Raw genomic sequence first — 115,343 nt, forward strand, 5'->3', positions numbered from 1 at the left:
ACACCAGAGGACCCCCCCCGGGGGGGGTGGGGGGAAGTACAACACCCCCAGGTGTCCCCAGGGAGCGTACCGGGGGGGGAGGGCGGGGCTTCCCCCCGCCCCCCCGCCTTCCGGGCGACGGCACTCACCTGGCCATGCTCGGTCTCGACCGGAAGTCCTGTGGGGCTTTGCATGAGTCCACGTAGCTTTGCGAGGCGCGCTGTGGCGCGGTGAGGTCGGTGAGGTCGACGCCGCGCAGCGCGCGGCCGAGGAAGTAGCCGTCCTCGATGGACATACCGGCCCCGCAGGCGGCGTACGGCGAGGTCGGCACGTTACCGTTCGGGGTGCGCCGCCATGCCGTCCGTTGATAATTGAGGCGCCAACGTCCGCGGGACTCGCCGCGTGCTGACCGGAGCCGGCTCGCGCGTTGGCCGTCGGGGACGTCGCGGCTGACTGAGTGGGGTGGCAGGGTGATTCGGGTGCTGTTGGCCGACGACGAGGCGTTGATCCGCGCCGGGATACGGTTCGTGCTCGAGGTCGCCGATGACATCGAGATCGTGGCCGAGGCGGACAACGGTGCCGGCGCCGTGGAGCTCGCTCGTAAACACCTCGTTGACGTCGCGCTGCTGGACATTCGCATGCCCGGCGTCGACGGGCTGGCCGCGGCCGCCGAGATAGGGAAGGTGGCACCGCGGACAAGCGTGGTCATGCTGACCACCTTCGGCGAGGAAGAGTACGTCACCCGGGCCCTGCGCTGCGGCGCTGCGGGGTTTCTGCTCAAGGACACCCCACCCGACGATCTGATCAGGGCCGTCCGGGTGGCGGCCGCCGGTGAGCCCATCCTCTCGCCCCGGGTCACCAGGCAGCTGATCGATCGCCACGTCAACCGCGACCTGAGCCAGGCCGACGAGGCGCGGCGCCGTGTCGCGGCTCTGACCGACCGCGAGCGCGACGTGCTGTGCCTGCTGCGTGAGGGCTGCTCGAACGCTGAGATCGCCAAGGTGCTGCTGATGAGCGAAGGCACCGCCAAGTCTCACGTCAGTCGCATCCTGTCCGTCCTTGGCTGCACCAACCGGGTTCAGGCGGCGATCCTGGCGCACGATGCCGGAGTCCTTCCGCCAGGCAGCCGTTCCTGATCCGCCTAGTCGAGCCCACGCGAAGCGTCTGCTTGCCGGGTTCCGCCTACGGCATCCGGATCTCGACCTTCTGCGCGAGCTTGGCGTCGTTGAAGCAGAACCGGAACACGCTCCCGAAGCCCTCGGCCAGCGCGTAGTCGCACGTGGTGCCGGACGGCACCGCCGGGCTGCTCAGCCCGGCCCGCTTTGCGGGCGGTCATGCTGTCGCCGCCGGTCAGCTCGCGCACCCTGTCCTGGGTGTCGCCGATCCTGCTTTGCTGGTAGGTCTGTGGCGAGACGGCAGACTCGAAGTAGGAACAGACGCTGAGCCGAGGCCGCCGCAGACCACGACGGCGGCTCCAACGAGGATGATGAAGGCCGTCTTGGTCCTCCTTCGTGATGCGTCGTGGAAGGGCCCGTCTTCGGCCCGGGCACGGGAGGGGAGCATCTGCGCGTCGGCCAGGGCGGGCTGATCGATGGTTGGGCTCATTGTGCCCGGCCTTCAATGGCGCAGGGGAAGCTCGGCGGTGAGGGCGTGTTCGCCGGTGATCGGGTCCGTGCCGGCGGTGAAGTCCCCACCGGCCAGGCGGGCGCGTTCGCGCAGGCCGGCCAGCCCCAGGCCGCTGCTGGGCGGCGGGACGGCGGGCGGGCGTGCGGCGTTGCGTACGCTGATGGTGAGTTTGTCGGTGTCGACGATGACGGTCAGCCGCGTGGGCGCACCCGGGGCGTGTTTGTGCACGTTGGTGAGGGCTTCGCGCACGATGCGGTTCACCGCTCGGCGGATGCCGATGCCGATGCCGGCGTCGGTGAGGTCGCCGCCGCGCCAGGACAGGGTGATGGGCAGGCCCGCATGCCGGGCTTCGGCGACCAGGTTGGTGACATCCTCGCGCGTGCCGACCACCGATTCGGTGCCGTCCGGTGGTTCGGCGCCGTCGAGGCGCAGGATGCCCAGCACGGTGCGAAGCTCCTCGAGTGCGGTCCGGGAGGTGGTCCGTAGCAGGTCGGCCTGCTCGTTGATCTCGGGGGCCGCGGTGCGGGTGCGCATCTCCAGTGCCCCGGCGTACAGGACGATCAGGCTGAGCCGGTGCCCGAGCAGATCGTGCATCTCGCCGGCGATGCGCGCCCTTTCCTGCATCCGGGCCTGCGACTCGCCGAGCAGGTTGGCGCGTTCCAGCAGGGCGTTGCGTTCGTGCAGGGCTTCCATGGCCCGGGCTCGCTCCCCCTGCCGCATGCCGATGGTGCCCGGCAATACCACCAGCAGCACAGTGATGACGACGATGCGGCCGACATCCTCCAGGTCAACCGTCAGCCCGGCGAGCTCGACGAGGTTGGCCGCGGATTGCACGCCGGTGGCGAGCGCCAAGGCGGCCACGGCGCGGCGGGTGTCCGGCACCTGGCGGCCCACCGCATAGGCGAGCACCACGCTCACCGGCCAGAGAAAAGCCAACAAAGTCGTGCTCGGCCAGATCAACGGCACTATCGCGACGCCGGTCCCGGCCAGCAGCGAGGTGATCGGCCAGGTGAATCGGCACAGCAGGGCAACAGCGGCGGCCAACAGGCCGATCGCTGTTGCGGGCTGCCCAGGCACGTTGATGACGGCCGTGACGATCGCCGTGGCGGGCAGGAACAACCACCACGCCAGCAGCAACCTGCCCTGTCGTGCCAGGTGCTGCCAGGTCGTCACCGCCTCGGCGGTGACGACCTCGGCGAGTTTCGCCCGACCAGTCACGACACCTCCACGACGACGGCGGTGGCCGCCGAGCCGGGCGGTCGCCCGACCGATGAGCGCAGCCGTGTCCGGGCCACGCCGGCCGGGGTCACCAGCCACAGCAGTGCAGCGGTGATGACAGGTAGCCCGTGATCGGCGCCGACCGTACCCGAGGACGGGGGCCGTGGTCATCGTATCCGGGCTCAGCCAGGGCAGACCTCGTTCGGGCGAAGGGCGAACGTGCCCTGACACGCCGCGTCTCACCGGACGAACTTCGCCAGTTTGGTGGTGCTGTTGAGCAGGTACTCCAGCGGTCCGCGGCGGAAGAAGCGCGACCAGACGGTGGCGAACAGGATGGCCCCGGCGATGAACCCGAGCAGCGGCACCAGGGTGCCGGTGGCCCCGTCGGGCAGCATGGTGTAGGCGGCGACGTGGGCGACATAGAGGGTCAGGGACATGGTGCCCACGGCGATCAGCGGACTCGCCAGGCGACGCAGCCACGCCAGCCGGGCCATGGCCGCGGTCGCGAAGACGAGCACGGTGATCGCCACGCCCAGGCCGCCGATGATCTCGAAGGTCGTACCGCTGTGCGGCTCGGCTCCCAGCAGCGACGAGGCTATGTTCGCGCTGTCCGTAGCCTTGTTGTGGATGTAGTCGTAGGCCGGCGATCCCGGTCGCAGGGATTCGATGGAGTTCGGATCCAGGTTCGCGAAGGCTTCCTTCAGAGCGGCCTTGTCCGCCTGAATGGGCGGGTACAGCCTTACCGTCAGCCAGGCGGTGCCGTATCCGAGCGCCATCAGCGCGGCGCCGAGCGCGGCCAGTCGGCGTTGCACCACGCCGGCGGCCAGGTCGAGCCGGGCCAGCGCCATCCCGGCGATCACGAACGGCATCCAGGTGATCGCGGGATAAAAACCGTCGAGCAGCAGGCCCAGCAGTCCGTCGCCGCCGAGCCGGGCGATCGGGTCGTAGGCGTTGATGCTCTTCGCCGTCGACTCCCCCAGCAGCCACCTCAGGCCGAACGCCGCCTGCGGCCCGACGATCGCGAGCACGGCCGCGATGACCGCGAGGGTCCTGGCCCGCAGCCGCACCAGCGGCAGGGCCAACAGGAAGTACACCCCGTAGAACGCGAGAATCACCACGATCCCGGTCTTGAGCATCGTCAGCACGGTGCCCAGTGCCAGCAGGACCAGGGCACGGATCACGATCCGGGCCCTCGCCTGCCGGCCGGCCAGGCCGCTCTTCGGCTCTCGACGGCCGGCGATCAGCATCAGCGAGAACCCGGCGAGGGTGGCGAACAGGATCGACGACCGGCCCTCGGTCAGCTCCAGCAGCCAGCCGCCGAAGCCACCCACGTCCTCGGCAGGTGGGGCGACGTGTACCGCAAACATTCCGAACACCGCCAGCGCGCGGGCCAGGTCCACCCCGACCAACCGCCCCACCGACGGCTGCCGCTCGCCCACGCCGGCGGGCTCAGCCGGTGCCCCGTGCCGCGGAGGTGGCGTTTCGTGTGAGATCTCGATCTGAGTCATGCGCCCAAGGTCGCCGGGCCGGACGCCCTGACGCCTCTGCCAAGCTTCCGGACCACCCCCGCCGAACGGCCAACGATGCCGAGCCGATCGACCATCACCAGAAGCGACTTCGGTGCTGCGGTCTTGACTCGCGGTCGCCGTCGCGGACGGTGCGGGCGGCCGACGTCGCCTGGCGCTCGTGGGCGTTCATGTGGACGGGGCGATCCAGCATTAGCGTGCGGTCAGCACGCGGCAGATCGGCTCCACGCCGCCGATGCGGCCCCTGCGCTCGTCGATCAACGCCACGAGCATGTGTGTGACCGGTCCAGCTCAGAGATGCTGACGCGCATCGTGTGGCTGCTGGCCCCAGCCGCTGCCGGCCGCCTACCTCCAGCGCGCCCTGTCGATCGAGGACCGTCTCGCGCGCAAGCTCGCCGAGCGCGAGGGTGTCGCCCGGACACCGACCTGCGCCCCTTTCTCGCCGTCGGCGCGGTCGGCACGGCCCTGCGCGCCGCCCACCACCGCTGGGCGGCTCTTCCCCAGGGCACGACGGAGGATCTGGCTCGGCTGCGCGACCATGCCCTGCAGTCCTTGATTCTCCAACGACATGTTCCGTACCCCGTCGATCGCCGACAGCTACGCCCCCGCGCTCAACTTCGGTGCGACCGCGCCCCAGGCACCCGAGCCGAACGCGCACGAGACGTACTGGATCTACCGCTCGGCGTTCCCCGGCATCTACGCGGGCGACAACGACTACTTCGCCTACGAGCACGACCTCAAGGAGAACGGGCACAAGATCGACGCCCACGCGAAGCCCGTCTACGTCGTCACCGGCGAGTACGACCCGGCCAGCGACGACGACGTCAACGGCGGCCCGGCCGTGGAGAAGTTCATCCCCGGCACCAAGTTCATCAAGGTCACCGGGCTCGGGCACTTCGCCCCCTGCGACGACCCGGTCGGGTTCGGCGACGCCATCGTCCCGATCCTCGACGAGGTCATCGCCAGAGCTGCCTCCGCCGGTCAGTCCTGACGCCGCTCCCGCGAAGAAAGGCCCGTACGACATGAGTGTCACCCACGACCTCGTCCGACGGTCGGCCACCGGCAGGCCGGTCATCGACTTCGACCACCACTCGCCCGCCTACCGCGACACCTGGAAGGAACTCGCCGCCCGGTTCCACGCCACCGGCAGCCCCGTCGCCTGGACCGAACACCACGGCGGCTACTGAGTCGTCCCGCCGCTGCCCCGCCGGGCCGCGCACCACAACACCATCTGTCATCGGTGCACCTCCCGCGGCATGCCTGATCTCGTTGATGCTTCCGCCGCCGTCTCGTCGCTCGCGATCCGATGGGCCGCATGAGCGAGCCGGTCGAGGTCCCGCGACGGCCCGTTCAGCCTCCGGCGACTGCTGCCGTCCGGAGGGCGTCGGGGGTGGTTCCGGTCCAGGTGCGGAAGGCGCGGTAGAAGGAGTGGGTGTCGTCGTAGCCGAGTGGGTAGGCGATTTCGGCGGTGCGCACGGTGCTGTTGCCGAGGTAGTGGCGGGCCAGGTTTTCGCGGGTAGTGGCGAGGATTTCCTGGAAGCTGGTTCCTTCGAGCTTCAGTTGTCGTCGCAGCGTGCGGTTGCTGACGGCGAGGTGACGGGTGACCGCGGTCATGGAGCTTCCGCCGGCTGGAAGAGTGCTGTTCAACACTACTTCCGGCTCTTCGGCTTGGTGCTCGGCAGGAACTCCTGCACCTTCGCCTTGAAGCCCTGCTTGATCATGGACCCCCGGTCCGCGTCGCCCTTGAGGATCGAGGCGGCCGTGGCCTCCATCTGCTCCCAGGTGGCGTGCGGCGGGATCGGCGGGACCGCCGGGTCGGTGAGGAACTCCACGACGGCGGGGCCGTCGGCCTCCAGGGCGGCGCGCCAGCCCGCCTCGACGTCCTCCGGCTTCTCGACCCGGATGCCGGTCAGCCCCAAGGAGCGGGCGAACGCCGCGTACTGGACGTCCGGCAGCTCCTGGGACGGCAGGAAGGACGGCTCGCCACCCATCGCCCGCAGCTCCCAGGTCACCTGGTTCAGGTCGTGGTTGTTCCAGATGCCCACCACCAGCCGGGGGTCCTCCCAGACATCCTTGTACTTGGCCGCCGTGATCAGCTCCGCAAGGCCGTTCATCTGCATCGCACCATCCCCGACCAGCGCGATCGCGGGACGGTCCGGGTGGGCGAACTTCGCGCCGATCGCGTACGGCACCCCGCAGCCCATCGTCGCCAGGGTGCCCGACAGCGACGACCGCATGCCGTCCCGCAGGGTCAGATGGCGGGCGTACCAGTTCGCCGCCGAGCCGGAGTCCGAGGAGATGATCGCGTCGTCCGGGAGCAGCGGGTCGAGGGCGTGGGCCACGTACTCCGGGTTGATCGGGTCGGCGGACAGCTCCGCGCGCCGCGTCATCACCTCGCGCCAGCGCGTCACGGCCGCGCACACCTCGTCGTACCACTCCCGGCCCCGCTCCGGGTCGATCAGCGGGATCAGCCGCTCCAGCGTCGCCTTCGCGTCGCCGACCAGGTTCTCCTCGTACGGATAGCGCATCCCGACCATGTGCGGGTCGATGTCGATCTGAACCGCCCGCGCCTTGCCGTACTCGGGCAGATACTGCGAGTACGGGAACGACGAGCCGATGGTCAGCAGCGTGTCGCAGTCACGCATCAGCTCGTACGAGGGGCGCGTGCCCAGCAGGCCGATCGAGCCGGTGACGTACGGCAGCTCGTCGCTGAGCGCGTCCTTGCCGAGCAGGGCCTTGGCGACCCCCGCGCCCAGCAGCTCGGCCATCCGTTGGACCTCGGCGCGGGCCCCGGCGGCGCCCTGACCGACCAGGATGGCGACCTTGTCCCCGGCGTTCAGGATCTCGGCCGCCCGCTCCAGCGACTCCTGCGAGGGGACCGCCGTCCAGGAGCCGCTGCCCAGGCTGGAGGGGACCATCTTGAAGTCATGGGTCGGCGGCGAGTAGTCCAGCTCCTGCACATCGCCGGGGACGATGATCGCGGTGGGTGCCCGGCGGGCGTAGGCGGTGCGGATCGCCCGGTCCAGGACGTTCGGCAGCTGCTCGGGCACGGTCACCGTCTCGACGAAGTCCGAGGCCACGTCCTTGAACAGGGTGTGCAGGTCCACCTCCTGCTGGTACGAGCCGCCCATCGCGCTGCGATGCGTCTGGCCCACGATCGCGAGCACCGGCACATGGTCCAGCTTGGCGTCGTACAGACCGTTCAGCAGATGGATCGCGCCGGGCCCCGAGGTCGCCGCGCACACCCCGATCCGGCCCGAGAACTTGGCGTAGCCGACCGCCTGGAACGCGGACATCTCCTCGTGCCGCGACTGGATGAACCGCGGCCTGTCCTCCGCCCGGCCCCAGGCGGCGAGCAGCCCGTTGATGCCGTCACCTGGATAGCCGAAGACGTGTTCGACTCCCCACTCGCGCAGCCTGCGCAGGATGTGATCGGCGACATACGTGCTCATACTGGACCTCCCGGGGTGTTTTTCTCAGGGTCGAGTCACCCCGTGAGGAAGAGAAAAACCTGAGTGTGTTTGCCGTGCTCGGAGCGGGGCAGGCGCACCACAGTGCTTCGGACAGGAGGCACGTCCGTGGGAACAGGCGACTGATCCAATTCATCACGGGTGTGCCCGTCTGTGCACGTCCGCGCCCCCACGGTGACCGTCCACCCCAGAGCACCTCTAGGGAGCTGCGACGCACCATGCGTACTCAGGCAAGCGCGAAGCACCACCCGCACGACGACGCCCCCGACACCGCGGAAGCGTTCCGGAAACTGGCGACGCTTCCCCCCGGCCCGGAGCGGGACGCACTCCGGGAACGGATCGTGGAAGCGTGGCTGCCGATGGCCGAACGGCTCGCCGGGCGGTTCCGCAGCCGCGGCGAGAGCTACGAGGACCTGCGCCAGGTCGCGGCGCTCGGCCTGGTCAAGGCCGTCGACCGCTATGACCCGGAGCGCGGCAACGCCTTCGAGAGCTATGCGGTACCCACCGTCACCGGTGAGATCAAGCGGCACTTCCGGGACCACATGTGGACCCTGCACGTGCCGCGCCGGGTCCAGGACCTGCGCAACCGCGTGCGGTTCGCCAGCCAGGACCTGTCCCAGACGATCTCGGGCCGCCGGCCCACCGTGGCCGAGATCGCCGCACACGCCAACATGAGCGAGGAAGACGTCCAGGTCGGACTGGAGGCGCTGGAGAGCTTCACGGCGCTCTCCCTGGACGCCGAGCTGCCGGGGAGCGAGGACGGCTACTCGCTCAGCGACGCGCTGGGAGCGCCCGATCCCGCGCTCGACACGGTCGTCGACCGCGAGGCGGTCAAGCCGCGACTCGCGGCGCTGCCGGAGCGGGAGCGGGCGATCCTGTACATGCGGTTCTTCGGAGACATGACGCAGAGCCGTATCGCGGAGCAGCTGGGCATCTCCCAGATGCATGTCTCCCGGCTGATCAGCCGGTGCTGTGACCGACTGCGGGATCAGGTCATGCGGGATGTGGGAGGCTCCTCCGACTGAGCCCCGCCCGGCCGGCCGAGCCACGCGCCCGGCCGGCCGAGCCACGCGCCCGGCCGGCCGAGTCGTGGGGGCCGTCGGCCGAGTCGTGGGGTGCCATCGGGTGACCCGTGGGGCGCCGTCGGGGCGCGCCGGGCGCCGCGACGCCGCGGGGATCCCTAGGTGACGTCGCCGCCCATGGCGAGGGCTATATGGCGGGACATCGTGTCCATCGCCCGGGCCTCCGCCATCGAGAAGGCCAGGCGGGCGCCCGAGCGGAAGAGGGTGAGGACGCCCCTGACGGTGCCCGCGGGGGTGGCCAGGGGCACCGACAGGAGTGAGGTGACGTCGGCCCGGACGAGGACGGGGGCGCCCGTGGCGTCGAGGCCGAAGGCGTCGGGGTCGGCCGGGCGGACCTGGAGGGCGGTGGAGCCGCCCCGGGCGGCCGCGACGACCAGGGGGCAGGCGGCCGGGTCCTGGTCCGTGAGGAGGTCCGCCTCCTTGCCGGGAGGAGTGAGTACCGTCGCGCGGGTCAGCCGGGGGGACGTCGTGTCGGCCACGACCCAGTCGGCGAAGCGGCCGTGCAGGACACGGGCAGCACAGTCGAGGGCCTCGGCCGCGGGGGCGGTGAGCAGGGCCGTCGTCATGGCGTCCAGCAGATCCATGAGCGCCGCGTGGCGGGTCGTCTCGGCGAGATTGGGCAGGGGGCGGGCGGGACCCTCCACGGACGGCATCCGGTGGCCGGCCGGCTGCAGCACGACCAGGACGGTGGTCCGGGGCTCGCCGCTGGGGCGCAGCGCCGTCAGGGTCGCCCGAACGGGCACCGACGGGCGCTGCTGGAGGTGCACGGTGAGGCTGCGATCGCCCTCGCCGCGGGCCACGGCCGCGACCTGGCCGCGGAACGCGCTCCGGTCGGCGTGCGCGAGGAACCCGGTGAGGGGGCGACCGGTCGCGTAACCGGCCCGTACGCCGGTGAACGCGCTCGCCGCCTGGTTGAGCCGCCGCACCACCGTCTCCCGGTCCAGCAGGGCTACGGGCAGCGGCAGCAGCCGGAAGACGGCCTTCAGCAACTGGTGTTCCTGCCCGGTCGACGAGGCTCCGCCGGGCGGACGGGCGGTGAGCCGCTCGTACCACGGCCACAACTGGTCCGCCACGTGGTCGAGTTCGAAGATCGCCGCGTCCAGCACCGTCGGCAGATCGTCGGCCGGCACCGATCTGGCCGTCTTGAGCTCCGCGACCCGGCGCACGAAATCCGCCAGCTCCTCACCGAATTCGTCCGTCTGAGCCATGCGACGAACGTAACGCGTGTGGCGCGCGCACGGGGACGGCGTGACGCAACGCATCGGGTGCCTCGTCCGCACGAGGCGTCCGCATTCGTTTTCCGCGCCGGTCGAACGGGAACGCGACCGCACGAGAGGAGGCGTGCAGCATGCCGGAAACCGAACATGTCGACCTTCTGAGCAGGGAGTCGCCCGAGTCGGCCCTTCCGGTGAGGAGGCTTTCGCAACTCGTCGAACATGCCGCCCGTTGCACCAGCGACTGCTGCGGGGCGAGCAGCATGGTCTGCGACGACGGTGTCGAACGCCCCGCCGCCGTCACCCACCCCGACCTGGCCGGACTGGTCGCGGTCCAACTCCGCTCGGGGGACGGGCCGATCCCCGCCGCGCTGGAACGAGGGGAGCCGGTCGACGCGGCGGATCTCCTGCGGGACGAACGGTGGCCGGACTACCGGGCCGTCGCCCTCGACGCGGGCGTACGGTCCAGCGTCACGATGCCGTTCAGGCGGCCGGGGCTGACCGTCACCCTCAGTCTCTACAGCTTCCGGGCCGGTGCGCTGGAGGACGCGTCGCACGGGCCCGCCCGCGCGCTCGGGGATCTCGCCGCCACGTGCATCGTCCGCGACCTTTCCTACCGGGCCGCCCTCACCGAACTCGACCAGCTCGGCGCGGCGCTGCGGACGCGGCCGGTCGTCGACCAGGCGTGCGGCATCGTCATGCACGTCCTCGGCTGCGACGCGGACGCGGCGTTCACGGTGCTGCGGCGTATCTCGCAGGGCACCAATCGCAAGTTGGCCGAAGTGGCGTCGGCGGTGGTGGAGAAGCGGGGGAGGGGGCTGGAGCGGGAGTTGGCGTCCCATGCCGGGTGAGGGGGCGCCTCGGAGCGCCGCGTTGCCGCATTGTCAGGGCTCGGGGCTACGAGGTCCGTCGGCGGGTGCGGGTGCGGGTGCGGGTGCGGGTGCGGGTGCGGGTGCAGGTGCGGGTGCAGGTGCGGGTGGCTGGTCGCGGAGTTCCCCGCGCCCCCGAAGGGTCGGGCGTGCGGCCCGCCCTTCGCCCTCCCCCGGACTCCCCGCCGGCTCGAACGTCCCGTCACCCACTCGGCGGCCCCGCGTCCCGCGAATGGTGCTCGGCGGCGCGCGGGCGGCGGGCCCGCCGGTTCTGATGGGGAGGGCGGGGCACGGAGGTCGTGCCCCCAGCCGGAGCCGGCCTAAGGAGCCCCGCCCATGCGCCGCAGAGCCCGTGTCCTGTCCGCCGCCGCCCTGGCAGGTGCCGTGCTCGGTGTCGCGGCCCCGGTCGCTTGCGCGGATCCGGCGGCCGAGGTCAACCCGCACAATGCCGCCCCGGGCGAGACCGTCACGATCTCCCTGTCCTGCGACCCGACCGGAGGCCCGGCCCCCGACACCCTCGAGGCCGACTCGCAGGCGTTCGAGCAGGGCACCGTCGAGCTGCAACGGCTCCCCGGCAACGACGACCCCGTGGGCGGACCCTCCTACGAGGGCACCGCCCGTATCGCTCCGGCCGCTGACTTCGAGACGGGCCCGGACGCGGCGGGCGGCTCCACCGAGTGGGGCGTCGACGGCGTCTGCCCGGCCCCGCCCGGCGGTGAGGAGCTGCAGTGGAGCGCCACCTTCACCGTCAGCCTCGGCGGCGGACACCACCCCACGCACCACCCCACCGATGAGCCGGAGCACCAGTCCGGCCACCGCGACACCGATGAGCCGGAGCGCCAGCCCGGCCACCGCGACACCGATGAGCCGGAGCACCAGCCCGACCACCGCGACACCGATGAGCCGGAGCACCAGCCCGACCACCGCGACACCGACGAGCCGGAGCACCAGTCCGACCACCGCGACACCGACGAGCCGGAGCACCAGTCCGACCACCGCGACACCGACGAGCCGGAGCACCAGCCCGGCCACCACGACACCCGCCATCCGGCGCCGGTCCAGCGCGGTGTGCATGCGGGCGGCGGCGGTGCCTTCACCGACTCCGTACCGGCCATGGTCGCCGGCGGCCTCCTGGTCGCCGGCGCGTTCGGCGCCGCTGTCCACCGGCTGCTGCACCGCCGGGGCCGGTGGACCCCGTGACCGCGCGCCGCTGTGACCGGCGCAACCCGACGAGGTGCTCATGGGGCGCGTGAGCCGGGGTACTGGCAGGCCGAGGGCGCGGGCGTCGCCCCGCGGGGTACGACGGGGCACGCGCGGCAACGGCGGAGCACCATGGACATCGCGGGAGCGCTGAGCACCGGACAACGCGACAGGACTGCGCGGAGGCAGAGATGCGGCGGACGGAAGCGGAGAGAGGCCCGGTGGGGCACGGCCCCGTCCGCTATGGTCCGCCCCTTCCCGACCAGGGACTGCCGCTCCTCCCCGAGCTGACCGCCGTGCTCTCCGCCGCCGCCGGACACCCCGACGCCGTACCCCTCGGGGGTTCCCCCGCCCTCCTGGAGGCCGCCTCGGGCTACTGGGACCGGCGCGGGCTGCCCACCACCCCCGACCGCGTCGCGGCCGCCCCCGGAGCCCCCTCCCTGCTGCTGGCGCTGACCGCCGCGATCGGCGGCGACGTCCTGCTCCCGCGGCCGTGCGCCGCCTGGTGGGAGCCCGAGGCGCGGGTGCTCGGCCGATCCGTCTTCCATGTGCCGACGCCCGCCGAGTGCGGCGGGGTACCGGACTCGTCCGCGCTGCTGGAGACCGTGCGCCGGATCCGGGACGAGGGCGGTGACCCCCGGCTGCTCGTGCTGTGCGTCGCCGACGACCCGACCGCCACCGTGGCCCCGCCGGAGCTGGTCCACGAGACCGTGGAGGCCGCCGTGGGAGAGGGCCTGCACCTGGTCAGCGACGAGACCTGGCGCGACACCCTGCACAACCCGCACGACCCCGTGCTGCTCAGCCCGGCCGAGATGCTGCCGGACCGGGTCACCGTCGTCACCGACCTCGCCGGACCCTTCCTGCCGCCCGGCTGGCCCGCTGCCGTCGCCCGTTTCCCGGCCGACGGCAGCGGGGCCGGACTGCGCGACCGGGTCCTCGACGTGCTCACCGCGCTCGGCGCCCGCGTGGCCACCCCGGTCGCCGCGGCCGCCGTGTACGCGCTCGACGAGCCCGCCCCCGTCACCGAGCGGCTCGCCACCGTCGTACGGCTGCACGCGCGGCTGGCGGCCGCCGCGCACCGGGCCGTGGTCGCCGCCGGGGCGCTGGCCCTGCCCCCGAGCGCGGGCCGGCATCTGTACGTCGACCTCGCCCCGCTGCGCCCGGCGCTCACCGCGTACGGCGTCGGTGACGCCCAGGAGCTGGAGGACTTCCTCACCGCCCGGCTCGGCCTGCCCGCGCCCGGCGGCCACCGCTTCGGCGACGACCTCGGGGAGCTGCGTTTCCGCCTGTCGACCGGGCTGTTCCTCGGCAGCGCGGACGAGGAGCGGACCCTGGCCCTGGCTGCCCCCGACCCCCTGGAACTACCGCATGTGGAACGCGCGTTGACCCTGTTCGGATCGGCCTTCGAGGATCTGCGATGACGACGGCGCGCCGGGCGGCCAGGTCGTGTCGAGGATCCTTCGACGACGCTCGGCGATGGGAGCCTCCTCGATGACGCACGAGTCGACCACCTCCTCGCCCGCCTCTCCCGAGGACACCGACGACCCGGCGCCCTCGCCCCGCCTCGGCGCCCTGGAGCCGAGGCCCTCGTCGCCCTTCGCCGTCCCGCTCGCGCCCCCGGAGCCCGCCGAGCCCCGCCCCCTGGGCGAGCGGCGCCGCTGGCCCGGGTCCTTCGTCGACCGGCTGACCACACCCCTGCCGGGCCTGCGGGCCTTCGCCCGCTTCGCCCGCGAGGGCTCGGTCCGGCCGGGCCCCGAGGGCCTCGTCGACATCCCCCGACTGCCGTACGAACCCGGCCCGGTGCCCGTCGTGGACGCGGATACCGTCGCCGTCACCTGGGCGGGGCACGCGAGTTGGGTGGTGCGGATCGGCGGGCTCACCGTCCTCACCGACCCCGTCTGGTCCCGCCGTATCCTCGGCACCCCCGCCCGGATCACCCCGGTCGGCGTGGCATGGGACGCGCTGCCGCGCGTGGACGCGGTCGTCATCAGCCACAACCACTACGACCACCTGGACGCGCCGACCCTGCGCCGACTCCCTCGCGCCACGCCGGTGTTCGTGCCCGCCGGCCTCGGCGGCTGGTTCCGCCGCCGCCGCTTCACCCGCGTCACCGAGCTGGACTGGTGGGAGGCAGCCCAACTCGACGGCGTCCGCTTCGACTTCGTACCGGCCCACCACTGGTCCAAGCGCACCCTCACCGACACCTGCCGCTCCCTGTGGGGCGGTTGGGTCCTGACGGCGTCCGACGGGAAGCGGGTGTACTTCGCGGGCGACACGGGCTACGGCCACTGGTTCTCCCTCATCGGCCGCCGCTACCCCGGCATCGACCTCGCGCTCCTGCCGATCGGCGCGTACGACCCCCGCTGGTGGCTCAGCGACGTCCACTGCGACCCCGAGGAGGCCGTGCAGGCCTTCCAGGACCTCGGCGCCCACCGTATGGCCCCCATGCACTGGGCCACGTTCGTCCTGTCCGCCGAACCGGTCCTGGAACCGCTCACGCGTGTACGAGCCGCCTGGGAGACGGCAGGGCTCCCGCGCGAGAACCTGTGGGACCTGCCGATCGGGGCGTCCCGAGTCCTTGACTGACGGTGTCCAGGCATGGACCCGAGGCGACCGGGTGACGGCGCACGACCGCGCCGTCGAAAGGGGCGCGGGGATCCACGCGATCAGCCACCACGAACCCGCGGTTCACCCGAACCGCACCCCCGGGCTCTCAGCGGACGACCCGCCGCCACAGGCTCGGCACCACACTGATCAGCAGCGCCAGCACGACCGCCGCCAGCACCCCTTCCCACGGCTCCGCGAACAATGACCCTCCGAGAATCCCGATCAACTGGTACGTGACCGCCCACGCGAGGCACGCCGGCAGATTCCCCCGCGCGAACCGCCGCAACGGCATCTTCGCCAGCAGACACGCCAGCATCACCGGGAGACGACCGGCCGGCACCAGCCGGGACAGCACCAGCACGGCCACCCCGTGACCGTCGAGCTTCCGCTGGGCCTGGGCCAGCCGGTCCTCCTGCGCCCGGCGGCGGATCGCCTCCAGCCAGCGCGAGCCGTTCTTGCTGCCCATTCCACGCCGGCCCAGCCAGTACAGCGCGATGTCCCCGAGGAACGCGGCCACCGACGCCACCACGAACACCATCAGCAGCGCGAACGGCGCCGTCTGGTGGAACGCCACCACGGCCGCCGAACTGACCAGCGCCCCCGTCGGCACCACCGGCAGCAACGCCCCTACCAGTACCAGCAGGAACAGCGTCGGGTAGCCGATCGCCTGCTGCGTCGACTCGTGCGGCAGGAGGGTGGCCGCGACGGACAGGTCCATCACCGGGCGTCCTCCAGGACTCCGCTCGGCCGGCGTCTCATCGGGCCACCCTCGGCCGTACGCGCTCCCCGTGCGCCGGCCGGTGCACGGCCACCTCGGGCGCGCGCACGGCGGCTAGGCGCACGAACTCCTCACCCGGCGCATGGAATTCATGGGGGCGCACCGCGTCCATGCCGATCGGCCAGTACGTGCCGTAGTGCACCGGAATCGCGCTGCGGGGCGCCAGCAGCGCGAGCGCCTCCGCCGCGCGCCCTGCGTCCAGATGCCCCTCGCCGAGACACGGTCCCCAGCCGCCGACCGGCAGCAGCGCCACATCGACCGGACCGACCTCCTTGGCCATCGACTCGAACAGACCCGTGTCGCCGGCGAAGTACGTCCGCGCCTCGCCCTCCACGACGAAGCCGAGGGCCGGCGAACGGTGCGGCCCGAACGGCAGCCGGCGCCCGTCGTGACGCGCGGGCACGGCACGGACGACCAGGTCACCGACGCTCACCTCGTCACCGGGCGCCACCTCGCACAGCCGCAGATGCCGCAGCCTGCGCAGCCCCGGCACCTGGCGCGGCGCACCGTGCGGCACCACGAGCCGGGTACCGGGCGCGAGCCGGGCCAGGGAGGGGACATGCAGATGATCGGCGTGCAGATGCGACACCAGCGCCACGTCCGCGACCGCCGCCTCGGGCGGGGGCGGCGCCCCGCGGCGCCTGCGCAGATGCGCGAGCCGGCGCGTGAAGAGCGGATCGGTGAGCACGCGCGTGCCGGAGTCCTCCACCGTGCAGGTGGCATGACCCCACCAGGTGACCTCCACCGGCACTTCGTTCGCCTCCTTCGCGCTACTCCCCCGAGCCTACGGGCTGGAGTAGGGTCTCAGGCTCTGGACCCGGAGGTGAGGGGGACGCCGTGGGAGACAAGAGTGACGCCTTCGCCCTGTCCTGCCAGGAGATACCCGGTGAGTGCCCCGGGCGGACGGCGGGACACCCGGCGGTGGTGCGGGTCGCCGCCATCGCCAGCCTGACCCCCCTGGAGGAACTGGAGGCCGACCCCTTCCTGGTCGACTCCCGCAGCCAGCACGCCATGTGCGCCCGCTGGGCCGCCGAGCGCGGCTACGTGGTGACGCGCGAGCTCCTCGTCCGCGGTCTGCGCCCCGACCACTGCGCCCTGTGGGCCGACGTCGACGCCGGCCACGTCGACCTCTTCGTCGCCCCCAGCCGCCGCGTCCTCGAACGCGCCCTCGCCTCCGTCGACGACTTCACCGCCGAGTGCGCCCGCCGCGGCGTCCGCATCGAGACCGTCGGCCGCGCCGAACCCGCCTACGACGCCCAGATGAAGGCCCGCGTCCACCGTCGTCTGTCGATGCCCACAGCGGGCTACGACGGCCGCTGAACACCGCGGGCCCGCTCCGCGCCGGCCCCGGGCCGTACCCCGTCCCCGCCTCCGTGCCCCCCCCTCGGCACCGCCCCGGCTCCCCGGCCCTTGTGACAGGCTGGGCCCAGGAATCGGGACGTAAGGGTGGCCGGACGTGGGCGGTGAGCGTTGGCGGAGGGTGCTGAGCGGATTCTGGCGGATGCTCGCCGTGTGGGCGGTGTCGACGCTGACGATGCTGGTGCTCGCGGGCGCTCTGCCCGACTTCCGGCTCCAGTCCAGCACCGGCGAGAGCGCCACCAAGATCGCCGTCACCGCGGCCCTGGGCGCCGGCGTGTTCGGCCTGCTGTCCTCCCTGGTGTGGCCGCTGCTCGTACGGGCGTTGCTGCTCGTGCCCGCCCTCGTCCTCGGTCTGCTCGTCTTCTTCCTCAACGGCTCGCTGCTCCTCGTCGCCCTGTGGATCAACCCGTCCGGACAGGGTGAGGCCGCGCCCGAGACCGCCGTGGTCGTGGCAGCCGTGATGTCCGCCGTCGCCTCCGCCACCGGAGGTTCCCTCGCCGTACGCGACGACGACGCCTACCGGCGCCGCCTGTACCGGCTGGCCGACCGCCGCCGCAGGCACGCCGACGGCCCGCCCGGCCCCGCCGGCCCCGGCACCGTCTTCCTCCAGCTCGACGGCGTCGGCCACGATGTGCTGGAGGCGGCCGCCGCGAAGGGCGTGATGCCGACCGTGGCAGCGTGGCTCGGCGCTCCCGCGCCCGGGACCGGGCACGTCCACGCCAGCCACCGGCTCACCCCCTGGCGGACCGACTGGTCCAGCCAGACCGGCGCCAGCCAGCTCGGCATCCTGCACGGCAGCAACCACGACGTGCCCGCCTTCCGCTGGTACGAGAAGGAGAGCCGGGAGGTGATGGTCTGCAACCGTCCCTCCAACGCCGCCGAACTCCAGCGCCGCGCCATCGACCGCACCGGCGACGGCGGTCTGCTCACCGTCGACGGCGCGAGCCGCGGCAACCTCTTCAGCGGTGGCGCCGACCAGCTTGCGCTCGTCCTGTCCATCGCGGCCCGCCGGGGCAAGCAGAACCGCTCCCGCGCCGGGTACTTCGCCTACTTCTCCGACCCCGCCAACGCGGTCCGCACCGCCCTGTCCTTCGTCGCCGACGTGTCCCGGGAGATCGGCCAGTCCACCCGCGCCCGGCTCCGCGCACAGCGGCCCCGCGTCAAACGCGGTGGCCTCTACCCGTTCATCCGCGCGTTCGCGACCGTCGTCGAACGCGATGTCGTCGTCGCCGCGGTGATCGGCGACATGCTTGCGGGGCGCGCCGCGATCTACGCGGACCTGGTGGCCTACGACGAGGTCGCCCACCACTCCGGACCCCACAGCCGGGACGCGGAGAAGATCCTCCAACGCCTCGACCGCTCCATCGCGTTGATCGCGCAGGTCGCCGAGCACGCCCCCCGCGCCTACCGCATCGTCCTGCTCTCCGACCACGGACAGAGCCCCGGCGAGACCTTCCTCGGCCGCTACGGCCTCACCCTCGGCAACCTGGTCCGCGCCGGCTGCGGCCTGCCCGTGCCCCGCAGGGCCGAGCGCACCCACAGCGGCGCCGAGGCCCGCTCGGCGGTCCGGGCCGCGCTGCACATCCCCGTCGAGGAGGGCGTCGAGGAACACCGCCCGACCCGCCGCTCCGAGCCGATCGTCCTCGCCTCCGGCAACCTCGGCCTGGTCTCCTTCCCGGACGTGCCGCACCGGATGAGCCGGGAGGAGATCGACGCCCGCCACCCCGCCCTGCTGTCCACCCTCGCCAACCACCCCGGCATCGGCTTCGTCCTCGTCCGCAGCGAGGAGCACGGCGGCCTCGTCCTCGGCGCGCACGGCGCGGAGATCCCCGTCGACGAGATCGACGACGACAACCCCGGCCCCCTCGCCGACTTCGGCCCCGGCGCCGCCGACGCCGTACGCCGCACCCACGGCTTCCCGCACGCCGCCGACATCATGGTCAACTCCTGGTACGACCCCGTCGAAGGCGAGGTCCTCGCCTTCGAGGAACAGATCGGCTCCCACGGCGGCCTCGGCGGCTGCCAGTCCCGCCCCTTCCTCCTCTCCCCGCTGGCCCTCTCCGAACCGGTCGAGGAAGAAGCGGAGTTGGTGGGCGCGGAGCACATCCACCGGGTGCTCAGGCGCTGGCTGAGAGAGGCCGACGGCCCGCAGGTACCGGTGGCGGCGCACGCGCCCGGAAGAGGCGTGCGGAACTGCGCGACCAACCCGAACGAACCCGCACCCGCCAACCGGCAGGACCCGGCGGACGCATAGGCACCCCCCCCCGGAAAATTCGGCTGCGCTCCTTCGAACAGGCGCCCACACTTGGTCGCACCGCCCGGAGGACAACCCCAGGAGCCCACCCCTTGCAGGCAGCCGTCACCGTCACCCCGTCCCGTCTCCCCGAACTGCTGCTGGGCCTCGCCACCGTGCGGCCCGTGTTCGTCTGGGGCGCCCCCGGCATCGGCAAGTCCTCCCTGGTGAGGGACTTCGCCGAGTCGCTGGGCCTGGAGTGCGTGAGCCTGCTGGGCACGCAGCTCGCCCCGGAGGACCTGATGGGCGTACCGCAGATCCGCGACGGGCGCTCGGTGTTCTGCCCGCCCGAGGCCATCGCCCGCGACGAGCCGTACTGCCTGTTCCTCGACGAGCTGAACGCGGCGACCCCGGACGTGCAGAAGGCGTTCTACTCGCTGATCCTCGACCGCCGCATCGGCACCTACGAACTGCCGAAGGGCTCCATCGTCATCGGCGCCGGCAACCGCGCCACCGACAATGCCCTCGCCCGCCCCATCGCCTCCGCGCTGATCAACCGTCTCACCCACGTCCACCTGGAGGCGTCCGCGAAGGACTGGCTGGCGTGGGCGGCGGGCAGAGGCATCCACCCCTGGATCGTCGACCACCTCACCGACCGCCCCGACCACCTGTGGTCCAAGCCGCCGAAGACCGAGGAGGCGTTCTCCACCCCGCGCTCCTGGCACATGCTCTCCGACGCCCTGCACTCCTTCGGGCAGGGCGTCGACGAGGACACCCTCCAGGTGCTCGCACACGGCACGCTGACGCCCGCCCACGCGGTCGCCTTCTGCGGCTACGTCAAGGTCGTGCGCAGCCGCTTCGGCATCGAGGCCATCCTCAAGGGCGACGCCCGCTGGCCCAGCCGGATGGAGGACCGCGACCTGTTGTACTTCCTCGCCGACTCCTTCCGCGGCCGGCTCATCAAGGACCTGCCCGCCAGCAAGCAGCACATGTCGGCGAACGGCCGACAGACCGCGTACCGCGCCAAGTCCCTGCTGGTGCAGCTCGCCGAGATCTCCGTCGAGGTCGCCCAGACCGTCATCGCCTCCGACGCCGACGGCCACCCCGTGCTGCCCGCCTGGTTCCTGGTGGAGGCGGCCCGCGACATGCCCCGGCTGGTGGAGGCCCGCCGATGAGCCGCAACGGCGCGAAGAACCAGGGCAAGGGCCGCAAGAAGCGGGACATCGCGGGCGCCGCCTACTCCGCGGGCCTGGCGCTGGTGCGGGCCAACCCGGCGCTGCGCTCCATGGGGCTCACCCACTGCCGCGACGAGAACTGCGAGCTGGCGCCCCGCGACGGCCTCGTCCGCGTCGACTCAGAGGGTCAGGTGCACGCCCACCCCGACCGGCTCGCCGAGCCCGGCGCCTGGGCCTGGGCCCTCGCCCACGCCACTCTCCACGTCGGCTTCGGGCACGTCCCGGCCGCCACGGGGGAGCGCGAGCAGCCCGACCGGTTCGACCTCGCCGCCCGCTGCGTCGTCGTCAACCGCTTCCTGCTCAGCTTCCCCATCGGTGAGGCCCCCGAGCACCTGCCCGCCTCCTATCCGGACGGCGACGAGGAGCAGCTCGCCACACGCTGGCGCCGCGACGGACTGCCCACGGCGTACGAGCGCTGCGGCACCGCCGACAGCGAGCCCGACCAGATCCTGCTGACCTGGCCGAAGTGGGCGGGACAGCTCCCGGACTGGCAGCTCGCGTTCGCCCACGCCCTCGCCGGGACCATGTCCGCCGCGATGGACATGGCGGGCGGCCGCCGTGACTCCCTGGACGGCGAGCCGGTCCGCAAACGGCCCTGGGAGGAGGCGCTCAGCTGGTTCATCTCCTCCTACCCGCTGCTCGGCGGCATCGCCTCCGGAATGAAGATCATCGCCAAGGCGGACATCGCCCACGCCCACGACATCGCCATCGCGGCCGTCGACGCGGACGCCGGCGAGATCTACGTCAACCCGCTCCGCGACTTCGAGGACGAGGAGTGGCGGTTCATCCTGGCCCACGAGATGCTGCACGCCGCCCTGCGCCACGGCGACCGCTGCGGCGCCCGCGACCCGTACCTGTTCAACATCGCCGCCGACTACGTCATCAACGGCTGGCTGCGCGAGATGCAGGTCGGCACCATGCCCGAGGGACTGCTGTACGACCCCGAGCTGAAAGATCTGTCCGCCGAGGAGGTCTACGACCGCATCGCCGACGACCTGCGCCGCAAGCGCCGTCTGTCCACCCTGCGCGGCAAGGGCACGGGCGACATCCTGAGCGGACCGCTCGGCACCCCCGGCGACTACGTCGACCTCGACGAGTTCTACCGCCGCGGCCTCGGCCGGGGACTGGACCTGCACCAGCAGCAGGAGCGCGGGTACCTTCCGGGCGGCCTGGTCGAGGAGATCCGCGCCCTCACCCATCCGCCCCTGCCGTGGGACGCGCAACTCGCCCGCTGGTTCGACGAGTTCGTGCCCCGCCCCGAGCCCGTACGGAGCTACGCGCGCCCCTCGCGCCGCCAGTCCGCCACCCCCGACATCCCCCGCGCCGGACGCTGCTTCCCGCCCGAGGAGGTCGCCCGCTGCACCTTCGGCGTCGTCCTCGACACCTCCGGCTCCATGAACCGGGTCCTGCTCGGCAAGGCCCTCGGCGCCATCGCCTCCTACGCCGAGGCCCGCGACGTACCGGCCGCGCGGGTCGTCTTCTGCGACACGGCCCCCCACGACGCGGGCTATGTCCCGGTCACGGAGATCGCCGGGCGCGTCCGCGTCCACGGTCGCGGCGGCACCGTACTCCAGCCCGGCATCGACCTGTTGCAACGCGCCGACGACTTCCCGCCGGGCGCGCCCCTCCTCGTCATCACCGACGGCTGGTGCGACGCCCTGCGCGTACGACGCGAGCACGCCTATCTGATCCCGCAGGGCGCCCGCCTGCCGTTCACCGCCCGCGGACCGGTGTTCCGGGTGCAGTGAGCGGGCACCGAACTCGACCGGTACGTGGCGCGGGCGCCGAACTCGACCTCTACGCCGGGCGAACGAGCGGTCGACCGCGGCGGGCCTCCGCCCCGTCGGCTGGGTCCGGGGCGGCTCGATGTGATCGGATGGGGCCGACCCCGTTGGAACGGGACCCACGTGAAAGGAAGAACCGTGGCTACCACGCGCTCCGCACACACCGTATGGGAAGGCAACCTGCTCGAGGGCAACGGTGTCGTCACCTTCGACTCGTCCGGCGCCATCGCCGAGCAGCCGGTGACGTGGGCCGCTCGCACGCAGGAGGCGAACGGCAAGACCAGCCCCGAGGAGCTGATCGCGGCCGCCCACTCCAGCTGCTTCTCGATGGCGTTCTCGCACGCCCTCGCCGGCGCCGGCACGCCGCCCACCAAGCTCGTCACCTCCGCCGACGTGACGTTCCAGCCGGGTGAGGGCATCACCGGCATCCACATCACCGTCGAGGGCGAGGTGCCCGGTCTCGACGAGGCGGGCTTCGTCGCGGCGGCCGAGAACGCCAAGGTGAACTGCCCCGTCAGCCAGGCCCTCAAGGCCGTGCCGATCACCCTGTCGGCAAAGCTGGCCTGACCCGCGGGCTCACGGCGGCCGGACCAGCCACCCCGTCGGGGCGGTGGTCCGGCCGTCGGCGTCCTGATGCGCGCGCCGGCCCGGCACGAGCACATTGGGCGCATGAGTGACGACTCACAGCCAGGGCTCGACGCGGAGCTCAGAATCGCCGTCGCCTTCACCGGCGGCCTCAGCCTCGCCGTCCGGATGGGCGGCGTGGCCCGGGAACTGAACCTGCTGATGACCGCCGCGCGCGCCGACTCCTCCGACACGCCCGCCGGGCTGGTGCGCGCCTGCTACAAGCGACTGCTCGACCTGCTGCGGCTCGACGTCGGCGTCGACGTGCTCTCCGGCACGAGCGCGGGCGGGATCAACGCGGCCTTCCTGGGCCTGGCCACCGTGGGCGGCTGTGACCTGGGCGGACTGCGGTCGCTGTGGCTGGACGAGGGCGCGCTGGGAAGCCTCCTGCGCGACCTGGACGAGCCGCGACCGCCCTCACTTTCGGCCCTGGGCCCCACCGGGAGCCCGCCGAACTGGACTTCCTGACGGCGGGCGACCGGGCGGAGCTGCCCGCGAGCCTGCCGCTGACGTCGATGTGGGTGGCCCACGGCATCCAGCGGCTGATCGCGGCGGAGGAGCTGCCCTGTGTCGCCGAGCAGGCCGAGGCGGACCAGAAAGCGGTCGGCGCCCTGGCCGCGGCCGACTTCCTCAGGCACTACCGGCGGCGCTACCCCGACTCCCGGCAGCCGGTGGAACCGGAGACGGTCGACGGGTTCCTCCGCGCCTGCCGGATCCCGGAGGAGACCTTCCGGCGGGAGAAGGACAGCAGGCTGGTGAAGCACACCGTCTCGCACACCGCCGTGGTGACGGCGAACGCGGTGCGCACGGTGGTCGACCGGTGGTACTGGCGCCTGCTCTTCGGCGGTGTGAGCCGGGCCCTGCGCCTGGCGCACGCCGTGCGCAGACGCGCTTAGGGCCTTCCGACCGCACGCCCTCCACGGGTGCCCCCGCCGGGAGCATGCCGCCCTACGCCCCATTGACAAGAGCCCACTCAAGATTTGTGCTGGTGGTAGGAACCACGGGTGTGGGAGCCACACATGTGGGGCCCCCGGGTGGGAGCCACGGGCGGAACCTTGGCGGAACCTTGCGGGAAGGGGACGGCGATGGGGCGTGCGGTCGGGATCGATCTGGGGACGACGAACTCTGTGGTGGCCGTGCTGGAGGGCGGTGAGCCGACCGTCGTCGCCAACGCGGAGGGCCAGCGGACCACCCCCTCCGTGGTGGCCTTCGCCAAGAACGGCGAGGTCCTCGTGGGTGAGGTCGCCAAGCGGCAGGCCGTGACGAACGTGGAGCGCACCGCGCGCTCCGTCAAACGCCATATGGGCGACGGGGGCTGGCGATTCCCCGAGCACGGCTCCGTGGATGGCACCCGCCTTCGGGCCCAGGAACTGTCCGCGCGAGTGCTCCAGAAGCTCAAGCGGGACGCCGAGGCGTATCTCGGCGACGACGTCACCGACGCGGTGATCACCGTGCCCGCGTACTTCGACGACTCCCAGCGGCAGGCCACCAAGGAGGCGGGGGAGATCGCCGGGCTCAAGGTCCTGCGGATCATCAACGAGCCCACGGCCGCGGCCCTCGCGTACGGCCTCGACCGGGGTGAGGAGCAGACCGTCCTCGTCTTCGACCTCGGCGGCGGCACCTTCGACGTCTCGCTGCTGGAGATCGGTGACGGGGTCATCGAGGTCAAGGCCACCAACGGGGACACGCATCTCGGCGGCGACGACTGGGACCAGCGGGTCGTCGAGTACCTCGTCAAGAAGTTCAAGGGGCAGCACGGCATCGACCTCGGCAACGACAAGATGGCGCTCCAACGGCTCCGGGAAGGCGCCGAGAAGGCCAAGATCGAGCTCTCCAGCTCCTCCGAGACATCCATCAACCTCCCGTATGTCACCGCCTCCGCCGAGGGGCCGCTGCATCTGGAGGAGCGGCTGACGCGCGCCCAGTTCCAGGAGCTGACGGCCGATCTGCTCGACCGCTGCAGGACGCCGTTCCACCAGGCCGTGAAGGACGCCGGGGTGAAGCTCTCCGCCATCGACCACGTCATCCTCGTCGGCGGCTCGACCCGGATGCCCGCCGTGACCGATCTGGTGAAGGAACTCACCGGGAAGGACCCGCACAAGGGCGTGAACCCCGACGAGGTGGTGGCCGTGGGAGCGGCGCTCCAGGCGGGTGTCATCCGCGGTGACGTGAAGGACGTCCTGCTGCTCGACGTCACCCCGCTGTCCCTGGGCATCGAGACCAAGGGCGGCATCATGACCAAGCTGATCGAGCGCAACACCACGATCCCGACCCGGCGTTCGGAGATCTTCACCACGGCCGCCGACAACCAGCCCTCGGTCGGCATCCAGGTCTACCAGGGGGAGCGGGAGATCGCCGCGTACAACAAGAAGCTCGGCGTCTTCGACCTCACGGGCCTTCCCCCGGCGCCGCGCGGGGTCCCGCAGATCGAGGTGGCGTTCGACATCGACGCCGACGGGATCATGCATGTCTCGGCGAAGGACCTGGCCACCGGTCGCGAACAGAAGATGACCGTGACCGGTGGTTCCGCCCTGCCCAAGGACGACATCGACCGGATGATGCGGGAGGCCGAGCAGTACGCGGAGGAGGACCGGCGGCGCCGGGAGGCCGCGGAGACCCGCAACCAGGCGGAGCAACTCGTCTACCAGACCGAGCGGTTCATCCGGGACAACGAGGAGCGGGTACCGGCCGACATCCGCGGCGAGGTCGAGGCCGCCGCGACCGAGCTGAAGCAGCTCCTCGACCACCCCGAGGACACGGCCGCACTCCGGGCAGGCATCGACAAGCTCGCCACGGTGAGCCAGCGCATGGGCCAGGCGATGTACGCGACAGCCTCCGGGCCCTCCGGCTCCTCCGCCGAGGAGCCGCGCACCGCCTCCGGCCCCGCCGAGGAGGAGGGCGTCGTGGACGCGGAGATCGTCGACGACGAGAAGAACACGAAGGGGGGCGCGGCGTGAGGTGAGCCGGTGGTGACCGCCGTGCCCGCTCCGCCATCGCGTCGACGAACCGGCCGGGCCCGGTCCGGGAACGGCCGAGTTCGGTGCGCATGGCCTCGATCGACTCACGTGCGTCCACGGTGGCTGCGGGGTCGTGGGCGGCGGCCCAGTCGGCGTACGTGGTCGAGGCGTGCGGCCCCGTGGTCGGCGGCAGTGACTCCACCGCGGCGATCATGCCGGGATCGTCGCACGCCCACTGACACGCACGCCCTCGGAGGGGTTCACCGGCTCGCGGCAGACCTTCCCGGACACGACCCGACGGCCGTCGTCGGTGGGACGGTCGCACGCAGGGCACTCGGTCGACCGCATGACGGGCCCGGATCGATCGCCGGCAGGCTCAGTACCTGTCGCGGTACCGCCGCAGGATCTCACGGGTGCGTTCCGCCGAGGCCGCGTGTGCGGCCATGTGGTCGAGGACCTCCAGGTGGAGGGCGACCTCGCGCCGGGAGTCGAGGTAGAGCGCGCCGGTGAGGTACTCCGTGTAGACCATGTCGGGGAGCTCGGGCTCCGCGAAGCGGAAGAGGGAGAACGGGGCGTAGGTGCCCGGGTGGGGGCCGGCGGCGAACTCGGCGACCTGGAGGATGACGTGGTCCTTCTCGGTGGCCTCCAGCAGCCGGTCGATCTGGTCGCGCATGACCTGGGAGCGGATGCTCACCGGCCGTCTGAGCGCCGTCTCGTCCATGATCACCCACAGGTGCGGAGGGCTCTCCCGGGTGAGGAGCTTCTGCCGGGCCATGCGCAGCGACACATGCCGCTCGATGGTCTCGGGGCCGGTCTGGCCGAGGGTTCCGGCCTCCATCACGGCCCGGGCGTACTCCTCGGTCTGGAGCATGCCGGGCACGAAGTGCGGCTCGTACTGCCGGATCAGATGCGCCGCGCCCTCCAGGCTCACGTACAGGCTGAACCAGTCGGGCAGCACATCGTGGAACCGCTGCCACCAGCCGGGCTTGTTCGCCTCCTCGGCGAGTTTCACGAACGAGGCGACGTCTGCCTCGGCGACGCCGTACGTGGTGAGCAGGACCTGTACGTACGGGATCTTCAGCGCGACGTCCGCGGTCTCCATGCGCCGTACGGTCGCCGGGGCGACCCTCAGCACGCGCGCGGCCTCCTCGCGCTTGAGACCGGCGGCCTCGCGCAGTTCCTGGAGCCGTCTGCCGAGCACCACCTGACCGACGGTGGGCGCGGGCCGCCGCTCACTCACGCCACGCCTCCCCACGCGCCGAAGTACGCGTCCAGTCTGTCATGTTCCGATGCACATCTCATGAGGCCGACCGGAACGGGGGAGTCCCCGGTCCCCGTTCGACCACGGCGTCGCCGTGGCGGAACGCGCCACGACGACCCCAAAGAGTAAAGGACGATTCCGAAGAGTGAACAACGGTCCCACAGCGTGACAACCGTCATGGACTCCCAGTGGACCCGGCCCTGCTCCGTTCATGACCTCCGGGGTAATCGACCGGGGCAACCCCCGCGCGGCAAGGTGAGGCCATCGGGTTCCGGGCCGGCGCACTCCGGCCCGGGGCCCGGCTCCGGCGGCCCGCACGGCCGCCCCCCATCTGACCGACTTCGCCTCGACGGAGGGTGACACCCCATGTCCGCGACCCAGCTCGCCGCTCTCGCCCGAACCACCGACCCCCGGACCATGCTGCGCCGCTTCCTGGCCGTGGACGCCGTCGTGACCGGGGTGAACGGGCTCGCGTACCTCACCGCCGCCGGCCCGCTCGGCCGGCTCCTCGGCGTCGGCTCCGGGCTCCTCGTCGCACTCGGCGTGTTCCTCACGGTGTACGCGGCGGCCGTGGGCCTGCTCGCCGCGCGCGGGCGTCCGCCGGTGTGGCCCGTGCGCGCGGTCATCGAGGCCAATCTCGCCTGGGCCCTCCTCAGCCTCGTCGCCCTCGCCCTGTGGCTCACGCCCAGCACGGCGGGCGCGGTGTGGACGGTGCTCCAGGCGCTGACGGTGGCCGGGTTCGCGGCGGCGCAGTACACCGCCCTGCGGACGACCGGTGACTGACCGGCTGTCACCTCAGCGACTGCAGGTACGTGACCGTCGCCGGGTCGGCCGGCAGGAACGTCTCGATGGCCAGTTCGGCCACGGTCACGTCCATGGGCGTGTTGAACGTGGAGATCGACGAGATGAAGGACAGCACCCGGCCCGCGTGCTCGATCCGCATCGGCAGGGCGAACGACACACCCAGCTCCTCCCCGGGCTCCTCGTCGGACGTGCCGGGCGGCAGCGGATACGCCGCGACCTCCTCGTACAGCGCGCGCAGGGGCTCAGAGCGGCGCAGGGCGATCTGGCGCTCCATCTGCTCCAGCAGATGACCGCGCCAGGCCCGCAGATTGCGGATCCGGGGTGCCAGACCCTCGGGGTGGAGGACCAGGCGCATCGCGTTCAGCGGCGGCACGAGCAGGGACTCGGGGACGCCGTCCAACAGCATCGCGATGCCCCGGTTGGCGGCCATCACATGATACGTCGCGTCGAGCACCAGCGCCGGGTACGGCTCGTAGCCCTGGAGCAGACGCTCCATGCCCTCGCGGAGGGCCGCCATCGACGGGTCGTCCAGCGGCGTCTGCGGATAGCGGGGGGCGTAACCGGCGGCCAGGAGCAGCGCGTTGCGGTCCCGCACCGGGACGTCCAGGTGCTCGGCGAGCCGCAGCACCATCTCCTCGCTGGGCCGGGAGCGGCCCGTCTCGACGAAGCTGATGTGCCGCGCCGACGAACCGGCGCGCAGCGCCAACTCCAGCTGACTGACCCGCCGTTGCTCCCGCCACGCCCGCAGCAACGGGCCGATGCCCTGGTCGGGAGGGGTACCGGGTCGGTTCGTGGTGGCGGGCGAGACAATGGTCATACGTCAGAACGTAGCCGAGGCGATCGAGGAGTGGCGCGTGTACGACCCGTGGAACCCGTCCTGGGAGGCGACGGCGGTGTACCGGGCGCGGGTGCGAGGGTGCCTGCTGGGCGGGGCGGTCGGGGACGCGCTCGGCTACCCGGTCGAGTTCGCCTCGCTGGCCCTCATCCGTTCCACGCACGGCGACCGAGGAGTGACCGGTCTCGTCCCGGACGCGGACGGTGTGGTCGGCCGGGTCAGCGACGACACCCAGATGACCCTCTTCACCGTCGAGGGGCTGCGGCAGGCGCACGAGCGGGCACGGCTCAAGGGCATCGAGGGCGCCTGGCCCCAACTGGTCCGGGAGGCCTATGGCCGCTGGCTCGACACCCAGCGGCAGCCCGGCCCTGATCCGCGTGTGACCTCGGGTCTCGCCGCGCTGCCCTGGTTGTACGCCCGCCGCGCTCCCGGCAACGCGTGCCTGTCCGGCCTCGCCCAGGTCCACCACCCCGATCCGGCGGCCCCGCTGGGGCGTCCCGGCCCGGTCAACCCCGACTCCAAGGGCTGCGGCACCGTCATGCGGTCGGCCCCCTTCGGGCTGGCCCGCGTCCCGGCGGAGACCGCGTTCGGCATGGCCGCCCGCGGCGCCCTGATGACCCACGGGCACCCCACCGGCGCCTACGCGGCCGGCGCGCTCGCCGCGATCGTCGCCCACCTGGTCGCCGACGAGTCGTTGGAGGGCGCCGTCCTGCGCACCCTGCGGCTGCTGTCCCGCCACCCCGGACACGAGGAGACCAGCAGGGCCCTCGACCGCGCCCTCGACCTCGCCGCCGAGGGCGCCCCGACGGCGGAGAAGGTCGAGCATCTCGGCGCCGGCTGGGTCGCCGAGGAGGCCCTCGCCATGGGGGTCTACTGCGCCCTCGCCACGCACAGTGTCAGCGAGGCCCTCCTTCTCGCCGTCAACCACTCCGGCGACAGCGACTCCACCGGCTCCATCTGCGGCAACCTCCTCGGCGCCCACTACGGCGACCACGGCCTCCCGCACGACTGGCTGGCCGCGACCGAGGGCCGCGCCGACATCATGGTCCTGGCCGACGACTTCGCGACGGAGTGCGTACGGATGTGAACCGGGTCGCATCCGCCCGGCCCCGGGGGCGCGCGGCGCGGCCGGATGCGTACGGCGCCCGCCCTCGCGGCACGGGCTGACCAGGGCCGTGGCGGCCGGGCTGTGGCACGCTGGGAGGGACCGCACGTCACGGAGGGGGCGTCACGGAAGGAGCGGGCCATGCCCGTCGAACCCTTGTCGCAGAAGGAGATCGAGGACCGGCTGGCGGAGCTGCCGGGCTGGTCGCTGGACGGGGACCGGATCGCCCGCACCTACCGGCTGGCCTCGCACTTCGCGGCGACCGCGATGGTCGTGCACATCGCCCGCACCCAGGAGGAGCTCGACCACCACTCCGACCTCACCCTCGGCTACCACACCGTTTCGCTGACCATCCACACGCACAGCGCGGGCGGGGCCGTCACCGAGAAGGACTTCGAACTGGCCCGCAGGGTCGAGGAGCTCGCACCGGGCCACGGGGCGAGCTGAGCCGGTGCTGGACTACGACAAGGAGGCGGGCGACTACGACGCCCTGCGCGGCGGTGAGCCACGCGCCGAGGCCGCCGCCGACGCCGTGCTCGGACTCGTCCCCCGGGGTGTCCGCAACCTGCTCGACGTGGCGTGCGGCACCGGCATCGTGACCCGGCGGTTCGCCGCCGCCCGCCCCGGGATGCGGGTGACGGGCGTCGACCTCACCCCCGCCATGGCGCGCCGGGCCGCAGCCCGCCTGCCCGGCGCGATCGTCCTCGCCGACAGTCGCCGACTCCCCTTCCCCGACGCCGCGTTCGACGTCGTGACCAGTGTGTGGCTGCTGCACCTGCTCGTCGACCCGGACGACGTACGGACCGTCGTCGGCGAGTGCGCCCGCGTGCTGCGGCCGGGCGGTGTGTACATCACCACCGTCGACAAGGGGGCGTCCCACAACGTCGGCAGCGACATCGACGCCGTCCTCGCCACACGCCCCCGCAGTCCGGCCATGGACACCTCGGCGGCCGTGGGGAAGTACGCCGACGAGCACGGGTTGCGCCCGGCGGGCGAGGCCCGCTTCCCGGGACGCGGCCAGGGCCGAAGCCCGCGCCGCGCCCTCATGGACCTGCGCCGCGGCTGGTTCGTCACCCTGCCGCCCGGTGACCCCCTCGCCGACGACTTCGCCGTACGCCTCGCGGCCCTCCCCGACCAGGACCGGCCCCGCCCGGACCCGGAGTTCTCCCTGCGGGCCTTCCGCAGGAGGTGACCGAGGGCGGCGGTCAGGAGACCGCCGGCCGCCGGAACTCCATGGTCCAGTCGGTCAGCCAGGTCTCGCCGTCGTCGAGCGAGAACGCCTGCTCCCAGCGGGCGGTGGTCGTGGACACACAGGACCGGACGAACCGCACCCGTACGTCCTTGCCGTCGTGCGTGTCGTCTCCGTGGAACTCGCCCCGACCGCCCTCGAACCGGCCGACGACCGGCGGGAACAGCCGCCCGCTGCGGCTGGACGACCAGTTCAGCGGCCACTCCCGGGCCTGAGGATCGAACAGCCGCAGCGTCAGCCCCTTCGATCCGAGGTGCGGCATGCCGATCGCGCGCAACGCGTCGGGGAGGGCGGCGCGCACCAGGTCCTGGAGCCGGCCGAGCTGCGCGAGCGCATGGCCCGGACGGTCGCCGAACTCGCCGCGACGTACGGCGCGAAGGACGATCACACCCATGTGACCGACGGCGACTGAGGAGGCGGAACCCGTCTGCTCTCTCGGAGGGGCAACCCGGCCGACGGTCCACGGCTGCTGACCGGTATGACGACGCAGACACGAACGAGTGTATTTTCGGCCGCCCTGATGACGTTGGCCGACGCAGGCGGGATCATCGTCCGGCCCGCCCCGTTCAGCAAGCCGTCACCTCCAGGGCAGCGGCCGAGAGAGTCCGTCGATGACCTTGTCCCGTGTCGTGACCGCCGCACCGGCGATCATCATGCTCGTCGCCGCCACGGTGATGCTCTTCTGGTGGATCCGGCACCGTGACGACGAATGAATGAGGGCGCGCGCCGCGTTCGGCGCGCGCCCTCGTCGCGTCCCGCACGGGTGTCAGGTCACCGTGCAGGACTGGTCTCCGAGTCTGAAGGCGCCGGGCTTCCCGTTCGTCCCCGACCAGGTGCCGGTGAAGCCGAAGCTCACCGACGCACCCGGCGCGACGTTCCCGTTCCAGCCGATGTTCTTCACCGAGACCGCCGCACCGGACTGGGTATGGGCCGCGTTCCACAGCTGGGTGACGCTCTGGCCGTTGGGGAAGGACCAGTTGAGGGTCCAGCCCGTCCAGGCGCCGGTGCCCGTGTTGGCCAGCCGCACATCGGCCTGGAAGCCGCCCGACCACTGGTTGGTGATCTTGTAGGTCACGGCGCAGGCACCCGTCGGCTGTGGTTCCGGATCGGGGTCCGTGCCGCCGCCCCCGCCGCCGGTGTCGGAGGTGTCGCCGTAGATGACACCGCGTCCGTTGGTGGCGACGTACACCCGGCCGTAGACCCGCGGGTCACCCGTGATGGCCGCGCCGGTCCAACCCCACTGGTGGGCGTCGTCGTTGATCCGCGTCCAGGTGGCGCCCTTGTCCGTCGAACGGAAGATGCCACGCACCCCGCCGATCTTGGCGCTGGTGTACAGGGTCTGGTACGAGGCGCCCGCGGCCGCCTTGCCGAAGCCGATGGTGTCGGCCTGCGCGACGTTCGACAGCTTGGTGAAGGTGGCGCCGCCGTCGGTGGAGTGCCACAGCCCGTACGCGCCGCCCGTCTCCCCGCCCGCGAGCCACACGTCGCCCTTCGTGCCCGGCAGCGCCTTGAAACGGACGCTGTCACCGCTGGGCAGGCCGCTCGCGTTCGACGCGGTGAAGGTCGCGCCGCCGTCCGTGCTGACGTAGAACTTCCCGGACTTGAAGCCGTAGAAGGTCTTCGGGTCGACCCGGTCGGATTCGACGATCGCGCCGGACGGTATCCCGCTCGACTCCTGCCACGACGTCCCGAAGCCCGTGGTGTACCGCACGCCGGTGCCCGCCGGGCTCCACACGAAGCGGCTGCCGTCGGAGGCCGCCGCGACGGTGCCGCCGCCGCTCACCCCCGAAGGGTCGGTGCCCGCGAACCAGTTGGCGCCGTTGTCCGTGGAGAACGCGATGTGCGGCCCCGAGTCCAGGTTCCCCACCCGGACGACGGTGTTCGGGTTGGTCTCGGCGAAGTCCAGGCTGGTCGTCGTCGTGAAGTTCGGCTGTGTGAACATCATCGGCGGGACCTTCGCCAGATCCGTGTGCCGGAAGCCGCCGATGTCACCGAGCGCGCTGAGCAGCGGGGCGCCGGACGGGGGAGAGGCGAGATCGTTGACGGCCGTCTCCTCCAGGCCCCGCACCATGGGCTTCACGGTGAACTTGGCGCCGCTGTCCCAGTTGGTGAGGTTCTCGGTGCCGTAGATCGTCGCGCCCGTCCCGTACATCATGCGGTTCGAGTCGAACGGGTCGATCTCCAGCGACTCGGTCATCCAGCCCAGCTTCGGCGTCTGTTCCGGCGGCGACGGGTTCGCGCCCCACGTCAGCCACGGCGACGACGAGACGTCCATGGTGAAACGGTTGTCGCGGTTCGGGTACGACGTGTAGTCCCACGCCTTCGTCCAGGTCGCGCCCTTGTCGGTGGAACGGAAGATCTGGGTGTCCGGCCACCAGGAGCTGTACGCCGTCGCCATCACCGTGCCCGGCCTCTGACGGTCCACCGTGAGCCCGCTGAAACCGAAGGACGTGTCGGCCTCCGCCACCGGGCTGATGTTCGTCCAGGTCCCGGTCGCCGTCGCGTACCGGTAGAGCCGGCCCTTGCCGCCGTCGTACGGCCCGCCCGTGTCGCTGTACGCGAGGTACAGATGGCCGTTCGTCGCGTCCAGGACGCCCTTGTGGGCCAGTTGACCGGTCGGCTGCCCCGCCACCCGCGACCAGGTCGCGCCCGCGTCCGTCGACCGGTAGACCGCGTTGTCCTTGTCGGCGACACCGATGTAGATCGTCTTCGTGGCGGTGCCCGCGGTGCCCGTCGACTCGTCGAACGTGACCCAGACGATGCCCTGGTTGTCACTGGAGTACCCGCTGGTGTCGGACGGGTCGGCCACGTAGTTGCCGACGTTCGGGAAGTTGGTCACCTGCGACCAGGTGACCCCCGAGTCCGTGGACCGCCACAACCCCTTGCCGCTGGGCGCGCCCAGATACAGCACGCTGTTCTTGTTCGGGTCCACCGCCAGCCGCTCACCCATGCCGCGCCCCGGCATGTTCCCGCCCAGCTTGAACGGCAGATTCGCCTTCTGCCAGCTCGCCCCCCGGTCGGACGAGCGGTAGATCGCGCCGTTGCCCGGGTCCCAGCTGTTGGTGTACGTGCCGGCCGCGACGTACACCCTGTTCGGGTCGACCGGGTCGGAGGCGAGGCTCACCACACCCGTGTGCCCCCAGTCGTCCCAGCCGACGGAGTCGAGCAGCGGCGTCCACGTCTTCGACGACTCCACCCAGCGGTACGCCCCGCCGATGTCCGTGCGGGCGTACGCGAGGTTCCTCTCCTTGCGGTTGAACACGATGCCGGGGACGAACCCGCCACCGTCGATACGGGCGTTCTTCCACGTGTAGGTGTCCGCGGCGATCGACACCTTCTCGCCGGCCCGCTCGGCCTGCTCTGCCTGTCCGGCCCGCTCGGCCGCCAGCGCGGGTGGGGACCCCGCGAGGAGACCGGCCGCGAGGGCCAGGACGGTGGTGAGGATGCGGGTTCTTCGCACGGTGAAGTCCTCTCCGGAGGCGTGGGGGGAGACGGATGGACGGGCGGCGCGAACGGCCGGGCGGCCCCCTGTGCGGGTGGGGACCGCCCGGCCCAGGTCCTGCCCCCGCCGGAGCGCAGGACCTCGTACCCGGAGCTTCAGCGGGGACTTATTCGAGGAGCTCCGCGTACGCACCCATGGCCAGGGCGATGTCCGCCTGGGCCCAGAACCGGTGGTACGTGAACGACGGCGCGGCGCCACCCGCCAGATACGCCTCGATCTTCGACCAGGCCGGGTCGTCCTCGTAGAAGGTGCGGATCGACTCGAACGTCGACGACGAGTTGATCGTGTCGCCGTTCGGCATCGTGCCCGTCCACCCGCTCGGCACGTACACCCGGTCGTCGAACCGGTTGTAGTCGGCGCGGGTCTCCGGGACGGCGACACCGAGCCCGTCCTGGTAGTGCTCCCACATGCCGTCGAGCAGCGCCTTGGCGACCCGGGCCGCGTCGGCGTCACCGGAGCGGTCGGCGTAGTACGTCAGCGTCTTGGCGTACGAGCCCGCCACCCCCACGTCGTCGGTGTAGTCGGCGACGGTGACGTGCAGCCCGCTGTTGGAGCCGGGGCTGGACGGGTTCCAGGTGTTGGGGGCACCGGACCACTGGAGCGTGGAGGGGATCCGGTACGTCCCGTCGGGGTTGATCGTGGTCTTGGACAGCGCCCAGTCGACCCACTTGTCGAGCACCGTCTTCGCGGCGGCGTTGCCGGTCTGCTGGTAGTACTCGGCGACCCGCTCCATGGACCACGTCTGGAAGCCGAACCACTGGTTGGACGGCGGGTCGTGGTACACGGGCTTCTCGTCGTAGTACATGCCGTAGAAGGTCGGCGTTCCGGCCGGAGGCGTCGCGTACCGCCCCGCCCAGCTGTTGGTGGCGCCGCCCGCGATCGCGCCCTCGTTGGACTGGAGCCAGCGGTAGAACTCGATCTGCCGGTCCAGGGACTTGGCCCAGTCCGCCTGCCCGGTCGCCGACTTGGGCTTCAGCGGGGCGTAGTTGGCGAGGGCGTACGCGGCGAGCGGGTTCTGGTAGCCGCCGTGCGCGTGGCTGGAGCCGATGCGCCAGGCCCAGCCGGCGTTGGTGTCGGTGGCGCCGCCCCACGCGTAGTACCAGGAGAGCAGGTAGAAGGAGGCGTCCTTGCCGGTGCCCGCGGGGCACGTGGTCGGCCCCACGCAGTTGCCGACCTTCTTGAAGTACTTGTCGTACATCGCGTAGCGCAGGTAGTCGCCCATCTTCGCGGCCTTGCCGACGGTCGCGGAGACGTCACCGCCCTTGCCCTGCTGCTTGGCCCAGACGTCCGCCCAGTACGCGGCCTGCACGGCGCGCGCGTCGGCGTCGGGGGCGTTGGTGAACTTCCACTGCTTGGCGTAGGAGGCGTCACGGGTGAACAGGTCCAGGTACCCGTTCCTGCCGCCGTACTTGAACTGGTCGCAGGTGGGCTGCGGGACGGTCTCCCACACCGACTCCTGCGGTCCCCGCTGGAAGGTGTTGATGTACGACGGGCCGGTGTCGGCCGGACCGGCCTCGCACTTGCCCGGCGAGTTGCCGTAGCCGTACACGTTGTCCACGTCCTGCAGCCAGTGCATGCCGTAGATGTCGTCGGTGTTGTAGGCGCTCTTCAGCTCCGCGGCGATCGGGTCCGAGCCGACCGAGACCGACGTGTTGAGCTGCGCCGGGTACTCGCCCGGGGTGTCGTGCTCGGGGGCGTACGTCGCCGGCTTGCTCGCCGAGTAGAAGGAGTTGGTCGGCTGGTCGGCGCGGGTGGGGATCATGTACTTCTCCATGGTCTCCCAGGCGCCGTTGAACTTGGACCAGTCGCCCGTGACCTTGCCGTACATGGCCTGGAGCCACAGGAGGTAGCTGTACGCCTCCGAGGTGGTCTCATGGCCGTGGTCCGGCGCCTCGACGATCAGCGTCTCCACCGAGTGGTACGGGATGCCCTCGGGGGAGAAGTAGCCGTTCGCCGGGTTGGTGATCTTGCCGTAGAGCTCCAGGAAGCGGGCGTCGTAGACCTTCGACGCCGCCAGCTGCGTCACCGTCACCGCCCCCTTGGCGTGGCCGGTGGCAGTCGACTCGAAGACCGCCGAGCCCGTGCCCGAGGAGTCGGCCGTGACGGTCACCTTCTGGGCCGTGTTCCAGTTCGACGGCGTGAAGGTCAGCGACGCGCCTCCCGTGACCGACAGGCCCGAGTTGCCGGAGGCCCGCGCGGTCGTCACCGTCACATTGCCCGACGGCTGGGTCGAGAGCTTCACGTCGTACGTGCCCGTCTTGCCCTGCTGCACGCCCAGTTGTGTCGGTGAGACCACCACGGCGGGGCCCGAGGCGACCGTGATGCCGACCGGCGCGGAGTCCGCCGACGCGCCCAGGCTGTCGTACGCCTTGGCGACCAGCGAGTGGCTGCCCACGGACAGACCGGTGGCCGAGAAGGTGTACGGCGAGGTGGTGTCCGTGCCCAGCAGCCGGGTGTCGTCGTAGAACTCCACCTTGGTGATGGTCGCGTTGTCAGCGGCCGCCGCGGTGGCCGCCATCGGCACCGGGTCACCCTGTGAGTACGTGGCGCCCGCGGTCGGGCTGGTCAGCACGGTGATCGGCGGCTGGTGGGCGCCGACACACGCGGTGCCGTTGATCGCGAAGCTGGTCGGCGCCGTGTTGGTGCCGCTGTAGGTGAACTGGGCGCCGGTGCTCACCGCGGCCCCGACGGCGATGGTGCCGTTCCAGGACGCGTTCTTCGCGGTCACCGTCCTGCCGGACTGCGACCAGGTGCCGCTCCAGCCGCTGGTGAGCGTCTGGTTGCCCGCGTAGGAGTACGTCAGGGTCCAGCCGTTGATGGCCTCGGTGCCCCGGTTGGTGATGGTCAGCTCGGCGGTGAAGCCCGAGCCCCAGTCGTTGGTCTTGTAGTCGACGTTGCAGGCCACGGCAGCCGCGGCGGCGGGGGCCGACCCCGTGCCCAGCATCGTCAAGGGAAGAGCGAGGGCCGCGACCACGGCGGTCCACAGGCGCCGTGTGGCACGGCGTCCGCGTCTGGGGTGCATGCTCTGGTTCCTTCCGTGCGGCTCTTACGAAGGTGGGGGCGGAGCAGCAACAACAAGCCTTGAACCAGTGGGAGCGCTCCCATATTGAGGAGAGGGGTGCAGGCGGTCAAGGTGCTTGAAGAGTCGAAAAGATTCGACGGCGGGCGAAAAGATTTGTGGTGGGCAATAACGCAACACCTCTGTCTTTTACTGTCACTTGGCGCTACCTTCACCAGCACCAGTGGGAGCGGTTCCACCAGTCGACGCGGCCGTCATGGCGCGCCCGATCTGCAAGGAGTCGCTCATGCGCCACCCCCCGCGTTCAGGTCTTTTACTCGTCTCCGTGGCCGGGCACGCCTCGCCGCACGGGGGCGGGTCGCCGGCGTCCGAAGTGCCCGGCGGCAGGGTCGTCCGGCGTTCTCGCGGACGGCTGCGACCTGGTGCCGCGGCCGTGGAACCGACCCACCGTGCCCGAGGGCGATCCGCTTTTCGCCCCGGCCGGAAGCGGAGCACATGGCCGGCTCCCGCCGGCCCGGCCTGACCTCCGCCCGCGACGGCAGTCCCACGTCGCCGGGCGCCGGGCCGCGCGACCGTCCGCGCTCCCTCGGCGGGCGGGCACCAGGCACAGCCCCTACGGAACCTCCACGTACACCCCACTACGGAAGAGGAAACCCGCACTCATGAGCCGTACCAGAACAGCACTCCTCGCGGCGATGGCGCTGGTCGCCGGAGCCGCCGGGACCGCGGTGGCCGCCGTGCCGGACGACGCCGGCACCCGGGCGATCCCCTGCACCGTCGACTACAAGGTGCAGAACCAGTGGTCCACCGGCTTCACCGCCGCCGTCACGATCACCAACAACAGCGCCGCGAAGTCCTCGTGGTCCGCGAAGTGGTCGTACGCGGGCAACCAGCAGGTGGGCAACGGCTGGAACGCGAAGATCTCCCAGAGCGGCAGCACCGTGACGGCCTCCAACGAGACGTACAACGGGTCGCTCCCGACCGGCGGTTCGGTCAGCTTCGGCTTCAACGCCGGCTACAGCGGCAGCAACGCCCTCCCGACCACCTTCACGCTCGACGGTGTGACCTGCAACGTCGACGACGGCGGTGGCGGCGGCCCCACCGATCCCGGCCCGGGCAACCCCGGCACGCGGGTGGACAACCCGTACGCCGGCGCCAAGGTGTACGTGAACCCGGAGTGGTCCAGGAACGCCGCCGCCGAGCCGGGCGGCAGCCGGATCGCCAACCAGCCCACGGGCGTGTGGCTGGACCGCATCGCCGCCATCGCGGGTGCCGGCGGCAAGATGGGGCTGCGGGCCCACCTCGACGAGGCGCTGCGGCAGAAGGGCTCCGACCAGCTCGTCGTCCAGCTGGTGATCTACAACCTGCCCGGCCGTGACTGCTCGGCCCTGTCCTCCAACGGCGAGCTCAAGGCCGACGAGATCGACAAGTACAAGACGCAGTACATCGACCCGATCAAGGCGATCCTCGCCGATCCGAAGTACGCCTCGCTGCGCATCGTCACCACGGTCGAGATCGACTCGCTGCCGAACCTCGTCACCAACACCGGCAGCCGCCCGACGGCCGTGCCGCAGTGCGACGTGATGAAGGCCAACGGCAACTACGTCAAGGGTGTCGGCTACGCGCTCAACAAGCTGGGCGACGTCCCCAACGTCTACAACTACGTCGACGCCGGCCACCACGGCTGGCTCGGCTGGGACGACAACTTCGCCCCCTCCGCCGCCATCATGAAGGAGGCGGCGACCGCCGAGGGCGCCACGGTGAACGACGTCCACGGCTTCATCACCAACACGGCGAACTACAGCGCCCTGAAGGAGAACAACTTCACCATCAACGACACCGTGGCCGGCAAGTCGGTCCGCGAGTCGAAGTGGGTCGACTGGAACCGCTACGTCGACGAGCTGTCCTTCGCCCAGGCGTTCCGGGCCCAGGCCGTCTCGGCCGGCTTCAACTCGAACGTCGGCATGCTGATCGACACCTCCCGCAACGGCTGGGGCGGCACCGCTCGGCCCACCGGACCGGGCGCGACGACCAGCGTCGACACCTACGTCGACGGCGGGCGCTACGACCGCCGCCTCAACACCGGCAACTGGTGCAACCAGTCCGGAGCCGGTCTCGGCGAGCGTCCGCAGGCCGCCCCCGCGCCGGGGATCGACGCCTACGTGTGGATGAAGCCCCCGGGGGAGTCCGACGGGGCCAGCTCCCAGATCCCGAACGACGAGGGCAAGGGCTTCGACGGCATGTGCGACCCGACGTACAAGGGCAACCCGCGCAACAACTACAACATGTCCGGCGCCCTGCCGAACGCGCCGCTGTCCGGGCACTGGTTCTCCGCCCAGTTCCAGCAGCTGATGCGGAACGCGTACCCGGCGCTGTGACCTCCGCCGGCTGAGAGGGTCCGCCAGGGGCGCACGCTTCCCCAGCCCCTGGCGGTGCCGGCCGAACGACACACCCGCGCGTGACGGCCGCCCGCCCCTGTGCACGCAGGGGCCGGGCGGCCGTTGCCGTGCCGGAGCCGCGCGTGCCGTTGCGGCGCCGGGGGCCGTGGCGGCCGTTTCCGTGACAGGGTGGTGTGACGCATGTCACTGTGACGTGGGTGGGTGGGGCGATGAGTTCCGGACCGCACCCCGGTCTTCATCGCCGTACACCCCGAGCGGACGAGGAGACCACCCCATGCGCATCGTCATCACCGCGTTCATGAGCCTGGACGGCGTCGTGCAGGCCCCCGGCGGCCCCGAGGAGGACACCGACGGCGGCTTCGCCCACGGCGGCTGGACGCAGGAGTTCTTCGACCCGGAGGTGGTCGGCGGGGCCTGGGACGAGGTGCTGCGCGCGGCCGACGCGCTGCTGTACGGGCGCCGCACCTGGCAGGCGATGGCCGGGGCCTGGCCGGAGCGCGCCGGGGACCCCTTCGCCGACCGGATCAACGCCCTCCCCAAGTACGTGGTCTCCAGCACCCTCGGCGACGACGAGCTGACGTGGAACACCACCCGCGTCCCCGGTGAGGAAGCCGTCGCCCACATCCGCAAGCTGCGCGAGAGCGAGGGCGGCGACCTGCTCGTCATGGGCAGCCCCAGCCTCGCCCGCACCCTCCTGCACGAGGGCCTGGTCGACGAACTGCGGCTGATGATCATGCCGGTCGTCCTCGGCGGCGGAAAGACGATCTTCCCCGACGGTGGCGCCAAGCACACCCTGCAGCTGGTCTCCACGGTCACGAGCCCCACGGGTGTGAACGTCTGTGTCTACCGGGCCGCCGACAAGGGCTGACACCCGGAGAGCGCGAAGCCCGGAGAGTTTGCCATAACGGCAAGGGAGGTTGCCGTTCCGTGGTGCGTCGGCGCAGGCTGACGGCAACCGGAAGAGAGGCTCACCCCCATGGGACATCACCACCAGCACGGACACGGGCACCGCGACCACAGTCACACCGACATCGACTGGGCCGAGCTGGCCGAGCATCTGGAGGAGCAGGCGGAGCTGTTCACCCCGCTGAACCGGCAGGCCGCGGCCTGGGTGGCCGAGCGGCAGCCTGAGCCCGGACTGGTCGTCGACGCCGGCAGCGGGCCGGGCGTGGTGAGCACGCTGCTGGCCGACACGTTCCCCGGCGCCCGTGTCGTCGCCGTGGACGGCTCGGCTCCCCTGCTGGAGCGGGCGCGGGCCCGGGCGGAACGCCTGGGCCTGGCCGACCGGTTCACCACGCTCAAGGCGGAACTCCCCGAGGGCCTGGCCGAGTTGGACTACCCCGCCGATGTGCTGTGGGCGAGCCGCAGTCTGCACCACCTCGGCGACCAGCGGGCCGGCCTCGCCGCCTTCGCCGAGCGGCTGTCCCCGGGCGGGGTACTGGCGCTCGTGGAGGGCGGACTGCCCGCGCGGTTCCTGCCGCGGGACATCGGCATCGGCCGCCCCGGACTCCAGTCCCGGCTCGACGCGGTCGAGGAGCTGTGGTTCGGCGAGATGCGCGCCGCACTGCCCGGCACGGTCGCGGAGGCCGAGGACTGGCCGGGGCTGCTCACCGCCGCCGGCCTGCGTGACGCGACCTCCCGCACCTTCCTGCTGGACCTGCCTGCCCCGGTGTCGGAGGCGGCGCGCGCCCACGCCGTCACCATCTTCCGGCGGCGCCGGGAGACCCTCGCGGAGTACGCGGACCACCTCGACCCGTCCGACCTCGCCACGCTCGACCGGCTCCTGGACCCCGATGACAAGGCGAGCCTGTACCACCGCCCCGACGTGTTCGTCCTCGCGGCCCACACGGTCCACCTCGCCCGCGCGTGACGTAGCCGCGGGCGGCGGTGGACGCCCCGCGGCACACGAAAACCGCCCGCCGAAATCCCCTCGGCGGGCGGTCCCGTCAGTCGGCGTCGGCCGCGGTGGACCTCAGGCCGCGTCGAAGGTCGCCGGGTCGGGACCGATGCGGCGGTCCTCGTTCAGCGCGCTGATCGCGGCGATGTCCTCGGTGTCCAGGGAGAAGTCGAAGACCTCGATGTTCTCCCTGATACGGGACGGCGTCACCGACTTGGGGATGACCACGTTGCCCAGCTGGAGGTGCCAGCGCAGCACGATCTGGGCCGGGGTGCGGCCGTGCTTCTGCGCGATGGCGACGATCGCCGGGACCTCCAGCAGGCCCTTGCCCTGGCCGAGCGGTGACCAGGCCTCGGTGGCGATGCCCTGCTCCGCGTGGTACTCGCGGGCGGCGTGCTGCTGGAGGTGGGGGTGCAGCTCGATCTGGTTGACCGCCGGGATGACGTCGGTCGCCTCGGTCAGCGTCTCCAGGTGCTCCGGAAGGAAGTTGGAGACACCGATGGCCCGTGCCCGGCCGTCGGCGTACAGCTTCTCGAGCGCCTTGTACGTGTCGACGTACGTGCCGCGGGCCGGGAGCGGCCAGTGGATCAGGTACAGGTCGACGTACTCCAGGCCGAGCTTGTCCAGCGACTCGTCGAAGGCGCGGAGCGTGGCGTCGTAGCCCTGGTCGGTGTTCCAGAGCTTCGTGGTCACGAAGAGGTCCTTGCGCGGGACGCCGGAGGCGGCGAGCGCCTTGCCGGTGCCCCGCTCGTTGCCGTAGATCGCGGCCGTGTCGATGCTGCGGTAGCCGGCCTCCAGCGCCGTGCCGACGGCCTGCTCGGCCTCGTCGTCCGGCACCTGCCAGACGCCGAAGCCCAGCTGGGGCATCTCGACGCCGTTGTTCAGGATGATCGGGGGGACCTTGCTGCTCACGAGCTCTCGATCCTTAAAGTCGTCGGTTGGTGCTTCCCATCGTCAACGATCACGGCGCGCGATGCATTCCTGAGCGGCTCGCTCGCGCCCCGAATCGCAGAATGGCCGGAAACGGATCCGGCGGTTCTACGTTATCGGTCCGGACCATTGACCGAACACCGTCACGCGAGGAGCCTTGCCAGCGCCCAACGTACCTCGCTGAACTCCGGTCACGTGCGTGAATGAATGGTCATGACCCCCACTCGCAGGAACCTCCTCGGCGCCGCGCTCGGCGGCACGGCCGCCGCCCTCGGGCTGCCGGCCACCGCGCACGCCGCCTCCTGGCAGCTGAAATGGTCCCCGTCGGCGAGCGCGGACGGACTCCGTGCGTTCGAGACGGTCGAGGACGACCGCGCCGACTCCCACACCTCCGCCGCGCCGCACATCCGCGCCACCGGCGACACCTGGCGGTTCGACATGCACACCGTCGACCGGGACACCTCCACCGACCGGCAGCGCCAGGAGGTCACCGGCCTGCGCACCGGCGGCGGCTTCCTCCGCTGGACCGAGGGGCAGACCTGGCGCGTCACCTACCAGATGTATCTGCCGAGTTCCCTCAGGGCGACCACCAGCTTCACGCACATCATGCAGATGAAGCAGCCCGGCAACGGCACCTCCCCGCTCGTCGTGCAGTCCCTGCGCCGAGACGGGGGAGGTGCCCAGACCATCGAGCTGAAGCTGCCCATCGACGACATCCTGGTCGGCCGCACGGACCTGGCGCCCCTGCACGACTCCTGGACCGACGTCGACTTCCAGGTCAAGGTCGGCAACGGCTCGGCGGGTTCGGTGCGCTGGATCCTCAGGAAGGGCTCGACGACCCTCGTCGACGTCTCCCGCACCGGCGTCGACACCTTCCTCGCCGACCGGCTGCGCCCCAAGTGGGGCATCTACCGCTCCCTCGGCGACACCTCGGGCTCCCTGCACAACTGCCACATGCTGCTGCGGAACATGCGGGGCTACCAGCTGGTCTGACCCGGTACGCCGAGGCGGGCGAGCGCGCCCCGAGCGGTCTCACGCCTGGTACAGCGCCTCCACTTCCTTCGCGTACGTCTTCTCGATCGCCTTCCGCTTCAGTTTCAGCGAGGGCGTCAGCAGCCCCTGCTCCTCGGTGAACTGGTGCGCCAGTATCCGGAACGTACGGATCGACTCGGCCTGCGAGACCAGGGTGTTGGCGGCGACGACCGCCCGCCGCACCTCGGTCTCCAGCTCCGGGTCGCGCACCAGGTCGACCGGTGACAGCTTCGGCTTGCCGTGCATCTGGATCCAGTGCTCGACCGCCTCGGCGTCGAGAGTGACGAGGGCGGCGATGTACGGCCGGTCGTTGCCGACGACGATGCACTGGGCGACCAGCGGATGGTCCCGCACCCGCTCCTCCAGGATCGCCGGGGAAACGCTCTTGCCGCCCGAGGTCACCAGGATCTCCTTCTTGCGCCCGGTGATCGTGAGGTAACCGTCCTCGTCGAGCGACCCCAGATCTCCGGTCGCGAGCCAGCCGTCGTGCAGGGTCTCGTCGGTGGCCTTGGAGTTGTTGAGGTACCCCTGGAAGACATTGGGGCCGCGCAGCCACACCTCGCCGTCGTCCGCGATGTGCACGGTCATGCCCGGGATGGCCTGGCCGACGGTGCCGTACCGGGTTCGCTCGGGCGGATTGGCCGTCGCGGCCGCCGTGCACTCCGTCAGGCCGTACCCCTCGTAGATGTGGATGCCGGCGCCCGCGTAGAACAGGCCGAGCCGGCGGTCCATCGCCGAGCCGCCGGACATCGCGTACTTGATCCGGCCGCCCATGGCGTCCCGGATCCTGGAGTACACGACCTTGTCGAAGAACTGGTGCTGCATCCGCAGTCCCGCCGAGGGACCGGGCCCGATGCCCCAGGCCTTCGCCTCCATCGCGTCCGCGTACTTCACGGCGACCTCGACGGCCTTCTCGAACGGGCCGGCCCTGCCCTCCCGTTCGGCCTTGCGTCGGCTCGCGTTGAAGACCTTCTCGAAGATGTACGGCACCGCCAGGAAGAACGTCGGCCTGAAGGCGGCCAGGTCCGGCAGCAGCACGGCCGCGCTGAGCTGCGGCTGGTGCCCGAACTTCACCTTCCCGCGGATCCCGGCGACCTGCACCATCCGCCCGAAGACATGCGCGAGCGGCAGGAAGAGCAGGGTGGCCGGCTCCGCGCCGCGGCGGGACTTGAACAGCGGCGCCCAGCGCTCGATGACCGTGTCCGCCTCGACCATGAAGTTGGCGTGGGAGATGACACACCCCTTGGGGCGGCCCGTGGTGCCGGACGTGTAAATGATCGTCGCGACCGACTCGGGGGTCACCGCCCGCCGGTGCCGGTGCACCACCTCGTCGTCGAGCTGCGCGCCCGACTCGTACAGTTCCTCCACCGCGCCCGCGTCCAGCTGCCACAGCCGGCGCAGCTGCGGCAGCCGGTCGATGACCGTGGCGATGGTCATCGCGTGGTCCTCGTGCTCGACCATGGCGGCCGTGCACTGGGAGTCGTACAGCATCCAGAAGACCTGCTCGGCGGAGGAGGTCGGGTAGACGGGGACGACCTGGGCGCCGACGGTCCACAGGGCGTAGTCGAACAGGGTCCACTCGTACCGGGTGCGGCACATGATGGCGACCCGGTCGCCGAACCGGACCCCCTGCGACAGCAGGCCCTTGGCCAGCGCCAGCACCTCGTCGCGGAACTCGGCGGAGGTGACATCGCGCCACTCGCCCCGCTCGTCCTTGCGGCCGAGCGCGATGTAGGTCGGGTCCTCCTGGGCGTACTCGAAGACGACGTCGGCCAGACCGCCCACCGGCGGCGCCGACGCCAACGGAGGGTTGGTGAACTCGCGCAAACCCGCTCCTCGTGGCGCTCCGCACAGCGCGTGAAAGCTACCTCACCGGAAGCCGGGATGGGAGGGGAATCGGAGGGGACGAATCGCCAAGATCAGTGCGAGCGGGGAGGGGAAAACATACGCAGAAAGGGAGGTTACGGATGAAATTCCTTACGCCGCAGTAGGTTTCGGCACCGTAATCTCCACCGAATCTGTACGACCCGATTACCGCCACCGCTGGGGCCGGATCGCGCCGCTTCACGGCCGGCCCCAGCGATACCGGTCACAAGGACCGACATCAGTACCAGCGCAGCGGCGCACCGGTCCGTCACACCCCGCGGGCCCGGCCGTGGAGGCGGTCGCCGCCGGAGAGGATCGCCGCGGCCAGCGCGTCCGCCGCGCTCGTCGCCGCTCCCGGGCGCCGTCCGTGCACGAGCACGAAGTCGACCTCGCCGAGTTCCGGCAGCCCCGCCCGCTCGGGCACCCGGACCAGACCGGGAGGCACCAGGCGACGGGAATGAGCCATCACCCCGAGGCCCGCGCGGGCGGCGGCGATGAGGCCGTTCAGGCTGCCGCTGGTGCAGGCCACACGCCATGCGCGGCCCTCCCGTTCCAGCGCCTCCAGCGCCAGCGCGCGGGTGATGCCCGGCGGCGGATAGACGATCAGTGGCACCGGCCGGTCGGGGTCGAGGCGCAGCCGCTCCGCGCCGATCCACACCAGCCGGTCCGTCCAGACGGGCTCGCCGCGCGGGTCCTCGGGGCGCCGCTTCGCCAGCACCAGATCGAGCTTGCCCGCCGCGAGCTGCTCGTGGAGCGTGCCGGACAGCTCGACGGTCAGCTCCAGGTCGACCTCGGGATGGTCGTGCCGGAAGCCCTCCAGGATTTCCGGCAGCCGGGTCAGCACGAAGTCCTCCGACGCGCCGAAACGCAGCCGGCCACGCAGCCGGGTCCCGGTGAAGAACGCCGTCGCCTGCTCGTGCACCTCCAGGAGCCGGCGCGCGAACCCCAGCATCGCCTCGCCGTCCTCGGTCAGCTCCACCGAGTGCGTGTCCCGGGTGAACAGCTGACGCCCCACCGCGTCCTCCAGGCGGCGTACGTGCTGGCTCACCGTCGACTGGCGCAGGCCCAGCCGCCGCGCCGCCTGGGTGAAGCTCAGCGTCTGGGCCACCGCGAGGAACGTCCGCAGATGGGAGGGGTCGTACATGAGGGCACCCTATCCTGGTCATCACGAGATGTGATGACAGTCAGAGCCGTATGACGGATTCCCGATCACGGGGTGGGGGAGGACGATGGAGAGGGGCCCTCCGGCCTCCGACGCACCCCCGATCGAAAGCACGTGGAGCACCGTGAAACGCCTGCAGTGGCCGAGCTGGATGCCGATCGACCCGTACATCCTGCTGTTGCTCGGGACGGTGGGGCTCGCGGCGCTCCTCCCCGCGCGGGGCACGGCCGCGGACGTCGCCTCCGGCGCGTCCACGGCGGCGATCGCCTTCCTGTTCTTCCTCTACGGGGCCCGGCTCTCCACCCGTGAGGCCCTGGACGGCCTGAAGCACTGGCGGCTCCATGCCACCGTCCTCGCCTGCACGTTCGTCGTCTTCCCGCTGCTGGGCCTGGCCGCCCGTGGCCTCGAACCGGTGTTCTTGAACCACTCCCTCTACACCGGTCTGCTCTTCCTCACCCTCGTCCCGTCGACCATCCAGTCCTCGATCGCCTTCACTTCGATGGCCCGCGGCAACGTGCCCGCCGCGATCTGCGCGGGCTCCTTCTCCTCCCTCGCGGGCATCGTCATCACCCCGCTGCTCGCGGCGAGCCTGCTCGGCGGCAGCGTGGGCGGCTTCTCCGCCGACGCGCTCTGGAAGATCGTGCTCCAGCTGCTGGTGCCGTTCGTCGCGGGGCAGATCACCCGCCGCTGGATCGGCGGCTTCGTGGCCCGGCGCAAGAGGGTCCTCGGCCTCGTCGACCGCGCCTCGATCCTCCTCGTCGTCTACGTCGCCTTCAGCGAGGGCATGGTGCGCGGCATCTGGAGCCAGGTCGGCCCCCTGCGGCTCGGCGGGCTGCTGGTCGTCGAGGCCGTGCTCCTCGCGGTGATGCTCACGCTCACCTGGTACGGCGCGAAGGCCCTGCGCTTTTGCCGGGCCGACCGCGTCGCCATCCAGTTCGCCGGCTCCAAGAAGTCCCTCGCCTCCGGACTGCCCATGGCGAGCGTCCTGTTCGGCGCCGAGGCGTCTCTCGCCGTGCTCCCCCTGATGCTGTTCCACCAGATGCAGCTCATGGTCTGCGCGGTCATCGCCAAGCGCCGCTCGCACGACCCCGAGGAGGCGGAGGTCACGGAGCAGCGAGACGAAGCGATACGAACCGCGGTCGGTACAGGGACACGTTCCGCGTGATGTTCAGCTGCGCCGCCGCCCCGTTCGCGTCCAGCCAGTTGACGTCGTAGCTGAGGACCAGCCGTCCGTCGCCGCCGACCACCTCGTGCGCCTGCGGGTTGTAGGCCGCCACCCCGTCCCCCGGCAGCGGCGGGCCGAACCCCCTGGTGGGCCCGTGCCAGGGCCCGGTGGGGGAGCACGCCCAGTACGCGGTGACCGTGCTCAACCCCTCGGTCCCGGCGGCCATGGTGAACAGCACATACGTCCGCCCGTCCCGGACGACGCTGAAGGCGCTGCCCACGCCCTTGTCCTCGCCGTTCCCGAGCACCGCCGCCGGACGCGCCCGCACCGCCCACCGTGAGCCGTCCCAGTACTCCCACGCCCCCGGCTCCCCGAGCCTGCCGCGGGGCACCCGGGCGACGTACGCGTGGGAGGTCGGCCGGGATGCGGCCTGGGCGTCGGTGCCGCCGAAGACGTACGTCCAGTCGCCCGCGTCGACGGCCGTCGTCCCGAACAGCACCCGCCGGGCGGGGTCGGCGACCGACGCCTGGTCGAGGACCGTCGTGATCCCCTCCAGCCGCAGCGCGGGCAGCGACAGCGTCGCGACCTCGGTGGCCGTGGGCACCCCGTAGATCCAGGGTGCCTGCCCCGCTGTACGGGTCCACAGCAGCACACGGACGACCTTCTCGGGGGAGCCGGGGGAGCGGGGCTCGACCCGGGCGGCCACCGGCCAGCGCCACCGCTGCGGTGCCGGGTCGGGGAAGACGGGGGCCGGGAGCGTGGACTCCAGCCGGCCCGAGGGGGACATCACGACGGCCGAGTTGCGCACGAGGGGCGTCGAGACGTCCCGCCAGGCCACGGACTCGCCGACCGGGTTGGGCGGCGCGTGCACCTGGCCCAGATAGGTGTCGGAGAACAGCCACAGCACCCGCCCGTCGGGCAGGCGCACCGAGTGGGTGCCGTCGCCGCCGGTCCAGTCGTCGGTGCGGGTCGCGTCGTCGCCGTAGCGGGCGAACTCACCGGTCAGCGGCTCGTCCGGGTCCCAGTCCCGGACGGTGCGGGCCGTGCAGGTGCGGCCGCCCTCCCGGTCGTTGTCCGGGAGGGCGGTGAGCAGCACGGCCGCGAGGGCCAGGACCAGCGCCAGGATCAGGACCGGTCCGGCCCCCGTCCGCCGTCGTGCTCCTGCGTCGTCGGGCACGGAAGGGACGTTAGTGGCCCCGGTCCACTCGGTCCATGGGCAGCCACAGGATCGCGCCGCGCCGCGCGGCAGGGTCCCCCGCCCGCAGCCCGGCCACCTCGTCGTCGCTCAACGCCCGGTCGACGACGAGCACTTCGTCGATCGCGCCGGTGAAGTGCACCCGGCTGTCGACCCGTTGCCCGAGATGCACCCCGAACGGCGAGTTCCGGCTGACCGATCCGGCGACGTCGGCGGCGGCGAACCGCGCATCGTCCACGAACAGCGCCAATTCCCCGCCGCCGCGCCGCAGCACCAGGTGGTGCCACTGCCCGTCGTTGTACGCGCCGGTCGACCGCACCGACACACTCCTGGGCGGCGCGGCCCCGTCCCGCACGGTCATCAGCCCCGTCAGCCTCCCCGACGCCGGCTCACCGCGCACCCACACCTGCGGCTGCGTGGTCCCCACCCCGCCCATCCACAACATCGGCTGCTCCCCGGTGGTCGCCTCGTACCGGAACCAGAGTGAGGCGGTGAAGTCCTTCTCGTGGAGCGGCAGTCGGGACCGGTACGGCAGCCGTACGGCGTCGTCGGCGCCGTCGAACTCGATCGCGCCCCCGAACGCTCCGCCCGTGGAGCGCGCGCCCCCGAGCACGACCGCCCGCCTGCCGCCGGGTGCCCGGTCGGGCGTCGTCGGGTCCGGACCCCGGCGAGGCTTCAGCCAGTCCTCGGTGAAACGGACGAAGCGGATCTCGTCCCTGGCGTCGACGGCACCGCCCTCGTACATCAGTCCGACGACATCGTTGCCGTCGACGCCGCGGTCGATCCGCACCAGGTCCGAGTAGCCGGACCAGTCCGTGGTGACGACCGTGCCCCGGTCCACGCTCTCCCAGGTGCGCCCGCCGTCGTACGAGGAGCGGATCGCCATGGTCCGACGGCGGTCCGGGTCGGCGGGCCCGGCCAGCAGCATGCGGTCGCCGAGCCGTAACGTGGAGCCCTGGACCTGGGGCATGTAGAGGTCCGGCAGCGCCCGGAACGGGGACACGAAGCCGCCGCCGTCGCGGCTGACCGCCTGGCTGCGGTGCCCGAGGTCGGTGCCGTCCTGCTCCCGCCCGCTCACCAGCACCGAGCCGTCGGCGCGTTCGGTGAGTGTCAGCTCCGACGGCTTCTGCCGGAATGTGCCGTCGGCCGCGATCGCCCAGGTGTCCGTGGCGCCGATGCGCCAGTTCTCGCCGCCGTCGTCGCTGGTGACGAGCGCCGCGTGGTTGGCGGTGACCCGGCCGTCCGCCCAGGTCTCGGCGTTCACCCCGAAGACCAGCCGGCCGGCGTGCCGGCCCCGCGTGAGCTGGATGCCGTGCACCGGCCCGGTGGCGTACCAGGAGTTCCAGTGGGCCGGGCGGATCCGCTCACCGAGAGGGCGCGGCTCGGACCAGGTCAGTCCGTCGTCGTCGCTGTACTGCAGGTACGGCGTGCGGTCACAGGGCACGTCGCAGCTCGCGCTGTCCGTACGGCCCGTGTTGTACGTCTCCGCCAGCAGGATCCGGCCGGTCTCCCGGTCCACGACGGGGGCGGGGTTGCCGTGTGTGTCGCCGTCGCCGGCGTTGACGACCCGGAGCGGGCCCCAGGTGCGGCCGCCGTCCGTGGACCGCTTCAGCACGAGGTCTATGTCGGCCGCGTCCCCGCAGTTCAGGACGCGCCCCTCGGCGAAGGCCAGGAGCGTCCCCTTCGTGCTCCGCACGATCGCCGGGATACGGAAGCAGGCGTATCCCGGGTCCTGGGACGCCTTGAACAGCACCTGTTGCTCGAACTCGGTTGCGCCGGGCCCTTGCCGGTCCTCCGCCCCTGCGGAGTGGGGGAGGGCGAGGAGTGCGGTGGTGGTGAGTACGGCGGTGAGGGTGGATCTGAGACGTGCGCGAAGACTCGACGGCACGGTGCGGCCAGCCCTTCATGCGTCCGGGTGAGGGGACATCGGACGTCCCATGTCCGATGTCCGGCCTCAGACGCTACGTGGGGGCTCGGGGGCCCCACAAGAACCGTGCGGACGGTGTGTCAGGGCGCCTTGTGACTCGGGGGTTCGGGTGAGTTGGAGACTGCGGGTGGGTGGGGGGCGTTCGCGCAGTTCCCCGCGCCCCTGAAAAGCGGCCGGGGCTGCGCCCCGTGCTTTTCAGGATGAAGGGCGGGCCGCAGGTCCAACCCTTCAGGGGCGCGGGGAACTGCGCGACAAGCCCCCACCCACCCGCACCCGGCAACGCGCCAGTGGCCCAACGGCGCGGGCCCGGCGGCTGAACCGGCGGAGCCCCCGGCGCAGGGGGCACTCCCCGCCGACGGGGCTCCGCCGCCGTGGCGCGGGGAGCCGGTTCAGCCACCCTGCGTGGCCGTGGCCCGCAGGGCGATCCGGTGCTCACCCGCGTACACGTTCATGGAGGCTCCCCGCAGGAAGCCGACGAGGGTCAGCCCCGTCTCGGCGGCCAGGTCCACCGCCAGTGACGAGGGCGCCGACACCGCCGCGAGGACCGGGATCCCGGCCATCACCGCCTTCTGCGCCAGCTCGAAGGAGGCCCGCCCCGACACCAGCAGCACGGCTCGCGACAGCGGCAGGGCCCCGCTCTGGAGCGCCCGCCCGACCAGCTTGTCCACCGCGTTGTGCCGGCCCACGTCCTCCCGTACGTCGAGCAGCTCGCCGTCCTCGGTGAACAGGGCCGCCGCGTGCAGGCCCCCGGTCCGGTCGAAGACCCGCTGGGCCGCGCGGAGCCGGTCGGGGAGGCTCGCGAGGAGGCCGGGGTCGAGGCGGACCGGGGGAGCGTCACCGCCGTGCGTGTCGTCGAGGGCCCAGCGGGCCGTCGTACGGACCGCGTCCAGGGAGGCCTTGCCGCACAGCCCGCAGGACGACGTGGTGTAGACGTTGCGTTCGAGGGTGATGTCCGGAATCACCACCCCGGAGGTCGTCCGCACGTCCACCACGTTGTACGTGTTGGAGCCGTCGGCCGTGGCGCCCGCGCAGTACACGATGTTCTGCAGGTCGGACTTCTCGGCGAGGACACCCTCGCTGACCAGGAAACCGGCGGCGAGCGCGAAGTCGTCGCCGGGAGTGCGCATGGTGATGGCGAGCGGCTTGCCGTTGAGACGGATCTCCAGTGGCTCCTCGGCGACGAGCGTGTCCGGGCGCGAGGAGACCGCCCCGTCCCGGATGCGGATCACCTTGCGTCGTTCCGTGACTCGTCCCATGTCCTGCCCCTGTCCCGACCAGTGTCCATCAGTCCCGGTTCTGTACGTGCTGATAGCCGAAGCGACCCTTGATGCACAGGTTGCCGCGGGTCACCGGGTTGTCGTGCGGCGAGGTGACCTTCACGATCTCATTGTCCTGCACGTGCAGGGTGAGGTCGCAGCCCACTCCGCAGTACGCGCACACCGTGGTCGTCTCCGTCTGCGCCGACTCGTCCCAGGTGCCCGCGGCCCGCATGTCGAACTCCGACTTGAAGGAGAGCGCGCCCGTCGGACACACCTCGATGCAGTTCCCGCGGTACACGCACGCCGAGTCGGTCAGCGGGGCGTCGTGTTCCACGGCGATCCGCGCGTCGAAGCCGCGTCCGGCGACGGAGATCGCGAACGTGTTCTGCCACTGGTCGCCGCAGGGTCCACGCACTTGTAGCAGAGGATGCACTTGTCGTAGTCACGGACGTAGAGGTCGTTGTCGATCTTGGGAGACTCGTTCAGGCGGGCCGCGTCCGCGCCGAAGCGGTCCGGTTTCGCCTCGTACTCCTTGATCCACCCGGCGACCTCCGGGGTCGTCGACAGGTCGACCGAGGACGCGAGGAGCTCAAGGACGATCTTGCGGCTGTGCCGGGCCCGCTCGGTGTCGGTCCGCACCTCCATACCGGGCTCGGCCGTGCGGGAGCAGGCCGGGACGAGCGTCCTGGAGCCCTCGACCTCCACCACACAGACCCGGCAGGCGTTCTTCGGGGTGAGGGTGTCGCCCTGGCAGAGCGTCGGGATGTCCTTGCCGGCGGCCCGGCAGGCGTCGAGGATCGTCGAGCCCTCGGGGACCCTCGCCTCCTCCCCGTCGAGGGTGAACTCCAGCAGCCGCCGCGGCACACCCAGCGGTATCACGGTCGTTCGTACGCCCCCAGACGGTCGATGGCGGATTCCACGGCGTTCCACGCGGTCTGTCCGAGACCGCAGATGGAGGCGTCCCGCATGGCGCGGCCGACCTCCCTGAGCAGCGCGATGTCGTCGGCCGCGGCGGCCCCGGTCCGCTCGGTGATCCGGTGCAGCGCCTCCTCCTGCCGTACGGTCCCGACGCGGCAGGGCACGCACTGCCCGCAGGACTCGTCCCGGAAGAACTCCGCGATCCGCAGCAGCAGCCGGGGCAGCGGGACCGTGTCGTCGAAGGCCATGACCACGCCCGAGCCGAGCGTGGTGCCCGCCTCCCGCGTGCCCTCGAAGGTGAGCGGGATGTCCAGCTCGTCGGGCCGCACGAAGCCGCCCGCCGCGCCACCCAGCAGCACCGCCCGCAGCCGCTCCCGCACACCGGCCGACTCCAGCAGCTCGCCGAGTGTCGCGCCGAACGGCAGCTCGTAGACGCCGGGCCGGTCCACGCTGCCCGACACACAGAACAGCTTGGGCCCGGTGGACCGCCCGGTGCCGATCGCCGCGTACGCCGGGGCGCCCATGGTCAGGATCGGCAGGACGTTCACCAGCGTCTCGACGTTGTTCTCCACCGTCGGCTTGCCGAACAGGCCCTTCTCCACGGGGAACGGCGGCTTCGAGCGCGGCTCGCCCCGGTAGCCCTCGATCGAGTTGAACAGGGCCGTCTCCTCGCCGCAGATGTAGGCGCCCGCGCCCCGGCGGATCTCGATGTCGAAGGCGTAGCCCTGGCCGAGGACGTCATCACCGAGGAGCCCCCGGGCGCGGGCCTGCGCGATGGCCTGCTCGAGCCGGCGCAGGGTGCGCGGGTACTCGCCGCGCAGATACAGGTAGCCCCGGTGGGCGCCGGTCGCGTACGCGGCGATCGTCATCGCCTCGACCAGGGAGAACGGGTCGCCCTCCATGAGCACCCGGTCCTTGAAAGTGCCCGGTTCGGACGCGTCCGCGTTGCACACCAGGTAGTGCGGATGGTCGGGCTGGGCCGCTGTGGCCTGCCATTTCCGGCCGGTGGGGAAGGCGGCGCCGCCCCGTCCGACCAGACCCGAGTCGGTCACCACGAAGGCGGCGGACAGCCCGGCGACGCTCGGCGCATGACAGGTGCGGTTGCAGGAGTCCACGTTGTGGGTGCCCATGACGACACGGGCGAACTTCTGCGCCACGTAGTTCATCTCGTTGGTGGCGCGGGCGCAGGAGAACATCCCGAACGCGCCGCGGTTGCGTGCGATGCCGCGAGCGGCACGGCCCAGTGCCTCCTCCCAGGTGGCCCGCCGGAAGGGCCCGTCCAGTATGGAAGTTCGGCCGGCAAGGGTTCGCGCGATGACGGGAACCGACCGCAGTGGAGGGGTGCTCACCGTGCTCGTCCGGCTTTGTTCTCGGGCGTGTCCATGTCCTAGGGTCCCGGAGCAAGGCACGATCAACGGGGTGAACGGGTGCGCGTGGTGCGGAGCTTGGCGGCCGTGGTGGCCGCCGGTGTGATGGTGGTGTCCCTGGCCGGATGCGACCACAAGGACCAGGTCGGCAAGAGCCAGGTCGAAAACGGGCGGGCCGGCGAGGACCGGACCGGCGAGGAAGAGGCCGGGAGCGGTGACGAGGAGTCCGCCGCGCTGGGGCAGCGCAACGGAGGCGCCACGAGTGATCTGCCGGGCGGGCTGACCACACGGCAGAAGCTCATGCTCGACAACCTCCCGGAGTCCGGGTCGGTCATGGCGGCCGGTGAGTACCTGCAGCGGTTCACGACCTGCGAGCAGTACAGCATCGACCCGGCCGACACCCGCTACTACCCCATGGACGAGGAGTTCGACGAGAGCTGGGGCGTGCGCTTCCGCGGCACCTGCAACGACGCGGGCGACAGCTACATCCGTGTCTTCTGGACCGGGACGGACGGCATGAAGACCTTCCAGGAGGCCTACCGTGCCGACATCGCCGAGCGGATCAAGAAGTCACCGAGCGCGGGCATCGAAGGCGGCTTCGCCATCGGCAAGGACTTCGCCGTGATCGCGCCGGACCCCGACACCGTGCGGCAGCTGTCCGCCTCGTTCCTGCTGGTCCTCAACTGCAACCCCGACTTCGAGCCCGTCGGCGACATGAGCACCGCGCCCGCGCAGGTGGACGGGTGCGTGCTGACGGACGACTTCACCGACTGAGCTGTCCCGCACGACCGTTCGGCGCGCGCTGCATACCGCTCATCGCATACGGTCGACGCGCCGCCTTTTCAACTCCCTTGCCACTCCCTACCGTCCGGGATCATGAGTCCCCCCGTCGCACCCCTGGGCTGGAGCCGCTGGCTCGTTCCCCCCGCCGCCCTCTCGGTCCATCTCTCCATCGGACAGGCCTACGCCTGGAGCGTGTTCAAGCCGCCCCTCGAATCCGCGCTCGGCCTCAGCGGAACGCAGAGCGCGCTGCCCTTCCAACTCGGCATCGTCATGCTGGGCCTGTCCGCCGCGTTCGGCGGGACGCTCGTGGAGCGCAACGGGCCGCGCTGGGCCATGACCGTGGCCCTGATCTGCTTCTCCTCCGGCTTCCTGATCGCCTCCCTGGGTGCGGCCACCGAGCAGTACTGGCTGATCGTCTTCGGCTACGGCTTCGTCGGCGGGATCGGCCTCGGAATCGGCTACATCTCGCCCGTCTCCACCCTGATCAAGTGGTTCCCGGACCGACCCGGCATGGCCACCGGCATCGCCATCATGGGCTTCGGCGGCGGTGCGCTGATCGCCTCGCCGTGGTCCGCGCAGATGCTGGAGAGCTTCGGCGCCGACCCCTCCGGGATCGCCGTCGCCTTCCTCGTCCACGGACTGTCGTACGCGGTGTTCATGTCCCTCGGTGTGCTGCTCGTCCGGGTGCCGCGCGGCGAGAAGCCCGTGGACAGCGGCCCGAGCGCGTTCGAGGGCCCGCAGGTCTCCGCCCGCAACGCCATCCGCACCCCGCAGTTCTGGTGCCTGTGGGTCATCCTCTGCATGAACGTGTCCGCGGGCATCGGCATCCTGGAGAAGGCCGCCCCGATGATCACGGACTTCTTCGCCGAGTCCTCCACACCGGTCTCGGCCGGCGCGGCGGCGGGCTTCGTGGCACTTCTCTCGGCGGCCAACATGGCGGGCCGCATCACCTGGTCGTCGACCTCCGACCTGATCGGACGCAAGAACATCTACCGCGTCTACCTCGGCGTCGGCGCCCTGATGTACCTGCTCATCGCACAGTTCGGCGACTCCTCCAAGCCGCTGTTCATCGTCTGCGCCCTGGTGATCCTCTCCTTCTACGGAGGTGGCTTCGCCACCATCCCCGCCTATCTGAAGGACCTCTTCGGCACCTACCAGGTCGGCGCCATCCACGGCCGGCTGCTCACCGCCTGGTCCACCGCCGGCGTCCTCGGTCCGCTGATCGTCAACTGGATCGCGGACCGGCAGGAGGAGGCCGGCAAGAGCGGCCCCGACCTCTACGGAATGTCCTTCTTCATCATGATCGGCCTGCTCGTCGTCGGCTTCGTCGCCAACGAACTGGTCCGGCCCGTCCACCCCCGCTTCCACATCCCCGCCCCGAGGGAGGCCGCCGATGTCGTCCAACGACAGCAGCCCGAGTCAGCCTGACCGGCGTCCACTGATCGTCTTCGCCTGGCTGTGGGTGGGCGTACCGCTCGCCTACGGACTGTACGAACTCGTACAGAAGGCCACGCAACTGTTCACCGCATAACCGCTCGGCATGTACTCGGATGTCCAGAGGTCTGACAGAAGCCCACAACTAGGGTTCGTCTTTACTGTCGCCTCACTCGCCCTCGTACCCGTGAGTCACTGCGCAAACTGGTGAATCCCGCTGACCACAGGCTACGAGGGGGAACACCCATGAACGGCTCGCGCATCGCCGCTGTCGGCCACTACCAGCCCGCCAAGGTGCTCACCAATGAGGACCTGGCGGGCATGGTCGACACCAGTGACGAGTGGATCACGAGTCGTGTGGGCATCCGCACCCGGCACATCGCCGGACCCGACGAACCCGTCGACGAGCTGGCCGGGCACGCCGCCGCCAAGGCGCTCGCCTCGGCCGGCCTCGCCGCCGACGACATCGACCTGGTCGTGGTCGCCACCTCCACGGCCGTCGACCGCTCCCCGAACATGGCCGCCCGGGTCGCCCACCGCCTCGGCATCCCGTCCCCGGCCGCGATGGACGTCAACGTCGTCTGCGCCGGCTTCACCCACGCCCTCGCCACCGCCGACCACGCCGTACGCGCGGGCGCGGCCACCCGCGCGCTCGTCATCGGCGCCGACAAGATGTCCGAGGTCACGGACTGGACCGACCGTACGACCTGCGTGCTCGTCGGGGACGGGGCGGGCGCGGCGGTCGTCGAGGCGGCCGATGCGGCCTCCGGCGCGCCCGGCATCGGACCGGTGCTGTGGGGCTCGGTGCCCGAGATGGGACACGCGGTACGGATCGAGGGGACGCCCGCGCGGTTCGCCCAGGAGGGGCAGAGCGTCTACCGCTGGGCCACCACCAAGCTGCCGCCCATCGCCCGCGCCGCCTGCGAGAGGGCCGGGCTCGCCCCGGCCGACCTCGCCGCGGTCGTCCTCCACCAGGCCAACCTGCGCATCATCGAACCCCTCGCCGAGAAGATCGGCGCCGTCAACGCCGTCGTCGCCCGGGACGTCACGGAGTCCGGCAACACCTCGGCCGCGAGCATCCCGCTCGCCTTCTCCAAGCTCGTCGAACGTGGCGAGATCTCCAGCGGTGACCCCGTGCTGCTGTTCGGGTTCGGCGGAAACCTGTCGTACGCCGGACAGGTCGTCCGCTGCCCCTGAGCACCGCCCCGGCGACGATGTGACGAGGCAGACTCGTCAACTCCCTGGCCAATGGGGCTCGTAGACTGTAGACGAAAGACAATCCATACGGGCTGTTGACTTCGACTTTCCAGTACGGGCCGTTGACTTTCCGTGCGCAGTACACCCAGTGGTGCTCTGGAGGGGGACCCGATGTTGTCGACAGGACTGCCGCAAGGGGCCGTGCCCAAGCTCGAACGTCCCGGCCCCCTGCGCGACCGCGTCTACGAAGCCCTTCTCGAACTGATCACCACACGCGCCCTGCGCCCCGGCCAGCACCTGGTCGAGAGCGAACTCGCCGGCCACCTCGGTGTGTCCCGGCAGCCGGTCCGTGAGGCCCTCCAGCGTCTGAACACCGAGGGCTGGGTCGACCTCAGGCCCGCGCAGGGCGCCTTCGTGCACGAGCCGACGGAGGAGGAGGCCGACCAACTCCTCACCGTCCGCACCCTGCTGGAGGCGGAGGCGGCCCGCCTCGCCGCGGCGAACGCCGGTACGGCGGGCATCACGGCGCTGGCGGAACTCTGTGCGGAGGGCGAGCGGGCCGTCGACGCCGACGACGTGGACGCCGCCGTCGCCACGAACGCCCGCTTCCACGCCAAGGTCATGGAACTCGCCGGCAACACGGTCCTCGCCGAACTCGCCGCCCAGGTCGACCGCCGCGTCCGCTGGTACTACACCCCGGTCGCCCGGCAGCGCGGCCACCAGTCCTGGATCGAACACCGGGAACTGATCGCGGCGATCTCCGCCCGCGACGAGCAGCGGGCGACGGAGGTCATGCGGGCGCACACGGAGCACACGCGGAAGACGTACCACGAGCGGGAGAAGTAACCGGCGAAGGGACAGCCCTTAGGTTCGGGGTATGGCCGTATGGATCGAGTTCAGTGACCGCAGTCGCGAGATGGCCCGGTACGAGGACGAGGACATCAGCAAGACCGAGCGGCACACCTTTCACTACGCGCTGGCTCCGAACGGTTTCCTGATCGTCTACCGGCAGACTCACGTCATGAAGCGGGGCACCGTTGTCGAACCGGGGTCCCGCCAGGAGCTGACGGTGTACAACTCGTCGGCCTGGTTCTCGGTTCAGGGATCCCGGATCGACCCGTAACGCATGACTTCGCCCCTTCGTGCGGCTCCGCACGCTCCCCTTTGTCCTGTGAGTGGAGAAAGTTGACGGCAATCTCTGCGCAACTTCTTCCCAGCGGTGGTGACCACTGCTACGTTCCCTGCGAAAGCAAGCCACACTGAAGTGGCCGGAACCCAGCGGACACAGGCCGGTCGAGGCGGGGAGGGGCTCGTGAGACGTATGACGGCTCGTCCCGCGAACTCGCACCAGGCACGGCTGCTGAAGCTGTTGCGGGACGGCGGGCCCAACTCCCGGGCCCAACTCGGTGACCGGATCGATCTCTCCCGGTCGAAGCTGGCCGTCGAGGTGGACCGGCTCCTGGAGACGGGCCTGGTCGTGGCCGACGGACTCGCCGCCTCCCGCGGCGGCCGGCGCTCTCACAACCTCCGGCTCGCTCCCGGGCTCCGTTTCCTGGGCGTGGACATCGGTGCGACCTCGATCGACGTCGCCGTCACCAACGCGGAGTTGGAGATCCTCGGCCACATCAACCAGCCCATGGACGTCCGGGACGGCCCCGTCGCCGTCTTCGAGCAGGTCCTCTCCATGGCGGCCAAGCTCAGGGCCTCGGGGCTCGCGGAAGGGTTCGACGGCGCCGGTATCGGTGTCCCCGGGCCGGTCCGCTTCCCCGAGGGTGTCCCGGTGGCCCCGCCGATCATGCCCGGCTGGGACGGGTTCCCGGTGCGCGAGGCGCTCAGCCAGGAACTCGGCTGCCCGGTGATGGTCGACAACGACGTGAACCTGATGGCGATGGGGGAGCAGCACGCGGGCGTGGCCCGCTCCGTGGGCGACTTCCTCTGCGTCAAGATCGGCACCGGCATCGGCTGCGGCATCGTCGTCGGCGGGGAGGTCCACCGCGGTACGACGGGCAGCGCCGGCGACATCGGCCACATCCTCGCCGTACCGGACGGCCGTCCCTGCGCCTGCGGCAACCGCGGCTGCCTGGAGGCCCACTTCAGCGGCGCCGCGCTCGCCCGCGACGCCAAGGAGGCCGCCCAGCAGGGCCTCTCGGTGGAACTGGCCTCCCGGCTGGAGGCGGGCGGCACCCTGACCGCCGTCGACGTCGCCAACGCGGCCGCCGCCGGTGACGCCACCGCCCTCGACCTGATACGCGAGGGCGGCAACCGCACCGGCCAGGTCATCGCCGGACTCGTCAGCTTCTTCAACCCCGGCCTGGTGGTGATCGGCGGTGGGGTGACCGGCCTCGGCCACACCCTGCTCGCCGCCATCCGCACCCAGGTCTACCGCCAGTCCCTGCCCCTCGCGACGGGCAACCTGCCCATCGTGCTGGGGGAGTTGGGCCCCACCGCCGGAGTCATCGGCGCGGCCCGCCTCATCAGCGACCACCTGTTCTCACCCGCGTAACCGCTCCGTAGTAGCGATCACCAGCACAGCGCCCTGCTCTGCCCTGCCCGAACGCGCCTGCCTCGCAGGCTGATTCGCCCTGCAACCGGCCCGCACGCCCGCCAAGGGGAACTCATGGCACCAGAATTACCGCTGCTCACCATGTCCGGCATCACCAAGTCGTTCCCCGGCGTCCGGGCCCTCGACGGCGTCGACCTCGACGTCCAGGCAGGAGAGGTCCACTGCCTGCTCGGCCAGAACGGCGCCGGCAAGTCCACCCTGATCAAGGTGCTCGCGGGCGCCCACCAGCCCGACGGCGGCACCATCACCTGGCGGGGCGAACCCGTCACCCTCAAGTCGCCGATCGCCGCCATGCGCCTGGGCATCGCCACCATCTACCAGGAACTGGACCTGGTGGAGCACCTCTCCGTGGCCGAGAACGTGCATCTGGGGCATGAGCCCACCGCCGCCGGTTTCGTCGTACGGGGAAAGGCCGCGCGGGCGTCGACCGCCGCCCTGCTGAGGCGACTCGGCCACCCGGAGATCGCCCCGGCCCGCCTCGTCGGCGAACTGTCCGCCGCCCAGCAGCAGATCGTCTCCATGGCCCGGGCGCTCTCCCACGACGTACGCCTCATCGTGATGGACGAACCGTCCGCCGCCCTCGACCCCGACGAGGTCGACAACCTGTTCAGAATCGTGGGGGACCTGACCGCCGACGGGGTCGCCGTCGTCTACATCTCGCACCGGCTGGAGGAGATCCGCCGGATCGGCGACCGGGTGACCGTACTCAAGGACGGCCGGGCGGTGGCGGGCGGGCTGCCGGCGAAATCGACGCCGACCCGCGAGGTCGTGGCGCTGATGACCGGCCGGAACGTCGAGTACGTCTTCCCGGACCGGCCGCCCGCCCCGCCGCCGGAGGCCGCCCCTCCCGTCCTGGAGGTGCGAGGGCTGGCCCGCGACGGGGAGTTCGAGACCCTCGACCTGGACGTCCGGCCCGGGGAGATCGTGGGCCTCGCCGGACTCGTCGGCTCAGGCCGCTCCGAGATCCTGGAGACCATCTACGGCGCCCGCAAACCCTCGGCCGGGGAGGTCCGCGTCGACGGACGGCCGCTGCGGACCGGCAGCGTACGGGCCGCCGTACGCGCCGGACTCGGACTCGCCCCCGAGGAACGCAAGGCACAGGCGCTGCTGATGCTGGAGTCGGTCACCAGAAACGTTTCGGTGTCGACGATGTCCCGCTTCGCCCGGGTCGGGTGGATCGACCGGAGCGCCGAGTTCCGGGCAGCGCGCGCCGCGACCCGTGAGCTGTCCCTGCGCCCCGACAACCCCGCCGTACCGGTCCGCACCCTGTCCGGCGGCAACCAGCAGAAGGCCGTCCTCGCCCGCTGGCTGCTGCGCGGCTGCCGGGTACTGCTGCTGGACGAGCCGACCCGGGGCGTCGACGTGGGCGCCCGCGCCGAGCTGTACGCGGTGGTGCGACGCCTCGCCGACGAGGGTCTCGCCGTGCTGCTGGTCTCCAGCGAGGTGCCCGAAGTCCTCGGCCTCGCCGACCGCGTGCTCGTACTGCGCGAGGGCCGGGTCGTGCACACCGCGCCCGCCCGAGAACTCGACGAACACCGCGTCCTCGACCTCGTGATGGAAGGAAGCCCCGTGGCAAGTGCAGCCAGTCCCGCCGTCGCGGCCGGTCCGGTGACCGGCGCGGGCAGTCCCTCGACCGGTGCGGGCAGCCCGGCGGCCGGCGAAGGGAGGCCGGCGTCATGACGCAGCCCGTGTCCCCGCCCCGCGACGCGACCGACAAGGCGACCCCCGTCGTCCCATCGCCCGCCTGGCGCACCGTCCTCTTCCGCGCCGACGTCCGCACCCTGTCCCTCCTCGGTGTCCTCGCCGCGCTGATCGTCATCGGCGGCATCACCAAGCCCGACGAGTTCCTGGACACCCGCAACCTCCAACTCGTCCTCACCCAGGCCTCCGTGATCGGTGTCGTCACCGTCGGCATGACCTTCGTCATCACCTCCGGCGGCATCGACCTGTCGGTGGGCGCCATCGTCGCCCTGGCCTCCGTGTGGGCCACCACGGTGGCCACGCAGGAGTACGGTTTCGCCGGCATCCTCTTCACCGCCGTGATCGTCGGCGTCGGGTGCGGCCTGGTGAACGGACTGCTCATCGCGTACGGCGGGATGGTTCCCTTCATCGCCACGCTCGCCATGCTCGCCTCGGCCCGCGGGCTCGCCCTCCAGATCACCGACGGCAAGACCCAGATCGTCACCGTGGAGGGCGTCCTCGACCTCGGCGAGCGCGACGCGTACCTGCTCGGCATCCCGCCGCTGGTGCTGGTCTTCGCGGTCGTGACGGTCATCGGCTGGCTCGTGCTGAACCGCACGACCTTCGGCCGGCGCACGGTCGCCGTCGGCGGCAACGCGGAGGCGGCCCGGCTCGCGGGCATCGACGTCCGCCGCCAGCGCCTCTACCTCTATCTGCTCTCCGGGCTGTGCTGCGGCATCGCCGCGTTCCTGCTGATCGTGCTGTCCGGCTCGGGCCAGAACACCAACGGCAACCTCTACGAACTCGACGCCATCGCCGCCGCGATCATCGGCGGCACGCTCCTCACCGGCGGCCGGGGCACCATCACGGGCTCCGTGCTCGGCGTCCTGATCTTCACCACGATCACCAACATCTTCGCGCTGAACAACCTCCAGAGCGACGTCCAGCAGATCGCCAAGGGCGCGATCATCGTCGCCGCGGTCCTGGTCCAGCGACGCACGGCCAGCACGACCTGACCCACCGAAGAGCCCCCACCGGAAAGGTCCACCGCCATGCCACAGTTCCCCAGCCGCAGAGGACTGCTCTTCGGGACCGCCGCCGTCTCGGCCGGCACCCTCCTCGTCGGTTGCACCAGCAATGAGACCGGCGACAAGGCCGCCGAGGACAAGCAGCCCGCCGCCGACGACAAGCCCGGCAAGGAGGTGACCATCGGCTTCGCCGGACCCCAGGCCGACCACGGCTGGCTCAACGCGATCAACGACAACGCCAAGAGCCGCGCGGAACGGTACGAGGACGTCACCCTGGAGATCACCGAGGGCTCCAACGACACCGCCCAGCAGATCGGGCAGATCGAGACCCTCATCAACAAGAAGGTCGACGTCCTGGTGGTCCTGCCCGCCGACGGCAAGGCCCTCACCCAGGTCGGCCTGAAGGCGATGCGGGCAGGCATCCCCGTCATCAACCTCGACCGGATCTTCAACTCCCCGCAGGCGTACCGCTGCTGGATCGGCGGCGACAACTACGGCATGGGCCTCAACGCCGGGCACTACATCGGCGAGAAGCTCAAGGGAAAGTCCGACGCCCGCGTCATAGAACTCGCCGGGCTCGACAACCTGGAACTCACCAAGCAGCGCACCCAGGGCTTCGACGACGCCCTGAAGAACTACCCCAACATCAAGAAGGTCGCCCGCCAGGCCGCCGAGTTCACCGTGGAGTCAGGGCAGGCCAAGATGGCCCAACTCCTGCAGGCCCAGTCGAAGTTCGACGCCCTGTGGAACCACGACGACGACCAGGGCGTGGGCGCGCTGCGCGCCATCGAGCAGGCCGGACGCGACGACTTCCTCATGGTCGGCGGCGCGGGCGCCCTCTCCGCCTTCCAGGCCATCAAGAAGGACGACGGCGTCCTCAAGGCGACCGTCCTCTACCCGCCGACCATGGCCGCCTCCGCGATCGACCTCGCGCGCGCCCTGGGTCAGAGCAAGGGCATCGGCGGTCTCGCCGAGTTCGAGATCCCGTCCTCGGTGACGCTCTACTCGGCCGTCGTCGACAAGGACAACGTCGACCAGTACATGTCCACCGGCTTCAAGTGACGGCTCCCGCCGGACGGGCCCGACCGGGACGACCACCGGGAGCCGGCGGGCGCCGCTCCCGGAGACCCCCGGTAGGGCCCCACCCCCCACCGCGCCGCGACCACGAGGAGGACACACGCATGGGACAGCCGCAGCAGCCCGACCAGGCCGAGGCGGAGGAGGCAGGGGCCCCAGGGGCCGGCACCGGTGCCGGGACCTGGCCCGCCGGGCTCGCCGGCGGGATCGGCAGACCGCCGCTGCGGGTCGGCATGGTCGGGTACGCGTTCATGGGGGCCGCGCACTCGCAGGGCTGGCGGACCGCCGCACGCGTCTTCGACCTGCCGCTCGGCCCGGTGCTCGCCGCGGTGTGCGGACGGGACCGCGAGGCCGTGCGGGCCATGGCGGACCGGCACGGCTGGGCCACGACGGAGACCGACTGGCGGGACCTCGTCGCCCGCGACGACATCGACCTCGTCGACATCTGCACCCCCGGCGACAGCCACGCCGAGATCGCCCTCGCCGCCCTGGCCGCCGGCAAGCACGTGCTCTGCGAGAAGCCGCTCGCCAACACCGTCGAGGAGGCGGAGGCGATGACGGCGGCGGCCGAAGAGGCCCACGCGCGGGGCCAGGTGGCGATGGTCGGCTTCAACTACCGCCGGGTGCCCGCCACCGCGCTGGCCCGCCGCATGGTCGCCGAGGGGCGGCTCGGCGCCCTGCGCCACGTACGGGTGACGTACCTTCAGGACTGGCTCGTGGACCCTGAGTTCCCCCTCACCTGGCGGCTGCGCAAGGAGTCGGCCGGCTCCGGGGCGCTCGGCGACCTGGGGGCGCACATCGTCGACCTCGCGCAGTACCTCGCGGGGGAGCCGGTGGCCGGAGTCTCGGCGCTGACCGAGACCTTCGTACGGGAACGCCCCCTGCCCGCCGGGGCGTCCAGCGGCCTGGCCTCGGCCGGCGGCTCCGCCACACGCGGGGCCGTCACGGTCGACGACGCCGCCCTGTTCACCGGCCGCTTCGCCTCCGGCGCGATCGCCTCCTTCGAGGCCACCCGCTTCGCCACCGGCCGCAAGAACGCCCTGCGCATCGAACTCAACGGTGAGCACGGATCGTTGGCATTCGACCTGGAACGGCTCAACGAGCTCTCCTACCACGACCACACCGAGCCCGGCGCCCACGCCGGCTTCCGCCGCATCCTCGTCACCGAGTCCGACCACCCCTACCTGGACGCATGGTGGCCGCCGGGCCACGGCCTCGGCTACGAGCACACCTTCGTCCACCAGGCCCGCGACCTGGTCCACGCCATCGCGGCGGGCGAGCGGCCCGAACCGTCCTTCGCCGACGGGCTCCAGGTGCAGCGCGTGCTCGCGGCGGTCGAGGAGAGCGCCGAGAAGAACTCCGTCTACACCCCCACAGCGGTCTGAGGAGGCCCCGCATCATGCCGCGCACCTTCACGCTCTTCACCGGCCAGTGGGCCGACCTCCCCCTCGAAGAGGTCTGCCGCCTCGCCCGTGACTTCGGCTACGACGGACTCGAACTCGCCTGCTGGGGCGACCACTTCGAGGTCGACAAGGCTCTCGCCGACCCGTCGTACATCGCCTCCCGGCACCAGCTCCTGGAGAAGTACGGCCTCAAGTGCTGGGCCGTCTCCAACCATCTGGTCGGCCAGGCCGTCTGCGACGCCATCATCGACGAACGCCACCGGGCCATCCTGCCCGCCCGGATCTGGGGCGACGGCGAACCCGAGGGCGTACGGCAGCGGGCCGCCGCCGAGATGGCCGACACCGCGCGGGCAGCCGCCGCCTTCGGTGTCGACACCGTGATCGGCTTCACCGGCTCCGCCATCTGGCACCTGGTCGCCATGTTCCCGCCCGCCCCCGAGCCGATGATCGGGCGCGGCTACGACGACTTCGCGACGCGCTGGAACCCGATCCTCGACGTCTTCGACGCCGAGGGCGTGCGCTTCGCCCACGAGGTCCACCCGAGCGAGATCGCCTACGACTACTGGACCACCCAGCGCGCCCTGGAGGCGGTCGACCACCGCCCGGCCTTCGGCCTGAACTTCGACCCCTCGCACTTCGTGTGGCAGGACCTCGACCCGGTCGGCTTCCTGTGGGACTTCCGCGACCGGATCTACCACGTCGACTGCAAGGAGGCCCGCAAGCGCCTCGACGGCCGCAACGGCCGCCTCGGCTCGCACCTGCCCTGGGGCGACCCGCGCCGCGGCTGGGACTTCGTGTCGGCCGGGCACGGTGACGTCCCCTGGGAGGACGTCTTCCGGATGCTCCGCTCGATCGGCTACGAGGGCCCGATCTCCGTCGAGTGGGAGGACGCCGGCATGGACCGGCTCCAGGGCGCCCCCGAGGCCCTGAACCGCCTCAAGGCGTTCGACTTCGAACCGCCGTCCGCCTCGTTCGACGCGGCGTTCGGCGGCAACGACTAGTGCTGTGACCGGAAAGGTTCACCGGCTCCAACTGTCGTCCGCGACGCGTCCCTCCTGTGTCCGCCCGCCTCCGGGCGGGTGACGGGACGCCGCGGACACGACCCGGGCCCGGCGCGGCAGCGGGCCATCCGTTCGGCCGGGCCCCCACCGCCCGGCCGGGTCTCCGGGGTGACGGCGCACCCCGGCGTACCGCACACACCCGTACACGTCCGTACGACCAAGCCCCTCCTTGGAGGCCCTTCGTGCACCCGTACGACGACAACAGACACCCCACCAGCCCCTTAGAGGCTGGTGTGAAAGTCCCGCACAGCACCGAACACCGCGGGCACCGCACAGGACTTTCCCACCAGCCCCTGGGACGCCGGAGAGTCCGTGGGCCCCTGGCGCTGCTGAGCGGTCTGCTGCTCGCCGGCGCCTCGCTCTCCCTGACCTCGCCCGCCGCGGGTGCCGCCGAGGCCGCCCCGCAGGCAGCCGCGGCCGAGGACTTCCAGCAGGTCACCCTCGCCAAGGGTGAACCGGAGGTGGGCGAGCCCATGTCCCTCGCCGTCCTCCCGGACCGCTCGGTGCTGCACACCTCCCGCGACGGCGAACTGCGGCTGACCGACGCGGCCGGCAACACCCGCCTCGCCGGCAGACTCGATGTGTACTCCCATGACGAGGAGGGCCTCCAGGGCATCGGCGTCGACCCCGACTTCGCCGACAACCGCTTCATCTACCTGTACTACGCGCCCCCGTTGAACACTCCGGCCGGGGACGCCCCCGAGACCGGCAGCGCCGCCGACTTCGCGCCCTTCGACGGCGTCAACCGCCTCTCCCGCTTCGTCCTGAAGACGGACGGCACCCTCGACAAGGCCAGCGAGAAGAAGATCCTCGACGTGCCCGCCTCGCGCGGCATCTGCTGTCACGTCGGCGGCGACATCGACTTCGACGCGGCGGGCAACCTGTACCTGTCGACCGGCGACGACAGCAACCCGTTCCAGTCGGACGGCTTCACGCCCATCGACGAGCGCGCGAACCGCAACCCGGCCTTCGACGCCCAGCGCACCTCCGCCAACACCAACGACCTGCGCGGCAAGATCCTCCGCATCAAGGTCAAAGCCGACGGCTCGTACGCCATACCCGACGGCAACCTCTTCGCGCCCGGCACCGACAGGACACGCCCCGAGATCTACGCGATGGGACTGCGCAACCCGTTCCGCTTCAGCGTCGACAAGAAGACCGGCATCCTCTACGTCGGCGAGTACGGCCCCGACGCGGGCGCCGCCAACCCCTCGCGCGGACCGGCCGGACAGGTCGAGTTCGCCCGGGTGACCAAGCCCGGCAACTTCGGCTGGCCGTACTGCACCGGCAAGAACGACGCCTACGTCGACTACGACTTCGCCACCGGCACCTCCGGCGCGGCCTTCGACTGCGCGGCGCCGAAGAACACCTCGCCGAGCAACACCGGTCTCACCGACCTGCCGCCCGCCGAGCCCGCCTGGATCCCGTACAACGGCAACTCCTTGCCCGAGTTCGGCGACGGCTCCGAGTCCCCGATGGGCGGCCCGGTCTACCACTACGACGCCTCCCTCGACTCCCCGGTGAAGTTCCCCGAGGCCTACGACGGGGACTTCTTCGCCGGTGAGTTCGGCCGCCGCTGGATCAAGCGGATCACCAGCGACGCCGACGGCACCGTGCGGTCGATCGCCAACGTGCCGTGGACCGGCACCCAGGTGATGGACATGGCCTTCGGCCCGGACGGCGCGCTGTACGTCCTCGACTACGGCATCTCCTGGTTCGGCGGCGACGAGCACTCCGCCCTGTACCGGATCGAGAACGCCACCGACGGCCACTCGCCGGTCGCCCAGGCCGCCGCCGACCGCACCTCCGGTCAGGCGAAGCTCAAGGTCCGGTTCTCCTCCGCGGGCACCAGCGACCAGGACGGCGACGCCCTCACCTACAGCTGGGACTTCGGCGACGGCGGCACCTCCACGGCGGCGAACCCGACGCACACCTACAAGAAGAACGGCACCTACACGGCGACCGTCACCGCGAAGGACCCCTCCGGCCGCACGGGCGGCGCCAGCGTGCGGATCGTCGTCGGCAACACCGCGCCCAAGGTGACCCTGGAACTCCCGCAGGACGGGCAGTTGTTCGCCTTCGGTGAGGCCATACCGTTCAAGGTGAGGGTCAGTGACCCGGAGGACGGCCGGACCATCGACTGCGCCAAGGTCAAGGTCACCTTCGTGCTCGGCCACGACAGCCACGGCCACCCGGTGACCTCCGCCAACGGCTGCACCGGCTCCATCCAGACCAGCGCCGACGGCGGCCACGACGAGAACGCCAACATCTTCGGGGTGTTCGACGCCGAGTACACCGACGGCGGGGGCGGCGGCCAGGACCCGCTGACCACCCACGACCGGCACGTCGTCCAGCCCAAGCACCGCCAGGCCGAGCACTACGGCGACTCCTCCGGCATCACCGTCCAGTCGAAGGCCACCGCCCACGGCGGCAAGACCGTCGGGGACATTTCCAACGGCGACTGGATCTCCTTCAAGCCGTACGTCCTGTCCAACGCCACGAAGATCACCGCGCGCATCTCCTCCGGAGGCGCGGGCGGCAGGCTGGAGGTCCGGGCGGGCTCGCCCACCGGCCGGCTGCTCGGCACCACCACCGTGCCGGTCACCGGCGGCTGGGAGAACTTCCAGGACGTCACCGCGAACCTCACCAGGGCCCCGCGCGGCACCACCACGCTCCACCTGGTGTTCAAGGGCAAGGGCTCCGGCGGACTGTTCGACGTGGACGACTTCACGTTCACGACGAGGTGAGGGGCGATCATGCGAACGAACGGACGTATAACGAACGGACGCATGTGGACGGCCGCGATCGGCGCCGCCCTGCTGATCGGCTGCGTCTCGGGACCGGCCGTGTCCGATGAGGGGGCCGGCACCGGGACGGCACGCGGCTCCGCACAGTCCCGGGTGCTGGTGTTCTCCAAGACCGCCGGCTTCCGGCACGACTCCATCCCCGAGGGCATCACCGCCGTACGGGAACTCGGCGCCGCCCACGGCTTCCAGGTCGACGCCACGGAGGACGCCGGCGCCTTCACCGCACGCAACCTCGGCCGGTACGCCGCCGTGGTCTTCCTCTCCACGACCGGCGACGTCCTGAACCCGGCCCAGCAGACCGCGTTCGAGCGGTACATCAAACGCGGCGGCGCCTACGTCGGCATCCATGCCGCCGCCGACACCGAGTACGACTGGGCCTTCTACGGCGGACTCGCGGGCGCGTACTTCCAGTCGCACCCCGCGATCCAGCCCGCGACGGTCGACGTCGAGGACCACGCCCACCCGGCGACCGCCTCACTGGGCGCGACCTGGAACCGCACGGACGAGTGGTACAACTACCGCTCCAATCCCCGGGAACGGGCCCATGTCCTCGCCTCGCTCGACGAGTCCTCGTACAGCGGCGGCACCATGAACGGCGACCATCCCATCGCCTGGTGCCAGAACTACCAGGGCGGCCGCGCCTTCTACACCGGGGGCGGCCACACCAAGGAGTCGTTCGCCGAACCCGCCTTCCGGCAGCACCTGCTGGGCGGCATCCGGTGGGCGATCGGCGAGGCCCGGGCCGACTGCCGGCCGGAGAACGGCTACCGGCCGCTCTTCGACGGCAGCTCACTCGACGGCTGGCGGCAGGCCGGGCCGGGCTCCTTCGAACTCGGCGCCGACGGCACGCTGACGTCCACCGGCGGCATGGGTCTGCTCTGGTACGCCGACCGGAGCTTCGGGTCGTACTCCCTGAAGCTCGACTGGAAGACGGCCGGCGCCTCGGGCGACGACAACTCCGGCGTGTTCGTGGGCTTCCCGCCCTCGGACGACCCGTGGTCGGCCGTGAACAACGGCTACGAGATCCAGATCGACGCCACCGACGTGCCCGAGCGGACCACCGGGTCCGTCTACGGCTTCCGCTCCGCCGACATCAGGAAGCGCGACCGCGCACTGAACCCGGCGGGGGAGTGGAACACGTACGAGATCCGGGTGGAGGGCGAACGCCTCCGCGTCTGGCTCAACGGCGTACAGATCAACGATTTCACCAACACCGATCCGGCCCGCAGCCTCAGGGACGGTCATCTCGGCATCCAGAACCACGGTGCCGACGACCGGGTGTCGTTCCGTGACATCCGGATCAAGGAACTGCCCGCGCGGACCGCCGGCACGGCGGCCCCGCCCTCGGGCGACTGAACGGCGGCGGGCGGGGGACGCCGGACCTCCGCCCGCCGCCTCCCCCTCCCGGCGTACCCACATTCCGGTGCCTGCCAGGTCCGCCCGGCGCGTCCGGGTCCCCGCACCACGTGCTCGACAAGGAGGCTGCCCATGTCCGCGTCCCCGTCCGTGTCCGTGCCGGGTTCCGCGCCGCGTGTCGGTGTCTGGCTGATCGGGGCCCGCGGCTCCGTCGCCACCACCGTCGTCGCGGGCTGCGCGGCCCTCACGGCGGGTTTGCACGCCCCCACGGGCATGGTCACCGCGACCCCCCTCTTCACCGGCTCGGGCCTCCCGCCCCTGACCTCCCTCGTCTTCGGCGGCCACGACACGACGGACTGCCCCCTGCCCAAGCGCGCCGAGGCCCTCGCCGCCGGCGGTGTCCTGCCCCCAGACCTCCCCGCGGCCGTCACCGCCGAACTCGCCGCCGCCGACCACGAGATCAGGCCCGGCGGCCCCCTCCCCGGCGACACCCGGACCCCCGACGAGCTGATCTCCGCCTTCTCCGCCGACCTCCAGGACTTCGTACGACGCCGGGGCCTCACCCGCGCCGTCGTCGTGAACCTGGCCTCCACGGAACCCGCGCCCACCGGCACCGCCCCGCCCCCCAGCTCCCTGTACGCGGCGGCCGCCCTGCGCGCCGGCTGCCCCTACGTCAACTTCACCCCGTCGACGGGCCTGCACCACCCCGCCCTGACGACCCTGGCCGAGTCGGCGGACGTCCCCTGGGCGGGCCGCGACGGCAAGACGGGCCAGACCCTGCTCCGGTCGGTCCTCGGCCCGATGTTCGCCCAGCGGGCGCTGACCGTGCGGGCCTGGTCCGGCACGAACCTCCTCGGCGGCGGCGACGGTGCCGCCCTCGCCGACCCGGCGGCCGCCGCCGCCAAGAACGCCGGCAAGGAACGCGTCGTGACCGACACCCTCGGCACGACCCCCGAGGGCGAGACCCACATCGACGACGTCCCCGCGCTCGGCGACTGGAAGACCGCCTGGGACCACATCGCCTTCGACGGCTTCCTCGGCGCCCGCATGGTCCTCCAGACCACCTGGCAGGGCTGCGACTCCGCGCTCGCCGCACCCCTGGTCCTCGACCTCGCCCGCCTCCTCGCCCGCGCCCACGAAGCGGGCCTGACGGGCCCCCTGTCCGAGCTGGCCTTCTACTTCAAGGACCCGGTGGGCGAGGCCCCGTCGGCGCTGGGAGAGCAGTACGCGATGCTCGCGGGGTTCGCGGAGCGGCTGCGGACCGGAGGGCGGGACCTGTCGTCGGCCGCCGCGGCGGCCGACGACCCTTTTCCCGCCGGGCCGGAGGACGGGCCGCCGACGGCTGGGCGCGGGCCGGGGCGGACGTCCCTGTCAGGGCCGCGCCGGCCGGGCGGACCGGGGCCGCGCCCGGTGCGTGAACCGGGGCCGCGAGGTGAGGCCCGATGACTCCCCGGGCCACGTCCCTCGCCTTCGGCTACGGCACCAACGGTCTCACCGACCTCCGTCCCGACGACGCCCTCGCCCTCCTCGCCGACCTCGGTTACGACGGCGTCGGACTGACCCTCGACCACATGCACCTCGACCCGCTCGCCCCCGACCTCGCGGCCCGTACCCGGCGTCTCGGGCGACGGCTCGACGCCCTCGGTCTGACCGTCACCGTGGAGACCGGCGCCCGCTATGTCCTCGACGCCCGCCGCAAGCACGGCCCGACGCTGCTGGACGCCGATCCGGACGACCGCGACCGCCGCGTGGGCCTGCTCCTGACGGCCGTACGGGTCGCCGCCGACCTGGGCGCCCACGCCGTGCACTGCTTCAGCGGCGTCACCCCGCCCGGCACCGACGAGGACACCGCCTGGAAGCGCCTCCCGGACGCGCTCGCCCCTGTCGTCGACGCCGCCACGGCCGCCGGGGTCCCGCTCGCCGTCGAACCCGAACCCGGCCACCTCCTGGCCACACTCGCCGACTTCCACCGCCTGCGCGAGGCCCTCGACAGCCCGGCCGCCCTCGGCCTCACCCTCGACATCGGCCACTGCCAGTGCCTCGAACCTCTCCCGCCCGCCCAGTGCGTCCGCGCCGCGGCGCCCTGGCTGCGGCACGTCCAGATCGAGGACATGCGGCGCGGTGTCCACGAACACCTGCCGCTCGGCGAGGGCGAGATCGACTTTCCGCCCGTCCTCGAAGCGCTGGCCGCCGTCGACTACCGGGCCCTGACCGTCGTCGAACTGCCCCGCCACTCCCACGCCGGCCCCCACCAGGCCGAGCGGTCCCTCTCCTTCCTCCGCCGGACGACCGGCCGCACGGCCCACACCCGGAGCACCTCGTGATCCGTCACCGCCCCCCGACACCGGCCGACCCGACGGCCCGCCCCGGCCACCCGGCCCGCACCACCCCCGCTGATCTGCGCGGTCCACTGGGCGCGCGGCTCGACGCCGCCGCCCGCGCCTGGCTGGACCGGGCCCTCGACGAGGCCGCGGACCACCCCGGCACCCACGGCCCCATCTCCGTGTGGGAGCTGCGCCTCGCCGAGGCCGGCCGCCGCTGCGGCACCGAACACGCCGACGCCGCCCGCGTCCTGATCCTGCACGCGGCCCGCGCCGACACCGACGCCCTCACCCGCGTCTACCGGCAGGGCACCGCCGACGAACGCCGGGCCGTGCTCCACGCGCTGCCCCACCTCGTGTCCGGCCCCGACGCGTTGCCCCTCGTCGAGGACGCCCTGCGCACCAACGACACACGGCTCGTCGCCGCCGCCCTCGGCCCCTATGGGGCAAGCCACCTCGCCCCGCACGACTGGCGGCACGCCGTCCTCAAGTGCCTGTTCACCGGTGTGCCCGTCGACGAGATCAGCGACCTCGCCCGCCGCGCCCAGGGCGACACCGAACTCGCCCGCATGCTCGACGCCTACGCCGAGGAGCGCGCCGCAGCCGGCCGTCCCGTGCCCGGCGACCTGTACCGCGTCCTGGCCCTGACCGCGCTCCCACCGGCCGACGAGCCCGGCACCGACGGCAAGGAGACCTGATGCGCCTCTTCGACCCCCACATCCACATGACGTCACGCACCACCGACGACTACGAGGCGATGCACGAGGCGGGCGTCCGCGCGGTCGTGGAGCCGGCCTTCTGGCTGGGGCAGCCCCGCACGTCCCCCGCCTCCTTCCTCGACTACTTCGACTCCCTGCTCGGCTGGGAGCCCTTCCGAGCCGCCCAGTACGGCATCGCCCACCACTGCGCCATTGCCCTCAACCCCAAGGAGGCCAACGACCCGCGCTGCACCCCCGTCCTGGACCACCTGCCCCGCTACCTCCTGAAGGACCGCGTCGTGGCCGTCGGCGAGATCGGCTACGACGCCATGACCCCCGCCGAGGACCTCGCCCTTGAGCACCAGCTCCAGCTCGCCGCCGACCACGGCCTGCCCGCCCTGGTGCACACCCCCCACCGCGACAAGCTCGCCGGACTGCGCCGCACCGTCGACGTGGTGCGGGCCTCCGAGCTGCCGCCCGAGCGGGTGCTGCTGGACCACCTGAACGAGACCACCGTCAAGGAGGCCAAGGACAGCGGCTCCTGGCTCGGCTTCTCCGTCTACCCCGACACCAAGATGGACGAGGAGCGCATGGTCGCCGTCATCAGGGCGTTCGGCACGGAGAAGGTGCTGGTCAACTCCGCCGCCGACTGGGGCAGAAGCGACCCCCTGAAGACCCGCCGGGTCGCCGACGCCCTGCTCGCCGCCGGGTTCGACGAGGACGACGTGGACCTGGTGCTGTGGCGCAACCCGGTCGCCTTCTACGGGCTGAGCGGCCGTCTCGACCTCGACGCCACCACGACCGGCGCCACCCACGAGGGCAACAGCATCCTGCGCGGCGGGGAGTGACCCATGCGCTTCCGCCACCCCGACGGATCCACCGTCCACCTCGCCTACTGCACCAACGTGCACCCCGCCGAGACCCTCGACGGCGTCCTCGCCCAGCTGCGCGACCACTGCGAACCCGTACGCCGGCGCCTCGGCCGTGACCGCCTCGGCATCGGCCTGTGGCTGGCCAGGGACGCCGCCGACGCCCTGATCACCGACCCGTCCGCCCTGCGCGGCCTGCGCGCCGCACTCGACCGGCGAGGCCTCGAAGTCGTCACCCTCAACGGCTTCCCGTACCAGGGCTTCGGTGCCGAGGAGGTCAAGTACCGCGTCTACCGGCCCGACTGGGCCGACCCCGAGCGCCTCGACCACACCACCTCCCTGGCCCGGGTCCTCGCCGGGCTCCTCCCCGACGACGTCACGGAGGGCACCGTCTCGACCCTCCCGCTGGCCTGGCGCACCGCCTACGACGACACCCGCGCCGACGCCGCCCACACGGCCCTGCGCACCCTCGGTGAACGCCTCGACGCCGTCGCCGAGCTGACCGGCCGCTCCATCCGCGTCGGACTGGAACCCGAACCCGGCTGCACCGTCGAGACCACCGCCGACGCCATCGGCCCGCTCACCGCCATTGGCCACGACCGCATCGGCATCTGCGTCGACACCTGCCACCTCGCCACCTCCTTCGAGGACCCGCACACCGCCCTCGACGCACTCGTCCGGGCCCGCGTCCCCGTGGTGAAGTCGCAGCTGTCCGCCGCCCTGCACGCCGAACACCCCCATCTGCCCGAGGTCCGCGAGGCACTCGCCGCCTTCGACGAACCCCGCTTCCTGCACCAGACCCGCACAGCGACCGCCACCGGCCTGCGCGGCACCGACGACCTCGGCGAGGCCCTCACGGGCGACGCCCTGCCCGACGCGTCCCCGTGGCGCTCCCACTTCCACGTCCCCCTGCACGCGGCCCCCGCAGCCCCCCTCACCTCCACGCTCCCGGTCCTCCGGACCGCCCTGACCCGCCTCGTCGGCGGCGTCCACCCCCTCACCCGCCATCTGGAGGTCGAGACCTACACCTGGCAGGCCCTGCCGGCCGAGCTGCGCCCCACCACCCGGGCCCGTCTCACCGACGGCATCGCCGCCGAACTCGGCCTGGCTCGCGACCTGTTGGCGGATCTCGGACTGAAGGAGCTGCCATGAGCGCACCCACCCCGCTCCTCGTCCTCGACGTCGTCGGACTCACCCCCCGTCTCCTCGACCACATGCCCCACCTCAAGTCCCTCGCCGGATCCGGCTCCCGCGCCCACCTCGGCACCGTCCTGCCCGCCGTCACCTGCGCCGCCCAGTCGACCTTCCTCACCGGCTCGCCCCCCGCCGGGCACGGCATCGTCGGCAACGGCTGGTACTTCCGGGAACTCGGCGACATCCTGCTGTGGCGCCAGCACAACGCGCTCGTCGCCGGCGACAAGCTGTGGGACGCCGCCCGCCGCGCCCACCCCGGCTACACGGTCGCCAACATCTGCTGGTGGTACGCCATGGGCGCCGACACCGACATCACCGTCACTCCCCGACCGATCTACTACTCCGACGGCCGCAAGGAACCCGACTGCTACACCCGGCCCCCGGCCCTGCGCGACGAACTCACCGCGAAGTTCGGCACCTTCCCCCTGTTCCACTTCTGGGGTCCCGGTGCCGACCTCGTCTCCAGCCGGTGGATCATCGACGCGACCCGCCACATCATCCGCACCCGCCGCCCCGATCTGACCCTCTGCTATCTCCCGCACCTCGACTACGACCTCCAGCGTTACGGCCCCGACGACCCGCGCTCCCTGAAGGCGGCCGCCGACCTGGACCGGGCCATGGCACCCCTGCTCGACGACGCCCGAGCCGAGGGCCGCACCGTGGTGGCGCTCTCCGAGTACGGCATCACCCGCGTGGACCGGCCCGTCGACATCAACCGCGCCCTGCGCCGCGCCGGCCTCCTCGACGTCCACACCCAGGACGGCATGGAGTACCTCGACCCGATGGCCTCACGGGCCTTCGCGGTCGCCGACCACCAGATCGCCCACGTCTACGTACGCCGCGCCGAGGACCTGGAGGCGACCAGGGAGGCCCTCGCCGACCTCCCGGGCATCGACCAGCTCCTCGACGACGAGGGCAAGAAGGCCCACCACCTCGACCATCCGCGCTCCGGCGAACTCGTCGCCGTCGCCGAGCCGGACGCCTGGTTCACGTACTACTACTGGCTCGACGACGACCGCGCGCCCGACTTCGCGCGCACCGTCGAGATCCACCGCAAACCCGGCTACGACCCGGTCGAGCTGTTCATGGACCCGCGCGACCCCTACGTGAAGCTCAAGGCGGCCACCGCACTGGCCCGCAAGAAACTGGGGCTGCGCTACCGCATGGCGGTCGTGCCCCTGGACCCCTCGCCTCTTCGCGGCAGCCACGGCCGCCTGCCCCTGAGCGACGACGACGGTCCGCTCCTCATCTGCTCCACCCCCCGCGCCGTCGGCGACCGTCTCGCGGCCACCGATGTGAAAGCCCTGCTGCTCCGGCTGGCCGGTCTGACGTGACCGTCCGGCATCCGCACCGATCACCAGTGAAGCACCCACCACTGACAACGCCCGCCCACACAGAGGAGCCCCCCGCATGAGCCGCACCTCCCAGCCCGACCCCGAACTCACCCACCGCCTCAGCAGACGAGGCATGCTCGGCGTGGCCGCGGGCGCCACCGTCGCCGCCCTGCTGGGCACCGCCGCGTCCCCCGCCCAGGCCGCCGACGGCGCCGAGTCCGCCACCGCGGGCCAGGGACGGGGCCGCCCCGTCCTGCCGCCCGGCCGCCTCGGCATCCAGCTCTACAGCCTCCGCGACAAGGTCTCCACCCTCGGCTTCGCGCCCGTCTTCGCCGAACTGGAGAAGTACGGCTACGACGAGGTCGAGTTCGCGGGCTACAGCCAGGGCTCCGCGGGGCCCATCACGCTGGCGCAGCTGAAGCGGCTGGCCCGGAACCACGGCCTCACCCCGATCGGCAGCCACGTCGGCTACTACTCCGACGACCCGAACGCGTACACGTTCGCCCAGAACCTCGACAAGGTCCTCGACGACGCCCAGGCCCTCGGTCTGAAGCACATCGGCACCGCCGCCGGTCCCTTCCGCTACGGCACCACCGTCGACGCCGTGAAGCGGGCCGCCGAGGAGTTCAACACCTACGGCGCCGCGGCCAGGGCGCGCGGCATGAAGTTCTACCAGCACAACCACTCCGAGGAGTTCTCCTTCGCCTCGGACAAGCCGCGCGTCCGCCTCTACGACGTGCTGCTCCGCGAGACCGACCCCAGCCTCGTCTACCTGGAGATGGACATCTTCTGGGCGTACGTCGCCCAGTTCCGCTTCTCGAAGCGGCCCGACGGCACACCCGCCCCGTTCGAGCCCCTCGACTACGTCCTCAGGTGCCCGAACCGCTATCCGCTCTTCCATGTGAAGGACGGCGAGAGCGACCCGTCGAACCCCTTCGGCTACCGCATGGTGGATGTCGGCGACGGCGACATCGACTACCAGAGGTTCATCTCGGCCGTCACCCGGCTCAAGGGCCACCGCCTCGCCCACCACTGGCAGGCCGAGCACGACAACCCCGCCGAGTCGTTCACCTTCGCCCGCCGCTCCAGCGAGCATCTGCACTCGCTGCGGGAGAAGTGCTGACCCTGGCGGGCGCGAACAACGGCAGCAGGCGGTCGCCCGGTGGTGCGGGACCACGGGGCGGCCGCCTGCTGCCGTACGCCTCGGCGTCGGGCCACCTCGTACGTCGCCGGGTTCACAGCGCCCGAGGGCAGGACGATGGGCCACGCCGGGAGCGATCGTCTCCGGTTCCGGTTCGTCCGGCCCGGTCCAGGCCAAGGAGGCCCTGGGAGCGGTCGGCGTACGGGTCGGGAACACGCCCACCGAGACCGCCCGGCTGGTCCTGGCCGCCCTCGAAGGCGGTGCATGACATGACACCGACGGCCACCTCCGCCGGCACATCCCCCGGCCACCTCACCCTGAAAGCCGGCACCCCCTGGCCCGACGCCTGGCGACGCTGTCTCGCCGTCGCCCCCGAGGCCTTCGGGGACGACCGTGTCCTCAACCTGTGGGACGCTGCCTGGCGCCGAGGCGTGATCGTACAGTCACGTTCGGTAAGGTCGCGCGGCTCGCTCGTCGAGGCCCGCGCGGCTCCGCCCGGGGCCCGGATATGCAGGTGAAAGCCACTCCGAAACCTTGGTATTGTTGTCCATGTCGCCGCGGGGAACACCCCCGGTCAGGCGCCAGACACCTAGTCCGGGTGGCGGAATGGCAGACGCGCTAGCTTGAGGTGCTAGTGCCCTTTATCGGGCGTGGGGGTTCAAGTCCCCCCTCGGACACTCACAGGGACGTTCGCAAGATCGTCCCGAAGCGTTCACGAATTACCGGTCGAGTCATGTGACTCACCGGTATTTCGTCATTTGTGGGGCCTTCAGGCCGCGTGATCGGCTCGGTGAGGGGTGAGGCGGTGGCGGTCCAGGTACTGCGCCCCTCACCTGCGGAAACAGGACATGCCTGGGCGACGGCTTGTAGCCGTGGCGCAGGCGTGTGGGGTTTTCACGGGGCGGAGCGCGGCGGAGGAGTGCCCTTCGCGTGGCGGAGGCTCGACCTGCCCGGTCGGAAGTGGTCGCGCCAGGGACGGGTCGGAGGGCTCACCGGTTTGGGTTGCAGCGCTCTGCGTGCTGACTTTGCGGGGCTGGTGCCCTGGTCGCGGAGGAACCGTCGGATGGCTCTGAGGTTCGCCACGAAGATGATGACGGCAGCGAGCAGGGTCTGTGCGACGCGTCCGTGAGGCCGGCGGAGCTGGGGATTGAAGTTTCCCCGTGATCTCGGAATCGTGGTGACCACGATCAAGGGGAAGCTTCACTTCGCCGGACTCTTGAGAGATGTACCGGCCCCCACCCCCGCCTCCACCAGGAACGGACTCGGCTCGCCCGACCACGACACGTACAGGCTGTCGCGCGCTCTCGTGCAGGCGACGAACAGCAGGCAGCGTTCCGACATCATGTCCGTCTCGTGCTGCTTGGCGTCCAGCTCGGCCGGCGTCACCGCCTTCGCGAACGGCACGGCACCGTCGTTGGCGCCGATCACGGCGACGCAGCGAAATTCGAGTCCCTTGAACGAGTGCATGGTTCCGACGCGTACGGCATCAGCCGCGCTCGCGGTGTCTGCGGACCGCAGCGATACGGCGGGGATGTCGGCGGCCTTGAGGTGGGTCACCGCCTTGGCGCACGTCTTGTTGAACCGGGTACTCACCCCGATCTCCTCGGCGCCGACACCCGCCTCCAGCCACGCCCGCACCTGGGAGACCAACGCCGCGAGTTCGGCGTCCTCGTCGGCCGCCGCGTGCACGGCAGGCCCGTCGCCGTGCAGGGCGGAGCGGTAGCCGAGCAGTGTGTCGTCGCGACCCTCGTCCTCCAACTGGGCGATGGGGCGGCCGATGAGCAGGGCAGTGGACCAGCGCAGGATTTCCTGGGTGCTGCGGTAGTTCTTGCGCAACTTCACCGACCGCCCGGTGACCTTGATGCCGAGCGACTTCAGGGACACCTTCGAGTCGTAGATGCGCTGGTGCGGGTCGCCCGCGATGAACAGGTCGTCCGGGCGGGCAGGCACGGCCGCGCGCAGCAGACGCCACTGCGCCGGGTGCAGGTCCTGCGCCTCGTCCACCACCACATGCCGGTACTGCGGCCCCTTCTCCGCCAGCAGCCGCGCCGCCTCCGCGCAGGTCTGCAGCCAGGTCCGGGCCCCGTCCGCAGCCAGGCCGTTCGTGAACCGCTCCACCGTCTCCCACACCAGCGGCCGCTCGGCCGCGGTCAGCCGGCTCCCGCGCCCACGCCGGTCCGCCGACTCGTACTCGGCGAGGCTCCGGATGTCCTGGGCGAGGATGACGTGCCGGTACTCCTGGGCGAGGAACTGCGCGCTGCCGGGGAACCCGGTCGCCTTGGCGGCCTTGCCCCAGCGGCTCTCCTCCTCGTTGTTCATCAGCGGCCGCAGCGCCACCGCGCCCTGCTCCACGGCGACGACCCGGCTGGCGAATCCGTCCACCGTCGAGACGTCCACCTTCTCGCGCAGCTCCGGGTCCTCCACCAGCGACTCGAGGCCGGAGCGGAGCGCGTTGACGAGCGCGTTGGTGTAGGTGGTGAGCAGGATGCGGTCCCCGTCGCGCAGGTGCCCCAGCAGGTGCTTGACGCGGTGCAGGGCTACGACGGTCTTGCCGGTGCCGGGCCCACCGGTGACCTGGGCCGGCCCCGAGTACGACGCCCGGTAGGCCACCTTGCGCTGCGAGGGGTGCAGGAACACCCGCCAGGCCGCGAACGGCTTCTCCAGGATGTCCCGCAGTTCCTCCGGCGCCGTGACCAGCGCGATGCGCGCCCGGGTGTGCCGGATCGCCGTCTCGTAGTCCTGCGTGTCCACCGGCTGCGTCGACGCCTGGAGGGCGGGCGCGACGATGTCCTGCCACACCTCCTCGATCGGGATCCCTTCAGCGAGGTACTGCAGCACCTCCCGCTGGTCCTGCGGCAGCAGCGGCGCGAACACCTCCAACTGCTCCTTGTCGACGAGCGACCGCGCCTGCCGCAGCGTCTCGTCGTCGATGCCGAGAGCCTTCAGGTCCCCGTCGGAGAACTCCGCGAACAGCCGCTTCTTCGGCGAGCCCTCCGCGACCCGCTCGTACGCCGGCGTGAGCTCGTCCAGGGTCGCGGCGTCCCGGATCTCGACGGCCCGCGTCACCTCGTTGATGCTGGCCTTCTGCTTCTTCGCCCAGGCGATCGCCTTGTCGTGCTGCATGACCCGCAGCAGGATGAACGTGTCCCCCGTCGGCGGAGCAAGGACCACACCGCGCCAGAACTGGTCGATACGGATCGTCCGTATCTGCTTGTCCTTGGCGTTCGTCAGGCTCTCCAGCTTCAGGCCCTGATCCTTGAAGAGCTGATCGAGGGTGAGCTGGCTGAACTTCTCCCACGCCTCCAGCACGCCCTTCCTGACCGGTGGCTGAAGCTTGGGGAGTTCGGCGAAGAAACCGATGTCGAAGGCGAGCTGCGGCATGAGGGGATCCTAAGGGCCGGGCGGGGCGCGATGCGGGCGGAGTGCCAGGTCAGGAGGAGGAGCCGGGGCTGCCACCGTCGAGATCCAGACGGATCACGGCCAGCGTCTCGGCGACCTCGGCGGTGAGTTCATCGTCCGGGCCGAACACCATGCACAAGTCCTCGTGCAGCGGCTCCAGCACGTCGAAGGCGTCTGCGGCCCGCCCCTGCGCAAGCAGCAGCATGCCGATGTCGCGCCGCAGTTCCACGGCCGTCTCGCTCATATCGCCGTCCACGGACCGGACGACATCGAGGACGTCGTGCAGCCCCGCCAACGCCTCCGTCACCTGGCCGAGTTCGCCCCGGCAGCGTGCCGCCTGCGCCCGGCTGTCCAGCGCCTCCTCACTGCCCGGGCCGCTCACCCGCCCGTAGGCGTCGGCGAGCGCCTCGAACTCGGGCAGCGCGGCCCGGTGGTCGCCCGCCAGCTGGCGGCTGACCGCCCGTCGCATGCGCAGCCCGAGGACCGCCTTGTTCTCCGAGCCGAGGGCGCGCGCGGCGGGCTCGATCATCTCGCCCACCACCTCGGCGGCCTGCGCGTAGCGCTCCTCCTCCAGCAGGGCGCGGTAGTGCGCGTGGACCTCCCGGATCTGCTCCCGCAGCGCCTCCCGCTCGGCCGCCGGAACGGCGGGCGGGAGACCGAGCCCGGCGTCGGCACCGGCGGGCCGCGCGCCCACGGTGCCGGCGCGCGAGCGGGGCGCGTACGGGCGGCGGAAGATCCCGGTCGGGTCGGGCGTCCCCGCGGGCCCCGTCTCCACCGGCGTGGACTCGTCGCCGGGCGGGGGCAGGAAGGGCCGCAGCCGCTCGTACACCTCCTGCACGTCCGCCGGGCGCGCCTCGGGCGCCTTGCGGAGCAGATGCAGGACCAGGGTCTCGAGCTCCGCCGGCACCTCGGGGCGCAGTTGCCGCAGCGGCGTCGGGGTGGCGTTGACGTGCTGCATCATCAGTTGCCACTCGCTGTCCCCGGCGAACAGCGGCCGCCCGCAGAGCAGTTCGTGCAGCACGCACCCGAGCGCGTACAGGTCGGCGCGCGGCGTGACCCGCCCGCCGCGCACCTGTTCCGGCGCCATGTACTGGTGCGTCCCGATGGGGCTGCCGGTCGCGGTCAGCTTGGTGACGTCCGTCCGCAGGATCGCCGCGATGCCGAAGTCGAGCACCTTCACCGTGCCGTCCCGGGCGACCAGGATGTTGCTCGGCTTCAGGTCACGGTGCACCACGGGCACGTCGTGCGCGTACGACAGCACGGTCGCCACCTGCGCCGCCACGGCCACCGCCCAGCTCACGGGGAGCGGCCGCTCCGGGTGCACGTAGGCGGTCAGCGGCACGCCGTCGACCAGCTCCATCACCAGGAACAGTTGCTCGTACGACTCGTCGAGCACCGCGTCGTACACCTGTGGCACGCCCTGATGCTGGATCCGTGCGGTGATCCGGGCCTCGCGCCGGAACCGTTTCTCGAACTCTTCCGCCAAGTGCGGCGACGCCACGGCCTGTGGACGGATCAGCTTCACCGCGACCGGCCGGTCCAGGACGGTGTCGTAACCCCGCCACACGTCCCCCATGCCGCCGTGGCCGAACTGCTCCAGCAGTTCGTACCGTCCCGCGATCCGCCGTGGCTCCGGCACCTGGTCCCCGCCCCCGCCCCCGTCGAGTTACCGAAGTGGTCTTCGATGCGCTGGGAAGCAGTTTCGCGGGTGCGGGTTCCGTGCGTCCAACCGGGTCGCGGGCGACCTACGTGATCAGGTCACGCGCGGCGGCGCACTCGGCGGCGCACTCCGCCCAGACCGTCTTGCCGGGCCCGCCCGTGGCGCGGGGCGACCAGCCCCACCGGTCGGCCAGCGCCTCGACGAGCAGCAGGCCGCGCCCGCCGTCGCCGTCCGGCGGCGCGGTGGGAATGTGGGGCACGCGTTCGCCGCGGGTGTCGCTGACCTCGATCCGTACGGTGCCGGTGGCCGGGTCGGCGGTGAGCAGGACGTGGAAGTCCCGGCCGGCCACGTGTCCGTGCCGGACGGCGTTGGCGTACAGCTCCGCCGCGACGAGGGTGACGACGTCGTGCGCGTCGCTGTCGTACGGGATGCCCCAGGCGTCGAGCCGGGTCCCGCACAGCCGTCGGGCCAGGCGGGCGCCGCGCGGGGTCGAGCTGAAGCACATCGCGAACTTGTGCACGGTGAGGGGTGATTGTGCTGCGGTCATGCACTCACGGTGGCGTGCCGTGGCATAGCGTCACCAGTGGCGACGCGCTGACGCCGATCCTTCGTACGGGGCGGGCGGGCGCTCTGTACGTGGTGGTACGCGAGTACGCGGGGGCCGCACCCTCTTGCGGCCGTGCTCGCTGGGCCGGCGGGCCGGCGGACCGGTCAGTGGGTCAGGACAAGGACGAGGACGACGAGGGCGACGACCGCTGCCACCGCCAGGAAGACCTTCCTCCGCCCCTCCTCCGACACCCGCCGCCGGACGTCGAGTCGTCCGTCACTGCTTCGGAAGACGTAGAACTCCAGGTTGTCGGAGTAGGGCGGCGTCGCCTTGACGACCGTGAGCCGCTTGATCACGACCTCTCGCTCCTTCTCGCCCTTCCGTAGGCGCAGGTGCGGTTCGAGGGCCGAGCGATGGTCAGGGGAGAGGTCGTCGGGAAGCGGATCGTGAATGCCGAGCCGGTCCGTGTGCCAGCCGCTCGAGCCCAGTTCCGAGGCCACTTGCCGGGGCCGTGGGACAGGGGGTGACACTCTCTCGGTCTGTGAGGGCCACTTGATCCGTCCTGCCGTCCAGGACGTCAGGTTCCCGTGTCCACGGCAGGTGGCGCACTCGACGGTGCCTGCACCCTTGCACGGTACGCAGGGGATGCGCCCACTCGCCTGGCACTCCTGACACCTGACCTTCCCCCAGCCCCGGCACCCGGGACACGCGCTGTCGGGTGTCTGGCAGGCCTCGCAGTTCACCCGTTCGTCGGGTCGGTCGGCCCGGCCCGGCTTGGGAGGTCTGGGCGGGGTGCTGGGCAGACCGCCGTGCTTGAGGGTTTGCGTGCATGCGGTGACGCCCTGGCACACGGTGCATACGCGGGCGGGCTCGCACGGGCGGTACCTCATGCCGTTGCAGTCGGCACACTGGCGCCGGCCGTTGCCGCAGTCACAGGACCGGAGATGCACCGTGCCGCGCTTGACCAGGTCGAGCGGCCGGTCTCCGGGCTTCTCGTGCGGGCTCAGCTTGTAGTTTTCCAGCACGTCGTACACCGGTCGCTCCGAGAGGTCGACGGCGCCGGGCTCGTGCTGTGTCCCCTCGGTGCGTTGCTCGACGCGCCGGGTGACGGTGCCTTCAAGCAGGTGCAGGCGGGTGAGGTGGAAATCCGCAGGGGCCGCGCCAGGACGCCTGCTCCGGCCGCGTGCCAGGAAGGTGCCGAGCGCCGCACGCACCTCGTCGTCGGACGGATCGTTGGGTGCCACCACGAAACTCGCTCCCCCCAAGTAGCGCCTCTCCCGCCCGAGACAGGGGCCGGACCGGTGCCGAGCGACCCCAGTGTGACGGGACAGGGCCCGCCGCGAAAGGGCGCGAAAGGGAGAGCTCATGTTGCCGCCCGTCCGCGCGGCGCGCGCAACAGTCTGTGCTGGAAGCGGTGCTCACCAAGCCTGGCCACCGCGGGCACGGCGGGCGGCGCGTCGGCCCCTGGGCGTGACGTGACCTGTGGTGATGCCACGGCGTTAACCCATCGGGGCGGGCTCGACCCCTGTGTCCGGCGAGGTGCGGCAAGAGGTGGGCAGGGCGGTGACCGTGAGGGACGTGGAAGCGGAGCAGCGGCAGCAGCGGCCGGAGGACGAGCCGGGGACGGGCGTGGTGACCGCGTTCGGGCGGCAGTTGAAGCTGTTGCGGGTCCAGGCGGGGATGGACCGGGCGGAGTTCGGCAAGCGGGTCGGCTACTCGTCGGACACCGTGGCGTCGATCGAGCAGGGGAGGCGGATCCCGCAGGCCCGGTTCATCGAGCGGGCGGATGAGGTGCTGGGGGCTGTCGGGTTGCTCACGGCGTTGAAGGAGGAGGTGGGGCGGGCTCAGTATCCGGCGTTCTTCCGGGACGCGGCGAGGTTGGAGGCCGATGCGCACGAACTCTTCCTGTACGCGGTACAGGCGATCCCCGGGCTTCTGCAGACCGAGGAGTACACGCGTGCTCTCCTCGCCATGCGGCGACCGCTACTGGACGAAGACACAATGGAACAGCGAGTCGCAGCGAGGCTGTCACGCCAAGAGATCTTGAGCCGCTGGCCAGCACCTCTCATGAGCTTTGTCATCGAAGAGGCCGTGCTCCGTAAACCCTTCGGCGGTACGCCGGTTCTGCGCGGTGTCCTCGAAAACGTCCTACTGACCGGGCAGAAACGCAACGTGGAGATCCAGGTCATGCCGAACGACCGCGAGGACAACGCCGGCGTGGACGGCCCCTTCACGTTGATCACCCCGAGGCGGGGTGACCAGATCGCGTACCTGGAAGTACAAGGACGCAGCATCCTGGTCAGCGACCGGGACGAAGTACGGTCCATCTCAGCACGTTATGGGATCATCCGAAGTCAGGCTCTCACTCCGCGAGAGTCCCTGGGATTCGTAGAGAAGGTGCTGGGAGAGCTATGAACACGGGTGAGTCGTGGCGCAAGAGCAGCTACAGCGGCGCGGAGGGCGGCGAGTGCATCGAGGTCGCCGAGACGAGCGGAGCCATCTGGGTACGTGACTCCAAGCGACCGACGGAAGCCAGACTGTCCTTCGGGGCCGACGCATGGGCCGACTTCGTGCGGATGACCGCACGACGCTGAACTGACTGAAACTGCCGGGGCTCGGTGCGCGCGTCGCACCGAGCCCCGAGCATGTCAGAAATCCTCCAGCCCCTCCTCCCGGCGGATCATCCGCCAGGCCGCGCGGCGGGCGCTGCGGTCGAGGTTGGACTTGAAGTCACGGTCCGTGCCGAAGTACCGCTTGCCGAGGGTGTCGATGGTGGAGACATGATCCATCATGTTCTCCTCGAACTTCTTGTCGAAGACGATGCCGAAGTTCTCCTCGTCGTTGACGAGGGCGGCGGCCCGGACCTTCGGGTCCTTCTTGGTGGCGTTGAAGGCCGGGAGGACGTCCTCCTCGGTGAACTCCGTGCCGAACTTGGCGTTGAACTTCTCGATCAGCTCGGACAGCAATGACTTCTCGGAGTCCTTCACGCCGCCGACTCCGTCCCCGAAGCCCTTGAGTTCGGCGGGGCCCTCCGGGTTGAGGGACACGTCGTACTCGCCGGTCTTCTCGACGCGCAGGTGGCTGAGGTCCACCTCGCCTATGTCGACTCCGCCGTCCGCGAGGCGGGGGAGCCGGTTGAGCAGGTAGCGGCCGTAGAGGTACAGGCGCTCCAACTCGGCGTCCTGGTACGGCACGATCTGCGCGAGAAAGCCGTACTTGCGGACATAGTCGTTGAGGTTGGCCCGGAAGTCCTCGGCGGCCTCGACGTCGTCCTCCTCGTCGCTCTCCAGGAGGTGGGTGAAGCGGGTGACGGCGGGGGACAGGAGCCGGTACAGCTCGGCGTGCAGCTTCTCCCACTTGGACTGGGAGCCGCCCGCCTTCTCCTGCGCCTCGAAGTACGCGGCGACGAACTCGTCCATGTCCTGCTCGGAGATGACCGGCACGGACATGACGCGGCTCTGGGCCGTGTAGAGGAGGTTGGGGTCGGAGGGCAGGGTGTGCGCCTCCTCGAAGTACGGGCGGAAGGCGTCCTGGATGTCCTCGGCCTCGTTGACGAAGTCCAGGACGGCGAGGTCGGCCTGGGACTTGCGTTCGGCGGTGCGGTTGAGGCGGGAGAGGGTCTGCACGGCGGCGATGCCGGTCAGCGTCTTGTTGACGTACATCGTCGTGAGGAGCGGCTGGTCGAAGCCGGTCTGGTACTTCTCGGCGACGACCAGGATCCGGTACTCCTGCTGCCCCTTGCCGCCGGCCTTCGCGGCCTTGTCGTCGGCACGGGCGTAGCCGAACGCCTTCGGCAGCGCGCTTTCCGAGAGACCGCCGTTCTCCTTGCTCTCGGTGGTCTCCTCGCCGTCGATGGTGAGGGACCCGGAGAAGGCGACCAGGACACCGAGGTCCGGGTACTTGGTGTCGTACTCGCGGTCGGCGATGTAACTGCGGATGGCGCGGGCCATCTGCACGGCGGAGTGGCGGGAGGCCGTGACCACCATGGCCTTCGCACGTCCGCCGAGCCGGCCGCGGGTGTGGGCGACGAAGTGCTCCACGATCACCTGAGCGTGCTGGGACACCGTGTGCTCGTGCATGAGCGCGAACCGGGCGAGCAGGCTGTTCGCCTTGGAGGGGTCGACCTCCTTCTCGTCGCGGTTGAGATTCGCGAGCTTCCAGTAGGTGTTGTAAGTGACGTAGTTGCGCAGCGGGTCGAGGATGAAGCCCTCCTCGATGGCCTGGCGCATGGAGTAGGTGTGGAAGGGCCGGTAGACGGTCTTGCCGTTCTCCACGTCTTCCGTGCCGAAGAGTTCGAGCGTCTTGGACTTGGGGGTGGCGGTGAAGGCGAAGTAGGAGAGGTTGCCGGCCCGGGAGCGTGCCACCGCCTTGGCCTTCAACTGGTCGTCCAGGGTGACCGTGGTCGCGCCCTCGTCGTCCGAATCGGTGTCCAGACCGAGGTCGCGCAGGGCGGCCTTCACGGCGGTGGCGGCGTCGCCGGACTGCGAGGAGTGCGCCTCGTCGACGATGATCGCGAAGCGGCTGCCCTTGATCTCGGTCGGGTTGCGCTTGATGTAGTCCAGCAGCGCCGGGAACGAGTGCAGGGTGACCGTGACGATCTTCCCGGTGTCCCGGGAGAGCGCGCGGGCGAGCTGCTCGCTCTTCGCCCCGTGCTTCTCGTCGACCTTCACGACCAGGCCATCCGTCTGCGAGAAGCTGCCGACGGTCGCCGAGAGCTGGGCGTCCAGGGCACGGCGGTCGGTGATGACGATGACCTTGTCGAAGACGGGCTCGCCGGGCTTGATGCGGCCGTCGGCGAGGGCGTCAGGCCGCAGGACGGCGGGATCGTTGCGGGCGTGCAGGTCGCTGAGGCGGTGGGCCAGCCAGCCGATGGTGTTCGACTTGCCGGAGCCGGCGGAGGCCATGACCAGGTAGTTCTGGCCGGCGCCGTGCACGGACGCGTGTGCGGTGAGCTTCCGGACCACGTCCCACTGGTGGAAGCGGGGGAAGATCGTCGACTTGGTGGTGCCGCCGTTTGGCGTCTTGTGCTTCTGCTGGTGCACGAAACGCTGGAGCAGGTCGAGCCAGTTGTCCCGCTGCCAGACCTGTTCCCAGAGATAGGAGGTGGCGTACGTCCCGTGGGCCGTCGGCGCCGGGTTTCCGGCCCCGCCGGGCTGGCCGGGGCCGTTCGAGCCGGTGTTGAACGGCAGGAACTGGGTGCTCTTGCCGCGCAGTTGCGTCGTGACGAACACCAGGTCCGGGTCGACGGCGAAGTTGGCGATGACGCGCCGCGTGAAGATCAGCTCGGTCGGGTCCCGGTCGGTCCGGTACTGCTCCTTGGCCTGCTCGGCCCCCTGCCCGGTGAGCGGGTTCTTCAGCTCGGCCGTCGCGACCGGTATGCCGTTGAGGAACAGGGTGAGGTCGAGCCGGTGACCCCAGTCGGCCTGCTTGGTGGCGTAGGGGAGTTCCCGGACGACGGTGAGGCGATTGGCCCGGTAGCCGTCGAGTACGGAATCGGCAGAGATGAGGTTGGGCTTGAAGTAGGCGACGCGGAGCCGGACTCCGCGGTCCTTCACGCCGTTGCGGAGGACATGCAGCAGCCCGTCATCGGCGATGGCCCGGTCGAGGCGCTGCGCGAACCCGCGCTGCGCCTCGTTGGGGTTGCCGCCGTAGACGGTGAGCAGTTCGTCCCACTCGTCGGGCTGGGTCGCGCCGATGAAGGTGAACAGCTCGTTGGTGTCGAGCCCGAGATCGGCCTGATAGTCCTCGGGGTTAGCCTCCCGCCAACCTCGCTCGCAGAGCGCAGCGACGATGGCGGAACCGAAGGAGGACTCGTCGTGCACGGGGCTCATACGGCGACCCCTTCAGTCACATTACGGCCGCTAGCCGTGGATACATCGAACTGCCCGCTTACGGCGGCGGTGATAAGGGCTTGGCGGCGATCGGCGAGGAGGCGCTCTTGTTTAGCGAGCTTCCCCTGGAGGCGGTCGAGTTTGCCGACGGCCTGGTCAAGCCGAGCCACAATGTCTTCCTGCTCGTCTCTGGGAATTGCGGGGAGGGGAATCTGCTTCATGGCACCCACATTGAAGTGAGCTTGGATGCTGCCGACGGCGTACTCGGAGACCTGGGAGCGAGCATGCTCGGAGTTCAGTGCATATTCCAGATACTTGGGATCGATCTTGCGCCCAGGGCGAATGATGATCAGGTCGATACAATTAGCCCCGTCGAACTCGGGCGGCACGACGGCTGCCGCTCCGGCTTGACCTGTACGGACCACGACCACATCACCTGCCATAAGGCGGGACTTGGCGTGCTCGGCATGACCTTCCGCACTGATGTGCACCAGGTCAACGGAGTTTATTGAGCCGGGCTTCACGTTGAGACCGCGCAGCGCTGGCGTGCCGCCTGCGTCCACGTACCACTTTGCCGGCGTGATTACGATGCCGACCGAGACCTTCTCCACCAGGTACTTGAGAGGGACGAGAGCATGAGGATTGTTGGTGCGTTCAAGGTCAAGCATGGACGTGATGACGCGCTCTCGCTTAAGCGCAAGCAAGTCACGCATGCGGCGCCGCTTGTCGGCAAGGCTGTCGATGCGGGCGGTCTCGGCGTCGATGTAGTCGGCGATGCGGCGCTGCTCCTCTCCAGCGGGAGCGCTCATCGAGATATTTGCGTAGCGGTCGGCGTTGAAGTTTTGAATGGTGGATGCCACAGCCTCTGCATGCACTGTGCCTTGAAATCGGGCCGACTGTGTCGCATAGTGCAGAAAGCGCGGGTCCACTCCTGGCTTCGGTCGGAAACGGATCAGGAATCCAGCGAACGTGTGGCCCTGCGCCTGGTCTGGGACGAGGAGCGAACGACCAAGGGTTCCGCTACGGGACAACAGGATATCCCCCGGCTGCAGCTGATGCCGAGGCTCGATGGGAACGTCGACATGTACTGCGGATTCGGCATCCTTCAAGGAGCCATCTTCGGTGATGTCAGACGTCCTGATGAGGCGCGTTCCGGTCGCCGAATAGTTGTCGGCAGCGATGTTCAGGCCGTACTGTCCCGAGTCAATGCACAGGTGCTTCAGACGCGTTTCTTTCCAAGTCACTCCGTCACCTCGCTCAGAAGCCCCTGAATCTCCGCCTCCAACGCCTTCAACTCCGCGTCGATCTCGGCCAACGGCCGAGGCGGCTCGTACACGTAGAACTGCCGCGTGAACGGAATCTCGTACCCCACCTTAGTCTTGCTGTGGTCGATCCACGCATCCGAAACGTGTAGGTGGACCTCCCGCTCCAGGTACTCCTCGACGTCCTCACCCAACGGCACGTTCTCGAAGTCCCGAAGCTCGGAGTCCGGCTCAGGCTGACCCCTGACGGCCTGCACTTCGCCCTCCGGGTCGCGCACCCCCACGACCTCACGCAGCGCCTTGTTGAACGGCGCCCCCGTCGGCCACGTCCCGCCGGCCTGCACCACCGCGTCCTTCAACGCGAGCCAAGCCTCCTGCTTCGTGCCCCAGCTCGACCCCATCAGGGACTTGAAGGCGTCCGCCAGAGCCGGAGCCTGCGGCAGCTTCTGGATGGCCTTCGACGCCTCCAGCGCCGCCAGCGTCTCCTCCGTCACCTCGAACCGAAGCTTCAGCGGGCGCTCGACCGTGATCCGTTGGTAGCCGAAGTCCTCGTTCCAGAAGACTTTCACCTTGCCGTGCAGCGGGTGCTCCGGATCGCCCGCCACCGCCAGGGCCTCGCCGTACAGCTTGACCACCTCGGCGATGTGCTCCTTGCCCAGCGCCTTGCGCTTGTCGCCCAGCGACTTCCGCATCTTCTGCCACTGGTCGCGCGCGTCCAGCAGAACGACCTTGCCTTTGTGGTCCGGGCTCTTCCGGTTGGTCAGGATCCAGAAGTACGTCGAGATACCGGTGTTGTAGAAGAGCTGGTCCGGCAGGGCGACGATGCCCTCCAGCCAGTCGTTCTCCAGGATCCAGCGGCGGATCTCCGACTCACCCGAGCCGGCCGCGCCCGTGAACAACGGCGAGCCGTTGAAGACGATGGCGAGGCGCGAACCGCCCCCGCCGTTCACATCCACCGGCTTCATCTTCGAGATCATGTGCTGGAGGAACAGCAGCGAGCCGTCGTTGATGCGCGGCAGCCCCGCCCCGAAGCGGCCGGCCTCGCCGAGCGCCTTGTGCTCGTGCTCGACCTCGTCCTTGACCTTCTTCCACTCCACGCCGAACGGCGGGTTGGCCAGCATGTAGTCGAAGGACTTCCGCGCATGCCCGTCGTCGGAGAAGGAGTTGCCGAAGGCGATGTTCTCCGGGTCCTGGCCCTTGATCATGAGGTCGGACCGGCAGATGGCCCACGACTCGGGGTTGAGCTCCTGCCCGTACACCTCCACCGTGGCGTCCGGGTTCAGCTCCTTGATGAGGTCGTCCATCGCGGAAAGCATGCCGCCCGTACCGCAGGCCGGGTCGAGGACCGTGCGCACCGCACCCGGCAACTGCAACGCGTCGCCGTCCGGCGCGACCAGCAGCCGCACCATGAGCTGGATGACCTCACGCGGCGTGAAGTGCTCACCGGCCGTCTCGTTGGACTGCTCCGCGAAGCGGCGGATCAACTCCTCGAAGATGTAGCCCATGTTGTGGTTGGGCACGGTCTCGGGACGCAGGTCCAGGTCCGTGAACTTGCCGATGACCTGGTAGAGCAGCCCGGCCGCGTCCAGCCGCTTGATCTGCTGGGCGAACTCGAAGCGGTCCAGTACGCCCCGTGCGTTGTCCGAGAAGGCCCCCACGTACACCATGAGGTTCTTCGCCGCGTTCTGCGGGTCGTCCGCGATCTTCTTCAGGGTCAGGCTGGACCGGTTGTAGAAGGAGTGGCCCGAGGCCCGGCGCAGGAAGCGGTCCGGGTCGATGCCGCTGTCCTTGTGCTGCTCCGCGATCTCCGCAACCTTCTCGCGGGTCGGCGCCAGCACGCACTCCAGCCGCCGCAGCACCGTGAACGGCAGGATGACCTTGCCGTAGTCGGACTGCTTGTAGTCCCCCCGCAGGAGGTCGGCGACGGACCACGCGTGGTTCGCCAACTCCGTGTGCTTACTGCTGTTCAACTGGATCCCCGGATTCCTTCCGAAATGTCCCAACCCCACCGCCCGGGCCGAGCCCAGCCGAGTCGATCGGCCGGCCGACCGGGACGGTCCGACAAGTGTGGTCTATGTGCGAGAGGCCATGTGCCTAATGGGGCGAATCGCCACCCCGTCCGCCCGCCTCCGCCGCGCTCGCCGACTCCCGCGACGGCAGCAACTGGCCGCCCGTGAGCCCGCCCGCCAGCAGCCGTGCCGTCCCCTCCGCCAGCCGTGTCGCCCGCTGGGCCTCCGCCCGCAGTTCGTGCACGTGCCGGAACGCCTCCCCGTACCGCCGCTGTTCCTCCAGCGGCAGCAGCGGCACCCGCAGCCGGCCCGGGCTGACCGTCAGGACCGTGCTCCCGGTCGACGCGCCCGCGATGTTCTCGTCCGCGCCCAGGAACCCCGCGAGGAACCAGGCGTCCAGGCGTGCCGGGTCCGGCCGGAAGAGGTGGACGTGGGGGCCGAGCAGCGCGCCGGCGTCCGCCTCGTCCGCCACCCGGGCCATCGGGCCGTCCGTGCCGGCGACCGCCCGTACGAGGACGTCGCCGACGGCGATCACGGGTGCCGTGTCGTCGTACAGCCCCGTCGGGTCCCCGGTGGGGCCTGACCCGGCCGCGATGTCGGAGCTGGTGAGTACCGGCCGCATCTCGGGCCTCCCGCCCCCGCCGGTCCCGCCGCTCGCGGCCTGCGCGCGGGTGCGCACGCTGTCCGGCAGGTTCCGCAGCAGGGTGAGCGCTCCGCCGCGCGTGAGGTCGGACGCGGTCGCCGTCCGCCACTGGCGGGCCGTGACGCCTGCGGCGCTCCAGGTCTCCTGACCGGCCGTCCGCCCGAGGGACCTCGCGGCCTCGACGAGATCCCGGCGGGTGGTGTCGACCTCGGCCGACAGTTCCGCCGGGTCGACCTCGACCCGTGATGCCCGTACGAGTCGCGTCGGCGTCAGGTCGACCACGTCGTCGAGCAGGTCCACGACCCCGACGGCGTGCGCGACGCCGGGCTCGCCCTCGAACGTGTCCGGGCTCTCCGTGAACGCCCGCCAGGCGTCCAGCGCGCGCGCCGTGATCCCGTCCCAGTCCGGGGCGGCGGACCTGCTTCCGCTCCGCGTCCGCGCGCTCACCGTCGTCGTCCCGCCGTGTCCGGCCGCCGTCGCCGCGTCCGCCGCCGTGTCGACGAAGAGGACCGACTTGCGTTCCGGGCCGCCCGGTTCGGGCCGTTGGAGCACCCAGATCTGGAGGCCGACGTGCAGGGGTACCGACGCGCCGGGCGGCAGGGCGATCACGGCGCGCAGGGCGCCGCTGCGGACGAGTTCGGCCCGTACGCGGCGGCCTGATGCGCGGCCTGCGGTGGCGGGCGGGAGGAGCAGGGCGGCGTGGGCGCCAGGGGTGAGGTGGGAGAGGGCGTGCTGTACCCAGGCCAGTTCCGATTCGGCGCGGGGCGGTACGCCGTAGGCCCATCGGGGGTCGTAGGCGAGTTCGTCGTGGCCCCAGTCGCGGTCGCCGAAGGGCGGGTTGCACAGGACGGCGTCGGCGAGGAGGCCGGGGAAGGCGTCGGCGCGGAGGCTGTCGGCGGCACGGACGGTGACCGTGGCCTCGGGGGCCGTCAGCATCAGGCTCACGGCGCTGCGGCGGGCCTGCACGGGAAGTGTGTCCTGGCCGTACAACTCGCTCGCGCCCCGGCGGGCGGCGGCTGCCAGGAGGGTGCCGCTGCCGCAGGCCGGGTCGAGGACGCGGGCGGGGGAGCCGGGGATCAGGCGGGCGAGCAGGTCGGCGAGCGGGGCGGGGGTCTGGTAGGCGCCGGATGCGGCGCTGTCCTCCAGTTCCCGTTCCGCGAGAACGGCCAGCGCGGCCTGGCCGCCCTCGTCGCGTACACACGCGTACAGCGCGCGCAGCACCGGCGCGTCGCCCGGCTCGTAACGGACGGCCTCCGCAGCCGGTACGGCGTCGGCTGCTGCGGCCGCGTCCCGCTGCGCGCGGGTCGCGAGGTCCGCGTCCGGCAGTCGTACGGCGGCGGTCAGCTCCTCCGGTGAGCGGCCTGCCGCGGCGAGGACGAGCAGCAGCAGGTCCTCCGGTGTGCCGCCGCCGTCCTGTGCGTGCAGGCGCAGCGTCGTGCGCAGTTCCTCCGACGGGCTCGCGGCCGAGGTGTGTCCGCGGGAGGCGAGCCAGGCGCGCACGGCCTCCAGGTCGTACAGCGGGCTGCTGTCCGTGCCGCCGGACGGCGTCGGGAAGTCGTCGTGCCGACGGCGCCAGTTGCTGACCGTGGCGCGCGTGACGCCCGCGATGCGGGAGATCTCAGCGGCGGTCACCTGGGCGGGTGACGCGGATGACTGGGGCATGGGTACGGTCCTGGGCCTCTCGGAAGCGGACGTCAACAAACTACAGCACTCGTCAAATCTGTCAATCTGTTTGACAGTGCTTTCAGTGTGCTGCTTATCTGAAGGCGCTTCCGTCGGAAGTGGCCGCCCAGCAGGTCTTCGTGCTGCGGGCTGCCCTGCCGACCTGTCGGCCTGCCGCGCCGACCTCATGAAACGGAGAACGCCATGACCTTCCAGCAGCCCGCTCCCCAGCCGCCCGGCTACGACCCGCAGAGCTTCACCGGCCTCGCCGCGCCGCACGGAGGGGGCCAGGGTGAGCGCCGCAAGAGACGCCTGAAGTACGGCGCTGTCGCCCTGGTCTCGCTGTTCGTCGGCGTCGGGATCGGTTCGAGCGACGGTTCCGCCGACACCACCGGCAAGGCGACGGCCGGAGTGAAGGCCGCCCCCCGCCCCACGGTCACCGTCACCGAGACCGCCGCGGCCGCCGACCCCGAGCCCGCGCCGACGGTGACCAAGACGGTGACCGCCAAGCCGAAGAAGACGCACAAGTCCGGGCCGGCGGCCAGCTTCTCCGGTGAGGGCGAGTACCTCGTCGGTGAGGACATCAAGGCCGGCACCTACAAGACCGCCGGGCCCGACGACGAGTGGGGCTGCTACTGGGAGCGCGCCAAGGACGCCAGCGGCGAGTTCGGCTCCATCATCGCCAACAACAACCTCGACGGCCCGGGGCGCGTGACGCTCAACAGCGGCGAGTACTTCAAGACCAACCGGTGCCAGGAATGGAAGCGGGTCGGCTGAAGCACGAAGGTCCCGTCCCGGTCACCCCTCTCGGTCTGGAAGGCCCATTCGTGACGATCACCGAGCACACAGAGCTGACCCGTCGCTTCGCCGACGACTTCACCGCCCTGCAGGAGGCCGTCCTGGCGCGAATGAACGGGATCTGCGCTCCTGAGGTTGTCGTGGCATTGGAACATCCTTCGCTCGCCGGTCCCATCGCCATCGCTCTCGCCCACGCCGATGCCCTCGCTCGCGGGGCTGTCCGGCGTGCGGAGCTCTCGACACAGTCCCCGGAGCGGCTGCGGCGGCTGCGGATCCACGCGCGCAAGGTGCGACGGGCCCGGTCGCAGGCGGAAGCCCTGTGCAAGGAGCAGCGTGCCCGCCGTCTCGCCGGCCGCTCCCGGCCGGTGGACCGGCTGGAGGTGAGGGTGGCGCGCAGGGCGTTCCCGGCGGCCTTCGCCGAAGCTCTGCGGCAGGAACTCCGCGACAGGGGGCTGCCGGACGGCACACCGCAGGCGCCGGAAAGCGACCTCGCCCGCTGGGTCTGGGACCAGCGGACGGCAGGCGACGAACTGCTGCCGACGTCGGTGCGTGAACTGCTGGACTGTGACGACGACGCCTTCGTCCAAGAACTCCTGCGCGATGCCCGGGAGGACGAGAACCCCCACCTCGCGCATGACGCGGTGGTCGAACGGTGGAGTCGCCACGCCCGTGCCGCGGTGGCCTGGGGCCGCTACGCGATCGGCCGGGCCGAACGGGACGTCCTCACCTGCTCTCCCTCCGCACGGCGCACCGGACTTGACGCTTTGGAGGACGCCTACCAGGACACCGCGGTTCTCGCCGCCCGGTTCCGCGAAGCCCGGCTCCGGGTCACGGAACTCCACGACCGGATGCAGGTCTGCATGACGACAGGGCCGTTCGCGGACCTCATCGCGCAGTGTCGCGCCGCGGCGCCGGCGCGCTTCGCGGACGCCGAAGCCGAGTTGTGGCACAGCGTGCGTGAGCTGACAGAGAGGCACCGGACGAACTGCCCCGAACGCACTGATGGCTGCCCGCGCTGTCACCACGCTCTTGCCACCCTCCTCGCCGACACGGGCGAAGATGGCGACGGCGAACGTCCGACGGCAACGAATCCGGCCGATGGGGACCGCTACGCCGTGCTCGCAGACCTTCCCGACACCGCAGTCGTGGCCGTCGCCGACGCAGCCGTCGCTGACGAGTCCGCACTGTGCGGCTACGGCTGGGCTGCCGAGGACGGGACCGCCGGTTACGGCGACTCCTTGGCCTCGAGCAGCGGTGAAGCCGAAGTCATCGGTATCTGCGAGGCCGCCCTCAGCCTCCTCGAGCACCACGAGGATGCGCCCGTCGTCCTCCTGTGCGACAGCGCCCAGGCGGTCGGCGTCGTGGATGCGGCCCTGCGCTCCGTCGACCCGGCAGCGGCCCACCGCACTCTCCTCTTTCCGGAGAACCGGCAGGTCATGGACAGCCTGTTGCGCCACCGCCATCGCCACCGTGTCCAGGTCCGCTGGTTGAAAGGCCACATCGGACATGACCTCAACGAAGCCGCCGACGCTTTCGCTCGCCTCGCCCTCCGCCGTGTCAGCGGCCGCATCTCTCCTTCCGCCGCCCGGAAGGAGGAGGCGTGGATCCGACGCTCGCTCGGGTCCGGCCCCCTGTCGGCCGCTGCCTGAATCCATTCCTCTTCATGCCCTCACAGCACTCGACGAAGGGAACTGCTTAAGGGACGACATCAACTGGCCTTTTTATCAAGCCCGTTCAGAAATCACGGGAGATGCGAGAACATCCGGGGACTCACCCGGTCAGGGAGCCATGGATCGAAACCTCCACGGCCCAGCGTGGGTAAAGGTGATCCTCAAGGAGATCGGGACGGTCAGACATACCGCCCGTTCCTCGGCAGGGGACCTTTGGTTGTAGGGTAAATCAATTGGTTTTCCTGGGGGCTCGCGGTGGGGGCTGTGATCGCTTCAAATGCATCACTCTTGGTGAGGTTTTGGCCATGCCTTCCGGGTGGTCGTGCGAGCACTGCAAAGGACGCTCGTGGAAACGGTGGGGGATGAGTGCGACGTCTGCGCGTGTCGGGCGCCGTCGGGTTATGTCGGGCGGCGGTCAGTAGAGGGTGCGCCTGAGAGGGCGTTCGGCAGTGACCCGTTGTCAGTGGCGGGTTCAGGGTGACGCGGAAGACCGTTCCATGCCGGGGAGTTCACGAACAGGGCATTGGAACCTCTCTTTTGGGGACAGAGTGGACCATTCTTATCAGGCGTGGCAGGAAGCGCTGGCCGAGGAGTTCTTCGGACGACAGCACGCCGGCCACCCGACGCTGTTCTACATCGACGACGAAGTGGAGCAGGAGCTCAGGCACGGACACGGCATGGAAGAGCCCCTTGCCCAGTGCGTGGGCAGGTTCCTGCGGTTGGGGACCGCGGAACCGTACCGTGCGCTGGAGGACTACCGCTGGCGCATGTGGCAGCAGGACAAGGACGGCGTGCCCGCCTTCCTGCCGCTGCTGGCCTGCTCGGTGATCGCCGCGTCCCGGATGGTGAACGACCGGAACCACCGGGCCACCGCCTACCATGCCCGCTTCTCCCAGTTGTTGACCGGCGACGAGAAGCGACTGGGCAGCCAGCAGTACGAGCCCATCTCCCGCATGTGGCAGGTGCTGGCCTCCTGGCAGCACAGCCAGAAGGGCGCGCGGGGACTCTGCACCCTTCCCGTCCCGGCCGACCTGCCCTCCAACCGAAGCATGATCGGGTTCGCCCAGTCCCAGTCGCTCCTCAGCGGCGCCGACCGGTCCTTCCTGCCGAAGCTCTTCCGGTCGTTGCGGGAACACGGCACGACCTGGCCGCTGCCGGGGGAGACGCTGCTGGCCCAGATCGAGATCCGGGGCATGGAGCAGCACTTCTCCAAGGGCTTCCGCAACGCTCTGCAGGAGGAGGAGTTCCGTCCCTTCCTCGCCAAGCTGATCGGCAACTACGCCGCTTCCTGGGACGGTTCGGACGCGCTGGTGCCCACCGGTGTCACCCGGGCCGAACTGCTGGTGCGGCTGGACGCGGGCCGTCTCAGGTGGGTGGCGCGCCTGCGCTCCGCGGAGCTGAAGAAGCGCATCGAGCTCAAGGACGGCGTCGTCCTCGAGCAGCTCGGCGACACCGCCTACTACGAGGTGACGGGCCTGCCCGCCCCGAGCGCGGACACCCTCACCCGCGGTATCCGCCGCGACGGGGACAACCTGGTGCTCAGCCGCCCCTCCTCCCCCGTCCTGGTGCTCGCACGGGACGACGTGCTCGGCGTCTGGGCCGGCACCGACGGCTTCCGCCCGGGAGAGGCGCACGTGGTGCTCGCCGCCCCGAGTGCGCAGCGGGACGTGCAGCGGCTGTTGGACAAGGCCGCGACCACCGGCCGGAGCGCCGACACCAGCAAGCTGGCCTGGGTGCCGCAGGGCTGGTCCCTGCACAAGCCAGTCACCTTCGACGACGCGGTCACCCTGCGTCGGGCGCTCCGGGAGGTCCAGGGCGCGGTCGGCCTCCTGCAGCCCCCGGCCCAGTTCAAGCTCCGCCTCGAGGGCGGTCTGAAGCTCGCGCCCTCGCTCGATCCCCACCTGTATCTGCGGGGAGGCGAGCCGCAGGTGGTCCTCCCGGACGCTGTGGAAGGCACGGGCACCCTCCTCATCGACGGAGAGGAGCGGCCCGAGCTCAGGAAGAGGATCGCCGCGGGCCGCCCCGTCCCCCTGGCCGTGCTCCGGCTGGAGTCGGGCCGCCACACGGTGAGCTACGCAGGCGCCGAAGTCGGCTTCGCCACTGCGGACCAGGCCGTCGTCGAACCGAGGATGACCAAGGTCTGTGGCTTCATCGTCGTGGACGGCAATGCCTCGGAGTCGCCCTCTCTTCTCGTCGAGCAGACCCTGTCGACCGGCATCACCGGTGCCGACTGCACGGGCGCCACCACCCAGGACGCGACAGCAGCGATGGAGCTGTGCCGTCGTGACGCGGACGAGGTCCTGTTCGCGGCGGCCGACGGTCGACTGTGGACGTTGGAGGCCCCGGAACAACCGGACTGGTGGGCAGAACGTCTTGCCGACACCCCCGCCCCGCTCCGCTTCGAGGCCGGCTTCCACGGCATCGGCGGCTGGCTCCTGGAGCGTCGGAGCGGACGCTGGAAGGGCCGCCCGGTGAACCCCGGAACACCGAAGCCGAAGACCGCCGGCAACCCGCGGGCCTGGACCCGCGCCGTCCTCAACGCCCAGCAGGCGTCCGTCGACCTCTCGTGGGCCGCGTACGTGCAGGCAGCGAAGGAGCTGGACCGATGAGCAGCACCGAGTTCGGCGGTATCCTCCTGCGCTGGCTGAGCGAGAGCCGCAGCGGCAAGGCGTCCGCACTGCGCGACGGTGTCCGCAACCAGGCCCAGGCATGGGGCCTGGAGCTGGCGGAGTACGCCGACTGGGACTGGATGCGCAAGGTCGCCGCCCTCGGCTTCATCGACGTGGACCTGCGCGCCGACCGCTGGTCGGTCGCCCCGCCGGTGCTGACCAGGCTGCCCCATGCCGACGGGCTCGCCGTGCTGACCGGCGCGCGCACCGCGCGGATCAGTATGCGCGTCGAGGAGGCGGCACAGGAGTGGATGGAACTGATCGCCGTCCCTCACCGGCCGGAGGCAGGTGAGGCTCCGCTGCCCGACACCCTCCTGTTCCAGTACGAGGACCCGCGGATCCTGTGGGAAGCGGCGGAGTTCTTCGGGGCCCGCTACGTCCCCTGCGCCGCCCTGCAGTTGATGGAACTGCTCCCGCAGGCGGCACCGGGGCCCGAGTCCGCACCGCCCGGTGGGAGCACCGCCGACACGCTGGAGAAGTACGAGTTGCCCCGCCAACGGTTCGTCCCCGTGGCAAGGGACGACGAGGACGGCCTGTACCGGTGGCGCGGAGCCGACTACGCCCGCCTGACCCGCGTCCGTCGCAACGGCATCTTCCACGCGGTGGAACGCGAGACGGGCATCTACCTGGAGCTCGCTCGCCACCGCACCGGCGCGATGCGCTGGCGGCCGGAATCCGGCAAGGGACGCGCCGGCCTCGGCCGACTCTTCGTCGACCGGTACGCGCCCCTGCCCGCCCTGCACGAGCGCGCGGTCGTCCTGTGCAGCGGCTTCCCGCCCTCGACGGGAAAGACGCAGACCCGCGCGTACGACAACGTGCCGAGGGCGCTCGCCGAGGCGATCGCGGCCTCGCTGCAGCAGAACCTGGAGACCATGCCGCGACAGGTGGCGGCCACCGTCGGGAGGACCGAGTGAGCGCGGAACAGCGGACAACGGCGGTGACGAACACCGATGTCCAGGACGTCATGGGCACCTTCGACGACCTGCGCAGCGCGCTGTTCCGCTATTACGACACCCCCTTCAGCGTCGACGATCGTTCCGTCATGGAGGAACGGCGCAACCTGCTGGACCGGGACAACGGGGCGTGGCGCGACCCGCTGATCGAGCTGCGACCGCAGTACGCCTCCCGGGGCGTCAGCATCGCGGAGTCCTTCGCGGAAGCAGGGGCACACCCCGACGCGGCCGACTTCGCCCGCTTCACCCTCCCCGACGGCGTGACCAGCCTCTACCAGCATCAGCACGACGCCTTGGTCGCCGCCTGCGAGGGCAAGGACTTCGTGGTCACCGCGGGCACCGGTTCCGGCAAGACGGAGTCCTTCCTGCTGCCCGTCCTCGCCGACCTGGTCGCCGAGTCCGCCCACTGGCAGGGCACCCGTGCGGTGCAGCGGGAATGGTGGCAGGGAGACGGCGACCACGTGCCCAGCCGACAGAACGAGCACGGGCATCCCGCGGCCATGCGCGTGCTGATTCTCTATCCCACCAACGCCCTCGCCGACGACCAGTTGGTCCGGCTGCGGAAATCGCTGGACAGCCGTGAGGCCCACGCCTGGCTGGACCGGAAGCGCAGCGGACACCGCTTCTACTTCGGCCGCTACACCGGAGCCACCCCTGTCTCCGGCAGCCGCGATTCCGAGCCGGCGACCTTCCGTCTCCGGCAGTACCTGCGAGAGGTCCAGGAACGGCAGCACAAGGCCGACGAGACGCTCGACGAGGAGCTGCGACCCTTCATCCCGCGCCTCGGCGGAGCGGAGATGCACGCCCGCTGGGACATGCAGGCCGCGCCACCGGACATCATGATCACCAACTACTCGATGCTGAACATCATGCTGCTCCGCAAGCAGGAGGAGCACATCTTCAGCGCCACGAGGAAGTGGCTGGAGCAGACCCCCGGCGCCCGCCTCACCCTGATCCTCGACGAGCTCCACATGTACCGCGGCACGGCCGGAACCGAGGTGGCCTACCTGCTGCGCAACCTCCGCCACCGTCTCGGCCTCGACAAGAACCCCGAGAAGCTGAGAGTGCTCGCAGCCTCCGCCTCCCTGGAGGCGGGCCGGGACGACGACTTCCTCGACGGGTTCTTCGCCCTGCCCGGCTCCCGCCGCGTGATCATCCCCGGAAAGGCGAGGGAGACCCACGGCGAGGGTGACCTCGCCGCCCACACCGAACGCCTCACGCAGGCCGCGAAGGCTCCCGTCACCCAGGACGAAGCCGTCACCGTGGCCCGGGAGACCGGCCTCGGTCCGGCGCTCCAGCGCGCGCTCACTCCGGGCGGCAGGTCTCGTGCTCTGCCCGCCCCCGAACTGGCGGCAAGTCTCTTCCCGGGCGTCCCGAAGGAACAGCGTCTGGACGCTCTGCACGGCGTGCTGCGCATACTCGGCTGCGCGCAGGACGCCGAACTTCCTCAGCTCCGGGCCCACTTCTTCTTCCGGAACATCGAGGGCATCTGGGCCTGCTCGGACCCGAACTGCCCCCACATCCCCGTGGCGCACGGTCCCGAACGCCGGGTCGGCCGGCTCTTCGCCGAGCCCACCTCCCGCTGCACCTGCGGCGCCCGCGTGCTGGAGCTTCTCTCCTGCCAGGCCTGCGGCGACCTCATGCTCGGCGGGTACGCCAGCCCCAAGGACACCCAGCGGCGCAAGTTCACCGGTGCACTCCACACCGACTTCCCGGACCTGGACCTGCTCCCCGACGAGGCCAGCGGCGCACCCACCGCGGCGAACTACATCGTGTACTGGCCGCGCACCAAGGGCCTCGGCCTCGACGACCCCAGTTGGCACGCGGGCCTGTCCGACGGCGGGCCACAGGTCGAGTTCGCGTTCCGTCGCAGCGCCTACCAGCCCGCCACCGGCCGCCTGGAGAACCGGGACGTCCAGCACACGGGATGGTCGTTCCACATCTCCGTGCCCCTGGACAAGGAGGGCAGGAAGCCGGCCTACGACCCGGCCCGGCTGCAGGCCTTCCCCACCCGCTGCCCCGCCTGCGGCGACGACTGGGAGATCAAGTACGACAGGGACGGCCGTTTCGTCCCGCTGGAATCGCCTGACCGGCTGCGCAACGCGCCGGTCCGACGGATGCGCACCGGCTTCTACAAGATCAACCAGGTGTTGGTGACCGAAGCGCTCGGCCACCTTCCCGACGGCCGGCGCAAGGCGATCGCCTTCTCCGACAGCCGTGACGACGCCTCCGAACTCGCCAGCGGTCTTGCCCTCCGCCACCACCAGGACCTTCTCCGCCTGCTCAGCGCCCAGGCCGTCGAGAGCCAGGGGGATCCCTTCGGAGACCTTCAGACGGTGAAGGGCCACTACGCCGGTGAGCCGGTCGATCGTGCGGCTGCCCGCGCCGCCGTGGCACGGATGCGGGACCGCGACCCGGCGGACTGGGGACGCCTGAAGGCGATCCTCACCGACGACCTCGACGCGGAACCGGAACTCCTGCCGGACCTGGAGCGGAAGTTCTCCGAACTGCCCTCCCTGGACGACCTCGCCTCCGACCTCGAAGGCATGCTGCTGAAGTACGGCACCAATCCCGCCGGTCCCGCGGCCTCGCTCCAGCAGACCTCGGCCGGACAGCCCTGGACCGCGCTCTACAACTGGGAACGGGATCGGGCAGCGGTGACGGAGACCCAGGCGCAGGAGGATCTCCTCAGCCGCATCCGTTCCCGCCTCCGCCTCGAGACCATCGGCAGCCTCTTCTCCGGCGGCGGCCGTGACTTCGAATCGCTCGGACTCGGCTGGCTGTGCCTGCGCGACGACCGCTCACCCTTGGAGATCGGCCCGGACAGCGACCAGGCCGTGGCGCGTGCCAGCCTGCGGATTCTCGGCCTGATGCGGCGCTTCACCCGGATACGGGCCTCGCTGCAAAGGCCGCCCGCGCCCCTGAAGCGTTTCTGGACGCAGGTGGCCGAACGTCAGGGCACCGATCTGCAGACCATCGAGGACCGGGTACTCGGCGTGTGGAAGGACGCCGTGGTCGACTACGTCATCAAGCCGGAGAAGGTGGCACTCCGCCCCGGCGAGAACAAGACATGGACGTGCCGTTCCTGCCACCGGCCGCACCTTCACCCGGGCGCGGGGCTGTGCACCAAGTGCCAGACTCCGCTGCCCGCCGTGCCTCAGCAGTACGACGGAGTCCTCGAAGACGACTACTACGCCTGGAAGGCCGCCCACCGCACCGGTGACTTCCCCCTGCGAACCGCGGAACTGACCGGCCAGACGGACCGGTTGGAGGCCCAGCGTCGGCAGAGCCTCTTCCAGGACGTCTTCCTCGGCGACAACGACGTTCCGCAGGCGGACGGCCTGGAACTGCTCTCCGTGACCACGACCATGGAGGCCGGAGTCGACATCGGCCCCCTCAACACCGTGATCATGGCGAACATGCCGCCCACGCGCTTCAACTACCAGCAGCGCGTGGGGCGTGCGGGCCGGCGCAACAGCCCGGTCGCCGTAGCTCTCACCGTCTGCCGTGGCCGCAGCCACGACGAGCACTACTTCGCTCGACCGGAAGCGATCACCAACGATCCGACTCCGCCGCCCTACCTGGTCCTCGGCATGGTTTCCGTCTTCCGCCGGGTCCTGCTGGGAGAGGTCCTGCGCCAGGCTTTCGAGCCCCTGCAGCCGGAGGACCGCCGGAAGGGACCGGACATGACGACCAACGTTCACGGACAGTTCGGCCTCGCCGCCGACTGGCCGACGCACCGTGGCGCCGTCCGCCGCTGGATCGCCGAACATTCGGAGCGCATCAGGGCCGCTGCCGCCGCACTCCGGAACGGAACACCGGAGAACGTCGCCGCCCTCGACCCGGTATCCGCCATCGGTGAACTCCTCGCTCAGGTCGACGAGGTGGCGACTCGGACGGTCGGCCACCCCGACCTCAGCCAGCGTCTGGCGGAGGCGGGCCTTCTGCCGATGTTCGGCTTCCCGACCCGCTCCCGCCTCCTCTACCGGAGCATCCCGCAGAAGACCTTCCCCTGGCCGCCGGCCGACTCCGTCAACCGCGACCTGGCCGTCGCCCTCAGCAAGTTCGCACCGGGCAGCGAAACCCCGCAGGACGGCCGCCTGCTCCGTTCCAGGGGAGTGGTCTCCCTCGTGCCGAGCGGCCGCGGAGTGCAGGCCGCCGAAGACCCCTTCGGACCGGAACAGTTGGTCGCCATGTGCCGGATCTGCTCCCACGTGGACCCGCAGGCCGTCGTCGACCCGGAAACCGGGAGCGCCGGCACCTGCCCCGCCTGCGGCGCGGAGAGCAAGTACTACAGGGCCGTCCCCTTCCGGGAGCCCGCAGGCTTCCGGGCTGCCCACGAAGCACGGGACTACGACGGCTACCGCGAGATCGGCTCCAACGCCACCAGCGCGCGTACCGCCACCGACCTGGAGAAGACCGCCCCGCGCATCCACCGCGCCGCCGACGACTGGATGGTCGTCCACACCGGCAGCGGCGACCGCTACATCGTCAACACCAACGCCGGAAAGCTCTTCAGGTTCGTCAAGAACACCGGCCCGTGGCGCGGATACCTGGCGCTGGACAGCCCCAAGGCGGAGGCCGACCTGGAGATCGCCCTCGGCGCCACCCAGCACACCGACATGCTCTTCATCGGAGCCAAGGGCGCCCTCGACACGGTCCGGGGCCTCCGCTTCGACATCTCGAAGTCCCAGCAGATCGACGGCTTCCCCGAGGCCTACCACGGGCGGCGCGCCGCCTGGTACTCGCTCGCGGCCCTGCTCCGCCGTGCCGCCGCCCCGCACCTGGACGTGCAGCCGGAGGAACTCCTCAGCGGCATCCACGGCTCTGACGCCCCGGTGGCAGCTCCGGTCATGGCCTACCTGGCGGACAGCCTCGACAACGGAGCGGGCTTCAGCACCTACCTCGGTTCGCAGGACCACATCGAGGAGTTCCTCCAGGCTGTCGACCGCTACGTGCACGACCTGGAGGCCGACCGCCATGCGCTGAACTGCCGCAGCTCCTGCTACGCCTGCCTGCGCGACTACGCCAACATGCGCCTCCACCCGCTGTACGACTGGCGGCTCGCCCGCGATCTCACCGACGCCCTGCGCGGTCGGAAACTGCAGATCGATCCGAACGAACACGCCGTCCTGCTGAAGGGCTGGGCGGACGAGGAGCCCAACGTCAGTCTGAAGGAGACCGCTGTCGGACCGTTGGCGCTCTTCACGTCGGACTTCACGGGCGAGCCCGTCGCGGTCGCCGTCAAGCATCCTCTGGAGTCCGCCGCCGATGAATGCGGGAACGAACGGCTGCGGGCCCTGCGCAACGAGGTCCGTGATGGAGGCCTCGCCACCAAAATCGCCTTCGCCGACTCCTACAGTCTGGACCGGACCCCTGCCGCGGTGATCGAGCAGGTGCACATCTTCGCGGAGGAGATCTGATGACGTCAGGAATCCCGCTGGGAGCGGGCCACGACGAGCAGGCCCACCGGGAAGAGTTGCGGCAGCGCGAGATAGCCCGCCGCCTCGCCCTTCTGCAGGCCCGCCGGGCCCAGGACCGGACCGCCGGGAGAGTCCCGCAGAGCGCGGAAGGCGCGGGCGGCCCTGCTCCGGTCGTTCCGCCGCAGAAGCAGCCGGAACCGGAACCGGCCATGCCCCCGCCGGTCCCCGAAGGATTCACCGACCGACATGCCTGGGAGCGCGCCCGCTCCTTCGCCCAACTGGTGCTGCCCGACGCACTGAAGACGGAGCCCAGGACGCTTTCCGCGCGGAAGCTGGCGCGGGCCGCGGCCGACGCAGCGTCCCGGCAGGAAGATCCGGTCTCGGGCGTCTCCCTGCTCGCGATGGCACAAGACCATGGGCTGGACGTCTTCGACGGACGGCTCGACGACCGCGCCCGCGCCCTGTTGGACGACAAGCCGCTGCCGCTCCTGGGCGAGCCGGGCAGTATGTGGCAGATCTACCAGGACGACCGGCGCCTGACGGAGACCAACCTGCCGGCCCCCCGGCAGAGGGCACTCCTGGTGAAGCTTCCCCGGCCCCTCCTCGACGACTACATCGACGAGGAGTGGATCGGCGCGGTCCCTGAGCGTGACGGCACCTCCCGTGCCGCCTACTTCCGCGCCCGCCTGGACCCGGCGTCCCTCACCGACGAGGAGATGGACCTGTTGGCCTGGCCCCTCGAACGGGAGCGCCGGGAGGCGGGCTCGGGAACGGAACCCGGCCCTGACTGGCCGCAGGACTGGCGCCTGCTGGTCAGGCTGCAGGCCAACGACGCCAAAGCGATCACCGAGGAGTGGACCGACCTCCTGCCGCCGACGCAGAAGCTTCTCGACGCCCTGCGCGAGGTGCGGCGCACCCGAGAGGTGCCGGACGACCTCGTCGCCGACGAGCGACTGTGGGTTCTCCTGGAGCGGATACACCCCAGCGTGCACAGTACGAGCAACAAGAGATTCAACGGCTGGATCGGCGTGCGGACCCTGGTGAGGGCCGTGCGGCAGATGCACCGTGCCCTCCTCCGCGGGGACGAAGAGACGGCGGAACAGCGGAGGAAGGCGGCACTCACCATGGCCGCGAGGCTCCGGCACCACTCACAGCCGGTGCGCTGGGAGGCCCAGAACGTTCAGGCCTACTTGCGTGCCGACCAGGAGGTGACCGAGTCCCTCAAACTCCTGGAGCAGGACGCGGAAGGCCGTCCCCCCGTGCCGGACCAGCTCGGCGGAGGTGCCGTGGCCGCGCTGCGGAAGAATCGGAGCTTCCTGAAAGACCGGCCCCTCGGTGAACGCGGGCAGCCGCTCAACCCGCATCTGGTGCTCGGCGTGCCGGACGGGGCGGACGACTGGAAGAAGGCATGGCGAGCGCTGCGGAAGGAGCTCGACGACAGCGGCCGCGTCCGAATCAACTGGGCCAAGGACGTGATCGAGAAGGCCGAGCGGGAGGAGCAGGAAGTACCCTCGTTCACCGTCCCGCTCGCCCCGCACCGCTGGAAGGACCTCATCGGCACGAGCCCGCGGCTGGAACTTCCGCCCGAGCCCTTGCAGAGGCTCACCGAGCCGCCCACGGACAGCGACCGCGCGTGGTCTCGCACCGAGGCGGCCCGAGAAATAATCACCAGGGCGACAGAACGCCTTTCCTTGGCTGCTGAAGAGATCGCAGCCCTTGAAGATCCGGAGAGCGGTACATCGTGACTAAAAGTCGCAGGGCGCGCGAAGCCCGGAAAAAGCGCGCATCTTTTGCAGGTCAGGAACAGCATTCCGGACATGACGAACCCAAAGCGGCTGACATGCAACCTTGGAAGTTCACCGCCAGCGACATCCCTAAGCTTGCAGCGGGAGCTCTGGATGCGCCGACGATCCTCAAGTCCATCAACGACGCGCTCCTGCCCGCAGTGGAAGAGGAACTCGAGCGCATGGCTGAGACCTTGGGCACCCTTCTTGGAGGCAATGGGGCAGAGGGTGATCCTGTCGGTGTCATCCGGGCCGAGTTGATGAGGCGTGTCCTTCCTCAAGTTTCCGATTCTGTGCGGAGCGGTGTGATGGAGGGAATGAGGACCCGCCAAATGCACTTGGCTCAGTTGGCTGCGATCCACCGTCAGACTCTGGAGTCCAAGAGCCTGAGGATCGTATTGGCGCGGATCGACCATGAGTTGTCGCGGGCCGGCTTGGCGATTGTCGGGAAGGCCGATGATCATTCAATGTTCAATGTGGTGGAAGATCCGCCTGGGGCAATGAGCTCTGGACCGGTTGCATATGAAGTTGCAGCGCCGGCTTACGTCGACAAGGAATCCGGAAAGCTTGTCGAGCGTGGGTGGCTCAGAGCCGTTCCCAAGAACTCATCGCCGGTACCCGCAGCGGAAAAGATGAAGCCGGGGCAGAGGCGCAGGGCCACGCATACGGAGGCGGGTGACAAGCAGAAGAAGGATCTCAATGGGGGGCCTGATGATTCTCCGCACAAGAAGAAGGTTCATCGGGGTCAGACATCTGGTGTTCGGCAGGAGCCTCAAGAAAGCGGCGATCGGCACGTTCCCGAGGAGAAATCGCGTGGCGGTTCCTGGTCTCCAACTGGTTCGCAGGACATGACGACAGGCGGTCGTGCGCAGAAGAAGACGAGTTATCGGCAGTCGTTGCGCGCTGCGGCCAGCAAGCAGATGAACCAGAGAGGCACACGATGAGTTTTGGCATCGACTTCGGTACGAGTAACTCGGTTGTTGCTCGCTGGAACGGGCACACCACCGAGGTGCTGCCGATCGACAGTGACAACGTGCCATCCCAATGGCGTCAGCCGGAGTTCGAGCAGCTCTTCCCCTCCGTGCTGTCCGTCCGCGACCTCCAGCGCACCCTCTGCTTCGGCTGGGAGGCGAAGACCGGCACCAGCGAGCCGCTCGACGCCGTGAAGCGGATGCTCGGCACCCGCTCCGGTGCCGAGAGGGACGGCGACGCCGACGGCTCCGAGGTCGCGGCCCAGCTCGAGGAGCACCACGTCTGGGTCGGATCGGAGACGTTCCACAGCACGGTCGCAGCCGCCTCCCTCTTCAGCCGTATGAAGGAAGGCGTCTCCGCCCAACTGCTCGACCTCTCCGACGCGGTCGTCACCGTCCCCGCCAACGCCACAGGTGGCGCCCGCTACCGCACCCGCGCGGCGGCAGCGCTCGGCGGAGTGAAGGTCCGGGCCCTGCTCAACGAGCCCACAGCGGCTGCGATCTCGTACGTCCGCGACGTCCCGATCCCGGGCCGTTTCCTCGTCTTCGACTGGGGCGGCGGCACCATCGACGTCACCGTCCTGGAGTACGACGACGGCCTCTTCGAGGAGCAGACCTCCCGCGGCATCACCGCGCTGGGGGGCCTGGAGTTCGACAACGCGCTGGCCAAGCTGATCCAGCAGAAGATCGGCCTGACCGCGGACCAGCTCACCAAGGCCGAAAGACGCCGGTGGCGCCGTTCGGTCGAGCTGACGAAGATCGCCCTGTCCTCCGTGCCGATGGACGGCGCGCTCTTCTTCGACCTACCGGTCGGCCTCGCCCCCTCGATCTCGAGGCGTGAGGTCAGGATCACCGCGGCCGAGTACACGGAGGCGATCAGCCCGCTCATCACCCGAGCCCTGGAGCCGGTCCAGCAGGCTCTGGAAGACCTCGCCATCACCGCCGACGGCATCGACTCCGTGCTGATGATCGGCGGCACCTCGCAGATCCCCCAGGTGCGTCACGCGCTGGGCGAGCTCCTCGGGCACGACCGCATCGTCGACAGCGGCCTGTGCCGGCCCATGACCGCCGTCGCCCGAGGCGCCGCTATATACGCGGCCTCCCTCGATGGCGAACTCGGCGACGACAGCGACTTCTCCCTGGTGACCAGCTACGACCTGGGCACGGCCTTCGGCGCGGGCGAACAGAAGGGCTTTCGCGCCATCATCCGACGCAATGCCACGCTCCCCGCGGAGGGTTCGTCCACCTTCTACCCGAACACGCCGGGCGCTTCATCCGTGCGCGTGACGGTGATCGAAGGGGAGGTCGGCTACTCGGCTGACAGCGACCGTGCCTTCCCCCTGGCCAACATCGAGGTGGATCTCCCCACCCGCGAACAGGACAGCCGGCGGAACAAGATCGAGATCAAGTTCCGCTACAACGAGAGCGGCATCCTGCGCTTCACCGCCACCCACGCGGAGACCGGCGTGGTGCTTGCCGAGCGGGAGATCGACTCCTTCGGACCCGACGGCACCCCACTGCAGCACGGTCTCGACGATGAGCTGACCCGCCTCCTGGCCCACACCGTCCGCCCGTTCGCCGATGGCTCCTCCAACGTCCGGCACCTCTCGGCAGCGGAAACGGCCAACGCCCGCCCCGCACCGATCGACATGTCGGTGCGTGTGGTGGAGGCCGACCCGGCCGTGACGATCAACGGCGAGCCGCAGGGCTTGGTGACGGGGGGACCTTGACCAGCCTCTGCACTTTGGTGGGTGATTTGCGGGTGCGCCAGAGCGCGCTCCACTGTTGCGGCAGATAGCGGGGGCCAGCGGATCCTGAAGTGGGGTGACGACGACGGCGGCGACGACTTCGTCCGCAGGATCCTCGAATGGGTGCCCCGAGCCGGTCCGGGACGTGCTGAGGCCGGTGGTGAAGCACGCCTTCCGGATGGGCAAGGTCGCCGAGGTCTATCCGTTTCCCCAGCAGCACTACCTGAACTCGCTGTCCAAGGCGTGGATGGCGACGACCACCTCGCTCTCCATGGCGGAGAGCGCGCTGACCGGGAACGTCAGCAGCATCACGCAACAGACCAACAGCGAGTGGCACGACGCGATGCGCCAGTTCTGCAGCTCGCTGTGGGGCACGACGTCGTGGGGCGGGAGCCGCGAGACCTACGAGTGGAAACACGACAGTTCCTCCTCGCAGACCGCCACCCACCCCGTGATGAGCGTGCAGTTCGACACGGCCCGGAAAGTCAGCGACCTCCTCTACGAATTCGCCGAGGCGGCCGTCTACCTCAACCGCGAGGTGTGGGACGTCTACATCGAGGCCGTACGCGACGCCATTCCCAAGGTCGAGGTCAACCTCAAGGACGGCGTGGGCATGGACGACGTCAAGGGGCTGGTCAAGGGTGTGGCCAAGGGCGCGAGCCAGCTGGGCCAGGGCATCGTCCTGAACATGGACACCGCCAAGCTGAACGCGATCGTCACCGAGTACAACCGACGGGTCGACGCGCTCGTACCGCAACTCGACGCGCTCATGGGTCCTTTGGACGAGGCGCACCGGAGGGCCCCGAAGTTCGAGGCTCAGGAGGCGCGGGCACAGGGCTTCGGCATGCGGGCCCTGGAGGAATTCAAGGACTCGCAGGTATGGCTGAAGATCGACTCGGCGGGCAAGTACGACCTCGACCTCGCTGCCAACGAGTACCTGGAGCACGGTCACACCCTGGACAGGCACGTCGGCAAGACGGACGAGCAGCTCGCTCAGCGTCTGCGGGACCAGCAGTCGAATCCGACACCGACCCAGACCTGGCCGTACGGCAAGCCGTATCCCAAGGCTGCCTCGGCCTTCCCGGACTACCGGCGGGCGGAGGAGCTGACCGAGTACAACCTCAACCACAACAAGGCTGCCATCGAGGCGTGGATCAAGGGCCCGCCGCCGCCGGGAGAGGGAACGGTCGAGGACTTCCACTCGACCGCGCCGAACGGCGAGACCAGCGGCCGCAGCGTGTTCAAGCAGCCGGTGGACCCGAACGACCCGCTGTCCGGGTACAAACAGGGCGGCATGAACGCCAAGGCGTACGACGTGTACGGCATCGACACGCGGATCCGCTACGACAGCAGCCGCACCCCGCCGTTCACCGTCATGACGTCGATGCCCTCCAAGGTCTGACGCCCCGCACAGAAAGGTCAGCCCACATGTCCGTCGACCGGATCGCCTGGGAAGCCGCAGTACGCCACCTCTTCGAGGACGCGTTCCCGTACGACGCCACGGGTCCGCGACGCCACGAGGACTGGATCCTCGACGTTCTCGCGCTGATGGCCCGGGCCGTACCGGATCCCCGGGGCTGGACCGGTCTCGACGACACGGCGCAGGCCCCGGAGCGCGAGACGTACCCCACGTATCCGTTCGCCGTCCACCCTCCGGAGTACATCGCGTCGCGTCTCCATGAGATCGACCGGGCCAGCGCCGAGAACCTGCTGCTGGCCCTCACGGACGACTGCTGCACCCTGTCCAACCTGAAGCGCTTCACGGAGAGCGAGGAGGAACTGCGGGCGATGGCACGCACGATCCTCGCCCGGTACGGAGACGAGGCCACCTATCACACCAACGTCAGTAGGCCCGGCCATGTCCGTGGCACGCTCGACTTCACGTCGTCGAGTTGGGCTTACAGCCCGCTGGCGCTCACCGACGACTACTCGGAGGACTGCGGCCTGATCGTCGTCTCCGACACCGAGGTGGGCATGTTCTGGAACTTCTCCGACTACTGATCCGTACCAGCGCAGCTCCTGGCCAGATGCTTTGAGAGGATGCCTCCGTGCTGACCCGTTCCGCCTCCTACCCGACCGGGAGACCGCCCAATGGGCCACCCAGCAGGTGGTGACCGTCAACGAGCAGGTCATCCACCGCGGCTCGCCCGGAGCCCCCGGGCCCGCCTCACCATCGAGGCCGCCTGGCCCTCCCGGGAGGAGCCCGTGGGCCGGGTCCAGCTGGAGGGCGACCTGCTGGCCGGACGGGGGCCCGTCGACGTCCGCGCGGCGCGCGTGGTGCTGCGCCGCGAGCCGTCGAGTCGGCACGGCTTCGTGGTCCGCACGACCGTCCCGTTCTACCTGTAGGGGCCGCACGCACATGTCCATGAAGCCCCTCGAGCACGACCGTCGGTACGGCGAGCTGGACCAGGTGATGCGCGCTTACCTGGGGCAGCCGGCCGACGACACCCCGGAGCGGCGCAGCCGCGCGCTGGACGCCTACCTCCGTCACACCTGGCACACCCGCCCCTGGGCCGTCGCGGAGGCGGAGCGCCAGCTACGCGAGTACAGCCGCAACCCGCCGGGTCGCCTCCGGACAGGCTGGGAGAGTTCTACGCGATGCCGGACACCGGGACGGCAGAGTCCGAGATCGGTGAATGGTTGGTGGTGCTGGCCGATCACCTGAGGAAGAGCGTCGAGGAAGGCGACGTCCCGGAACCTTCGACCCCGCAGACGCACTGGGAGTGGCACGCGCGCTTCCCGGAAACCGCACAATTCCTCGGGGGCTGGTTCTCGCAGGACATCGTCGACGAGTTCCCCGACCACGACGAGGCCGTCGCCGACTACGCCGCCACCACCGACCCCCACCTGGTAGCACGCCTCGTGGGCGAACTCCACGAACTGCTCGCCCTCCCCCTGGACGAAGGGGACTACGCCCTGGCCGCCGCCGAACTGGGCATGGAGGTCGGCCCACCCGAACCCTTCTCCTACGGCGCCTGGTTCCAGGCGGTGGCGGTGACACTGTCCGGCGGCTGATCCGGGAGCACCGTGCACGGGAGATGGTGACAGGCGGTCAGGTCCAGTCCGTGAGGTCCCCGACGAAGTCCGCGTACGAGCGGTTGCCGCCGCGCGGGGTGGGGATCAGCCGGTGTTCCAGCGCCTTGCGGGCGACCGCGGGGCCGTCGCTCTCCCGGAAGACCGGCAGACCGAGCCCCCGCTTGAGCTCAGCGGGATCAGCCCCGGCGGCACCGCTCCCGAAGCTCCGCGAGGATCGCCTTCTCGCGGGAGTCGACGTCACCGTCCACGGTGGCCACGCGCTCCGCCGCGTCGAGGACGTCGCCGAGATCCCCCGGTTCGGCCTCCACGCGCTTCCACACCTCGGCGGGGTCGATGTCGACGACGTTCGCGAGCCTCTCGTCGACCACCTCGTGCCGCTCCCGGACCAGCCTCACCAGGTGCCGCATCAGCAGTGCCTCGTCATCGGCGATCTTGGTCTTCGCGTTCGCCCTGAGGACCAGCCAGGCGACCCACAGCATCAACTGCGGGTGCCGGCTGCGCTCGCTGATTCCCTCGGCGAGTTCGATCACCCGCGCCTCGTTCCGGAACACGGTCCGCGCGTGCCGACCGGCGACGAGCGTGGTGTAGCGGTTCAGCAGGACGGCGAGGGGGACGCCGACCAGGGGGATGCCGATCTTGATGACGTTGCGCTGGAGGAGGTGCTTCCCGACGACGGGGA

88 protein-coding genes, 1 tRNA gene and 5 pseudogenes (1 of these 94 running past the window's edge) are annotated in these 115,343 nt (G+C 70.8%); 63 read left to right on the forward strand and 31 right to left on the reverse strand.

Annotation, left to right across the window (positions count from 1 at the left end):
- Positions 1-124: 124 nt before the first annotated feature.
- Positions 125-310, reverse strand: coding sequence for a hypothetical protein (locus tag ACZ43N_RS03525; RefSeq protein ID WP_468094697.1), 186 nt, complete (start codon positions 308-310; stop codon positions 125-127).
- A gap of 139 nt (positions 311-449) precedes the next feature.
- Between ACZ43N_RS03525 and ACZ43N_RS03530 the strand changes: the two genes are divergently transcribed.
- Positions 450-1,115: a response regulator gene (locus ACZ43N_RS03530; protein WP_468094698.1), complete on the forward strand. Its 666-nt coding sequence runs from the start codon at positions 450-452 to the stop codon at positions 1,113-1,115.
- Positions 1,116-1,596: 481 nt separating this feature from the next.
- Here the strand turns inward: ACZ43N_RS03530 and ACZ43N_RS03535 are convergent, their stop codons facing one another.
- Complete coding sequence (locus ACZ43N_RS03535) at positions 1,597-2,778, reverse strand: sensor histidine kinase (RefSeq protein ID WP_468094699.1); 1,182 nt, start codon at positions 2,776-2,778, stop codon at positions 1,597-1,599.
- Positions 2,779-3,062: 284 nt separating this feature from the next.
- The gene (locus ACZ43N_RS03540; RefSeq protein WP_468094700.1) at positions 3,063-4,331 is read right to left on the reverse strand and encodes a DUF418 domain-containing protein; all 1,269 of its coding nucleotides are present in this window, start codon (positions 4,329-4,331) and stop codon (positions 3,063-3,065) included.
- A 586-nt stretch (positions 4,332-4,917) separates the two neighbouring features.
- Here ACZ43N_RS03540 and ACZ43N_RS03545 point away from each other — a divergent pair.
- Together ACZ43N_RS03545 and ACZ43N_RS03550 are read left to right on the forward strand one after the other, a co-directional pair.
- On the forward strand, positions 4,918-5,340 hold the full coding sequence (locus ACZ43N_RS03545) for an alpha/beta fold hydrolase (protein WP_468094701.1): 423 nt from the start codon (positions 4,918-4,920) through the stop codon (positions 5,338-5,340).
- Positions 5,341-5,371: 31 nt separating this feature from the next.
- A complete protein-coding gene (locus ACZ43N_RS03550; protein ID WP_468094702.1) occupies positions 5,372-5,536 on the forward strand; it encodes a hypothetical protein in 165 nt (54 codons plus the stop codon).
- Positions 5,537-5,699: 163 nt separating this feature from the next.
- Here ACZ43N_RS03550 and ACZ43N_RS03555 read toward each other — a convergent pair whose 3' ends face one another.
- Together ACZ43N_RS03555 and ACZ43N_RS03560 are read right to left on the reverse strand one after the other, a co-directional pair.
- A complete protein-coding gene (locus ACZ43N_RS03555; RefSeq protein ID WP_468094703.1) occupies positions 5,700-5,963 on the reverse strand; it encodes a helix-turn-helix domain-containing protein in 264 nt (87 codons plus the stop codon).
- 35 nt (positions 5,964-5,998) lie between these two features.
- Positions 5,999-7,801 (reverse strand): thiamine pyrophosphate-requiring protein, encoded by a 1,803-nt coding sequence (locus ACZ43N_RS03560; protein WP_468094704.1) that lies wholly within the window; start codon positions 7,799-7,801, stop codon positions 5,999-6,001.
- Between the two features lie 236 nt (positions 7,802-8,037).
- On the opposite strand from ACZ43N_RS03560, the gene ACZ43N_RS03565 reads away from it, so the two are divergent.
- Positions 8,038-8,844, forward strand: coding sequence for an RNA polymerase sigma factor SigF (locus tag ACZ43N_RS03565; protein ID WP_468094705.1), 807 nt, complete (start codon positions 8,038-8,040; stop codon positions 8,842-8,844).
- 155 nt (positions 8,845-8,999) lie between these two features.
- On the opposite strand, the gene ACZ43N_RS03570 is transcribed toward ACZ43N_RS03565, so the two are convergent.
- Positions 9,000-10,109 (reverse strand): PAS domain-containing protein, encoded by a 1,110-nt coding sequence (locus ACZ43N_RS03570; RefSeq protein ID WP_468094706.1) that lies wholly within the window; start codon positions 10,107-10,109, stop codon positions 9,000-9,002.
- Between the two features lie 140 nt (positions 10,110-10,249).
- On the opposite strand from ACZ43N_RS03570, the gene ACZ43N_RS03575 reads away from it, so the two are divergent.
- From ACZ43N_RS03575 to ACZ43N_RS03590, 4 genes are all read left to right on the forward strand, one after another.
- Positions 10,250-10,966 (forward strand): ANTAR domain-containing response regulator, encoded by a 717-nt coding sequence (locus ACZ43N_RS03575; protein WP_468094707.1) that lies wholly within the window; start codon positions 10,250-10,252, stop codon positions 10,964-10,966.
- Between the two features lie 354 nt (positions 10,967-11,320).
- Positions 11,321-12,184 carry an ICP22 family protein gene (locus tag ACZ43N_RS03580; protein WP_468094708.1) on the forward strand — a complete coding sequence of 288 codons (864 nt, stop codon included), beginning with the start codon at positions 11,321-11,323 and terminating at the stop codon, positions 12,182-12,184.
- A 191-nt stretch (positions 12,185-12,375) separates the two neighbouring features.
- Positions 12,376-13,605 carry an aminotransferase class I/II-fold pyridoxal phosphate-dependent enzyme gene (locus ACZ43N_RS03585; RefSeq protein WP_468094709.1) on the forward strand — a complete coding sequence of 410 codons (1,230 nt, stop codon included), beginning with the start codon at positions 12,376-12,378 and terminating at the stop codon, positions 13,603-13,605.
- A 55-nt stretch (positions 13,606-13,660) separates the two neighbouring features.
- Positions 13,661-14,770: an MBL fold metallo-hydrolase gene (locus ACZ43N_RS03590; RefSeq protein WP_468094710.1), complete on the forward strand. Its 1,110-nt coding sequence runs from the start codon at positions 13,661-13,663 to the stop codon at positions 14,768-14,770.
- A gap of 127 nt (positions 14,771-14,897) precedes the next feature.
- On the opposite strand, the gene ACZ43N_RS03595 is transcribed toward ACZ43N_RS03590, so the two are convergent.
- Both ACZ43N_RS03595 and ACZ43N_RS03600 read right to left on the reverse strand, forming a co-directional pair.
- Positions 14,898-15,509: a DedA family protein gene (locus ACZ43N_RS03595; RefSeq protein WP_468094711.1), complete on the reverse strand. Its 612-nt coding sequence runs from the start codon at positions 15,507-15,509 to the stop codon at positions 14,898-14,900.
- Between the two features lie 37 nt (positions 15,510-15,546).
- Entirely contained in the window at positions 15,547-16,320 is a 774-nt protein-coding gene (locus ACZ43N_RS03600) for an MBL fold metallo-hydrolase (RefSeq protein WP_468094712.1), read from the reverse strand.
- A 113-nt stretch (positions 16,321-16,433) separates the two neighbouring features.
- Between ACZ43N_RS03600 and ACZ43N_RS03605 the strand changes: the two genes are divergently transcribed.
- The 9 genes from ACZ43N_RS03605 to ACZ43N_RS03645 all read left to right on the forward strand — a co-directional run bounded on the left by ACZ43N_RS03605 (position 16,434) and on the right by ACZ43N_RS03645 (position 26,000).
- The gene (locus ACZ43N_RS03605) at positions 16,434-16,889 is read left to right on the forward strand and encodes a hypothetical protein (protein WP_468095484.1); all 456 of its coding nucleotides are present in this window, start codon (positions 16,434-16,436) and stop codon (positions 16,887-16,889) included.
- A gap of 181 nt (positions 16,890-17,070) precedes the next feature.
- Positions 17,071-19,182, forward strand: a complete 2,112-nt coding sequence (locus ACZ43N_RS03610) for a phage holin family protein (RefSeq protein WP_468095485.1) — start codon at positions 17,071-17,073, stop codon at positions 19,180-19,182.
- A gap of 92 nt (positions 19,183-19,274) precedes the next feature.
- Positions 19,275-20,336, forward strand: a complete 1,062-nt coding sequence (locus ACZ43N_RS03615) for an ATP-binding protein (RefSeq protein ID WP_468094713.1) — start codon at positions 19,275-19,277, stop codon at positions 20,334-20,336.
- Positions 20,333-22,144: a vWA domain-containing protein gene (locus tag ACZ43N_RS03620; protein ID WP_468094714.1), complete on the forward strand. Its 1,812-nt coding sequence runs from the start codon at positions 20,333-20,335 to the stop codon at positions 22,142-22,144. Before ACZ43N_RS03615 ends, ACZ43N_RS03620 begins: the two co-directional genes overlap by 4 nt.
- Positions 22,145-22,318: 174 nt before the next feature.
- Entirely contained in the window at positions 22,319-22,747 is a 429-nt protein-coding gene (locus tag ACZ43N_RS03625; RefSeq protein WP_055541002.1) for an OsmC family protein, read from the forward strand.
- A gap of 102 nt (positions 22,748-22,849) precedes the next feature.
- Positions 22,850-23,272 (forward strand): hypothetical protein, encoded by a 423-nt coding sequence (locus ACZ43N_RS03630; RefSeq protein ID WP_468094715.1) that lies wholly within the window; start codon positions 22,850-22,852, stop codon positions 23,270-23,272.
- A 53-nt stretch (positions 23,273-23,325) separates the two neighbouring features.
- Positions 23,326-23,700, forward strand: coding sequence for a hypothetical protein (locus tag ACZ43N_RS03635; protein ID WP_468094716.1), 375 nt, complete (start codon positions 23,326-23,328; stop codon positions 23,698-23,700).
- Between the two features lie 189 nt (positions 23,701-23,889).
- Complete coding sequence (dnaK, locus tag ACZ43N_RS03640) at positions 23,890-25,761, forward strand: molecular chaperone DnaK (RefSeq protein ID WP_468094717.1); 1,872 nt, start codon at positions 23,890-23,892, stop codon at positions 25,759-25,761.
- Between the two features lie 89 nt (positions 25,762-25,850).
- Complete coding sequence (locus tag ACZ43N_RS03645) at positions 25,851-26,000, forward strand: hypothetical protein (RefSeq protein WP_468094718.1); 150 nt, start codon at positions 25,851-25,853, stop codon at positions 25,998-26,000.
- 137 nt (positions 26,001-26,137) lie between these two features.
- On the opposite strand, the gene ACZ43N_RS03650 is transcribed toward ACZ43N_RS03645, so the two are convergent.
- The gene (locus ACZ43N_RS03650) at positions 26,138-27,001 is read right to left on the reverse strand and encodes a helix-turn-helix domain-containing protein (protein ID WP_468094719.1); all 864 of its coding nucleotides are present in this window, start codon (positions 26,999-27,001) and stop codon (positions 26,138-26,140) included.
- 387 nt (positions 27,002-27,388) lie between these two features.
- Here ACZ43N_RS03650 and ACZ43N_RS03655 point away from each other — a divergent pair, with 387 nt between their 5' ends.
- Positions 27,389-27,805: a hypothetical protein gene (locus ACZ43N_RS03655; RefSeq protein WP_468094720.1), complete on the forward strand. Its 417-nt coding sequence runs from the start codon at positions 27,389-27,391 to the stop codon at positions 27,803-27,805.
- A gap of 7 nt (positions 27,806-27,812) precedes the next feature.
- Here ACZ43N_RS03655 and ACZ43N_RS03660 read toward each other — a convergent pair whose 3' ends face one another.
- Complete coding sequence (locus ACZ43N_RS03660) at positions 27,813-28,643, reverse strand: helix-turn-helix domain-containing protein (RefSeq protein WP_468094721.1); 831 nt, start codon at positions 28,641-28,643, stop codon at positions 27,813-27,815.
- On the opposite strand from ACZ43N_RS03660, the gene ACZ43N_RS03665 reads away from it, so the two are divergent.
- From ACZ43N_RS03665 to ACZ43N_RS03675, 3 genes are all read left to right on the forward strand, one after another.
- Entirely contained in the window at positions 28,636-29,748 is a 1,113-nt protein-coding gene (locus ACZ43N_RS03665; RefSeq protein WP_468094722.1) for an ADP-ribosylglycohydrolase family protein, read from the forward strand. The genes ACZ43N_RS03660 and ACZ43N_RS03665 overlap by 8 nt on opposite strands.
- Before the next feature lie 159 nt (positions 29,749-29,907).
- On the forward strand, positions 29,908-30,213 hold the full coding sequence (locus ACZ43N_RS03670) for a 4a-hydroxytetrahydrobiopterin dehydratase (protein WP_468094723.1): 306 nt from the start codon (positions 29,908-29,910) through the stop codon (positions 30,211-30,213).
- A gap of 4 nt (positions 30,214-30,217) precedes the next feature.
- A complete protein-coding gene (locus ACZ43N_RS03675) occupies positions 30,218-30,958 on the forward strand; it encodes a class I SAM-dependent methyltransferase (protein ID WP_468094724.1) in 741 nt (246 codons plus the stop codon).
- Between the two features lie 13 nt (positions 30,959-30,971).
- On the opposite strand, the gene ACZ43N_RS03680 is transcribed toward ACZ43N_RS03675, so the two are convergent.
- The 3 genes from ACZ43N_RS03680 to ACZ43N_RS03690 form a co-directional block, all read right to left on the reverse strand.
- Positions 30,972-31,409 (reverse strand): hypothetical protein, encoded by a 438-nt coding sequence (locus ACZ43N_RS03680; protein ID WP_468094725.1) that lies wholly within the window; start codon positions 31,407-31,409, stop codon positions 30,972-30,974.
- 372 nt (positions 31,410-31,781) lie between these two features.
- Entirely contained in the window at positions 31,782-34,475 is a 2,694-nt protein-coding gene (locus ACZ43N_RS03685; protein ID WP_468094726.1) for a cellulose binding domain-containing protein, read from the reverse strand.
- A 148-nt stretch (positions 34,476-34,623) separates the two neighbouring features.
- A complete protein-coding gene (locus ACZ43N_RS03690) occupies positions 34,624-37,539 on the reverse strand; it encodes a glycoside hydrolase family 48 protein (protein WP_468094727.1) in 2,916 nt (971 codons plus the stop codon).
- A gap of 659 nt (positions 37,540-38,198) precedes the next feature.
- Here ACZ43N_RS03690 and ACZ43N_RS03695 point away from each other — a divergent pair.
- The 3 genes from ACZ43N_RS03695 to ACZ43N_RS03705 all read left to right on the forward strand — a co-directional run bounded on the left by ACZ43N_RS03695 (position 38,199) and on the right by ACZ43N_RS03705 (position 41,805).
- Positions 38,199-39,914 carry a glycoside hydrolase family 6 protein gene (locus ACZ43N_RS03695; RefSeq protein ID WP_468094728.1) on the forward strand — a complete coding sequence of 572 codons (1,716 nt, stop codon included), beginning with the start codon at positions 38,199-38,201 and terminating at the stop codon, positions 39,912-39,914.
- A gap of 295 nt (positions 39,915-40,209) precedes the next feature.
- Complete coding sequence (locus tag ACZ43N_RS03700; RefSeq protein ID WP_468094729.1) at positions 40,210-40,803, forward strand: dihydrofolate reductase family protein; 594 nt, start codon at positions 40,210-40,212, stop codon at positions 40,801-40,803.
- A 108-nt stretch (positions 40,804-40,911) separates the two neighbouring features.
- Positions 40,912-41,805, forward strand: a complete 894-nt coding sequence (locus ACZ43N_RS03705; protein WP_468094730.1) for a class I SAM-dependent methyltransferase — start codon at positions 40,912-40,914, stop codon at positions 41,803-41,805.
- A 102-nt stretch (positions 41,806-41,907) separates the two neighbouring features.
- Here the strand turns inward: ACZ43N_RS03705 and ACZ43N_RS03710 are convergent, their stop codons facing one another.
- On the reverse strand, positions 41,908-42,744 hold the full coding sequence (locus ACZ43N_RS03710; protein WP_468094731.1) for an aldo/keto reductase: 837 nt from the start codon (positions 42,742-42,744) through the stop codon (positions 41,908-41,910).
- Between the two features lie 231 nt (positions 42,745-42,975).
- Between ACZ43N_RS03710 and ACZ43N_RS03715 the strand changes: the two genes are divergently transcribed.
- Positions 42,976-43,755 (forward strand): Tat pathway signal sequence domain protein, encoded by a 780-nt coding sequence (locus tag ACZ43N_RS03715; protein ID WP_468094732.1) that lies wholly within the window; start codon positions 42,976-42,978, stop codon positions 43,753-43,755.
- Between the two features lie 39 nt (positions 43,756-43,794).
- Here ACZ43N_RS03715 and ACZ43N_RS03720 read toward each other — a convergent pair whose 3' ends face one another.
- Positions 43,795-45,621, reverse strand: coding sequence for an AMP-dependent synthetase/ligase (locus ACZ43N_RS03720; protein ID WP_468094733.1), 1,827 nt, complete (start codon positions 45,619-45,621; stop codon positions 43,795-43,797).
- Between the two features lie 307 nt (positions 45,622-45,928).
- Complete coding sequence (locus ACZ43N_RS03725) at positions 45,929-46,804, reverse strand: LysR substrate-binding domain-containing protein (RefSeq protein WP_468094734.1); 876 nt, start codon at positions 46,802-46,804, stop codon at positions 45,929-45,931.
- Positions 46,805-46,946: 142 nt separating this feature from the next.
- Between ACZ43N_RS03725 and ACZ43N_RS03730 the strand changes: the two genes are divergently transcribed.
- Entirely contained in the window at positions 46,947-47,987 is a 1,041-nt protein-coding gene (locus ACZ43N_RS03730; protein WP_468094735.1) for a bile acid:sodium symporter family protein, read from the forward strand.
- Here the strand turns inward: ACZ43N_RS03730 and ACZ43N_RS03735 are convergent.
- From ACZ43N_RS03735 to ACZ43N_RS03760, 6 genes and pseudogenes are all read right to left on the reverse strand, one after another.
- Positions 47,926-49,164: a hypothetical protein gene (locus ACZ43N_RS03735; protein ID WP_468094736.1), complete on the reverse strand. Its 1,239-nt coding sequence runs from the start codon at positions 49,162-49,164 to the stop codon at positions 47,926-47,928. The two genes, ACZ43N_RS03730 and ACZ43N_RS03735, sit on opposite strands and share 62 nt — an antisense overlap.
- 10 nt (positions 49,165-49,174) lie before the next feature.
- Positions 49,175-51,070, reverse strand: a complete 1,896-nt coding sequence (locus ACZ43N_RS03740; RefSeq protein WP_468094737.1) for an exo-alpha-sialidase — start codon at positions 51,068-51,070, stop codon at positions 49,175-49,177.
- Between the two features lie 428 nt (positions 51,071-51,498).
- Positions 51,499-52,365, reverse strand: a complete 867-nt coding sequence (fdhD, locus tag ACZ43N_RS03745) for a formate dehydrogenase accessory sulfurtransferase FdhD (protein ID WP_468094738.1) — start codon at positions 52,363-52,365, stop codon at positions 51,499-51,501.
- Positions 52,366-52,393: 28 nt separating this feature from the next.
- Positions 52,394-53,217: pseudogene (locus ACZ43N_RS03750) on the reverse strand (2Fe-2S iron-sulfur cluster-binding protein).
- 26 nt (positions 53,218-53,243) lie between these two features.
- Positions 53,244-54,338: pseudogene (locus ACZ43N_RS03755) on the reverse strand (complex I 51 kDa subunit family protein); the annotation flags it as partial.
- Positions 54,339-54,368: 30 nt separating this feature from the next.
- Positions 54,369-54,788: pseudogene (locus ACZ43N_RS03760) on the reverse strand (molybdopterin-dependent oxidoreductase); the annotation flags it as partial.
- Here ACZ43N_RS03760 and ACZ43N_RS03765 point away from each other — a divergent pair.
- From ACZ43N_RS03765 to ACZ43N_RS03875, 23 genes and pseudogenes are all read left to right on the forward strand, one after another.
- The gene (locus ACZ43N_RS03765; RefSeq protein WP_468095543.1) at positions 54,720-55,427 is read left to right on the forward strand and encodes a hypothetical protein; all 708 of its coding nucleotides are present in this window, start codon (positions 54,720-54,722) and stop codon (positions 55,425-55,427) included. The pseudogene ACZ43N_RS03760 and the gene ACZ43N_RS03765 overlap by 69 nt on opposite strands.
- A 102-nt stretch (positions 55,428-55,529) precedes the next feature.
- Positions 55,530-56,864 (forward strand): OFA family MFS transporter, encoded by a 1,335-nt coding sequence (locus tag ACZ43N_RS03770; RefSeq protein ID WP_468094739.1) that lies wholly within the window; start codon positions 55,530-55,532, stop codon positions 56,862-56,864.
- Positions 56,830-56,967, forward strand: a complete 138-nt coding sequence (locus ACZ43N_RS03775; RefSeq protein ID WP_468094740.1) for an MFS transporter small subunit — start codon at positions 56,830-56,832, stop codon at positions 56,965-56,967. The genes ACZ43N_RS03770 and ACZ43N_RS03775 overlap by 35 nt, the downstream gene beginning before the upstream one ends.
- A 149-nt stretch (positions 56,968-57,116) precedes the next feature.
- Positions 57,117-58,067 carry a beta-ketoacyl-ACP synthase III gene (locus ACZ43N_RS03780; RefSeq protein ID WP_468094741.1) on the forward strand — a complete coding sequence of 317 codons (951 nt, stop codon included), beginning with the start codon at positions 57,117-57,119 and terminating at the stop codon, positions 58,065-58,067.
- A gap of 171 nt (positions 58,068-58,238) precedes the next feature.
- Positions 58,239-58,913, forward strand: a complete 675-nt coding sequence (locus ACZ43N_RS03785; protein ID WP_468094742.1) for a GntR family transcriptional regulator — start codon at positions 58,239-58,241, stop codon at positions 58,911-58,913.
- Positions 58,914-58,944: 31 nt separating this feature from the next.
- Positions 58,945-59,190, forward strand: a complete 246-nt coding sequence (locus ACZ43N_RS03790) for a hypothetical protein (RefSeq protein ID WP_468094743.1) — start codon at positions 58,945-58,947, stop codon at positions 59,188-59,190.
- Between the two features lie 198 nt (positions 59,191-59,388).
- Positions 59,389-60,570 (forward strand): ROK family transcriptional regulator, encoded by a 1,182-nt coding sequence (locus ACZ43N_RS03795; protein WP_468095486.1) that lies wholly within the window; start codon positions 59,389-59,391, stop codon positions 60,568-60,570.
- Between the two features lie 114 nt (positions 60,571-60,684).
- Positions 60,685-62,310: a sugar ABC transporter ATP-binding protein gene (locus tag ACZ43N_RS03800; RefSeq protein WP_468094744.1), complete on the forward strand. Its 1,626-nt coding sequence runs from the start codon at positions 60,685-60,687 to the stop codon at positions 62,308-62,310.
- Positions 62,307-63,326 (forward strand): ABC transporter permease, encoded by a 1,020-nt coding sequence (locus ACZ43N_RS03805; RefSeq protein WP_468094745.1) that lies wholly within the window; start codon positions 62,307-62,309, stop codon positions 63,324-63,326. Before ACZ43N_RS03800 ends, ACZ43N_RS03805 begins: the two co-directional genes overlap by 4 nt.
- Positions 63,327-63,362: 36 nt before the next feature.
- Positions 63,363-64,400, forward strand: a complete 1,038-nt coding sequence (locus ACZ43N_RS03810) for a substrate-binding domain-containing protein (RefSeq protein WP_468094746.1) — start codon at positions 63,363-63,365, stop codon at positions 64,398-64,400.
- A gap of 119 nt (positions 64,401-64,519) precedes the next feature.
- A complete protein-coding gene (locus ACZ43N_RS03815; RefSeq protein ID WP_468094747.1) occupies positions 64,520-65,800 on the forward strand; it encodes a Gfo/Idh/MocA family protein in 1,281 nt (426 codons plus the stop codon).
- 14 nt (positions 65,801-65,814) lie between these two features.
- Positions 65,815-66,819 carry a sugar phosphate isomerase/epimerase family protein gene (locus ACZ43N_RS03820; protein ID WP_468094748.1) on the forward strand — a complete coding sequence of 335 codons (1,005 nt, stop codon included), beginning with the start codon at positions 65,815-65,817 and terminating at the stop codon, positions 66,817-66,819.
- Positions 66,820-67,172: 353 nt separating this feature from the next.
- Positions 67,173-69,626: a PQQ-dependent sugar dehydrogenase gene (locus tag ACZ43N_RS03825; RefSeq protein ID WP_468095488.1), complete on the forward strand. Its 2,454-nt coding sequence runs from the start codon at positions 67,173-67,175 to the stop codon at positions 69,624-69,626.
- Between the two features lie 42 nt (positions 69,627-69,668).
- Positions 69,669-71,042 carry a ThuA domain-containing protein gene (locus ACZ43N_RS03830; protein WP_468094749.1) on the forward strand — a complete coding sequence of 458 codons (1,374 nt, stop codon included), beginning with the start codon at positions 69,669-69,671 and terminating at the stop codon, positions 71,040-71,042.
- A 132-nt stretch (positions 71,043-71,174) separates the two neighbouring features.
- The gene (locus tag ACZ43N_RS03835) at positions 71,175-72,488 is read left to right on the forward strand and encodes an inositol-3-phosphate synthase (protein WP_468094750.1); all 1,314 of its coding nucleotides are present in this window, start codon (positions 71,175-71,177) and stop codon (positions 72,486-72,488) included.
- A complete protein-coding gene (locus ACZ43N_RS03840; protein WP_468094751.1) occupies positions 72,485-73,366 on the forward strand; it encodes a sugar phosphate isomerase/epimerase family protein in 882 nt (293 codons plus the stop codon). Before ACZ43N_RS03835 ends, ACZ43N_RS03840 begins: the two co-directional genes overlap by 4 nt.
- Positions 73,366-74,061 (forward strand): EboA domain-containing protein, encoded by a 696-nt coding sequence (locus ACZ43N_RS03845; protein WP_468095489.1) that lies wholly within the window; start codon positions 73,366-73,368, stop codon positions 74,059-74,061. The genes ACZ43N_RS03840 and ACZ43N_RS03845 overlap by 1 nt, the downstream gene beginning before the upstream one ends.
- Positions 74,061-74,909 (forward strand): TatD family hydrolase, encoded by an 849-nt coding sequence (locus ACZ43N_RS03850; protein WP_468094752.1) that lies wholly within the window; start codon positions 74,061-74,063, stop codon positions 74,907-74,909. Before ACZ43N_RS03845 ends, ACZ43N_RS03850 begins: the two co-directional genes overlap by 1 nt.
- Positions 74,910-74,912: 3 nt before the next feature.
- On the forward strand, positions 74,913-76,082 hold the full coding sequence (eboE, locus tag ACZ43N_RS03855) for a metabolite traffic protein EboE (protein WP_468094753.1): 1,170 nt from the start codon (positions 74,913-74,915) through the stop codon (positions 76,080-76,082).
- On the forward strand, positions 76,079-77,458 hold the full coding sequence (locus ACZ43N_RS03860; protein ID WP_468094754.1) for a nucleotide pyrophosphatase/phosphodiesterase family protein: 1,380 nt from the start codon (positions 76,079-76,081) through the stop codon (positions 77,456-77,458). The genes eboE and ACZ43N_RS03860 overlap by 4 nt, the downstream gene beginning before the upstream one ends.
- A gap of 76 nt (positions 77,459-77,534) precedes the next feature.
- On the forward strand, positions 77,535-78,581 hold the full coding sequence (locus ACZ43N_RS03865; protein ID WP_468094755.1) for a sugar phosphate isomerase/epimerase family protein: 1,047 nt from the start codon (positions 77,535-77,537) through the stop codon (positions 78,579-78,581).
- 99 nt (positions 78,582-78,680) lie between these two features.
- Positions 78,681-78,867, forward strand: a pseudogene (locus tag ACZ43N_RS03870) (succinate--CoA ligase subunit alpha); the annotation flags it as partial.
- A 324-nt stretch (positions 78,868-79,191) separates the two neighbouring features.
- Positions 79,192-79,276: transfer RNA gene (locus ACZ43N_RS03875), tRNA-Leu, on the forward strand.
- Between the two features lie 523 nt (positions 79,277-79,799).
- Here the strand turns inward: ACZ43N_RS03875 and ACZ43N_RS03880 are convergent.
- The 4 genes from ACZ43N_RS03880 to ACZ43N_RS03895 all read right to left on the reverse strand — a co-directional run bounded on the left by ACZ43N_RS03880 (position 79,800) and on the right by ACZ43N_RS03895 (position 84,705).
- Positions 79,800-81,980: a UvrD-helicase domain-containing protein gene (locus ACZ43N_RS03880; protein WP_468094756.1), complete on the reverse strand. Its 2,181-nt coding sequence runs from the start codon at positions 81,978-81,980 to the stop codon at positions 79,800-79,802.
- 49 nt (positions 81,981-82,029) lie between these two features.
- On the reverse strand, positions 82,030-83,574 hold the full coding sequence (locus tag ACZ43N_RS03885; RefSeq protein WP_468095490.1) for a serine/threonine-protein kinase: 1,545 nt from the start codon (positions 83,572-83,574) through the stop codon (positions 82,030-82,032).
- 169 nt (positions 83,575-83,743) lie between these two features.
- Positions 83,744-84,205, reverse strand: a complete 462-nt coding sequence (locus tag ACZ43N_RS03890; RefSeq protein ID WP_468094757.1) for an ATP-binding protein — start codon at positions 84,203-84,205, stop codon at positions 83,744-83,746.
- 164 nt (positions 84,206-84,369) lie between these two features.
- Positions 84,370-84,705, reverse strand: a complete 336-nt coding sequence (locus tag ACZ43N_RS03895; RefSeq protein ID WP_468094758.1) for a hypothetical protein — start codon at positions 84,703-84,705, stop codon at positions 84,370-84,372.
- Between the two features lie 1,069 nt (positions 84,706-85,774).
- Between ACZ43N_RS03895 and ACZ43N_RS03900 the strand changes: the two genes are divergently transcribed.
- The gene (locus tag ACZ43N_RS03900; protein WP_468095491.1) at positions 85,775-86,620 is read left to right on the forward strand and encodes a helix-turn-helix domain-containing protein; all 846 of its coding nucleotides are present in this window, start codon (positions 85,775-85,777) and stop codon (positions 86,618-86,620) included.
- Positions 86,617-86,799: a DUF397 domain-containing protein gene (locus ACZ43N_RS03905; RefSeq protein WP_220645420.1), complete on the forward strand. Its 183-nt coding sequence runs from the start codon at positions 86,617-86,619 to the stop codon at positions 86,797-86,799. The genes ACZ43N_RS03900 and ACZ43N_RS03905 overlap by 4 nt, the downstream gene beginning before the upstream one ends.
- 54 nt (positions 86,800-86,853) lie before the next feature.
- Here the strand turns inward: ACZ43N_RS03905 and ACZ43N_RS03910 are convergent, their stop codons facing one another.
- The 4 genes from ACZ43N_RS03910 to ACZ43N_RS03925 form a co-directional block, all read right to left on the reverse strand.
- A complete protein-coding gene (locus tag ACZ43N_RS03910) occupies positions 86,854-90,036 on the reverse strand; it encodes a type I restriction endonuclease subunit R (protein ID WP_468094759.1) in 3,183 nt (1,060 codons plus the stop codon).
- Complete coding sequence (locus ACZ43N_RS03915) at positions 90,033-91,280, reverse strand: restriction endonuclease subunit S (protein WP_468094760.1); 1,248 nt, start codon at positions 91,278-91,280, stop codon at positions 90,033-90,035. Before ACZ43N_RS03915 ends, ACZ43N_RS03910 begins: the two co-directional genes overlap by 4 nt.
- Positions 91,277-93,268: a type I restriction-modification system subunit M gene (locus ACZ43N_RS03920; RefSeq protein WP_468094761.1), complete on the reverse strand. Its 1,992-nt coding sequence runs from the start codon at positions 93,266-93,268 to the stop codon at positions 91,277-91,279. Before ACZ43N_RS03920 ends, ACZ43N_RS03915 begins: the two co-directional genes overlap by 4 nt.
- A 124-nt stretch (positions 93,269-93,392) precedes the next feature.
- Positions 93,393-95,612 carry an N-6 DNA methylase gene (locus ACZ43N_RS03925; RefSeq protein ID WP_468094762.1) on the reverse strand — a complete coding sequence of 740 codons (2,220 nt, stop codon included), beginning with the start codon at positions 95,610-95,612 and terminating at the stop codon, positions 93,393-93,395.
- Between the two features lie 204 nt (positions 95,613-95,816).
- Here ACZ43N_RS03925 and ACZ43N_RS03930 point away from each other — a divergent pair, with 204 nt between their 5' ends.
- The 12 genes and pseudogenes from ACZ43N_RS03930 (at position 95,817) to ACZ43N_RS03985 (ending at position 114,643) form a co-directional block, all read left to right on the forward strand.
- Positions 95,817-96,389 (forward strand): hypothetical protein, encoded by a 573-nt coding sequence (locus ACZ43N_RS03930; RefSeq protein ID WP_468094763.1) that lies wholly within the window; start codon positions 95,817-95,819, stop codon positions 96,387-96,389.
- A 50-nt stretch (positions 96,390-96,439) separates the two neighbouring features.
- A complete protein-coding gene (locus ACZ43N_RS03935) occupies positions 96,440-98,059 on the forward strand; it encodes an RNase H family protein (RefSeq protein WP_468094764.1) in 1,620 nt (539 codons plus the stop codon).
- A 569-nt stretch (positions 98,060-98,628) separates the two neighbouring features.
- Positions 98,629-100,689, forward strand: coding sequence for a hypothetical protein (locus tag ACZ43N_RS03940; protein WP_468094765.1), 2,061 nt, complete (start codon positions 98,629-98,631; stop codon positions 100,687-100,689).
- On the forward strand, positions 100,686-101,663 hold the full coding sequence (locus ACZ43N_RS03945) for a hypothetical protein (RefSeq protein WP_468094766.1): 978 nt from the start codon (positions 100,686-100,688) through the stop codon (positions 101,661-101,663). Before ACZ43N_RS03940 ends, ACZ43N_RS03945 begins: the two co-directional genes overlap by 4 nt.
- Positions 101,660-107,125, forward strand: a complete 5,466-nt coding sequence (locus tag ACZ43N_RS03950; RefSeq protein WP_468094767.1) for a DEAD/DEAH box helicase — start codon at positions 101,660-101,662, stop codon at positions 107,123-107,125. The genes ACZ43N_RS03945 and ACZ43N_RS03950 overlap by 4 nt, the downstream gene beginning before the upstream one ends.
- Entirely contained in the window at positions 107,125-108,870 is a 1,746-nt protein-coding gene (locus ACZ43N_RS03955) for a hypothetical protein (protein WP_468094768.1), read from the forward strand. The genes ACZ43N_RS03950 and ACZ43N_RS03955 overlap by 1 nt, the downstream gene beginning before the upstream one ends.
- Positions 108,867-109,853 carry a hypothetical protein gene (locus tag ACZ43N_RS03960; protein WP_468094769.1) on the forward strand — a complete coding sequence of 329 codons (987 nt, stop codon included), beginning with the start codon at positions 108,867-108,869 and terminating at the stop codon, positions 109,851-109,853. Before ACZ43N_RS03955 ends, ACZ43N_RS03960 begins: the two co-directional genes overlap by 4 nt.
- Positions 109,850-111,610 (forward strand): Hsp70 family protein, encoded by a 1,761-nt coding sequence (locus tag ACZ43N_RS03965; protein WP_468094770.1) that lies wholly within the window; start codon positions 109,850-109,852, stop codon positions 111,608-111,610. Before ACZ43N_RS03960 ends, ACZ43N_RS03965 begins: the two co-directional genes overlap by 4 nt.
- 175 nt (positions 111,611-111,785) lie before the next feature.
- Positions 111,786-113,030, forward strand: coding sequence for an RNase A-like domain-containing protein (locus tag ACZ43N_RS03970; protein WP_468094771.1), 1,245 nt, complete (start codon positions 111,786-111,788; stop codon positions 113,028-113,030).
- A gap of 26 nt (positions 113,031-113,056) precedes the next feature.
- The gene (locus ACZ43N_RS03975; protein WP_468094772.1) at positions 113,057-113,629 is read left to right on the forward strand and encodes a hypothetical protein; all 573 of its coding nucleotides are present in this window, start codon (positions 113,057-113,059) and stop codon (positions 113,627-113,629) included.
- A 204-nt stretch (positions 113,630-113,833) separates the two neighbouring features.
- A complete protein-coding gene (locus tag ACZ43N_RS03980; protein ID WP_468094773.1) occupies positions 113,834-113,974 on the forward strand; it encodes a hypothetical protein in 141 nt (46 codons plus the stop codon).
- Between the two features lie 13 nt (positions 113,975-113,987).
- A pseudogene (locus ACZ43N_RS03985) lies at positions 113,988-114,643 on the forward strand (contact-dependent growth inhibition system immunity protein).
- 197 nt (positions 114,644-114,840) lie between these two features.
- Here the strand turns inward: ACZ43N_RS03985 and ACZ43N_RS03990 are convergent.
- On the reverse strand, positions 114,841-115,343 hold the final stretch of the coding sequence (locus tag ACZ43N_RS03990; protein WP_468094774.1) for a hypothetical protein. The gene runs 634 nt beyond the window's last position; only the last 503 of its 1,137 coding nucleotides appear in the window; the start codon falls outside the window, past its right edge — the gene reads right to left on this strand; it ends in the stop codon at positions 114,841-114,843.

The sequence above is a fragment of the Streptomyces sp. NPDC030814 genome, from assembly GCF_055572155.1.

What these genes read in the sequence shown, in the direction of transcription:
- ACZ43N_RS03670 (WP_468094723.1), top strand. Translation starts at nt 29,908, where the DNA reads ATGCCCGTCGAACCCTTGTCGCAGAAGGAGATCGAGGACCGGCTGGCG.
- ACZ43N_RS03540 (WP_468094700.1), bottom strand. Translation starts at nt 4,331, where the DNA reads ATGACTCAGATCGAGATCTCACACGAAACGCCACCTCCGCGGCACGGG.
- ACZ43N_RS03885 (WP_468095490.1), bottom strand. Translation starts at nt 83,574, where the DNA reads ATGGGGGACGTGTGGCGGGGTTACGACACCGTCCTGGACCGGCCGGTC.
- ACZ43N_RS03860 (WP_468094754.1), top strand. Translation starts at nt 76,079, where the DNA reads ATGAGCGCACCCACCCCGCTCCTCGTCCTCGACGTCGTCGGACTCACC.
- ACZ43N_RS03850 (WP_468094752.1), top strand. Translation starts at nt 74,061, where the DNA reads ATGCGCCTCTTCGACCCCCACATCCACATGACGTCACGCACCACCGAC.
- ACZ43N_RS03705 (WP_468094730.1), top strand. Translation starts at nt 40,912, where the DNA reads ATGGGACATCACCACCAGCACGGACACGGGCACCGCGACCACAGTCAC.
- ACZ43N_RS03785 (WP_468094742.1), top strand. Translation starts at nt 58,239, where the DNA reads ATGTTGTCGACAGGACTGCCGCAAGGGGCCGTGCCCAAGCTCGAACGT.
- ACZ43N_RS03795 (WP_468095486.1), top strand. Translation starts at nt 59,389, where the DNA reads ATGACGGCTCGTCCCGCGAACTCGCACCAGGCACGGCTGCTGAAGCTG.
- ACZ43N_RS03590 (WP_468094710.1), top strand. Translation starts at nt 13,661, where the DNA reads ATGGGAGCCTCCTCGATGACGCACGAGTCGACCACCTCCTCGCCCGCC.
- ACZ43N_RS03955 (WP_468094768.1), top strand. Translation starts at nt 107,125, where the DNA reads ATGACGTCAGGAATCCCGCTGGGAGCGGGCCACGACGAGCAGGCCCAC.
- ACZ43N_RS03910 (WP_468094759.1), bottom strand. Translation starts at nt 90,036, where the DNA reads ATGAGCCCCGTGCACGACGAGTCCTCCTTCGGTTCCGCCATCGTCGCT.
- ACZ43N_RS03660 (WP_468094721.1), bottom strand. Translation starts at nt 28,643, where the DNA reads ATGACCATTGTCTCGCCCGCCACCACGAACCGACCCGGTACCCCTCCC.
- ACZ43N_RS03975 (WP_468094772.1), top strand. Translation starts at nt 113,057, where the DNA reads ATGTCCGTCGACCGGATCGCCTGGGAAGCCGCAGTACGCCACCTCTTC.
- ACZ43N_RS03905 (WP_220645420.1), top strand. Translation starts at nt 86,617, where the DNA reads ATGAACACGGGTGAGTCGTGGCGCAAGAGCAGCTACAGCGGCGCGGAG.
- ACZ43N_RS03865 (WP_468094755.1), top strand. Translation starts at nt 77,535, where the DNA reads ATGAGCCGCACCTCCCAGCCCGACCCCGAACTCACCCACCGCCTCAGC.
- fdhD (WP_468094738.1), bottom strand. Translation starts at nt 52,365, where the DNA reads ATGGGACGAGTCACGGAACGACGCAAGGTGATCCGCATCCGGGACGGG.
- ACZ43N_RS03560 (WP_468094704.1), bottom strand. Translation starts at nt 7,801, where the DNA reads ATGAGCACGTATGTCGCCGATCACATCCTGCGCAGGCTGCGCGAGTGG.
- ACZ43N_RS03645 (WP_468094718.1), top strand. Translation starts at nt 25,851, where the DNA reads ATGGCCTCGATCGACTCACGTGCGTCCACGGTGGCTGCGGGGTCGTGG.
- ACZ43N_RS03690 (WP_468094727.1), bottom strand. Translation starts at nt 37,539, where the DNA reads ATGCACCCCAGACGCGGACGCCGTGCCACACGGCGCCTGTGGACCGCC.
- ACZ43N_RS03555 (WP_468094703.1), bottom strand. Translation starts at nt 5,963, where the DNA reads ATGACCGCGGTCACCCGTCACCTCGCCGTCAGCAACCGCACGCTGCGA.
- ACZ43N_RS03630 (WP_468094715.1), top strand. Translation starts at nt 22,850, where the DNA reads ATGAGTGACGACTCACAGCCAGGGCTCGACGCGGAGCTCAGAATCGCC.
- eboE (WP_468094753.1), top strand. Translation starts at nt 74,913, where the DNA reads ATGCGCTTCCGCCACCCCGACGGATCCACCGTCCACCTCGCCTACTGC.
- ACZ43N_RS03925 (WP_468094762.1), bottom strand. Translation starts at nt 95,612, where the DNA reads ATGCCCCAGTCATCCGCGTCACCCGCCCAGGTGACCGCCGCTGAGATC.
- ACZ43N_RS03680 (WP_468094725.1), bottom strand. Translation starts at nt 31,409, where the DNA reads ATGGGTGTGATCGTCCTTCGCGCCGTACGTCGCGGCGAGTTCGGCGAC.
- ACZ43N_RS03715 (WP_468094732.1), top strand. Translation starts at nt 42,976, where the DNA reads ATGACCCCCACTCGCAGGAACCTCCTCGGCGCCGCGCTCGGCGGCACG.
- ACZ43N_RS03700 (WP_468094729.1), top strand. Translation starts at nt 40,210, where the DNA reads ATGCGCATCGTCATCACCGCGTTCATGAGCCTGGACGGCGTCGTGCAG.
- ACZ43N_RS03780 (WP_468094741.1), top strand. Translation starts at nt 57,117, where the DNA reads ATGAACGGCTCGCGCATCGCCGCTGTCGGCCACTACCAGCCCGCCAAG.
- ACZ43N_RS03790 (WP_468094743.1), top strand. Translation starts at nt 58,945, where the DNA reads ATGGCCGTATGGATCGAGTTCAGTGACCGCAGTCGCGAGATGGCCCGG.
- ACZ43N_RS03945 (WP_468094766.1), top strand. Translation starts at nt 100,686, where the DNA reads ATGAGCAGCACCGAGTTCGGCGGTATCCTCCTGCGCTGGCTGAGCGAG.
- ACZ43N_RS03575 (WP_468094707.1), top strand. Translation starts at nt 10,250, where the DNA reads ATGCCGGAAACCGAACATGTCGACCTTCTGAGCAGGGAGTCGCCCGAG.
- ACZ43N_RS03880 (WP_468094756.1), bottom strand. Translation starts at nt 81,980, where the DNA reads ATGCCGCAGCTCGCCTTCGACATCGGTTTCTTCGCCGAACTCCCCAAG.
- ACZ43N_RS03840 (WP_468094751.1), top strand. Translation starts at nt 72,485, where the DNA reads ATGACTCCCCGGGCCACGTCCCTCGCCTTCGGCTACGGCACCAACGGT.
- ACZ43N_RS03570 (WP_468094706.1), bottom strand. Translation starts at nt 10,109, where the DNA reads ATGGCTCAGACGGACGAATTCGGTGAGGAGCTGGCGGATTTCGTGCGC.
- ACZ43N_RS03550 (WP_468094702.1), top strand. Translation starts at nt 5,372, where the DNA reads ATGAGTGTCACCCACGACCTCGTCCGACGGTCGGCCACCGGCAGGCCG.
- ACZ43N_RS03610 (WP_468095485.1), top strand. Translation starts at nt 17,071, where the DNA reads ATGCTCGCCGTGTGGGCGGTGTCGACGCTGACGATGCTGGTGCTCGCG.
- ACZ43N_RS03725 (WP_468094734.1), bottom strand. Translation starts at nt 46,804, where the DNA reads ATGTACGACCCCTCCCATCTGCGGACGTTCCTCGCGGTGGCCCAGACG.
- ACZ43N_RS03545 (WP_468094701.1), top strand. Translation starts at nt 4,918, where the DNA reads ATGTTCCGTACCCCGTCGATCGCCGACAGCTACGCCCCCGCGCTCAAC.
- ACZ43N_RS03835 (WP_468094750.1), top strand. Translation starts at nt 71,175, where the DNA reads ATGTCCGCGTCCCCGTCCGTGTCCGTGCCGGGTTCCGCGCCGCGTGTC.
- ACZ43N_RS03815 (WP_468094747.1), top strand. Translation starts at nt 64,520, where the DNA reads ATGGGACAGCCGCAGCAGCCCGACCAGGCCGAGGCGGAGGAGGCAGGG.
- ACZ43N_RS03805 (WP_468094745.1), top strand. Translation starts at nt 62,307, where the DNA reads ATGACGCAGCCCGTGTCCCCGCCCCGCGACGCGACCGACAAGGCGACC.
- ACZ43N_RS03580 (WP_468094708.1), top strand. Translation starts at nt 11,321, where the DNA reads ATGCGCCGCAGAGCCCGTGTCCTGTCCGCCGCCGCCCTGGCAGGTGCC.
- ACZ43N_RS03620 (WP_468094714.1), top strand. Translation starts at nt 20,333, where the DNA reads ATGAGCCGCAACGGCGCGAAGAACCAGGGCAAGGGCCGCAAGAAGCGG.
- ACZ43N_RS03775 (WP_468094740.1), top strand. Translation starts at nt 56,830, where the DNA reads ATGTCGTCCAACGACAGCAGCCCGAGTCAGCCTGACCGGCGTCCACTG.
- ACZ43N_RS03585 (WP_468094709.1), top strand. Translation starts at nt 12,376, where the DNA reads ATGCGGCGGACGGAAGCGGAGAGAGGCCCGGTGGGGCACGGCCCCGTC.
- ACZ43N_RS03965 (WP_468094770.1), top strand. Translation starts at nt 109,850, where the DNA reads ATGAGTTTTGGCATCGACTTCGGTACGAGTAACTCGGTTGTTGCTCGC.
- ACZ43N_RS03810 (WP_468094746.1), top strand. Translation starts at nt 63,363, where the DNA reads ATGCCACAGTTCCCCAGCCGCAGAGGACTGCTCTTCGGGACCGCCGCC.
- ACZ43N_RS03800 (WP_468094744.1), top strand. Translation starts at nt 60,685, where the DNA reads ATGGCACCAGAATTACCGCTGCTCACCATGTCCGGCATCACCAAGTCG.
- ACZ43N_RS03830 (WP_468094749.1), top strand. Translation starts at nt 69,669, where the DNA reads ATGTGGACGGCCGCGATCGGCGCCGCCCTGCTGATCGGCTGCGTCTCG.
- ACZ43N_RS03595 (WP_468094711.1), bottom strand. Translation starts at nt 15,509, where the DNA reads ATGGACCTGTCCGTCGCGGCCACCCTCCTGCCGCACGAGTCGACGCAG.
- ACZ43N_RS03665 (WP_468094722.1), top strand. Translation starts at nt 28,636, where the DNA reads ATGGTCATACGTCAGAACGTAGCCGAGGCGATCGAGGAGTGGCGCGTG.
- ACZ43N_RS03770 (WP_468094739.1), top strand. Translation starts at nt 55,530, where the DNA reads ATGAGTCCCCCCGTCGCACCCCTGGGCTGGAGCCGCTGGCTCGTTCCC.
- ACZ43N_RS03655 (WP_468094720.1), top strand. Translation starts at nt 27,389, where the DNA reads ATGTCCGCGACCCAGCTCGCCGCTCTCGCCCGAACCACCGACCCCCGG.
- ACZ43N_RS03695 (WP_468094728.1), top strand. Translation starts at nt 38,199, where the DNA reads ATGAGCCGTACCAGAACAGCACTCCTCGCGGCGATGGCGCTGGTCGCC.
- ACZ43N_RS03820 (WP_468094748.1), top strand. Translation starts at nt 65,815, where the DNA reads ATGCCGCGCACCTTCACGCTCTTCACCGGCCAGTGGGCCGACCTCCCC.
- ACZ43N_RS03930 (WP_468094763.1), top strand. Translation starts at nt 95,817, where the DNA reads ATGACCTTCCAGCAGCCCGCTCCCCAGCCGCCCGGCTACGACCCGCAG.
- ACZ43N_RS03890 (WP_468094757.1), bottom strand. Translation starts at nt 84,205, where the DNA reads ATGACCGCAGCACAATCACCCCTCACCGTGCACAAGTTCGCGATGTGC.
- ACZ43N_RS03565 (WP_468094705.1), top strand. Translation starts at nt 8,038, where the DNA reads ATGCGTACTCAGGCAAGCGCGAAGCACCACCCGCACGACGACGCCCCC.
- dnaK (WP_468094717.1), top strand. Translation starts at nt 23,890, where the DNA reads ATGGGGCGTGCGGTCGGGATCGATCTGGGGACGACGAACTCTGTGGTG.